Source organism: Streptomyces sp. NPDC087300 (assembly GCF_044744425.1).
GTDB lineage: Bacteria > Actinomycetota > Actinomycetes > Streptomycetales > Streptomycetaceae > Streptomyces.
Genome location: NZ_JBIUYI010000009.1, coordinates 56,736 through 168,881, shown reverse-complemented (window position 1 = coordinate 168,881; position 112,146 = coordinate 56,736). Strand labels below are relative to the sequence as shown.

Annotated in this window: 103 protein-coding genes, 1 tRNA gene and 1 pseudogene (1 of these 105 cut by a window edge); 42 read left to right on the top strand and 63 right to left on the bottom strand. The window is 71.7% G+C overall.

Going from position 1 to position 112,146, the window contains the following annotated elements:
* Nucleotides 1-75 precede the first annotated feature (75 nt).
* From secG to ACIO9J_RS33775, 11 genes are all read right to left on the bottom strand, one after another.
* Nucleotides 76-306: a preprotein translocase subunit SecG gene (gene secG, locus ACIO9J_RS33825; RefSeq protein ID WP_030784160.1), complete on the bottom strand. Its 231-nt coding sequence runs from the start codon at nucleotides 304-306 to the stop codon at nucleotides 76-78.
* A gap of 124 nt (nucleotides 307-430) precedes the next feature.
* Nucleotides 431-1,207: a triose-phosphate isomerase gene (gene tpiA / locus ACIO9J_RS33820; RefSeq protein ID WP_402007989.1), complete on the bottom strand. Its 777-nt coding sequence runs from the start codon at nucleotides 1,205-1,207 to the stop codon at nucleotides 431-433.
* Between the two features lie 6 nt (nucleotides 1,208-1,213).
* Nucleotides 1,214-2,425 carry a phosphoglycerate kinase gene (locus ACIO9J_RS33815; protein WP_402007987.1) on the bottom strand — a complete coding sequence of 404 codons (1,212 nt, stop codon included), beginning with the start codon at nucleotides 2,423-2,425 and terminating at the stop codon, nucleotides 1,214-1,216.
* A 108-nt stretch (nucleotides 2,426-2,533) separates the two neighbouring features.
* Nucleotides 2,534-3,544 (bottom strand): type I glyceraldehyde-3-phosphate dehydrogenase, encoded by a 1,011-nt coding sequence (gene gap / locus ACIO9J_RS33810; RefSeq protein WP_098241802.1) that lies wholly within the window; start codon nucleotides 3,542-3,544, stop codon nucleotides 2,534-2,536.
* Nucleotides 3,545-3,732: 188 nt separating this feature from the next.
* Nucleotides 3,733-6,693 carry a M14 family zinc carboxypeptidase gene (locus tag ACIO9J_RS33805; RefSeq protein WP_402007984.1) on the bottom strand — a complete coding sequence of 987 codons (2,961 nt, stop codon included), beginning with the start codon at nucleotides 6,691-6,693 and terminating at the stop codon, nucleotides 3,733-3,735.
* Between the two features lie 189 nt (nucleotides 6,694-6,882).
* Entirely contained in the window at nucleotides 6,883-7,884 is a 1,002-nt protein-coding gene (whiA, locus tag ACIO9J_RS33800; protein WP_402007982.1) for a DNA-binding protein WhiA, read from the bottom strand.
* Complete coding sequence (gene yvcK, locus ACIO9J_RS33795) at nucleotides 7,875-8,891, bottom strand: uridine diphosphate-N-acetylglucosamine-binding protein YvcK (protein ID WP_402007980.1); 1,017 nt, start codon at nucleotides 8,889-8,891, stop codon at nucleotides 7,875-7,877. The genes whiA and yvcK overlap by 10 nt, the downstream gene beginning before the upstream one ends.
* The gene (rapZ, locus tag ACIO9J_RS33790; RefSeq protein WP_402007978.1) at nucleotides 8,888-9,823 is read right to left on the bottom strand and encodes an RNase adapter RapZ; all 936 of its coding nucleotides are present in this window, start codon (nucleotides 9,821-9,823) and stop codon (nucleotides 8,888-8,890) included. The genes yvcK and rapZ overlap by 4 nt, the downstream gene beginning before the upstream one ends.
* Nucleotides 9,820-11,853 carry an excinuclease ABC subunit UvrC gene (uvrC, locus tag ACIO9J_RS33785; RefSeq protein WP_402007976.1) on the bottom strand — a complete coding sequence of 678 codons (2,034 nt, stop codon included), beginning with the start codon at nucleotides 11,851-11,853 and terminating at the stop codon, nucleotides 9,820-9,822. Before uvrC ends, rapZ begins: the two co-directional genes overlap by 4 nt.
* Nucleotides 11,854-11,901: 48 nt before the next feature.
* Nucleotides 11,902-12,516, bottom strand: a complete 615-nt coding sequence (locus tag ACIO9J_RS33780; RefSeq protein WP_402007974.1) for a L,D-transpeptidase — start codon at nucleotides 12,514-12,516, stop codon at nucleotides 11,902-11,904.
* Nucleotides 12,506-13,027: a SigE family RNA polymerase sigma factor gene (locus tag ACIO9J_RS33775; protein ID WP_402007972.1), complete on the bottom strand. Its 522-nt coding sequence runs from the start codon at nucleotides 13,025-13,027 to the stop codon at nucleotides 12,506-12,508. The genes ACIO9J_RS33780 and ACIO9J_RS33775 overlap by 11 nt, the downstream gene beginning before the upstream one ends.
* Before the next feature lie 159 nt (nucleotides 13,028-13,186).
* Here ACIO9J_RS33775 and ACIO9J_RS33770 point away from each other — a divergent pair, with 159 nt between their 5' ends.
* Complete coding sequence (locus ACIO9J_RS33770; protein WP_402007970.1) at nucleotides 13,187-14,140, top strand: L,D-transpeptidase; 954 nt, start codon at nucleotides 13,187-13,189, stop codon at nucleotides 14,138-14,140.
* A 69-nt stretch (nucleotides 14,141-14,209) separates the two neighbouring features.
* Here the strand turns inward: ACIO9J_RS33770 and ACIO9J_RS33765 are convergent, their stop codons facing one another.
* Both ACIO9J_RS33765 and ACIO9J_RS33760 read right to left on the bottom strand, forming a co-directional pair.
* Entirely contained in the window at nucleotides 14,210-15,046 is an 837-nt protein-coding gene (locus ACIO9J_RS33765) for a hypothetical protein (protein ID WP_402007968.1), read from the bottom strand.
* 5 nt (nucleotides 15,047-15,051) lie between these two features.
* Nucleotides 15,052-15,711, bottom strand: coding sequence for a papain-like cysteine protease family protein (locus tag ACIO9J_RS33760; protein ID WP_402007966.1), 660 nt, complete (start codon nucleotides 15,709-15,711; stop codon nucleotides 15,052-15,054).
* A gap of 224 nt (nucleotides 15,712-15,935) precedes the next feature.
* Here ACIO9J_RS33760 and ACIO9J_RS33755 point away from each other — a divergent pair, with 224 nt between their 5' ends.
* Entirely contained in the window at nucleotides 15,936-16,901 is a 966-nt protein-coding gene (locus tag ACIO9J_RS33755; protein ID WP_402007964.1) for a hypothetical protein, read from the top strand.
* A gap of 27 nt (nucleotides 16,902-16,928) precedes the next feature.
* Here the strand turns inward: ACIO9J_RS33755 and ACIO9J_RS33750 are convergent, their stop codons facing one another.
* Nucleotides 16,929-17,354, bottom strand: coding sequence for a Rieske (2Fe-2S) protein (locus tag ACIO9J_RS33750; protein WP_402007962.1), 426 nt, complete (start codon nucleotides 17,352-17,354; stop codon nucleotides 16,929-16,931).
* Nucleotides 17,355-17,555: 201 nt separating this feature from the next.
* Here ACIO9J_RS33750 and ACIO9J_RS33745 point away from each other — a divergent pair, with 201 nt between their 5' ends.
* A complete protein-coding gene (locus tag ACIO9J_RS33745) occupies nucleotides 17,556-18,488 on the top strand; it encodes a carbohydrate kinase (RefSeq protein ID WP_402007960.1) in 933 nt (310 codons plus the stop codon).
* 33 nt (nucleotides 18,489-18,521) lie between these two features.
* Here the strand turns inward: ACIO9J_RS33745 and ACIO9J_RS33740 are convergent, their stop codons facing one another.
* On the bottom strand, nucleotides 18,522-19,379 hold the full coding sequence (locus tag ACIO9J_RS33740; protein ID WP_402007958.1) for a helix-turn-helix transcriptional regulator: 858 nt from the start codon (nucleotides 19,377-19,379) through the stop codon (nucleotides 18,522-18,524).
* Between the two features lie 101 nt (nucleotides 19,380-19,480).
* On the opposite strand from ACIO9J_RS33740, the gene ACIO9J_RS33735 reads away from it, so the two are divergent.
* Nucleotides 19,481-20,068: a YceI family protein gene (locus ACIO9J_RS33735; RefSeq protein ID WP_402007956.1), complete on the top strand. Its 588-nt coding sequence runs from the start codon at nucleotides 19,481-19,483 to the stop codon at nucleotides 20,066-20,068.
* A gap of 269 nt (nucleotides 20,069-20,337) precedes the next feature.
* Here the strand turns inward: ACIO9J_RS33735 and ACIO9J_RS33730 are convergent, their stop codons facing one another.
* Together ACIO9J_RS33730 and uvrA are read right to left on the bottom strand one after the other, a co-directional pair.
* Nucleotides 20,338-21,105 (bottom strand): crotonase/enoyl-CoA hydratase family protein, encoded by a 768-nt coding sequence (locus ACIO9J_RS33730; protein WP_402007954.1) that lies wholly within the window; start codon nucleotides 21,103-21,105, stop codon nucleotides 20,338-20,340.
* A gap of 175 nt (nucleotides 21,106-21,280) precedes the next feature.
* Nucleotides 21,281-24,379: an excinuclease ABC subunit UvrA gene (gene uvrA / locus ACIO9J_RS33725; RefSeq protein ID WP_402007952.1), complete on the bottom strand. Its 3,099-nt coding sequence runs from the start codon at nucleotides 24,377-24,379 to the stop codon at nucleotides 21,281-21,283.
* A 222-nt stretch (nucleotides 24,380-24,601) separates the two neighbouring features.
* On the opposite strand from uvrA, the gene ACIO9J_RS33720 reads away from it, so the two are divergent.
* Together ACIO9J_RS33720 and ACIO9J_RS33715 are read left to right on the top strand one after the other, a co-directional pair.
* The gene (locus ACIO9J_RS33720) at nucleotides 24,602-25,285 is read left to right on the top strand and encodes a maleylpyruvate isomerase family mycothiol-dependent enzyme (protein WP_402007950.1); all 684 of its coding nucleotides are present in this window, start codon (nucleotides 24,602-24,604) and stop codon (nucleotides 25,283-25,285) included.
* A 10-nt stretch (nucleotides 25,286-25,295) separates the two neighbouring features.
* Nucleotides 25,296-25,952: an MBL fold metallo-hydrolase gene (locus tag ACIO9J_RS33715; protein ID WP_402007948.1), complete on the top strand. Its 657-nt coding sequence runs from the start codon at nucleotides 25,296-25,298 to the stop codon at nucleotides 25,950-25,952.
* 21 nt (nucleotides 25,953-25,973) lie between these two features.
* On the opposite strand, the gene aroQ is transcribed toward ACIO9J_RS33715, so the two are convergent.
* A complete protein-coding gene (gene aroQ, locus ACIO9J_RS33710; protein WP_402007946.1) occupies nucleotides 25,974-26,438 on the bottom strand; it encodes a type II 3-dehydroquinate dehydratase in 465 nt (154 codons plus the stop codon).
* A gap of 165 nt (nucleotides 26,439-26,603) precedes the next feature.
* Here aroQ and ACIO9J_RS33705 point away from each other — a divergent pair, with 165 nt between their 5' ends.
* Nucleotides 26,604-27,872 (top strand): MFS transporter, encoded by a 1,269-nt coding sequence (locus tag ACIO9J_RS33705; RefSeq protein ID WP_402008345.1) that lies wholly within the window; start codon nucleotides 26,604-26,606, stop codon nucleotides 27,870-27,872.
* Between the two features lie 17 nt (nucleotides 27,873-27,889).
* Here ACIO9J_RS33705 and ACIO9J_RS33700 read toward each other — a convergent pair whose 3' ends face one another.
* The 6 genes from ACIO9J_RS33700 to ACIO9J_RS33675 form a co-directional block, all read right to left on the bottom strand.
* Nucleotides 27,890-28,990 (bottom strand): calcium:proton antiporter, encoded by a 1,101-nt coding sequence (locus ACIO9J_RS33700; RefSeq protein ID WP_402007944.1) that lies wholly within the window; start codon nucleotides 28,988-28,990, stop codon nucleotides 27,890-27,892.
* A gap of 84 nt (nucleotides 28,991-29,074) precedes the next feature.
* Nucleotides 29,075-30,079: a TerC family protein gene (locus ACIO9J_RS33695; protein ID WP_402007942.1), complete on the bottom strand. Its 1,005-nt coding sequence runs from the start codon at nucleotides 30,077-30,079 to the stop codon at nucleotides 29,075-29,077.
* Between the two features lie 342 nt (nucleotides 30,080-30,421).
* A complete protein-coding gene (locus tag ACIO9J_RS33690; RefSeq protein ID WP_402007940.1) occupies nucleotides 30,422-32,425 on the bottom strand; it encodes a TerD family protein in 2,004 nt (667 codons plus the stop codon).
* Between the two features lie 124 nt (nucleotides 32,426-32,549).
* Nucleotides 32,550-33,128 carry a TerD family protein gene (locus tag ACIO9J_RS33685; RefSeq protein ID WP_402007938.1) on the bottom strand — a complete coding sequence of 193 codons (579 nt, stop codon included), beginning with the start codon at nucleotides 33,126-33,128 and terminating at the stop codon, nucleotides 32,550-32,552.
* 156 nt (nucleotides 33,129-33,284) lie between these two features.
* Entirely contained in the window at nucleotides 33,285-35,423 is a 2,139-nt protein-coding gene (gene uvrB, locus ACIO9J_RS33680) for an excinuclease ABC subunit UvrB (RefSeq protein WP_402007936.1), read from the bottom strand.
* A gap of 62 nt (nucleotides 35,424-35,485) precedes the next feature.
* Nucleotides 35,486-36,358, bottom strand: coding sequence for an MHYT domain-containing protein (locus tag ACIO9J_RS33675; protein WP_402007934.1), 873 nt, complete (start codon nucleotides 36,356-36,358; stop codon nucleotides 35,486-35,488).
* A 274-nt stretch (nucleotides 36,359-36,632) separates the two neighbouring features.
* Between ACIO9J_RS33675 and ACIO9J_RS33670 the strand changes: the two genes are divergently transcribed.
* From ACIO9J_RS33670 to ACIO9J_RS33660, 3 genes are all read left to right on the top strand, one after another.
* On the top strand, nucleotides 36,633-37,529 hold the full coding sequence (locus ACIO9J_RS33670; protein WP_402007932.1) for a glycerophosphodiester phosphodiesterase: 897 nt from the start codon (nucleotides 36,633-36,635) through the stop codon (nucleotides 37,527-37,529).
* Between the two features lie 40 nt (nucleotides 37,530-37,569).
* Nucleotides 37,570-38,142 (top strand): methylated-DNA--[protein]-cysteine S-methyltransferase, encoded by a 573-nt coding sequence (locus ACIO9J_RS33665; protein WP_402007930.1) that lies wholly within the window; start codon nucleotides 37,570-37,572, stop codon nucleotides 38,140-38,142.
* A gap of 76 nt (nucleotides 38,143-38,218) precedes the next feature.
* Nucleotides 38,219-39,478 carry an MFS transporter gene (locus ACIO9J_RS33660; protein ID WP_402007928.1) on the top strand — a complete coding sequence of 420 codons (1,260 nt, stop codon included), beginning with the start codon at nucleotides 38,219-38,221 and terminating at the stop codon, nucleotides 39,476-39,478.
* Between the two features lie 55 nt (nucleotides 39,479-39,533).
* On the opposite strand, the gene ACIO9J_RS33655 is transcribed toward ACIO9J_RS33660, so the two are convergent.
* Nucleotides 39,534-39,899, bottom strand: a complete 366-nt coding sequence (locus tag ACIO9J_RS33655; RefSeq protein WP_402007926.1) for a cupin domain-containing protein — start codon at nucleotides 39,897-39,899, stop codon at nucleotides 39,534-39,536.
* A 128-nt stretch (nucleotides 39,900-40,027) separates the two neighbouring features.
* On the opposite strand from ACIO9J_RS33655, the gene ACIO9J_RS33650 reads away from it, so the two are divergent.
* Both ACIO9J_RS33650 and ACIO9J_RS33645 read left to right on the top strand, forming a co-directional pair.
* Entirely contained in the window at nucleotides 40,028-40,933 is a 906-nt protein-coding gene (locus tag ACIO9J_RS33650; RefSeq protein WP_402007924.1) for a pseudouridine-5'-phosphate glycosidase, read from the top strand.
* On the top strand, nucleotides 40,930-41,925 hold the full coding sequence (locus ACIO9J_RS33645) for a carbohydrate kinase family protein (protein WP_402007922.1): 996 nt from the start codon (nucleotides 40,930-40,932) through the stop codon (nucleotides 41,923-41,925). The genes ACIO9J_RS33650 and ACIO9J_RS33645 overlap by 4 nt, the downstream gene beginning before the upstream one ends.
* A gap of 57 nt (nucleotides 41,926-41,982) precedes the next feature.
* On the opposite strand, the gene ACIO9J_RS33640 is transcribed toward ACIO9J_RS33645, so the two are convergent.
* Complete coding sequence (locus tag ACIO9J_RS33640; RefSeq protein ID WP_402007920.1) at nucleotides 41,983-42,795, bottom strand: methyltransferase domain-containing protein; 813 nt, start codon at nucleotides 42,793-42,795, stop codon at nucleotides 41,983-41,985.
* Between the two features lie 157 nt (nucleotides 42,796-42,952).
* Here ACIO9J_RS33640 and ACIO9J_RS33635 point away from each other — a divergent pair, with 157 nt between their 5' ends.
* Nucleotides 42,953-44,098 (top strand): magnesium and cobalt transport protein CorA, encoded by a 1,146-nt coding sequence (locus ACIO9J_RS33635; RefSeq protein ID WP_402007918.1) that lies wholly within the window; start codon nucleotides 42,953-42,955, stop codon nucleotides 44,096-44,098.
* A 49-nt stretch (nucleotides 44,099-44,147) separates the two neighbouring features.
* Here ACIO9J_RS33635 and ACIO9J_RS33630 read toward each other — a convergent pair whose 3' ends face one another.
* Nucleotides 44,148-44,567: a CBS domain-containing protein gene (locus tag ACIO9J_RS33630; RefSeq protein ID WP_402007916.1), complete on the bottom strand. Its 420-nt coding sequence runs from the start codon at nucleotides 44,565-44,567 to the stop codon at nucleotides 44,148-44,150.
* 156 nt (nucleotides 44,568-44,723) lie between these two features.
* Nucleotides 44,724-45,374, bottom strand: a complete 651-nt coding sequence (locus ACIO9J_RS33625; protein ID WP_402007914.1) for a uridine kinase — start codon at nucleotides 45,372-45,374, stop codon at nucleotides 44,724-44,726.
* Nucleotides 45,375-45,555: 181 nt separating this feature from the next.
* Here ACIO9J_RS33625 and ACIO9J_RS33620 point away from each other — a divergent pair, with 181 nt between their 5' ends.
* Nucleotides 45,556-46,218: a DUF2293 domain-containing protein gene (locus tag ACIO9J_RS33620; protein ID WP_402007912.1), complete on the top strand. Its 663-nt coding sequence runs from the start codon at nucleotides 45,556-45,558 to the stop codon at nucleotides 46,216-46,218.
* A 221-nt stretch (nucleotides 46,219-46,439) separates the two neighbouring features.
* On the top strand, nucleotides 46,440-46,919 hold the full coding sequence (locus ACIO9J_RS33615) for a DUF1772 domain-containing protein (RefSeq protein ID WP_402007911.1): 480 nt from the start codon (nucleotides 46,440-46,442) through the stop codon (nucleotides 46,917-46,919).
* Nucleotides 46,920-46,945: 26 nt separating this feature from the next.
* Here ACIO9J_RS33615 and ACIO9J_RS33610 read toward each other — a convergent pair whose 3' ends face one another.
* From ACIO9J_RS33610 to ACIO9J_RS33600, 3 genes are all read right to left on the bottom strand, one after another.
* Complete coding sequence (locus ACIO9J_RS33610) at nucleotides 46,946-47,743, bottom strand: SAM-dependent methyltransferase (RefSeq protein ID WP_402007909.1); 798 nt, start codon at nucleotides 47,741-47,743, stop codon at nucleotides 46,946-46,948.
* Nucleotides 47,744-47,861: 118 nt separating this feature from the next.
* Entirely contained in the window at nucleotides 47,862-48,077 is a 216-nt protein-coding gene (locus ACIO9J_RS33605; protein ID WP_055554313.1) for a DUF397 domain-containing protein, read from the bottom strand.
* A gap of 94 nt (nucleotides 48,078-48,171) precedes the next feature.
* Nucleotides 48,172-49,032 (bottom strand): helix-turn-helix domain-containing protein, encoded by an 861-nt coding sequence (locus tag ACIO9J_RS33600; RefSeq protein ID WP_402007907.1) that lies wholly within the window; start codon nucleotides 49,030-49,032, stop codon nucleotides 48,172-48,174.
* Between the two features lie 157 nt (nucleotides 49,033-49,189).
* Here ACIO9J_RS33600 and ACIO9J_RS33595 point away from each other — a divergent pair, with 157 nt between their 5' ends.
* The gene (locus ACIO9J_RS33595; protein ID WP_402007905.1) at nucleotides 49,190-49,681 is read left to right on the top strand and encodes an ATP-binding protein; all 492 of its coding nucleotides are present in this window, start codon (nucleotides 49,190-49,192) and stop codon (nucleotides 49,679-49,681) included.
* A gap of 62 nt (nucleotides 49,682-49,743) precedes the next feature.
* Nucleotides 49,744-50,187: a hypothetical protein gene (locus ACIO9J_RS33590; RefSeq protein ID WP_402007903.1), complete on the top strand. Its 444-nt coding sequence runs from the start codon at nucleotides 49,744-49,746 to the stop codon at nucleotides 50,185-50,187.
* 16 nt (nucleotides 50,188-50,203) lie between these two features.
* On the opposite strand, the gene ACIO9J_RS33585 is transcribed toward ACIO9J_RS33590, so the two are convergent.
* From ACIO9J_RS33585 to ACIO9J_RS33575, 3 genes are read right to left on the bottom strand one after another with little or no spacing between them, the layout of a single operon-like run.
* On the bottom strand, nucleotides 50,204-51,361 hold the full coding sequence (locus ACIO9J_RS33585; protein WP_402007901.1) for an acetoin dehydrogenase dihydrolipoyllysine-residue acetyltransferase subunit: 1,158 nt from the start codon (nucleotides 51,359-51,361) through the stop codon (nucleotides 50,204-50,206).
* Complete coding sequence (locus ACIO9J_RS33580; protein ID WP_402007899.1) at nucleotides 51,349-52,362, bottom strand: alpha-ketoacid dehydrogenase subunit beta; 1,014 nt, start codon at nucleotides 52,360-52,362, stop codon at nucleotides 51,349-51,351. The genes ACIO9J_RS33585 and ACIO9J_RS33580 overlap by 13 nt, the downstream gene beginning before the upstream one ends.
* Nucleotides 52,363-52,379: 17 nt before the next feature.
* Nucleotides 52,380-53,390 (bottom strand): thiamine pyrophosphate-dependent dehydrogenase E1 component subunit alpha, encoded by a 1,011-nt coding sequence (locus ACIO9J_RS33575; RefSeq protein WP_402007897.1) that lies wholly within the window; start codon nucleotides 53,388-53,390, stop codon nucleotides 52,380-52,382.
* A 243-nt stretch (nucleotides 53,391-53,633) separates the two neighbouring features.
* On the opposite strand from ACIO9J_RS33575, the gene ACIO9J_RS33570 reads away from it, so the two are divergent.
* Nucleotides 53,634-55,583, top strand: coding sequence for an ABC transporter ATP-binding protein (locus ACIO9J_RS33570; RefSeq protein ID WP_402007895.1), 1,950 nt, complete (start codon nucleotides 53,634-53,636; stop codon nucleotides 55,581-55,583).
* A 14-nt stretch (nucleotides 55,584-55,597) separates the two neighbouring features.
* Here ACIO9J_RS33570 and ACIO9J_RS33565 read toward each other — a convergent pair whose 3' ends face one another.
* From ACIO9J_RS33565 to ACIO9J_RS33555, 3 genes are all read right to left on the bottom strand, one after another.
* Complete coding sequence (locus ACIO9J_RS33565; RefSeq protein WP_402008342.1) at nucleotides 55,598-55,780, bottom strand: hypothetical protein; 183 nt, start codon at nucleotides 55,778-55,780, stop codon at nucleotides 55,598-55,600.
* Between the two features lie 245 nt (nucleotides 55,781-56,025).
* The gene (locus tag ACIO9J_RS33560; protein ID WP_402007893.1) at nucleotides 56,026-56,709 is read right to left on the bottom strand and encodes a DUF899 domain-containing protein; all 684 of its coding nucleotides are present in this window, start codon (nucleotides 56,707-56,709) and stop codon (nucleotides 56,026-56,028) included.
* 165 nt (nucleotides 56,710-56,874) lie between these two features.
* Nucleotides 56,875-58,281, bottom strand: coding sequence for an amidohydrolase (locus tag ACIO9J_RS33555; protein ID WP_402007891.1), 1,407 nt, complete (start codon nucleotides 58,279-58,281; stop codon nucleotides 56,875-56,877).
* A 97-nt stretch (nucleotides 58,282-58,378) separates the two neighbouring features.
* Here ACIO9J_RS33555 and ACIO9J_RS33550 point away from each other — a divergent pair, with 97 nt between their 5' ends.
* Nucleotides 58,379-59,335, top strand: a complete 957-nt coding sequence (locus tag ACIO9J_RS33550; RefSeq protein ID WP_402007889.1) for an endonuclease/exonuclease/phosphatase family protein — start codon at nucleotides 58,379-58,381, stop codon at nucleotides 59,333-59,335.
* Between the two features lie 89 nt (nucleotides 59,336-59,424).
* On the opposite strand, the gene ACIO9J_RS33545 is transcribed toward ACIO9J_RS33550, so the two are convergent.
* Complete coding sequence (locus ACIO9J_RS33545; protein ID WP_402007887.1) at nucleotides 59,425-60,465, bottom strand: phosphatidylinositol-specific phospholipase C domain-containing protein; 1,041 nt, start codon at nucleotides 60,463-60,465, stop codon at nucleotides 59,425-59,427.
* Nucleotides 60,466-60,665: 200 nt separating this feature from the next.
* On the opposite strand from ACIO9J_RS33545, the gene ACIO9J_RS33540 reads away from it, so the two are divergent.
* Together ACIO9J_RS33540 and ACIO9J_RS33535 are read left to right on the top strand one after the other, a co-directional pair.
* The gene (locus ACIO9J_RS33540) at nucleotides 60,666-61,205 is read left to right on the top strand and encodes a 2'-5' RNA ligase family protein (protein WP_402007885.1); all 540 of its coding nucleotides are present in this window, start codon (nucleotides 60,666-60,668) and stop codon (nucleotides 61,203-61,205) included.
* A 227-nt stretch (nucleotides 61,206-61,432) separates the two neighbouring features.
* Nucleotides 61,433-61,921, top strand: a complete 489-nt coding sequence (locus ACIO9J_RS33535; RefSeq protein ID WP_402007883.1) for a DUF3574 domain-containing protein — start codon at nucleotides 61,433-61,435, stop codon at nucleotides 61,919-61,921.
* A gap of 51 nt (nucleotides 61,922-61,972) precedes the next feature.
* On the opposite strand, the gene ACIO9J_RS33530 is transcribed toward ACIO9J_RS33535, so the two are convergent.
* Both ACIO9J_RS33530 and ACIO9J_RS33525 read right to left on the bottom strand, forming a co-directional pair.
* Nucleotides 61,973-62,812 (bottom strand): nucleotidyltransferase domain-containing protein, encoded by an 840-nt coding sequence (locus tag ACIO9J_RS33530; protein ID WP_402007881.1) that lies wholly within the window; start codon nucleotides 62,810-62,812, stop codon nucleotides 61,973-61,975.
* 32 nt (nucleotides 62,813-62,844) lie between these two features.
* A complete protein-coding gene (locus tag ACIO9J_RS33525; protein ID WP_402007879.1) occupies nucleotides 62,845-63,288 on the bottom strand; it encodes a hypothetical protein in 444 nt (147 codons plus the stop codon).
* Nucleotides 63,289-63,392: 104 nt separating this feature from the next.
* On the opposite strand from ACIO9J_RS33525, the gene ACIO9J_RS33520 reads away from it, so the two are divergent.
* Nucleotides 63,393-63,992, top strand: a complete 600-nt coding sequence (locus tag ACIO9J_RS33520) for a DUF4291 domain-containing protein (RefSeq protein WP_402007877.1) — start codon at nucleotides 63,393-63,395, stop codon at nucleotides 63,990-63,992.
* Between the two features lie 19 nt (nucleotides 63,993-64,011).
* On the opposite strand, the gene ACIO9J_RS33515 is transcribed toward ACIO9J_RS33520, so the two are convergent.
* Together ACIO9J_RS33515 and ACIO9J_RS33510 are read right to left on the bottom strand one after the other, a co-directional pair.
* Nucleotides 64,012-65,562, bottom strand: a complete 1,551-nt coding sequence (locus tag ACIO9J_RS33515) for an SWIM zinc finger family protein (protein WP_402007875.1) — start codon at nucleotides 65,560-65,562, stop codon at nucleotides 64,012-64,014.
* Nucleotides 65,559-68,519 (bottom strand): DEAD/DEAH box helicase, encoded by a 2,961-nt coding sequence (locus tag ACIO9J_RS33510; protein ID WP_402007873.1) that lies wholly within the window; start codon nucleotides 68,517-68,519, stop codon nucleotides 65,559-65,561. Before ACIO9J_RS33510 ends, ACIO9J_RS33515 begins: the two co-directional genes overlap by 4 nt.
* Nucleotides 68,520-68,748: 229 nt before the next feature.
* Here ACIO9J_RS33510 and ACIO9J_RS33505 point away from each other — a divergent pair, with 229 nt between their 5' ends.
* The 5 genes and pseudogenes from ACIO9J_RS33505 to ACIO9J_RS33485 all read left to right on the top strand — a co-directional run bounded on the left by ACIO9J_RS33505 (nucleotide 68,749) and on the right by ACIO9J_RS33485 (nucleotide 73,192).
* Nucleotides 68,749-69,702: a metallophosphoesterase family protein gene (locus ACIO9J_RS33505; protein ID WP_402007871.1), complete on the top strand. Its 954-nt coding sequence runs from the start codon at nucleotides 68,749-68,751 to the stop codon at nucleotides 69,700-69,702.
* Nucleotides 69,703-69,719: 17 nt separating this feature from the next.
* A complete protein-coding gene (locus tag ACIO9J_RS33500; RefSeq protein WP_402007869.1) occupies nucleotides 69,720-71,138 on the top strand; it encodes an MFS transporter in 1,419 nt (472 codons plus the stop codon).
* On the top strand, nucleotides 71,135-72,202 hold the full coding sequence (locus ACIO9J_RS33495) for a hypothetical protein (protein ID WP_402007867.1): 1,068 nt from the start codon (nucleotides 71,135-71,137) through the stop codon (nucleotides 72,200-72,202). Before ACIO9J_RS33500 ends, ACIO9J_RS33495 begins: the two co-directional genes overlap by 4 nt.
* Before the next feature lie 108 nt (nucleotides 72,203-72,310).
* Nucleotides 72,311-72,646 (top strand): annotated as a pseudogene (locus ACIO9J_RS33490) (RidA family protein); the annotation flags it as partial.
* Between the two features lie 54 nt (nucleotides 72,647-72,700).
* The gene (locus tag ACIO9J_RS33485; protein ID WP_402008340.1) at nucleotides 72,701-73,192 is read left to right on the top strand and encodes a GNAT family N-acetyltransferase; all 492 of its coding nucleotides are present in this window, start codon (nucleotides 72,701-72,703) and stop codon (nucleotides 73,190-73,192) included.
* A gap of 16 nt (nucleotides 73,193-73,208) precedes the next feature.
* Here ACIO9J_RS33485 and ACIO9J_RS33480 read toward each other — a convergent pair whose 3' ends face one another.
* The 6 genes from ACIO9J_RS33480 to ACIO9J_RS33455 form a co-directional block, all read right to left on the bottom strand.
* Entirely contained in the window at nucleotides 73,209-74,183 is a 975-nt protein-coding gene (locus ACIO9J_RS33480) for a glycoside hydrolase family 6 protein (protein ID WP_402008338.1), read from the bottom strand.
* 564 nt (nucleotides 74,184-74,747) lie between these two features.
* Nucleotides 74,748-75,701 carry a prolyl aminopeptidase gene (gene pip / locus ACIO9J_RS33475; RefSeq protein ID WP_402007865.1) on the bottom strand — a complete coding sequence of 318 codons (954 nt, stop codon included), beginning with the start codon at nucleotides 75,699-75,701 and terminating at the stop codon, nucleotides 74,748-74,750.
* A 25-nt stretch (nucleotides 75,702-75,726) separates the two neighbouring features.
* Complete coding sequence (locus ACIO9J_RS33470; protein ID WP_402008336.1) at nucleotides 75,727-76,869, bottom strand: MFS transporter; 1,143 nt, start codon at nucleotides 76,867-76,869, stop codon at nucleotides 75,727-75,729.
* 120 nt (nucleotides 76,870-76,989) lie between these two features.
* Nucleotides 76,990-77,766: a uracil-DNA glycosylase gene (locus ACIO9J_RS33465; protein ID WP_402007863.1), complete on the bottom strand. Its 777-nt coding sequence runs from the start codon at nucleotides 77,764-77,766 to the stop codon at nucleotides 76,990-76,992.
* A 20-nt stretch (nucleotides 77,767-77,786) separates the two neighbouring features.
* Nucleotides 77,787-79,319, bottom strand: a complete 1,533-nt coding sequence (locus ACIO9J_RS33460) for a YfcC family protein (RefSeq protein ID WP_402007861.1) — start codon at nucleotides 79,317-79,319, stop codon at nucleotides 77,787-77,789.
* Nucleotides 79,316-80,668 (bottom strand): M20/M25/M40 family metallo-hydrolase, encoded by a 1,353-nt coding sequence (locus tag ACIO9J_RS33455; protein WP_402007859.1) that lies wholly within the window; start codon nucleotides 80,666-80,668, stop codon nucleotides 79,316-79,318. Before ACIO9J_RS33455 ends, ACIO9J_RS33460 begins: the two co-directional genes overlap by 4 nt.
* Nucleotides 80,669-80,804: 136 nt before the next feature.
* Here ACIO9J_RS33455 and ACIO9J_RS33450 point away from each other — a divergent pair, with 136 nt between their 5' ends.
* On the top strand, nucleotides 80,805-81,386 hold the full coding sequence (locus tag ACIO9J_RS33450) for an RNA-binding S4 domain-containing protein (protein WP_402007857.1): 582 nt from the start codon (nucleotides 80,805-80,807) through the stop codon (nucleotides 81,384-81,386).
* 163 nt (nucleotides 81,387-81,549) lie between these two features.
* Here the strand turns inward: ACIO9J_RS33450 and ACIO9J_RS33445 are convergent, their stop codons facing one another.
* From ACIO9J_RS33445 to ACIO9J_RS33435, 3 genes are all read right to left on the bottom strand, one after another.
* Entirely contained in the window at nucleotides 81,550-81,996 is a 447-nt protein-coding gene (locus tag ACIO9J_RS33445) for a DoxX family protein (protein WP_402007855.1), read from the bottom strand.
* Nucleotides 81,997-82,161: 165 nt separating this feature from the next.
* Entirely contained in the window at nucleotides 82,162-82,857 is a 696-nt protein-coding gene (locus ACIO9J_RS33440) for a class I SAM-dependent methyltransferase (RefSeq protein ID WP_402007853.1), read from the bottom strand.
* A 69-nt stretch (nucleotides 82,858-82,926) separates the two neighbouring features.
* Nucleotides 82,927-83,829, bottom strand: coding sequence for an acyltransferase domain-containing protein (locus ACIO9J_RS33435; protein WP_402008334.1), 903 nt, complete (start codon nucleotides 83,827-83,829; stop codon nucleotides 82,927-82,929).
* Between the two features lie 121 nt (nucleotides 83,830-83,950).
* Between ACIO9J_RS33435 and ACIO9J_RS33430 the strand changes: the two genes are divergently transcribed.
* Nucleotides 83,951-84,244, top strand: a complete 294-nt coding sequence (locus ACIO9J_RS33430) for a DUF6343 family protein (RefSeq protein ID WP_402007851.1) — start codon at nucleotides 83,951-83,953, stop codon at nucleotides 84,242-84,244.
* Here the strand turns inward: ACIO9J_RS33430 and ACIO9J_RS33425 are convergent.
* From ACIO9J_RS33425 to ACIO9J_RS33410, 4 genes are all read right to left on the bottom strand, one after another.
* Nucleotides 84,241-84,657 (bottom strand): tetratricopeptide repeat protein, encoded by a 417-nt coding sequence (locus ACIO9J_RS33425; RefSeq protein ID WP_402007849.1) that lies wholly within the window; start codon nucleotides 84,655-84,657, stop codon nucleotides 84,241-84,243. The two genes, ACIO9J_RS33430 and ACIO9J_RS33425, sit on opposite strands and share 4 nt — an antisense overlap.
* A 96-nt stretch (nucleotides 84,658-84,753) precedes the next feature.
* Nucleotides 84,754-85,137, bottom strand: coding sequence for a DUF3592 domain-containing protein (locus ACIO9J_RS33420; protein ID WP_402007847.1), 384 nt, complete (start codon nucleotides 85,135-85,137; stop codon nucleotides 84,754-84,756).
* 78 nt (nucleotides 85,138-85,215) lie between these two features.
* Nucleotides 85,216-85,818, bottom strand: coding sequence for a dephospho-CoA kinase (coaE, locus tag ACIO9J_RS33415; RefSeq protein ID WP_402007845.1), 603 nt, complete (start codon nucleotides 85,816-85,818; stop codon nucleotides 85,216-85,218).
* 23 nt (nucleotides 85,819-85,841) lie between these two features.
* Complete coding sequence (locus ACIO9J_RS33410; protein ID WP_402007843.1) at nucleotides 85,842-86,780, bottom strand: PAC2 family protein; 939 nt, start codon at nucleotides 86,778-86,780, stop codon at nucleotides 85,842-85,844.
* Nucleotides 86,781-87,010: 230 nt separating this feature from the next.
* Here ACIO9J_RS33410 and ACIO9J_RS33405 point away from each other — a divergent pair, with 230 nt between their 5' ends.
* Entirely contained in the window at nucleotides 87,011-87,976 is a 966-nt protein-coding gene (locus tag ACIO9J_RS33405; RefSeq protein ID WP_402007841.1) for a sheath polysaccharide-degrading enzyme, read from the top strand.
* Nucleotides 87,977-88,132: 156 nt separating this feature from the next.
* Here ACIO9J_RS33405 and rpsA read toward each other — a convergent pair whose 3' ends face one another.
* Complete coding sequence (gene rpsA, locus ACIO9J_RS33400) at nucleotides 88,133-89,644, bottom strand: 30S ribosomal protein S1 (protein WP_402007839.1); 1,512 nt, start codon at nucleotides 89,642-89,644, stop codon at nucleotides 88,133-88,135.
* A gap of 356 nt (nucleotides 89,645-90,000) precedes the next feature.
* Between rpsA and ACIO9J_RS33395 the strand changes: the two genes are divergently transcribed.
* Together ACIO9J_RS33395 and hrpB are read left to right on the top strand one after the other, a co-directional pair.
* Nucleotides 90,001-90,822, top strand: coding sequence for a class I SAM-dependent methyltransferase (locus tag ACIO9J_RS33395; protein ID WP_402007837.1), 822 nt, complete (start codon nucleotides 90,001-90,003; stop codon nucleotides 90,820-90,822).
* A 4-nt stretch (nucleotides 90,823-90,826) separates the two neighbouring features.
* Nucleotides 90,827-93,403 (top strand): ATP-dependent helicase HrpB, encoded by a 2,577-nt coding sequence (gene hrpB / locus ACIO9J_RS33390; RefSeq protein ID WP_402007835.1) that lies wholly within the window; start codon nucleotides 90,827-90,829, stop codon nucleotides 93,401-93,403.
* Here hrpB and ACIO9J_RS33385 read toward each other — a convergent pair.
* The 5 genes from ACIO9J_RS33385 to polA form a co-directional block, all read right to left on the bottom strand.
* Entirely contained in the window at nucleotides 93,400-94,404 is a 1,005-nt protein-coding gene (locus tag ACIO9J_RS33385; RefSeq protein ID WP_402007833.1) for a DUF3068 domain-containing protein, read from the bottom strand. The two genes, hrpB and ACIO9J_RS33385, sit on opposite strands and share 4 nt — an antisense overlap.
* A 19-nt stretch (nucleotides 94,405-94,423) precedes the next feature.
* On the bottom strand, nucleotides 94,424-94,558 hold the full coding sequence (locus tag ACIO9J_RS33380) for an SPW_0924 family protein (RefSeq protein WP_402007831.1): 135 nt from the start codon (nucleotides 94,556-94,558) through the stop codon (nucleotides 94,424-94,426).
* Nucleotides 94,559-94,729: 171 nt separating this feature from the next.
* Entirely contained in the window at nucleotides 94,730-96,505 is a 1,776-nt protein-coding gene (locus ACIO9J_RS33375; RefSeq protein ID WP_402007829.1) for a lytic murein transglycosylase, read from the bottom strand.
* 182 nt (nucleotides 96,506-96,687) lie between these two features.
* The gene (locus ACIO9J_RS33370; RefSeq protein WP_402007827.1) at nucleotides 96,688-97,656 is read right to left on the bottom strand and encodes a serine hydrolase; all 969 of its coding nucleotides are present in this window, start codon (nucleotides 97,654-97,656) and stop codon (nucleotides 96,688-96,690) included.
* Nucleotides 97,657-98,116: 460 nt separating this feature from the next.
* Complete coding sequence (gene polA / locus ACIO9J_RS33365) at nucleotides 98,117-100,858, bottom strand: DNA polymerase I (RefSeq protein WP_402007825.1); 2,742 nt, start codon at nucleotides 100,856-100,858, stop codon at nucleotides 98,117-98,119.
* 124 nt (nucleotides 100,859-100,982) lie between these two features.
* Between polA and ACIO9J_RS33360 the strand changes: the two genes are divergently transcribed.
* The 9 genes from ACIO9J_RS33360 to ACIO9J_RS33320 all read left to right on the top strand — a co-directional run bounded on the left by ACIO9J_RS33360 (nucleotide 100,983) and on the right by ACIO9J_RS33320 (nucleotide 110,982).
* Nucleotides 100,983-103,262 (top strand): FdhF/YdeP family oxidoreductase, encoded by a 2,280-nt coding sequence (locus ACIO9J_RS33360; RefSeq protein WP_402007823.1) that lies wholly within the window; start codon nucleotides 100,983-100,985, stop codon nucleotides 103,260-103,262.
* Between the two features lie 69 nt (nucleotides 103,263-103,331).
* Nucleotides 103,332-103,826, top strand: coding sequence for a PaaI family thioesterase (locus ACIO9J_RS33355; protein ID WP_402007821.1), 495 nt, complete (start codon nucleotides 103,332-103,334; stop codon nucleotides 103,824-103,826).
* A gap of 132 nt (nucleotides 103,827-103,958) precedes the next feature.
* Nucleotides 103,959-104,363 (top strand): hypothetical protein, encoded by a 405-nt coding sequence (locus ACIO9J_RS33350; RefSeq protein WP_402007819.1) that lies wholly within the window; start codon nucleotides 103,959-103,961, stop codon nucleotides 104,361-104,363.
* On the top strand, nucleotides 104,360-104,953 hold the full coding sequence (locus tag ACIO9J_RS33345) for a Tat pathway signal sequence domain protein (protein ID WP_402007817.1): 594 nt from the start codon (nucleotides 104,360-104,362) through the stop codon (nucleotides 104,951-104,953). The genes ACIO9J_RS33350 and ACIO9J_RS33345 overlap by 4 nt, the downstream gene beginning before the upstream one ends.
* A 291-nt stretch (nucleotides 104,954-105,244) precedes the next feature.
* Entirely contained in the window at nucleotides 105,245-106,495 is a 1,251-nt protein-coding gene (locus ACIO9J_RS33340; RefSeq protein WP_402007815.1) for a branched-chain amino acid ABC transporter substrate-binding protein, read from the top strand.
* Between the two features lie 165 nt (nucleotides 106,496-106,660).
* Entirely contained in the window at nucleotides 106,661-107,590 is a 930-nt protein-coding gene (locus ACIO9J_RS33335; protein ID WP_402007813.1) for a branched-chain amino acid ABC transporter permease, read from the top strand.
* A gap of 5 nt (nucleotides 107,591-107,595) precedes the next feature.
* A complete protein-coding gene (locus tag ACIO9J_RS33330) occupies nucleotides 107,596-109,440 on the top strand; it encodes a branched-chain amino acid ABC transporter permease (RefSeq protein WP_402007811.1) in 1,845 nt (614 codons plus the stop codon).
* A gap of 4 nt (nucleotides 109,441-109,444) precedes the next feature.
* A complete protein-coding gene (locus ACIO9J_RS33325; protein WP_402007809.1) occupies nucleotides 109,445-110,266 on the top strand; it encodes an ABC transporter ATP-binding protein in 822 nt (273 codons plus the stop codon).
* A complete protein-coding gene (locus ACIO9J_RS33320; protein ID WP_402007807.1) occupies nucleotides 110,266-110,982 on the top strand; it encodes an ABC transporter ATP-binding protein in 717 nt (238 codons plus the stop codon). The genes ACIO9J_RS33325 and ACIO9J_RS33320 overlap by 1 nt, the downstream gene beginning before the upstream one ends.
* A 114-nt stretch (nucleotides 110,983-111,096) precedes the next feature.
* On the opposite strand, the gene ACIO9J_RS33315 is transcribed toward ACIO9J_RS33320, so the two are convergent.
* Nucleotides 111,097-111,753, bottom strand: coding sequence for an ANTAR domain-containing response regulator (locus ACIO9J_RS33315; RefSeq protein ID WP_402007805.1), 657 nt, complete (start codon nucleotides 111,751-111,753; stop codon nucleotides 111,097-111,099).
* A gap of 93 nt (nucleotides 111,754-111,846) precedes the next feature.
* Here ACIO9J_RS33315 and ACIO9J_RS33310 point away from each other — a divergent pair.
* Nucleotides 111,847-111,929: transfer RNA gene (locus tag ACIO9J_RS33310), tRNA-Leu, on the top strand.
* 97 nt (nucleotides 111,930-112,026) lie between these two features.
* On the opposite strand, the gene pyk is transcribed toward ACIO9J_RS33310, so the two are convergent.
* Nucleotides 112,027-112,146 carry the end of a pyruvate kinase gene (pyk, locus tag ACIO9J_RS33305; RefSeq protein ID WP_402007803.1) on the bottom strand. It continues 1,317 nt past the right edge of the window, so the window shows 120 of its 1,437 coding nt (coding positions 1,318-1,437); its start codon lies beyond the right edge, outside the window; the stop codon is at nucleotides 112,027-112,029.

The window sequence follows — 112,146 nt, the reverse complement described above, 5'->3', positions numbered from 1 at the left end:
CCCCACCCTTGGACGCAAGCCCCATGATAAGCCGCGCACGCGAGCCCGCACCGGACAAGCGGACAGTGCCTGGCGCTAGTTGTTCGCCTTCATGAGCAGCCCCAGCGCGACAATGCACGCGAACCACAGCAGACCGACCACGACGGTGATGCGGTCGAGATTGCGCTCCGCGACGGAAGAGCCACCGACGGACGACTGCATGCCGCCACCGAACATGTCGGAGAGACCGCCGCCCTTGCCCTTGTGCATCAGCACCAGCAGCATCATCAGAGCGCTGAAGACGATCAGGGCGATCGAGAACCCCATAACCACGGCTGGACCAACTTCCTCGGATCTGAATCGACTCTGTATCGACGACGGGGGCCGGAGCCTCGGAATTCGAGGCGGCCCGGCCCCCGCAAGGGTACGACGTATTGCCGCTAGCGCATACTCACTGGTCGCGGAAGCGCACGATCTTGACGAACTCGTCCGAGTCGAGGGCCGCGCCGCCCACCAGGGCGCCGTCCACGTCGGGCTGCGCCATGATCGCCGCGACGTTGCCGGACTTCACGGAGCCGCCGTACTGGATGCGCACCTTGTCGGCGAGCTCCTGCGAGTACAGCTCGGCGAGCCGGCCGCGGATCGCGCCGCAGACCTCCTGCGCGTCCTCGGGGGTCGCGACCTCGCCGGTGCCGATCGCCCAGACGGGCTCGTAGGCGATGACGATGGACTCGGCCTGCTCGGCCGGGACGTCCTTGAGGCCGCCGTCGAGCTGGTTCAGCGTGTACTGGACCTGCTGACCGGCCTTGCGGATGTCCAGGCCCTCGCCGACGCAGAGGATCGGGGTCAGGCCGTGCTGGTAGGCGGCCTTCACCTTGGCGTTGCAGATCTCGTCGGTCTCGTTGTGGTACTGACGGCGCTCGGAGTGGCCCACGGCGACGTAGGTGCACTTCAGCTTGGTCAGCATCGGGCCCGAGATCTCGCCGGTGTAGGCACCGGAGTCGTGCGCCGAGATGTCCTGGGCGCCGTACTTGATCTTGAGCTTGTCGCCGTCCACCAGGGTCTGCACGGAGCGCAGGTCGGTGAAGGGCGGCAGGACGGCGACCTCGCAGGCCTCGTAGTCCTTGTCCGCCAGGGCGAAGGCCAGCTTCTGGACGTGGGCGATGGCCTCGAGGTGGTTGAGGTTCATCTTCCAGTTGCCCGCCATCAGCGGGGTACGGGTAGTCATCAGGTGTCAGTTCTCCAGTGCCGCGAGGCCGGGGAGCGTCTTGCCCTCGAGGTATTCGAGGGAGGCGCCGCCACCGGTGGAAATGTGGCCGAATGCGTTCTCGTCGAAGCCTAGGTTGCGGACGGCCGCGGCCGAGTCGCCGCCCCCGACCACGGTGAAGCCGTCACAGTTGAGCAGCGCCCGCGCGACGGCCGCCGTGCCCTCGGCGTAGTCGGGGTGCTCGGCGACGCCGACCGGGCCGTTCCAGAAGACGGTCTCGGCGTCCGCGATCTTCGTGGCGAAGAGCTCGCGGGTTTGGGGGCCGATGTCCAGGCCCTCCATGTCCGAGGGGATCTGGTCCGCGGCGACGGTCTTGAAGTCGGCGGGGGCCTTCGTCTTCAGGTCGGGGAAGTCCGTGGCGACCAGGACGTCGACGGGCAGGACGAGCTCGACGCCGCTCTTCTCGGCGCGCTCCATGTACTCCGTGACGACCGGGATCTGGTCCTCCTGGAGGAGGGAGATGCCGACCTCGTAGCCCTTGGCCTTGAGGAAGGTGTACGCCATGCCGCCGCCGATGAGCAGGCGGTCGGCCTTGCCGAGCAGCTCGTCGATGACGGCGAGCTTGTCGGAGACCTTGGCGCCGCCGAGGATGACGGTGTACGGGCGCTTCACGTCCTCGGTGAGCTTCTTGAGGACGCCGACCTCGGTGGCGATCAGGTAGCCCGCGTAGTGCGGCAGCTTGCCCGGCAGGTCGTACACGGACGCGTGCTTGCGGTGCACGGCACCGAAGCCGTCGCCCACGTAGACGTCGGCGAGGGCGGCGAGGCGGTCGGCGAACTCGCCGCGCTCGGTGTCGTCCTTGCTGGTCTCGCCGGCGTTGAAGCGCAGGTTCTCGATGACGGCGACCTGGCCGGGCTGGAGCCCGTCGACCGCGTCGTGCGCGGCGGGGCCCACGGTGTCCTGCGCGAACGCGACGGGCGCGCCCAGGAGTTCACCGAGCCGCTCGGCGGCGGGCAGCAGCGAGAAGGCGGGGTCCGGGGCGCCCTTGGGGCGGCCCAGGTGCGAGGCGACGACGACCTTGGCGCCCGCGCCGGCGAGCGCCTTGACGGTCGGCAGGACGGCGCGGATGCGGCCGTCGTCGGTGATGGTGCCGTCGGCGAGCGGCACATTGAGGTCGGCGCGGACGAAGACCCGCTTGCCTTCGACCCCTTCGGCGAGAAGTTCGTCGATCGTCTTCATGACTGGACTCCAGGACTCCTTGGGAGGGCGGACGCGCAACAGGGCCCGGAGCGCGCGGCGTTGCGCGGTCCGGACCCTGTGCTCACATCGAGGTGCCTGCTCTGGATATCAGAGCTGGCCGCCGACGAAGACCGTGAGGTCGACGAGGCGGTTGGAGTAGCCCCACTCGTTGTCGTACCAGCCGAGGATCTTCACCGTCTTGCCCTCCTGGACCATGGTCAGGGAGGAGTCGAAGGTGCAGGAGGCCGGGTCGCTCACGATGTCCGACGACACGATCGGGTCCTCGGTGTAGAAGAGGATGCCCTTGAGGGCGCCGTCGTCGGCGGCCTTCTTGAACGCGGCGTTGACCTCGTCCTTGGTGACCTCGCGCTGCAGGTCGACGACGAGGTCGGTGGCGGAACCGGTGGGAACCGGGACGCGCATCGCGATGCCGTCGAGCTTGCCCTTGAGCTGGGGGAGGACCAGGGCGGTGGCCTTGGCGGCACCGGTCGTGGTCGGAATGATGTTCTCGGCGGCGGCGCGGGCGCGGCGCAGGTCCGAGTGCGGGAAGTCCAGGATGCGCTGGTCGTTGGTGTACGCGTGGACCGTCGTCATCAGGCCCTTGACGATGCCGAAGTTCTCGTCGAGAACCTTGGCCATCGGCGCCACGCAGTTGGTGGTGCAGGAGGCGTTGGAGATGACGTGGTGGTTGGCCGCGTCGTACTTCTCCTGGTTGACGCCCATCACGATGGTGATGTCCTCGTCCTTGGCCGGAGCCGAGATGAGGACCTTCTTGGCACCGCCGGCGATGTGCTTCTCGGCGTCGGCCTTCTTCGTGAAGATGCCCGTGGACTCGATCACGATGTCGACGCCCAGCTGGCCCCACGGGATGTCCGCGGGGTTGCGCTCGGACAGCACCTTGATGGTGTGACCGTCGACGGTGATGGTGTCCTCGGTGTGCGACACCTCGGCCTTGAGACGGCCCAGGATGGTGTCGTACTTCAGAAGGTGAGCGGTGGTCGCGGTGTCACCCAGGTCGTTGACAGCCACGATCTCGATGTCCGCACCCTGCTCGAGCAGCGCGCGGAAGTAGTTGCGACCGATGCGGCCAAAGCCGTTGATGCCTACGCGGATCGTCACGAACCGATCTCCTCGTTGGTACGCCGGTTTTAGACGCCGGCGAGTTGTATGGGATGTCCCCGACCGCCTCCGACCCTACCTCTCCAAGGGCTCCGAGGTGACATCGAGAGGGCCCGTGGGCGGCACTGTGGCCCGTACCCCCCAGTAGGAATACGGGCCACCGGGACCTTGGTCCCGATTACGCAGCGTCAGCCGCGCAGATGTGCCAGGGAGGCGCCCATAAGAGCGGCTCTTTCGGCACTTCCGGGCACGTGCTCGAACCCGAAGCCGAGCAGCACGCTGTCACGCGCTGTAACCGCCGCATAGGGCTTGTAGAGCTCCCCGGTCCGGGCCCAGTCGCCCGTGATGTGAGGACTTCCGGCAGGGGCCGGAGCGACGGCCCAGGAGCCGAGCGAGGACTCGAATCCCTCGGTCTCGACCGCGTTGCCGCGGACGACCACCTGCGCGTCGTCGGCGAAGAGGCCGCGGCCTCCGGTGGACGGGTCGGTGATGGAGCTGAGCGAGACCTCGATCTTCTTGCCCGCGTAGGGGCTCAGGTCGAAGGCGACCGGCTTCCAGCCGCCGGAGGAGCCGGTGAAGCTGTTCCAGGCGCCGGTGGTGCCGGAGGCCGTGCAGCCGCCCGCGCCGGGGGTCAGGTAGTGGCGCAGGAACGGGTGGAGGTTGATGAGGAACCCGGCCTCGCACTCGGCGGGCACGGCGCTCTTGGAGTTGCCGTTCTTGTCCGGCAGCGTCGTCCAGTCGTCGGCGCCCGTGGTGTGCGCCTCCAGGACGCCGTGGTCGTAGCCGGTCTCCAGGTTCCAGTTCAGCTCGAACCGCAGCTCGGGCTGGTCGGCGGCCGTGACACCGGTCAGGTCGATGGTGTGGGTGAGCCGCTTCCAGTCCTGGTCCGCGTGGGTGGCCGAGGCCATGCCCTGGCCCGCGAAGGGCGCGTACGGGTTGGTCAGGCCCGGGTAGGAGCCGGCTGCCGCGCTCTTGAACTGCGGGAACTGCTTGGCGGGCAGGTTGTCGGAGGTGACGGTGAAGCGGCCCGCCTTGTCCAGCGGGTTGGTGTCGGTGCCGGCCAGCGGGGTGTTCACCCCGGCGAGTGCGCCGGTACCGGCGAAGCTGGTGACGCCGGGCGCGCTCAGCCGCTCGTACGCGCCGAGGTAGTACTGCGCGAAGTCGTCGGTGAGGGCCTCGCCGAGGTCGACGTCGCCGCCGGTCCGCTCGCCGGACTCGATCAGCTTGCCGCCCTCGTTGAGATAGTCGCGCAGGGCCAGTTGGGTGGCGGCGCCGGGCACCGGGTCACCCGTGTAGTGCACGACGGCGGAGAAGTGCGCCAGGACGCCGAGCGGGTGCGGGGCGCCCTGCTTGGCCACGTCCCAGACGGCGGCAGTGCGGCCGTTGGCCTTCACGGCGTCGACGTACTTCTGGGTCTGGGTGGCCGTCGCGCCCTCCTCGGCGACGACGAGCGTGTCGGCCTTGGGCCGCTCGGCCACGGTGTACGTGAAGTGCTCGCTCTCGGTGCGGCTGCCCTTCTTCGTACGGCCGGTGAACCACACCTCGACCTTGTCGCCCACGCGCGCGTCCTCGACCTCGGCGCGGTACTCGTCGAAGTAGAGGTTGTCCTCGCCGCCGTAGGTCTCGCCGCCCTTCCAGGCCTTGAGCCCCTCGTCCTGGGTGCGGCCGCCGTTGACGCGGTACTTGAGCTCCTTGTCGCGCACCGACTTGCGGGCGGTGACGGCGACTTCCTGGTCCTTGCCGCGCGCGTACGACGTGGCGAAGGCGTCAGGGGTGAAGTCGGGGGCGTCGATGCCGGTGACGGAGACGGGCTGGTCGGGGTGGAGCGCCGTCTCGGCGACGGCGAGCGCGAAGGGCACGTTCTTCGCGAACTCCTGCTGGATCAGCTTCTCGTCGTCCGGGAAGGTGAAGACGGAGGCGCAGTCCTCGGGCTTCCAGGCGTCATTGGGGTCGATGTTCGACGCGGTCTGGCAGGTGGACATCTCCGGGGTGAACATCGACATGCCGTTGACGTTGCCCGCGTGGCCGTCGGCCTCACCGTTGGTGGTGTAGAGCTCCGAGGAGACCTGCGGGTGGTAGCCAGGGATGGCGGACTTCTCGGGTGTCCCGGCCAGCGCCTTGTAGAGCACGTCGTCCGGCGTCGGCGTGGCGACCTGCCAGCCCACTCCGTAGAGGAGCAGTTCGGCCGCGGAGTGGTAGTTGATGCCGTACGTGAAGCCGATGCGCTTCTCGAACCGGTCGATGGCCTTGGTCTCGGGCTCGGACATCGGTCCCGAGCCGCGGTAGGTCTCGTTCGACGGGTCGGGGGACGAACCCTCGTTGTCGTAGCCCCACTTGTAGGTGAAGTTACGGTTGAGGTCGACGCCGTCGCCCGGGGCGATCTGGCCGTCGCCGTCGATGTCGCGCAGGTTCTTGCGCCACTGGCGGTTGGCCTCAGCGGCGTGCGTGAAGTCGTAGCCGTCGGGGTTGGCGGAGAGCACGAACCACAGCTCGGTGGAGTTCACGAGCTTGGTGACGCGCTGGTCCTTGCCGTAGTTGTCCAGGTAGTGGTGCATCAGGCGGCGGGTCATCTCGGGGGTGATCCACTCGCGCGCGTGCTGGTTGGACATGTAGAGCGTGGACGGCTTGGAGCCGTCCTTGGACTTCTTGGCGCCCTTGGAGATCTTGAGCGCGAGGATGTCCTTGCCCTGGAGCGTCTTGCCGATGGAGACGACCTTGGTGAGGTCGGGGTGGGCCTGTCCGGTCTTGACGATCTCCTCCTGGAGCCCGCCCTTGCCGCTGTAGGGCCGGAAGACACCGTCCCCCGCGGCCTTGAGCCGCTTCTCCGCCGCGGCGGAGACCTTCTGTTCGCTGAGCTCGACCCCCTGGCGTTCGACCGCCTTGGCCTGCCCCTCGGTCAGATAGACCTCGACCCGGGCGGCGCCGCCGCCGGACACCTGTCCGGCGAGTTCATGGGCGTCCTGACCCGCCTTGATGAGGATCGGTATCTGCTTCTCGGTGACCTCTGCCTCGTACACCTTGACGGCCGCCGGATCATCGGCGGCCGGCTTCGCGGCGCCGCTGGCCTGGGCGTGCGGTGCGGCGGCCAGGCCGCCGACCAGCAGTGCGCCCGCCGCGAGAACCGATCTCGCGCTCGCTCTTCGTCTCATGAGCCCCCCTTGCAGTTGTCCGGCACATATGTGCGCGGACGCCAGGCTCGTGACACTTCATGATCATGTCAATACGGCGGGAAGGGGTACAAGGGGCGATCAAGACGGGCATACGCAGGCCGCCGGTGCCCTGGGGGACACCGGCGGCCTATGAGACGTATGTGACGAGCGGGATCAGACCGACCTGATTCAGACCGCCATGTTGTCGGCGAGGCTGTCGGCCAGCTCCTCGCCCAGGTTCGACTCCGTGCCGGGGATGCCGAGATCCTGGGCGCGCTTGTCGGCCATGGCGAGCAGCCTGCGGATGCGGCCCGCGACCGCGTCCTTGGTCAGCACCGGGTCGGCGAGCGCGCCCAGCTCCTCCAGGGAGGCCTGCTTGTGCTCCATGCGCAGGCGTCCCGCGGCAGCCAGGTGCTCGGGCACCTCGTCGCCGAGGATCTCCAGGGCGCGCTGCACCCGGGCGCCCGCGGCGACGGCCGCACGGGCCGAGCGGCGCAGGTTCGCGTCGTCGAAGTTGGCCAGGCGGTTGGCGGTGGCGCGCACCTCGCGCCGCATCCGCCGCTCCTCCCAGGCGAGCACCGACTCGTGTGCGCCCAACCGGGTGAGCAGGGCGCCGATGGCGTCCCCGTCCCGGACGACGACGCGGTCCACGCCGCGCACCTCGCGCGCCTTGCTCACGATCTGGAGCCTGCGGGCCGCGCCGACCAGGGCGAGCGCCGCCTCCGGACCCGGGCAGGTGACCTCCAGGGAGGAGGAACGCCCCGGCTCGGTGAGCGAGCCGTGCGCGAGGAACGCCCCGCGCCAGGCCGCCTCGGCATCGCAGGTGGCCCCCGAGACCACCTGCGGCGGCAGCCCCCTGATGGGCCGGCCCCGGCCGTCCACGAGGCCCGTCTGACGGGCCAGCTGGTCGCCGCCCGCGACCACGCGCACCACGTAGCGCGAGCCGCGGCGCAGGCCGCCGGGCGCCATCACGATCAGTTCCGAGCCGTGCCCGAAGATCTCCAGGATGTCCCGCTTGAGGCGGCGTGCCGCCATCGCGGTGTCCAGCTCCGCTTCGATCACGATGCGGCCGCTCACCAGGTGGAGGCCGCCAGCGAAGCGCAGGATCGACGAGACCTCTGCCTTCCTGCAGCAGGTCCGGGTGACGGGAAGCCGGGAGATCTCGTCCTTCACCGCTGCCGTCATCGCCATGGGCCGATCCTTCCATGCATCCGAAAAATACGGTCGTACGCGGCTGCCAGGAGCTCCGGATCGTGCCTCGGAGTCCCGTCGGGCCGGGCCACAGGGGCCAGCTCGACCGTGGCGCCGAACCGCTTCGCGGCATCGGTCAGTGACTCACGGTCGGGCACGGCGGCCTCGTCGGCCAGCACCACGTCCAGGGCGAGTTTAGGGGCGTGTCGGGCCAAAACCTCCAAATGACGCTGCGGAGAGAAGCCTTCGGTTTCTCCGGGTTGCGGCGCGAGGTTGAGCGAGAGGACCTTGCGGGCCTTCGTCTCGGTGAGCGCGTCGAGCAGTTCCGGCACGAGCAGGTGCGGGATCACCGAGGAGAACCAGGAGCCGGGGCCGAGCACCACCCAGTCCGCGTCGAGGACGGCGGCGACGGCCTCGGGGACGGCGGGCGGGTCGTGCGGGACGACGTGCACGGACTGCACCTCGCCCGGCGTGAGCGCGACCGTGGCCTGGCCCGCCACCGTGTCCACGTCGTCGGGCCGCTCCGGGTCGTGGCCCTTGACGAGGGCCTGGAGCTCCAGCGGCACGGCCGACATGGGCAGCACCCTGCCCTGCGCGCCGAGCAGGCGGCCGACCAGGTCGAGCGCCTGCACATGGTCGCCGAGCTGCTCCCACAGGGCGACGATCAGCAGATTGCCGACCGCGTGCTCGTGCAGATCACCCTTGGACTGGAAGCGGTGCTGGATGACCCGGGCCCAGGTCTGGCCCCAGTCGTCGTCGCCGCAGAGCGCCGCGAGGGCCTTGCGCAGATCGCCGGGCGGCAGCACGCCCAGCTCGTCGCGCAGCCGGCCGCTGGAGCCGCCGTCGTCGGCGACCGTGACGACGGCGGTGAGGTCTCCGGTGATCCGGCGCAGCGAGGCGAGCGAGGCGGACAGGCCCATCCCCCCGCCGAGCGCGACCACCTTCGGCTGGGTGCCCCGCTTGCGGCCCAGCCTGCTCAGGCGGACGGTCCGGCGGTGGGACTTCATTCGCGCCCCATGTCCCGGTGGACGATGACGGTCTCCACGCCCTCGGACGCGAGGCGCGCCGCGAGCTTCTCCGACATGGCCACCGAGCGGTGCTTGCCGCCCGTGCAGCCGACCGCGATCGTCACGTACCGCTTGCCCTCGCGGCGGTAGCCCGCGGCGATGAGCTGGAGCAGCTCGGCGTACCGGTCGAGGAACTCCTTGGCACCCGGCTGGTTGAAGACGTACGCCGCCACCTCCTCGTTCTGGCCGGTGTACTGGCGCAGCTCGGGGACCCAGTGCGGGTTGGGCAGGAAGCGCATGTCGACGACGAGGTCGGCGTCGACCGGCAGGCCGTACTTGAAGCCGAACGACATCACCGTGGCCCGCAGCTCGGGCTCCTCCTCGCCCGCGAACTGGGCGTCCATCTTGGCGCGCAGCTCGTGCACGTTGAGGCTGGAGGTGTCGATCACCAGGTCGGCGTCGCCGCGCAGCTCGCGCAGCAGGTCGCGCTCGGCCTCGATGCCGTCGACGATGCGGCCGTCGCCCTGCAGCGGGTGCGGGCGGCGGACCGACTCGAAGCGGCGGACGAGGGCCTCGTCGGAGGACTCCAGGAAGACGATGCGGCGCGTCACGTTCTTCGACGCCAGCTCGGCGAGGGAGTCGCGGAGGTTGTCGAAGAAGCGCCGGCCGCGGACGTCGACGACCACCGCGATGCGGGCGACGTTGCCCTGCGAGCGGGCGCCGAGCTCCACCATGGTGGGGATCAGCGCGGGCGGCAGGTTGTCGACGACGAACCAGCCGAGGTCCTCAAGGCACTTGGCCGCCGTGCTGCGGCCCGCGCCCGACATGCCGGAGATGATCACCAGCTCCGGGATCGCCGCCTCCGGTACCGCCGGTGTCTCGCTGGGCGTGCCCGTACTCACTTGCTCTCCACCTTCGTCGTGCTCGCTCATGTCTCCTGCCCCCGTCGTTCCTCCGAGGCGCCCGCGGTCACGGGCTCCTCCTCTTCCATGATCTCTCCGGTCGCCGTGTTCACGGCGGGTGCGGCGGGTGCCGCCCGCTCGAAGGCCACCACGATGGCCTCGGCCGTCTTGCGGCCTATGCCCGGTACCTCGCAGATCTGGTCGATTGTCGCGGATCGAAGCTTCTTCACCGAACCGAAGTGCTTGATCAGCGTCTGCTTGCGCGCGTCGCCGAGACCCGGCACGTCGTCCAGCGGGCCCGACCTGAAGCGCTTGGCCCGCTTGGCGCGCTGGTAGGTGATGGCGAAGCGGTGGGCTTCGTCACGCACCCGCTGGAGGAGGTAGAGCCCCTCGCTGGTGCGCGGCAGGATCACCGGGTCGTCGTCACCGGGGACCCAGACCTCCTCCAGGCGCTTGGCCAGGCCACAGACCGCGATGTCGTCGATGCCGAGCTCGTCGAGGGCCTTCTGGGCGGCCGCGACCTGCGGCTGGCCGCCGTCGACCACGACGAGCTGCGGCGGGTACGCGAAGCGCTTGGGGCGACCGTCCTCCTCGGTGAGGCCGTTCCCCTGGACCTCGCCGCTCTCCTCGGCATCCTCGGGGGACCACTCCCCCGTCTTCTCCTTGTCCGCGAGGTAGCGCTTGAAGCGGCGCGTGATCACCTCGTGCATGGAGCGGACGTCGTCCTGGCCCTCGAAGCCCTTGATCTGGAAGCGGCGGTACTCGCTCTTCCTGGCGAGGCCGTCCTCGAAGACGACCATGGAGGCCACCACGTCGTCGCCCTGGAGGTGCGAGATGTCGTAGCACTCGATGCGCAGCGGCGCGCCGTCCAGCTCCAGGGCGGCGGCGATCTCCTCCAGGGCGCGCGAGCGCGTGGTGAGGTCGGAGGCGCGCTTGGTCTTGTGCAGGACGAGGGACTGCTGTGCGTTGCGCGCGACCGTCTCCATGAGGGCCTTCTTGTCGCCGCGCTGCGGGACGCGCAGCGACACGTTCGCCCCGCGCCGCTCGGTCAGCCACTCCTGGACCGGCTCAAGGGGATCCGGCAGGGCGGGGACGAGGACCTCCTTGGGCACCGCGTCGCCGCTCTCCTCCCCGTAGAGCTGCTGGAGGGCATGCTCGACGAGGTCGCCGCTGGTGACGGCCTCGACCTTGTCGGTGACCCAGCCGCGCTGGCCGCGCACGCGGCCGCCCCGCACGTGGAAGATCTGGACGGCGGCCTCCAGCTCGTCCTCGGCGAGGGCGATCAGGTCGGCGTCGGTGGCGTCGGCGAGGACGACGGCGCTCTTCTCCATCGCCTTCTTGAGCGCCTCTATGTCGTCGCGCAGGCGCGCCGCCCGCTCGTACTCCATCTCCTCGGCCGCGTCCGCCATCTGGCGCTCCAGGCGGCGGATGTACGTCCCCGTGCGGCCCGCCATGAAGTCGCAGAAGTCCTCGGCGAGTTCGCGGTGCTCCTCGGGGGTGACGCGCTCCACGCAGGGGGCCGAGCACTTGCCGATGTAGCCCAGCAGGCAGGGGCGGCCGGTGCGGGCGGCGTTCTTGAACACGCCCGCGGAGCACGTGCGTACGGGGAAGGCGCGCAGGAGCAGGTCGACCGTGTCGCGGATGGCCCACGCGTGGCCGTAGGGGCCGAAGTAGCGCACGCCCTTCTTCTTCTGGCCGCGCATCACCTGCACGCGCGGGAACTGCTCGTTCATCGTCACCGCGAGGTACGGATAGCTCTTGTCGTCGCGGTACTTGACGTTGAACCGGGGGTCGAACTCCTTGATCCAGGAGTACTCCAGCTGGAGCGCCTCGACCTCCGTGGTCACCACCGTCCACTCGACGGAGGCGGCGGTCGTCACCATGGTGCGCGTGCGCGGGTGGAGATTGGCCAGGTCCTGGAAGTAGTTGGCCAGGCGCTGGCGCAGGCTCTTGGCCTTCCCGACGTAGATCACCCGGCGGTGCTCGTCGCGGAATTTGTAGACCCCCGGGGCGTCGGGGATCTGTCCCGGCTTGGGGCGGTAGCTGGAAGGGTCGGCCATGTCGGACAGCCTACTGGCGGGGGGTGACAGCGCGGGTCAGCGTCCGCTTCAGCCGGCCCGGACCGCGATCACGTCGCCCGGTTCGAGCCGGTCGTGGAGCCAGCGGGCGTCGTCCGTGCGCAGGCCGATCCAGCCGCGGGTGACGTCCCTGGTGCCCGGCGCCTTCTCGTCGTAGGTCAGCGCGACGACGTAGTTGGTGCCGCCCTCGGGGGTGCGCAGCTCGACGACCCAGGGCAGCTTCAGGTCGTACTCGCCGCCGAGGCCGGCGGTCCCGGCGGGCATGCGCTTCTCGCGGTGCACGGCGGTGACCGTCATCCGCCCGGTCGGGGTGGGGTGTTGGGTGGAGCCCGCGGAGACCGGCAGGGTCCTGCCGTCGACCGTCATCCGGTGCCGGTCCAGGTCGAGGGTGGCGACGCGCTTGCGGTGGCCTTCGGTGGCGACGGGCGCCGGAGTCCTGTCCGGGCCGTCGTCGGAGCCGGAGAGCAGGCCCACGGTCACGGTCGCTACCACGGCGGCCGTGACGAGGGCCGCTCCGACGGCCGCGGTACGGCGCCTGCGGCGGCGCAGCACCGCGCGGCGGCGGATCTCCGCGCCGGGCACGGCGGGGGGCGTGCGGTGGCCGGCCGCCAGGTCGTGGAGGGCGGAGGTCAGGTCATCGGACACGGCCATCCTCCTTCGCGCTCCGCTCGTCGTCGCCGTCCCGCTCGGCGGACAGCCGCGCGGCGAGCGCCGCCCTGCCGCGCGAGAGGCGGGCCTTGACGGTCCCGACGGGCGAGCCGGTCTCGGAGGCTACCTGCTCCACACTCAGGTCGCACAGGTGGTGCAGGACGACGGCCGTGCGCTGCGCCTCGGGGAGGGTGCGCAGCGCCTGGACGAGCGCGGTGTGCTCGGGCCCCGGGCCCGCGACGCGGTCGGCGGGCGGGTTCCTGCGCACCAGGTCGAGCCAGCGTCTGGCCCGGCGCCAGCGGCTCACCGCGAGGCGCAGGGCGACGGTGCGGATCCAGGCCTCGGGCGCCTCGTCGGCGAGGAAGCTCTCGTGGCGGTCCCAGGCGCGTACGAACGCCTCCTGGACGACGTCCTGGGCTTCGCCGTGGTCCCCGGTCAGGGCGTACAACTGGCCGACCAGACGCGGGAAGGCGGCGGTGTAGAACGCGTCGAACTCGTCCTCCGTCATGCCCCCGCGCCCCCGTCCGGCCCGGCCGGATCGCCTGTTCTGGAATCGCCCTGGAATCGCTCCCAGAACCGCTCCGGAAAATTCGTGCACCCGCGTGCAACCTGCCGCCTCCCCCGTGCGTACAGGTCGCGTATATCGAAACACAGCCCAGGGGGACCGATGACCACAGGAATCATGCCGGGACGCGCCACGCGCGCGTGGGGAGCGGCGGCGCTCTGTTCACTCGTGCTGGCGGGCTGCGCCGCGCCGGACGGGGCGGACGAGGAGCGGGCCTCGGACCCGAAGCCGGTGTCGAGCGCGACGGACCGCGCGGCCGCCGGGCAGAAGCAGCGGCCCGCGAAGAAGCCCGTTCCGGAGCCCGCCGCGCTCAAGGGGGCACGGCTCAACGTCTCCGAAGGGCAGACCGTCGGGGTCGGCATGCCGATATCGCTCACCTTCGACCGGCCGGTGCCGGTCGCGGAGCGGGCCGCGGTCGAGCGACGGCTGAAGGTGACGGCACGGCCCGGCGTCACGGGGTCGTGGAGCTGGGTCAAGGACCGCAATCTGCACGAGGGGCAGCGCGTCGACTACCGCCCGCGCGAGCCGTGGAAGCCCGGCACGCGGGTCACCGTCGGGGTGGGCGCGGGGACGACCAGGACGTTCGAGGTGGGCCGCTCGCTGGTCGCCACCGTGGACGTGCGGACCCACACCATGACGGTGGTGAAGGACGGCAGGACGCGCCGGGTGAAGGTCACCGCGGGCGCGCCGGGCATGGACACCTGGAACGGCACGATGGTCGTCCTCGACAAGCAGTCCCGGGTGCTCATGGACTCCCGGACTGTGGGCTACGGAAAGGCGTACAAGGACTACTACAACTTCGCGGTCCACCTGACGACTTCGGGCACCTATCTGCACGAGAACCCGAACGCGAACGCCACCGCGGGCGAGAGCAACGTGACGCACGGCTGCATAGGCCTGGCCACCGACGGGACCGCGCGGCGCTTCTACGGAGAGGTGATCCCCGGCGACATCGTGCGGGTCGTCGGCTCCAAGGAGACCGTGGCGCCGGGCAACGGCTACGGGGACTGGAACGTGGGCTGGCAGGAGTGGCGCGCGGGCAGCGCGCTGAGCTGACGCGTGGGCACGTGAGCACGTGAGGAGCGGCGACCGGCGTCCCGGTCGCCGCTCCCCCGTTTTTCCGGGTCAGCCCTCCCGGCGCGCCGCGCGGCGCCGCACCAGTGCCGTGCCCGAGATGCCGAGGGCGAGCAGCGCGCCCGCCCCCGCTATCGACGAGGCCACCGTGACCGGCCCCTGCGTGGACGCCCCCGTACCAGCGGCGTTCCCCGCGCTCTCCTTGTCGTAGCCGCCCGCCTTGCCGGACTTCGCGTACGCCGAGCCCGGCAGCTTGTCGCCGTAGGCCTTCTGGACGCGCTTGCGGTAGGCGGCGACCGAGGTGCCGTCGGCGCCCACGGCACGGACCGCGTCCTTGTCGAGCGGCAGCACGCGCGCGTGGGCGTCGTCCCGGTCGTCCCTGACGTACCAGGCGTTGATCTGCGGCTCGTGGAAGACGGTGCCTCCCGGGGCCTTCTGCGCGCCCACGCGCGCGTAGTGGGTCTCGTCGTCCCCGGTGGCGATGTTCACGACCTGCCAGGAGCCGCCCTGCTGGACCGTCCACAGGGACGCTTCCTGGCCGTCGGAGGAGACCGCCTTGCTGGCGAGGAACTCCAGGCGGGCGATCGGCGCGCCCTTCTTGCCCGCGACGAAGTCCGGCGACAGGTAGTACACGGGCACGGCCCCGCCCTGGACGCGCGGTGCGGCCGCGGCCTTGGTGACCGCTCCCTCCCGCGCGAAGAAGCGGGAGAGCGTGTCGAGGGTGCCGGGCGCGGCGGCCGCCTCGTGCGCGGCGTCGCGGGACGCCGCCGAGGGTGCGGCGGGGCCGGAGTCGGCGGTGGCCGCGGGGGCCGCGAGGCCCAGCGCGAGGGTCGCCGCGGAACCGGCGAGGACCGCCTTCAGGAGGTGGCGGGGAAGCTGACGGGTCATCGCTCTCACGCCCCGATCCGGTAGAGCGAGTGGGTCCAGGAGAAGGTGTTGTTGTTGACGTACCAGGCGTGCGAGGCCCAGTTGTAGCGGTCGTTGGAGGGCCAGGGATCGCCCCAGTAGACCCAGCTGTTGGCGTCGTCGTAGCCGTAGAGGACGTGCATGTGGCCGCCGCCGTTGGACCACTGGATGCGGGTCTCCACCGGACGGCCCGCGTTGATCTCCGCCTGTACGGTGGGGTAGCGCAGCCAACCGGTCACGTAGGAGCCGGAGTTGATGCCCGCCCAGCTCAGGCCGTTCTGCACGTTGCCCAGCGTGGCCTGGTTGTTGGGGCACTCGGTGTTCTGGTTGCGCCCGAAGGCGGCGTTGCAGAACTGGTTCTGGCTGTAGTTGCGGCCCATGAAGGTGGCGATGGTGTTGCCGGCCGCGGCCCAGCACCAGTTGGTCTTCTGCTGGGCCTGCATGGTGATGTTCAGCCGCTTGGCGGCGAGCACGGACGGGTCGGCCGCGGCCGTGGCGGTCGTCGCGGCGCGGGCGGGGGCGGGGTCGAGCGGGGCGGCCGCGGCAGCGGCGGTGGGGGCGGCGAAGAGAGCGGCCGCGACGACGGCGACGGCGGAGAGGCATCTCCGTCTGCCGGGGCTGCTCTTCGTGCTGTATGGGTGGCGCATCGCGTTCCTCCCGAGCGGGGTGGGGTTGGAGGAGCGCGTCCGGACGCTGCGATTGAGCATCGAGTGTTGTCGGGTGCAGGTCAACACGCTTCAATGCGGAATGACTTGGGACGTGAACGGCGGCGTACGGATGTGAACACGGGCCGAGCGCCGACCTGGCAGCCCGCTCCTACCGGCGCGAACGCCGGGACGGGATAAGTGAACGTTCACAGAAAGGGCTCATTTTGCGCCACGGCACACGGCTCGCCGACGGAGCGGCCGAAGGGGACGAAGCACCCGCGGATCTGGAGGCGGCCCTGCGCACAGGACCCTTCCACGTCGCGCTGCGCACCGCCATCGCCGTACGACGGCTGCCCCTGCAACGCGTCCGGCACCATCTGGCCCGGCACGGGGTCACGGTCGGCGTGACGAGCCTGAGCTACTGGCAGCAGGGCGCGCGCCGCCCCCAGCGCGCCGAGTCGCTGCGGGCCGTGCGCGCCCTGGAGGAGATCCTTCAGCTCCCTGAGGAGTCACTGATCCGGCTGCTCGCGCCGCCGTCCGGGCGCGCCGACAGGGAACGCCCGGCCGCCCGCTCGTACCGCTCCCTGGTCGAGGCCTCCGACGTGCTGCGCGCCCTCCTCGACGAGCTCGGCTCCCCCGTCGACGGCGGCCTGCACACCATCGGCCAGCACGAACGGCTGCGGATCGGCGCGCGGCGGGAACTGCTCGGCCGTCAGTCGCAGCACATCGTGCGCGCCCACAAGGACGGCGTGGACCGCTACCTGGCCATCCACCACGGCGATCCGGGCTGCGCGCCCGAGCGGATCGCCGTGCGCGCCCTGGAGAACTGCCGTACGGGACGGGTGCGCTGGCACCGGGGCACCGGGGTGCTCGTCGCCGAACTGCTCTTCGACGCGCGGCTGCGCGCGGGAGACACCCATCTGTTCGGCTACGGCTTCGAGGACGGCACGGCGGGCGTGGCCACGGAGTACCAACGCGGGTTCACCTACGCGGGCGGGCAGTACGCGCTGCAGGTCCGCTTCGACGATCAGGCGCTGCCCGTGCGGTGCCACCGCTTCACCCAGCACTCGGCGGCGGCGCCGCGCGGCAACCGCCAGGAACTCACGCTGAGCGGCAGCCACCGCTCGGTGCACCTGGTGGAACCGCAGGTGCGGGCGGGGATATTGGGGATCGAGTGGGACTGGGAGTAGCGGAACCCGCTCTCCGGAGAGAGGGCCTCAGCTCTTCTCGGGCCCCGCGATGATCTTGCCCTTCTCGACCTTCACCGGCAGCTCGTGCAGCGGCGAGACGGCCGGCTCGTGCAGCACCTTGCCGTTCGTGGCGTCGAACTGGCTGCCGTGACAGGGGCAGATGAGCTTGTGCCCCTCCAGCTTGTTGATCGGGCACTGCGCGTGCGTGCAGATCGTGCTGAACGCCTTGTACTCGTCGGCGGAGATCCGGCTGACGACCACGTTGTTGTCGGTGTACAGCTTCGAGGCGCCCACCTTCACCTCGTCGGACGCGCCGAGCTCCACCGGCTTGCTCGGCGCCGACCGCGACCCGCCGTCGCCGCCGGAGGAGCAGGCGGTCAGACCGAGCCCTGCGGCCGGGGCGAGAGCGGCGGCCCGCAGCACGGTGCGGCGGGCGTGGGGCGTGCCGGACATGGTGTCTCCACAGGTCAGGGGCGTACGTGTGCGTCGGTGACGGATCAGACCATACCGGTGCGGGACGTTCCGACCGGGTCGGGCACGAGCGTGCCCGAGTGCTGCCCGCTTCCGTCCCGGAGCCCCCGCACGCCCTAGCCTGAGCGGGACGCCGAGCCCGACCCAGCCTGAGCGGAACGCCGAGCCCGAGAGGAACCACCCGTGATAGTCGTCGCCGGAGAGGCCCTGATCGACCTCGTCCCGCAAGGGGCGGCACGCGCGGCCGACACCCCGGGCCCCGCCGCCCTCGCCCCGCTCGCACCGCGGCGCGGCGGCGGCCCGTACAACACCGCCGTGGCGCTCGGCAGGCTCGGCTCCCCCGTCGCCTTCTGCTCGCGCGTCTCGCGGGACGCGTTCGGCGACGCGCTGCTGGACGGACTGCGTACGGCGGGGGTCGACCTGTCGTACGTCCAGCGGGGCCCCGAGCCGACGACGCTCGCCGTCGCCTCGATCGGCGCGGACGGCTCTGCGGGCTACTCCTTCTACGTCGAGGGCACGGCCGACCGGCTCTTCGCCGCGCCCGCCGAACTCCCCGACGGGGTACGGGCGATGTCCTTCGGCACCTGTTCGCTGGTCCTCGAACCGGGCGCGAGCGCGTACGAAGAACTGCTGCGCGGCGCGGCGGAGCGCGGGGTGTTCACGACGCTCGACCCCAACATCCGGGCCGGCCTCATCCCCGACGCGGACGCCTATCGCGCCCGGTTCAAGAGCTGGCTCCCCTCGGTCTCGCTGCTCAAGCTGTCCCAGGAGGACGCCGACTGGCTCGGCGGCACCCCGCGGGAGTGGCTGGCGTCAGGGCCCGCCGCGGTGGTCGTCACGCACGGCGGCGACGGCCTCTCGCTGCACACCCCGGACGGCGGCGAGCTGCGGGTGCCCGGTGAGCCGGTCGACGTGGTGGACACGATCGGCGCGGGCGACACCGTCAACGCGGCGCTGCTGCACGGCCTCGCGGCCCGGGACGCGCTGTCCCCCGGCGTGCTCGCCGCGCTGGCCGCGGACGGCTGGTCGGACGTCCTGCGGTTCGCCGCGCGGGCGGCGGCGCTCACCTGCTCGCGGGCGGGCGCGGAACCTCCGTACGCGGCCGAACTCGGCTGACCCCAGGGCCGCCTGACCCGGCGGGCCGTCCGGTCAGCCGTTGACCGCGTGCAGACCGCCGGGCCTGCGGCCGTTGACGCGGTCGAGGGCGGCGGCCGTGGCCTCGTCGGCGGGGACGTAGACGATCAGGCGCTGCGGGTCCGTGTCGGGCAGCGCCAGCGTCTCGTACGAGAGCCGGAGTCCGCCCTCCTCTGGGTGGGTGAGCCGCTCCACGCCGGTCCGCCGGGGCAGGGCGGGCGCCCCCGCGGCACGGTCGGCGAACGGGGCGCCCGCGATGACCGTCAACTCGTCCGTGAAGCCGACGACATGCGGGTCGTCGAGCAGCGAATCGGTCCTGAGGTGCCCGACCAGGTCGTCGGCGACGCGGTCCCACTCGGGGTAGGCGGCGCGGGCCCGCTCGTCGGTGAAGACGAAGCGGGCGAGGTTGGGGCGCTCGTCGTCCAGTACGCCGAGGGGCTCGACGAGCCGCCGGTAGCCGCTCGTACAGGCGAGGACGTCCGCGAGGCGGTTGAGCAGCACGGCCGGCGTGGGCTCCAGGCTGTCCAGGATGGCGCGCACGGTCGGCCGGACCGAGTCGGCGGGCGGCACCGTGGCGGGGCAGCACGGGTCCCCCGGCCCGTTCTCCTTCTCCAGGCGGCGCAGGTGCACGCGCTCCTCGACGCTCAGCCGCAGCGTGTCGGCGAGCGCGGCGAGCACCTGGGGCGAGGGGTGGCGGTCCCTGCCCTGTTCGAGACGGGTGAGGTATTCGACGCTGATCCCCGCGAGGGTCGCGACCTCGGAGCGGCGAAGGCCCGGGGTGCGGCGGCGCGGGCCGCTGGGCAGGCCGACCTCGGTGGGGGTCACGGCCTCCCTGCGCGCGCGCAGGAAGACGCCCAGCTCGTTGTCGCTCACCGTTCGAACGTATCAGCCGGTGCGGGGGCGGATCGTGGCCCTGTCACTACCAGCATCGACTCGGCCTTCCTCACCCCCGAAGCGCGCCGCAAGGTGGGCGCATGACTTTTGAAGCGACTGACACGACGTCCTCGGCGGGCTCCCCCGCGCTGCCTGCGCTGCCGCTGGCAGCCGGCCGGTGGGAGATCGACGCCTTCCACTCCGCGGTGAACTTCTCCATCCGCCACCTCGGGATCTCCAAGGTGCGGGGCCGGTTCGCCGACGTACAGGCCGAGCTGGTGGTGGGCGAGACCGCGGAAACCTCTTCGGTGACGGCCACCATCGCGCTGGCCTCCATCGACACGGGCAACAAAGACAGGGACGCCCACGTCCGCGCCTCCGACCTGCTCGACGTCGAGAAGCGCCCGACGATGACGTTCCGCTCGACCGGGATCGAGGGCGCGGACGAGGAGTGGACCATGACGGGCGACCTGACCATCGGCGAGGTCACGCGCCCGGTGACGCTGGCGGTGGAACTGGGCGGCGTAGAAGGCTTCCCCGGCCAGGACCGCAGGCACGCGGGTTTCGAGGCATCGGGCGAGATCCGCCGCAGCGAGTTCGGCCTGGACTTCGCCCCCGGCCTGCTCGGGGAGGTAGTGAAAATCCAACTGGACATGCAGTTCCTGGAGCCGGTGGCTCGGGAGGGGTGAGGCGGGCGGTGCCGGCCGGGGCTCGGCGGGACGGGACCGGTGGCTCGGCGTGGACCGGTACTGATGGGCGTGGGTCGGTACCGGCCGGCTCTACGTGGGCCGGTGCCGATGAGCGTGGCTCCGTACCGGCGGGCTCGGTGTGGGCCAATGCGCGAGCCGGTACCGGCGGGCTCCGGAAGGGCCGCTGCCGCCAAGCCCCGCAAGGGTCGGCTTCACGCCCGGGGCCGGCCCCGATACGCACCACCCTTCCCGCGGCTCGCAGCCACCCCTCAGTCGTCCGTCGTGAACGCCCCGTGCCGCCCCGCCCCCGCGGCGAACCGGGCCGCGCCCTCCGCCGCCTCGGCGAGCGAGCGCAGGCCGTGCCTCAACTCGCCTGCCATCGCCTCCTGTTCGGGGCGTCCGGCCTGTTCGAGGACGGACATCCTGTCCTCACGCAGACACGTCTGCGGGAACCCGGCCAGCTCCGCGGCGAGGGTCTCCGCGGCGGCGCGGGACGTGCCGGTGGGCACGGTCCTGTTGATCAGGCCCATGCCGAGCGCCTCCGCCGCGTCCACCGGACGCCCCGTCAGGATCAGGTCGAGGGCGCGGCCTTCGCCGATCAGCCGGGGCAGCCGCACCGTACCGCCGTCGATGAGGGGCACGCCCCAGCGGCGGCAGAACACCCCGAGCACGGCGTCCTCCTCGGCGATCCGCAGATCGCACCAGAGGGCGAGTTCGAGGCCGCCCGCGACGGCGTGGCCCGCGATCGCCGCGATGACCGGCTTGGAGAGGACCATCCGGCTGGGGCCCATGGGCCCGTCCCCGTCCTCCGTCACCTCGTTGCCGTCCGGCGTGCCGATGGCCTTGAGGTCGGCGCCCGCGCAGAACGTGCCGCCCTCGCCCCACAGGACGGCGACCGAGGCGTCGGGGTCGGCTTCGAAGGCGTGGAACGCGTCGGCGAGGGCGCGGGCGGTGGGCCCGTCGACGGCGTTCCGCGCGGCGGGGCGGGACAGCACGATGGTGGTGACGGGGCCTTCGCGTTCGCTGCGTACCGACATGGGCGCAAGCCGACCACGCGAACGGCCCACCCGGCAAGGCTCGTTCGGCCGTCACCTGGGCGTACGCCCGCGCTCCCCCGCCCTCGCACTCCCCCCGCGTACGACGAAAGCGCACCGCCCCCCGTGGGGAACGGTGCGCTTCGGCCGGTCGGCGGACCCTGCGGTCCAGGACCGGTCAGGCCTTGCGGGCCCGCGTCGTCTTCTTGGCGGTGCTCTTCTTGGCGACCGCCTTCTTCGCAGCCGCGGCCGTCTCCTTGGCGGTGGCCGCCTTCTTCGGAGTGGCCGCCTTCTTGGCGGTGGCGCCCGTCTTGACCGTGGCCGTCTTCTTGGTGGCCGTGGCGCTCGCCGCGACCGCCTTCTTCGCGGCGGACTTCTTCGCCGGGGCCTTCTTCGCGGGCTTGCGCCCCTGCGAGGGCAGCACCTCGCTGACCCGGTCCGCCGAGATGATGTCCCGCAGGAACTTGCCGGTGTGGCTGGTCGGCACCCCCGCGACCTCCTCGGGCGTGCCCTCGGCGACGACGAGACCGCCGCCGTTGCCCCCCTCGGGGCCCATGTCGACGACCCAGTCGGAGGTCTTGATCACGTCGAGGTTGTGCTCGATGACGATGACCGTGTTGCCCTTGTCGACCAGACCGGAGAGGACCGTGATCAGCTTGCTGATGTCCTCGAAGTGCAGACCGGTGGTCGGCTCGTCGAGCACGTAGACGGTCCGGCCCGTGGAGCGCTTCTGGAGCTCGGAGGCGAGCTTCACGCGCTGCGCCTCACCTCCGGAAAGCGTGGGCGCCGACTGCCCGAGGCGTACGTAACCGAGGCCGACGTCGTTGAGCGTCTTCAGGTGACGCGCGATCGCCGGGACCGCCTCGAAGAAGGCGAGGCCCTCCTCGATCGGCATGTCGAGGACCTCGGCGATGGACTTGCCCTTGTAGTGCACGTCCAGCGTCTCGCGGTTGTAGCGGGCGCCGTGGCAGACCTCGCACGGGACGTAGACGTCCGGCAGGAAGTTCATCTCGATCTTGATGGTGCCGTCGCCGGAACAGTTCTCGCAGCGGCCGCCCTTGACGTTGAAGGAGAAGCGCCCGGGGAGGTAGCCCCGCACCTTCGCCTCCGTGGTCTCCGCGAAGAGCTTGCGGACGTGGTCGAAGACTCCGGTGTACGTCGCCGGGTTCGAGCGCGGCGTACGGCCGATCGGCGACTGGTCGACGTGCACGACCTTGTCGACGAGGTCGTCACCGTCCACGCGCGTGTGGCGGCCGGGCACGGAACGGGCGCCGTTCAGCTCCCTGGCCAGGTGCGTGTAGAGGATGTCGTTGACCAGGGTCGACTTGCCGGAGCCCGAGACGCCCGTGACGGCCGTGAGGACGCCGAGCGGGAAGGAGACGTCGATGTCCTGGAGGTTGTTCTCACGGGCGCCGTGCACCGTGAGCTGCCGGGAGGGGTCGGCGGGGCGGCGCACGTCCGGGATCGGGATGGACTTCTTGCCCGAGAGGTACTGCCCGGTGATCGACTTGTCGTTGTCGAGGAGCTCCTTCATGGAGCCGCTGTGCACGACCTTGCCGCCGTGCTCGCCCGCGCCGGGGCCGATGTCGACGACCCAGTCGGCGACCTTGATGGTGTCCTCGTCGTGCTCGACGACGATCAGCGTGTTGCCCATGTCGCGCAGGCGGACGAGGGTCTCGATCAGCCGGTGGTTGTCGCGCTGGTGGAGGCCGATGGACGGCTCGTCGAGCACGTAGAGCACGCCGACCAGGCCGGAGCCGATCTGGGTGGCCAGGCGGATGCGCTGGGCCTCGCCTCCGGAGAGGGTGCCCGCGGCGCGGTTCAGCGAGAGGTAGTCCAGGCCGACGTCGACCAGGAAGCGCAGCCGTTCGTTGACCTCCTTGAGGACCCGCTCGGCGATCTTCTTGTCGCGGGCGCCCAGCTTCAGCTCGGCGAGGAAGTCCGCGCAGTCGCTGATGGACATCGCGGAGACCTCGGCGATGGACTTCCCCATGACCGAGACGGCCAGCACGATCGGCTTGAGGCGCGTGCCCTCACAGGTCGGACAGGGCACCTCGCGCATGTAGCCCTCGAAGCGCTCGCGGCTCGCGTCGCTCTCGGCCTCGCTGTGCCGGCGCTTGACGAAGGGGACGGCACCTTCGAAGGCGGTGGTGTAGACCCGCTCGCGGCCGTACCGGTTGCGGTAGCGCACCTCGATCTGCGTCTTGTGGCCGTTGAGCAGGGCCTTCTTGGCGCGCTGCGGCAGGCCCGCCCAGGGCATGTCGGTGGCGAAGCCGAGCGCGTCGGCGAGGGCGCCGACGAGCCGCCCGAAGTACTCCTTGGTGTGGCCGTGCGACCAGGGGTGGATGGCGCCTTCGTCGAGCGACTTGTCCTCGTCGGGGACGATCAGCTCGGGGTCGACCTCCATGCGCGTACCGATGCCGGAGCAGTCGGGGCAGGCACCGAAGGGCGAGTTGAAGGAGAAGGAGCGGGGCTCCAGCTCCTCGAAGGACAGGTCGTCGTACGCGCAGTACAGGTGCTCCGAGTACATGCGCTCGCGCTCGGGGTCGTCCTCGGGGAGGTCGACGAAGTCGAGGACGACCATGCCGCCCGCGAGACCGAGCGCGGTCTCCACGGAGTCGGTCAGGCGGCGCTTGGCGGACTCCTTCACCGTGAGGCGGTCGATGACCACCTCGATGGTGTGCTTCTCCTGCTTCTTCAGCGTGGGCGGCTCGGAGAGCTGGATGGTCTCGCCGTCCACCCGCGCGCGGGAGTACCCCTTGGTCTGGAGGTCGGCGAAGAGGTCGACGAACTCGCCCTTGCGCTCGCGCACCAGCGGCGAGAGGACCTGGAAGCGGCTGCCTTCCGGCAGCTCCAGGACCTTGTCGACGATGGCCTGCGGCGACTGCCGGGCGATGGGGCGCCCGCACTCGGGGCAGTGCGGCTTGCCGATGCGCGCGAAGAGCAGGCGGAGGTAGTCGTAGACCTCGGTGATGGTGCCGACCGTGGAGCGCGGGTTGCGCGAGGTCGACTTCTGGTCGATGGAGACCGCCGGGGAGAGCCCCTCGATGAAGTCGACGTCGGGCTTGTCCATCTGACCGAGGAACTGCCGGGCGTACGAGGAGAGGGACTCCACGTACCGCCGCTGGCCCTCGGCGAAGATCGTGTCGAACGCGAGCGAGGACTTGCCCGACCCGGAGAGTCCGGTGAACACGATGAGGGAGTCACGCGGGAGATCGAGCGAGACGTTCTTGAGATTGTGCTCGCGCGCGCCACGGACGATGAGACGGTCGGCCACGCCGGTCCGCACCTTTCTTGAGAGTGGTGACAGGGGCGGAACCCCCGTCTTTCACAGACTAGGGCGAGCCACTGACAACGCCGGGCTGCTTCCCTGGTTCACAACAATCCCGGACCACCAAGAATGCCCGATGCCGCCCTCGACCATATAGCACGTGCATTCGATTTGCGGGGCTCCCCCGAGTCCTTCACCCGAACGTGTGGCGGGACTATGGTCGGGCGCATGATTGATCATGTGCGCGACCTGGCGTCTGTACGTGACGCGACCGACCGACTGCTCACCGCAGCCGCGAAACTGAACAACGATTCGACCGCCGAGCCGTCACGGCTTCCCGGCTGGACCGTGGGCCATGTCCTCGCCCACGTCGCCCGGAACGCCGACGCGCTGGTGAACGTGCTGGCCGGCCGGCCCATGTACGTCAGTGGGGAGGCGCGGGACGCCGACATCGAGCGGGACGCCCCGCGGGCGCTGGCCGCGCAGCTCGACGACGTAAGGGAGAGCGCGGCACGCTTCGCGGCCGAGGGCGCGAAGGACGCCGACTGGTCCCGCACCGTGGAGCTGCGCAACGGCGTGACCGACTCCGCTTCCCGAGTGCCCTTCCGGCGGTGGGTCGAGATCGAGCTGCACCACGTGGACCTCGGCATCGGATACGACCTGGAGCACCTGCCCGCCGATTTCACCCAGCGTGAGATCACCTTCCTCACCACGCGCTTCGCGGGGAATCCGGCGGTGCCGCCGACCCGGCTCACGGACGGCACGCACGCGTGGAGCACCGGCCGCGCGGGCGACGTCGAGATCACCGTCTCCGGGGCCGCGCCCGACCTCGTCGGCTGGCTCGCGGGCCGCCGCGACGGCTCCGCGCTGACGGCCGAAGGCGGCCTCCTCCCCGCCCTGCCCCCGCTATAGGCTGGCCGACATGACGTACAGCGGAGCGGTGAAGGTCGGCGGACCCTCGGACGTGCACGAACTGCAGGATCTGATGATCTCGAAGGTCGCGGTCGGACCGATGGACAACAACGCCTATCTGCTGCGCTGCCGGGCCACCGGCGAGCAGCTCCTGATCGACGCGGCGAACGACGCCGGGACGCTCCTCACGCTGATCGGTGACGACGGCATCGCGTCCGTCGTCACCACGCATCAGCACGGCGACCACTGGCAGGCGCTCGCCGCGGTCGTCGAGGCGACCCGCCCGCGGACCTACGCGGGCCGGGAGGACGCCACCGGCATCCCCGTGCCGACGGACGTCCTGGTCGACGACGGCGACACGATCAAGGTCGGCCGGGTCGAGCTCACCGCCCGTCACCTGGTGGGCCACACGCCAGGCTCGATCGCGCTGGTCTACGACGACCCGCACGGCCATCCGCACGTGTTCACCGGCGACTGCCTCTTCCCCGGCGGCGTCGGCAACACCTGGAAGGACCCGCAGGCCTTCGCGAGCCTCATCGACGACGTCGAGACGAAGATCTTCGGGACGCTGCCCGACGAGGCATGGGTCTATCCCGGCCACGGCAACGACACGACGCTGGGCGCCGAGCGCCCGCACCTCGCGGAGTGGCGCGCGCGGGGCTGGTGAGTCCGGTCCGCCGGGGCCGCGTCAGGCCCCGGCGGCGACCAGCGCGGCCACCCGCTCCACCGCGAACACGTACCCCTGCACGCCACAGCCCGCGATGACGCCGTCGGCGCGCCCCGAGACGTAGCTGTGGTGCCGGAAGACCTCGCGCTGGTGGATGTTGGAGATGTGCACCTCCAACACCGGCATCCCGTCACAGGTGTTGAGCGCGTCCAGGATCGCGACGGACGTGTGGGAGTAGGCCGCGGGGTTGATGACGATGCCCACGTGGTGCTCGCGCGCCTCGTGGATCCAGTCGACCAACTCGCCCTCGTGGTTGCTCTGTCGCAGGTCCACGGTGCCGCCGTGCGCGGCCGCCGCCTTGGCGCAGAGTGCCTCGACGTCGGCGAGCGTGTCCGAACCGTAGATCTCGGGCTGGCGCTGCCCGAGCAGGTTCAGGTTCGGGCCGTTGAGGATCATGATCGGGGCGGTGGCGAGGCTGCGCGTCATGGTCGAGGTCTATCACGCCGCCCCGGCGCGGAACACGGGACCGCGCACCCCCGCACGCCCCCGTAACTGTGCGTCACCACGGGTAGTTGACGCGGCATGCGCACCACTGAACCAAAACCGGACGGACCGGGCACGGACGGGTCGGCTCCGGCCGCCCCGCCGTCGCTGCCACGGCTCGCGGCCGCCTCGCTCGCCGGGACCGCCATCGAGTTCTACGACTTCTTCATCTACGGGACGGCCGCGGCGCTCGTCCTCGGCCCGCTCTTCTTCCCGACGTTCTCCCCGCTGGCGGGCACCCTCGCCGCCTTCGCCACCTTCGGGGTGGGCTTCGTGGCGCGGCCGCTCGGGTCCGTCGTCTTCGGGCACATCGGCGACCGCCACGGCCGGCGTCCCGTGCTCATCGCCTCGCTGCTCCTGACCGGCGTCGCCACGGTCGCCGTCGGCTGCGTGCCCACGTACGAATCGATCGGGATCGCCGCTCCCGTGCTCCTCCTTGTACTGCGTTTTCTCCAGGGACTCGGGCTCGGCGGTGAGTGGGGCGGAGCCGTGCTGCTGACCGCGGAGCACGCGCCCGCCGAGCGGCGCGGACTGTGGGCGAGCTTTCCGCAGATCGGCCCCTCGGTCGGCTTCCTGCTGGCCAACGGCATCATGCTGGCCCTCTCCGCGACGCTCACCGACGCCCAGTTCGCGGCCTGGGGGTGGCGGGTGCCGTTCTGGGCGGCGGGTCTGCTCGCGGCGGCCGGGCTCGCGCTGCGCACCTCGCTGGCGGAGAGCCCGGACTTCCTGCGCCTCGACGGGCACGCGCGCGTACCACTCGTCGAAGTCGCGCGCGGGCACTGGCGCCTGGTGCTCCTGACCGCGGGCGCGATGGCGGTGGGATACGCGGTGTTCTACGCCGTGACGACCTGGTCCCTCGCCTACGGAGTGGAGCACCTGGGCGTGAACCGTACGGTCATGCTGGCCTGTGTCATGGCGGCCGTGGTGGTCAAGGGCGCCCTGACACCGGTGGTGGCGGTGCTCGGCGACCGCTACGGGCGGCGGCCGTTGTGCCTGATCGGGTGCGCGGCGTCGGCACTGTGGATGTTCCCGCTGGTCGCGCTGCTCTCGACCGGCCAGCCGCTGCTGATGTTCACCGGCTTCCTGGTGGCGCTGCTCGCCTTCATCACGATGTTCGCCGTGATCGCCGCGTATCTGCCGGAGTTGTACGAGCCCCGGGTGCGCTGCACGGGCGCCGCCGTCGGCTACAACCTGGGCGGCGTGCTCGGCGGGGCGCTCACCCCGATCGTGGCGACGGCGCTGGCGCAGGGGGAAGGGAGGCCGTGGGGCGTGGCCGCGTATCTGTCGGGCATCGCCCTGCTGAGCCTCGGGTGCTTCGCCCTGCTTCCGGAGACGCGGCCGGTCGCGGTTCCCGACGCGGCGGCCGCTCCGGGGTGAGGTCCGCCGATCGCCTTCTACGGAGTGATCGCCAGTTCCAGGAACGCCGCGAAGAGCACCAGGTGGACGCCGCCCTGTAGGGGTGTGGCACGGCCGGGTACGACCGTGAGCGTGCCGACGATCACGGTCAGCGCGAGCAGCACCATGTGGGTCGAGCTGAGGCCGAGTACGAGCGGACCCGAGAGCCAGACGGAGGCGACCGCGACGGCCGGGATGGTCAGTCCGATGCTGGCCATCGCGGAGCCGAGGGCGAGGTTCAGGCTGGTCTGCACCCGGTCGCGGCGGGCGGCGCGCGCGGCCGCGATCGTCTCGGGGAGCAGTACGAGGAGCGCGATGATCACGCCGACCACGGCGTGCGGCAGGCCCGCGCTCTCCACGCCCGACTCGATCGTCGGGGAGACGCCCTTGGCGAGACCGACCACGCCGATCAGCGCGAACGCGAGCAGCGCCAGGCTCAGTTTCGCGTCCCGCGCCGAGGGGCCCTCGGCGTGGCTGTCGGCGTCGATGACCTCGCCCTGCTTGGTGAGGGGCAGGAAGTAGTCGCGGTGCCGCACGGTCTGGGTGGTCACGAAGATGCCGTAGAGGACGATCGAGGCGACCGCGGCGAAGCTCAGCTGGGCGGTGGTGAACTCCGGGCCCGGCTTGGTGGTGGTGAAGGTCGGCAGGACCAGGCAGAGCGTGGCCAGGGTCGCGACGGTCGCGAGGGCCGCGCCGGTGCCCTCGGGGTTGAAGACGGCGACGCGGTGGCGGAGCGCGCCCACCAGCAGACAGAGTCCGACGATGCCGTTGCAGGTGATCATGACCGCGGCGAAGACGGTGTCGCGGGCGAGCGTGGAGCTCTTGTCGCCGCCGTCGGCCATCAGGGTGACGATCAGCGCCACCTCGATGATCGTCACCGCGACCGCGAGGACGAGTGACCCGAAGGGTTCGCCGACTCGGTGGGCGATCACCTCGGCGTGATGTACCGCCGCGAGGACCGCGCCGGCCAGGATGAGCGTCACCACGGCGACGACCGCGCCGGGCAGACCACGCCCCCAGGTGAAGACGAGGAGGACGACCGCGAGAAGCGGAACCACCGTCGTCCACTGCATGCCGAGCGCCCGGAGCCGAGTGACCATGACTCGATGCTGCCCCGGGCGCCTGGGTGCCGCTACTCGATGCCGTTGCCGCCGCCCGCCCCTGCCGGGGCGGGCGGCGGTCCGTCAGGCCTCGATGCTGTCCTTCGGGTTCTGCTCCGCGGCCGCGGCCTCGGCCGCGTCCTTCCGCGCCTGCTTCTTGGAGGCCATCAGGCTGGTGATCGTGGTGATCACCAGGACGCCGCAGATGACGCCGAGGGAGACGGGGATGGAGATCTCGGGGACGCTCACCCCGTTCTCGTGCAGGGCGTGCAGCACCAGCTTCACGCCGATGAAGCCGAGGATCACCGACAGGCCGTAGCTGAGGTGGACCAGCTTCCTGAGGAGGCCGCCGATGAGGAAGTACAGCTGCCGCAGGCCCATCAGGGCGAAGGCGTTGGCGGTGAAGACGATGTACGGGTCCTGGGTGAGGCCGAAGATCGCCGGGATGGAGTCCATCGCGAAGAGCACGTCGGTGGTGCCGATGGCGAGCATGACGACCATGAGCGGCGTCATGATCTTCTTGCCGTTCTTCCGGACGAAGAGCTTCGTGCCCTCGTACCGGTCGGAGACGCCGAACCTCTTCTCGATGGACTTCAGGAGGCGGTTCTCCTCCCAGTCCTCTTCCTCCTCGTCGGCACGCGCCTCCTGGATGAGCTTCCAGGCGGTGTAGATCAGGAACGCGCCGAAGATGTAGAAGACCCAGGAGAAGTTGGCGATCACCGCGGCACCGGCGGCGATGAAGATCGCGCGCAGGACGAGGGCGATGAGCACGCCGAAGAGCAGCACGCGCTGTTGCAGGTGTGAGGGGACCGAGAACTTCGCCATGATCAGGATGAAGACGAAGAGGTTGTCCACGGAGAGGGACTTCTCCGTGATGAATCCCGCGAAGAACTCGCCGGACGCCTGGCTCTCCCCGGCGACCAACAGGCCGACTCCGAAGAGCACCGCCAGGGCGATCCAGACCATCGTCCAGATTCCGGCTTCCTTGATCGACACGTCATGGGGCTTGCGCCCGATGAAGAAGTCGACCGCGATCAGGGCACACAGACCGAGAACGGTCGTCACCCACATGGTCATAGAAACGTCCACTGCGCCTCCGGCTTCGTACGGCTACTGATCAGCGTCGTCGCTGCCGGAGGTCTCTTCCACCCGAGGCGGTCACCGCCATGAATCGGGCCGACGCCCCGGGACCGATGGCGGTCCGTATTGACGGGCACGTCGCAGCCGGGAGTACTCCCCTCCGCTGGTAGCAGCGTACGCGAAACACCAAGGATTGGTAAAGGCGAAGGCAATCAAGAGCCAAAAGCCCAGGTCGGAGAGGGGCTAAAGTCGCTTTAACGTCAACGCGTCATCGGGCGCCCAGCGGTCGCTCGGTCGCCGCTCAGCAGCCGTCGCTCAGCGGTCGCTCAGCAGTCGTCGAACGGCGGTAGGTCAGCGGCCGCCGTTGCGCCGGGCCGTCGCGACCTGGTCCAGGACCTGCCCCAGGATCCGGCTGCCCGCGGGGACCGAAGGCGGCTCGTACGTCCAGGTGTGCCCGACCCACGGGTCGGCGAGGTGGTCGTCGGGGACGGGCGTCAGCCGGAGCAGCGCGCGCCACAGGGGGTCGAGCAGCGGGCCGTACTCCGCCGCGTCCTCCCGGTCGGCGACCATCATCAGGTGGACGCCGACGGCCGGGCCCTCGTCCGCGAGGTAGCGCAGCTGCGTCACCGCGCGGTCGTCAAAACCGTGCGGGAAGTCGTTGACGATCAGGAGCTGCTCGGCGGTGTCCAGGTCCGGGGGCAGCGCGTCGGCCGCGCCGCCGCGGACCGCCATCTGCACCAGGTCCACGCGCTGGGTGAGCTTGGCGAGGACGGCGGAGACACCGGCCGCACCGGAGGCCGGGGGCTCGGCGAGCACACCGGAGGTCACCAGGGGCGCGAGCGCGCCCGCGGCGGAGCCCGCCGCGTCGATGACGTGCACCGTGAACTCGCCCGCCGGATAGGCCGCGAGCAGCCGCGCGGCGTGCGTGACCGCGGTGTCCACGGCGAGGCGCCGCAGCTCGGCCGAGTCGGTGAAGGTGTTGGTGAGCGCCTTGCCGCTGTCGATCCACAGGCCGCGCTCCAGGGGCAGCCTGACGAGCATCGGGATCCTGAGGTCGATGCGCTCGGGCAGATGGAGGTCGCCCAGGCGCAGCGCCATCGGGATCTCCATGGGTGCCCGGTAGGCGTGCCAGACCGGGCTGCTCCACGCGGCGAACGCCGGCGGCAGGGCGGGCTCGACGACGGCGGCCTCGGCGACGAGCTGCGCCAGGTCACGGTCGAGGGTGGCCCTGGCCTGGCCGACCAGGTCGGTGTGCCGGGCGCGGACGGTGTCGCGCACGGCATCGCACGTGCCGCCGATGCGGCTGCGCGGGTCGGAGAGGACCTTGTCGAGCTCCTGCTCCAGCCGGGAGTCGGCGAAGTCGACGGCGCTGCGGTACGCCGCCATGGTGCGCGCCAGGTCCTCGAACATGCCCCACACCTGGTTGTAGAGCCGCTCGTCCATCGACCAGCCGGTGGCGTCGCCCGCGACGGGCTGCGCGGCCTGGCCCGGCTGGGCCGGGGGCGCGGTGGGCGGGGGCGTCGGGGGTGCGGTGGTCTGCCGGCCGGGGTGGGTGTAGTTCACGGGACCGCCGGTGGCGGCGTCGCCGTCCGCCGGCTGCTGCGGAGGTGCGGCGGCGGGCGGGGGCGTCGGGGCGGGGCCGCCCTGGTCCTGGCCGGTGGGGCCGGGGTGGCTTCCTTGCGGAGGCGTCTGGCCGCTCGGCTGGGCGGTCTGGCCGCTCTGCGCGGCGGTCCGGCCCTGGGGCGCCGTGCGTACGCGGGTGTCGTCCGCGGGGCGCGGCGGCGGCGCGGCCACCGAGCGGGCCAGGCCCTGCGCCACCGCTTCGTTGATGGTGCCCGCCAGCTCCCTGGCGCCCGGCAGGCCCTGGTCGGTGAGCATCTCGGCGAGGCCGCCCGCGTAACCCTGGCCGACCGCGCGGACCTTCCAGGCGCCCTGGCGGCGGTAGAGCTCCAGGGCGACCACGGCGGACTCGGCGTCCAGGTCCGTGATGGTGTAGCTGGCGATCTCGCCGCCGTCGAGACCGGTGACCGCGACGAAGGGGGCGGCGAGCGCGCTGAAGCTGACCGGGCCCCCGACGCCCACGGGCAGCGCGAGCAGGACGCTGACCCGGTGGACGGCGTCAGGCAGCGCGCCGAGGTCGACGGCGAGGCGGTGGTCGGCGGCCGCCTGCTTGGACACCTCGATCCCCGGCAGCGTGGGCGAGCCGGGGTGGGCGACCCGTTCGACGCCGTGGACCTTGCCCTGCTCGTCGCCGAGCGTGGCGCCCGCCACGATCGGCTTGCCGACCGAGACACGGATCTCCAGGCGGGTCCCGGGAAGCGGGTGGTTCTGCCCCCGCACCAGCTCAGCCGTCATCGCCTTCGTTCCCCTCGTCGGGCCCCCGTCGAGCCCTCGTTCCCTCGGTGCGTACGGACGTGGTGCGTACGGACGTGACGCGTACGGACGTGACGCGTACAAACGTCGTGCGTACGGACCTGGCTTACAGGTGCGGCAGGATCGCCGGCATCAGGTCCTGGAAGGTACGGCCGTTGGCGGGGTTGCCGATCGCCGTCATCTGCCAGCCCGTGCCCGCGCGGTGGACCTTGGCCATGATCTGCGCGGTGTACTGACCGCCGCCGTCGAGGGTGTAGCGCGCCAGCTCCTGGCCGTTGGTCTCGTCGACCAGGCGGCAGAACGCGTTCTGCACCTCCTGGAAGGTCTGGCCGGTGAACGAGTTCACCGTGAAGACGATCTGGTCGATATGGACCGGGACGCGCTGCAGGTCGACGAGGATCGCCTCGTCGTCGCCGCCCTGGCCGACACCGCCCACGAGGTTGTCACCGGTGTGCCGCACCGAGCCGTCGTCGCTGACCAGGTGGCGGAAGAACACCACGTCCAGCGGCTGCTTGTCGGCGAAGAGCACCGCCGAAGCGTCCAGGTCGACCTCGCGCGTACGCGTGCCGAACAGGCCGCGGCGTGGGGCCGCCTGCCATCCCAGTCCCATGCGCACCGCGGTCAGGGCGCCCCCGTCGTTCTTCTGCAGGCTGATGGCCTGGCCCTTGGTCATGTTGACCGTCACGCGCTGTCCCCTCTTCGAACTGCCTGGGCAACCGCCTCTTGCGGTTGCCCAGCACCCTATGCAGTCGGCCCGGTACGGCCGCACTCCGGGCGGCACTTTGTGGCGGTCTTGCAACAGACCGGCCAGTACGCCGCATCCCCTCCCCCAGCAGCGCTTCTATGCCTGGCCGGCCTCCCGCATCTGCCGCAGTTCCTTCTTCATCTCCGACACCTCGTCCCGCAGTCGGGCGGCGATCTCGAACTGGAGGTCGGCGGCGGCCGCGCGCATGCGCTCGGCCATCTCCTCGATCTGCTCGGCCAGTTCGGCCGCGGGGCGGTCGGTGGGCGTGGCCTCGGCCGACTTCTTCGCCTTGGCCTTGGTGGACTTGGCCGCCTTGCCGCCGAGCGCGGGGACGGGGGCCTTGACGGCCTTGCCCTCCTTCGGCTTGCGGTAGTCCGAGCCGAGGAGCTGCTCGGTGTCGACCTCTTCGCGCGCGATCGCCGACACGATGTCGTTGATCTTCTTGCGGAGCGGCTGCGGGTCGATGCCCTTCTCCTTGTTGTACGCGATCTGCTTCTCCCGGCGCCTGTTCGTCTCGTCGATGGCCTTCTCCATCGCCGGGGTGATCTTGTCCGCGTACATATGGACCTGGCCCGAGACGTTGCGCGCCGCGCGGCCGATGGTCTGGATCAGGGAGGTCCCGGAGCGCAGGAAGCCCTCCTTGTCGGCGTCGAGGATCGCCACCAGGGAGACCTCGGGCAGGTCGAGGCCCTCGCGCAGGAGGTTGATGCCGACCAGGACGTCGTACTCACCGGCGCGCAGCTCGCGCAGGAGCTCGACGCGACGCAGCGTGTCGACGTCGCTGTGCAGATAGCGGACCTGGATGCCCAGTTCGAGGAAGTAGTCGGTGAGGTCCTCGGCCATCTTCTTGGTGAGCGTGGTGACCAGGACGCGCTCGTCCTTCTCGGTGCGCTTGCGGATCTCGTGCACCAGGTCGTCGATCTGCCCCTCGGTGGGCTTGACGACGACCTCGGGGTCGACCAGGCCGGTGGGGCGGATGATCTGCTCGACGAAGCCGTCGCCACGCGAGAGTTCGTACTTGCCCGGGGTGGCGGACAGATAGACGGTCTGTCCGATGCGGCCGAGGAACTCCTCCCACTTCAGCGGGCGGTTGTCCAGCGCGGAAGGCAGCCGGAAGCCGTGGTCGACGAGGGTGCGCTTGCGCGAGGCGTCGCCCTCGTACATCGCGCCGATCTGCGGGACCGTGACGTGCGACTCGTCGAGGACCAGGAGGAAGTCGTCGGGGAAGTAGTCGATGAGGGTGTTCGGCGCGGATCCGGGCTCGCGGCCGTCGAAGTGCATCGAGTAGTTCTCGACGCCGGAGCAGGAGCCGATCTGGCGGAGCATCTCCAGGTCGTACGTGGTGCGCATGCGCAGGCGCTGCGCCTCCAGCATCTTGCCCTGCTTCTCCAGCTCGGCGAGGCGCTCGCCGAGCTCCTTCTCGATGCCGGTGACCGCCTTCTCCATGCGCTCGGGACCCGCCACGTAGTGCGAGGCGGGGAAGACGTAGAGGTGGTCGTCGTCGCTGATGACCTCGCCGGTGAGCGGATGCAGCGTGGAGAGGGCCTCGATCTCGTCGCCGAACATCTCGATGCGGACGGCCAGTTCCTCGTAGACCGGGAAGATCTCGATGGTGTCGCCGCGGACGCGGAAGGTGCCGCGGGTGAACGCCAGGTCGTTGCGCGTGTACTGGATGTCCACGAAGCGGCGCAGGAGCTGGTCGCGGTCGATCTCGTCGCCGACCTTGAGCGGGACCATCCGGTCCACGTACTCCTGCGGGGTGCCGAGGCCGTAGATGCAGGAGACGGAGGCGACCACGATCACGTCACGGCGGGTCAGCAGCGAGTTCGTCGCGGAGTGGCGCAGGCGCTCCACCTCCTCGTTGATCGAGGAGTCCTTCTCGATGTAGGTGTCCGACTGCGGGACGTACGCCTCGGGCTGGTAGTAGTCGTAGTACGAGACGAAGTACTCGACCGCGTTGTTCGGCAGGAGCTCGCGGAACTCGTTGGCCAGCTGGGCGGCCAGCGTCTTGTTCGGCGCCATCACGAGAGTGGGGCGCTGGAGCTTCTCGATCATCCACGCGGTGGTGGCCGACTTGCCGGTGCCGGTCGCGCCCAGCAGGACGACATCCTTCTCACCTGCGCGGATGCGCCGGTCCAGCTCGGCGATGGCCGCCGGCTGGTCACCGCTTGGCTGGTACGGACTGACGACCTCGAAAGGTGCCACCGTGCGTTCGATCTTCGATACGGGCCGCATGGAAACCACCGTACGACCCCGCACTGACAACCGGGTCCGATCGGCCGCTCAGCGGCGGCCCGTCACCACTTCTGCGGGGTGCGGGAGCCGGGCCGCTGCCGGGGCCTGCGGCGGGGCGGCGGGACGTGCCGGTCGCCCGAGCGCGGGACGGAGTAGGACGGTCCCTGGCGACCCCGGGCCGTCGTGCCCTTGGTCTCGGGCTGGCCGCCGAGGACCATCAGCGGGTCGAACATCACGATGACGCCCGCGAGGAGCAGGAAGGCCAGCGGGCCCATCATCATGGGCGCGAGGATCTCGGCGGGCGAGTCACCGCCGGGCGCGGCGCCCGAGCCGTGCAGGTGGACGCTGAGCCCGGCCATCCCCATGTAGTGCATGCCGCTCACCGCGAGCCCCATGACGAGGCTCGCGCCCAGGCTCCACAGGGGGCCCTTGACCTGCCCCGCGGCCCAGAGCGCGGCGGTGGCGGCGACCATCGCGATCACTACGGAGGCGGCGACGGTGAGGGTGTTGTACTCCAGCGTCCCGCGAAGGCGCATACCGGCCATACCGAGGTAGTGCATCGAGGCGACACCGAGCCCCGTGATGGTTCCGCCGGTGAACAGGGCCGTGCCCGTGGCGCCGCGGTAGCCGACGATGAAGATCCCGACGCCGACCATGATGATGGCGACGGCCAGGCTCGCGAAGGTCAGCGCCTTGTCGTAGCGGATCGGGGCCTCCTCGACGGTGAAGCCCATCATCGCCACGAAGTGCATGGTCCAGATCCCGGAGCCGATCGCGGCCGAGCCGAGCGCGAGCCAGCCGGGCCGCCAGGAGCGGGCGACGAGCAGCGATCTGGTGGTGCAGCGCAGTCCGAGCGCTCCTCCGAGACAGGCCATGAGGTACGCCACCACCGGTGTGACGACTCCGTAGCTGAACCCGTCGACCGTGCCCTGCATCCGCGGTTGCCCTTCCGACCGTTGTGCGCAAATTCTCCGGAACGCCCCGTCCACCCCCTGCCGACGCCCATCTGAAGGACCGTCGGCTGAGGCAGAGAGTAAAGCTCACCCCGGAACGTACGAACGATTTTCCGGCAAAGAATCGCAGTCTCCGCGCGCGGGGTCCCCGACTTTGATGACTCCGTTCAACCTGTGGCCATCCTGCACCTGTCTCCCGTTGGTCCCGGACTGTCACTCTCGACCGGTCCGCGATCTCACGACGCGAGGAGTACCCGTGTACGCACGCGCTGCCGCTGCCACCGCCGCCGCCCTCATCGGAGCCGGCGCACTCGTCCTCCCCACCACCACCGCCGCCGCGCGGACCCCCGCGACAGCACCCGCGGCCCACCACGACAAGCCGCTGGTCGTCGCCCACCGGGGCGCCTCCGCGTATGCCCCGGAGAACACCTTCGCGGCCATCGACAAGGCCCGTGACATGGGGTTCCGCTGGGTCGAGAACGACGTCCAGCGGACCAAGGACGGCGAGCTCGTGATCATGCACGACGACACCCTGAAGCGGACGACCAACGTCGAGGAGGTCTTCCCCGGCCGCTCCCCGTGGAAGGTCGGCGACTTCACCGCCGCGGAGATCAGGAAGCTGGACGCGGGCAGCTGGTTCAGCCCGAAGTACGCGGGCCAGCGCGTGCCGACCCTCAAGCAGTACATGCGGCGGGTCTCGCACAACCACCAGAGCCTGGTCTTCGAGTTCAAGCGGCCCGAGCTCTACCCGGGCATCGAGAAGCAGGGCCTGCGGGTGCTGCGCGACGAGGGCTGGCTCGACCGGCACCACGTGAAGGACAAGCTGGTCGTCCAGAGCTTCAGCGCGGACAGTGTGAAGACGGTGCACGCGCTGCGGCCGGATGTGAAGACCGGTTTCCTCGGCACCCCCACCGCCGCCGAACTGCCCGCCTACGCGAAGTTCGCCGACCAGATCAACTCGACGCACACCTCCATCTCGGCCGGCTACGTAGAGGCGATCCACGCCCAGAAGGGCCCGCACGGCAAGCAGCTGGAGATCTTCACCTGGACGGTCAACGACGGGGCGAGCGCGCTGCGCGCGGCGGCCTTCGGGGTGAACGGGATCATCACCAACACCCCCGACGTCGTGCGCAAGGCGCTGCGCGAAGGCTGAGCCCCGGCCGTTGTCAGTGGGCGGTCGTACCGTGGTCGGCATGAACTCCCATGCGCAGGAGCAGGAGCAGGAGCGGGACGGCCGGCAGGTCGTGTGGGCCGTCGTCGGCAGTGACATCGGCCCGCTGCTGCTCGCCGCGACCGGTGAAGGACTGGTCACCGTCGTCTTCCACGCCACCGACGCGGTGCGTGACAAGACCCTGGAGCGGCTCGGCTCCCGGCTCGGCGCCGAGCTCGTCCAGGACCCCGGCTCCCCGCTGCTCGCCGAGCCCATACGCCAGCTCGCGGCGTACTTCGCGGGCGAGCGGCGCGACTTCGAGCTGCCGCTCGACTGGTCGCTGATCTCCGGCTTCAACCGCCAGGTGCTGCGCGAGCTGGCCACGGGTGTGCCCTTCGGCACGGTGGTGGGCTACGGGGACCTGGCCGGCCGCGTCGGCCAGCCGCGCGCGGCCCAGGCCGTGGGCCTCGCGATGGGCGCCAACCCGCTGCCGGTCGTCGTGCCGTGCCATCGCGTGGTGGAGAGCGACGGGGGCATCGGCGGCTTCGGGGGCGGTCTGGAGACCAAGCGGCAGCTCCTCGCGCTGGAGGGCGTGCTGCCGCAGCCGCTGTTCTGACCGGGCTCCGGCGCGCTCTCCCGCGGCCCGTGACAACTACGTTTCGCACATACGAACGCCCTGGCACACTGCGTCAGTGACTTCGACCCTCGACGCTCCTGGCATACCGACGCCGGAGGCGCTCCCCGCCCTGCGCCGCCGTACGAACGCGGTGCTGATCGCCAGCCAGATCCTGGGCGGGCTCGGGGTACCGATCGGCATCGCGCTCGCCCCGGTGCTCGCGACCGAGGTGAGTGGGACCGAGGCGCTCTCCGGCCTGGCGCCGACGGCCTCCGTGGCGGGTACGGCGCTGCTCTCGCTGCCCTTGGCCGCGCTGATGACGGCACGGGGCCGAAGGCCCGGCCTCGTCCTCGCGTATCTGATCGGCGCGCTGGGCGCGGGGCTCGTCGTCCTGGCCTCGGCCGTGTCCAGCTTCCCGCTGCTGCTCCTCGGCATGGCGGCGTTCGGCGCGGGCTCGTCGGCGAACCTTCAGGCCAGGTTCGCGGCGGCCGACCTCGCCGAGCCCGACCGGCGGGGCCGTGCCATCTCGCACGTCATCTGGGCCACCACCATCGGCTCGGTGCTCGGCCCGAACATCGCCGCGCCCGCGAGCCGCGCCTTCGCCGGCACGGCCATCCCGGAGAAGGCGGGACCCTTCCTCTTCGCCGCCGGAATCTTCGCGGTCGCCGCGGTCGTGGTGGCGGTGCTGCTGCGGCCCGACCCGCTGCTCACCGCCCGCGCGCTGGCCCCGCAGGAGGACCACTCGGCGCGGAGCCGCTCGCTGAAGGCCGCGGTCGCCGCGGTGTCCGCGTCGCCGATGGCCCGGCTCGCCCTGGTGACGGTGGCCGTCTCGCACACGGTGATGGTCTCGATCATGGTGATGACCCCCGTCGACCTGGGTCACCACGGGGCGAGCCTGCAACTGGTCGGCCTGGTCATCAGCGGGCACATCGCGGGCATGTACGCGTTCTCGCCGGTGATGGGGTGGCTCTCCGACCGGTTCGGCAGGCTCGCCGTGATCGGGCTCGCGGTCGGGCTGCTGGCCTGCGCCGCGCTGCTCGCGGGCACGGCGGGTGCCAGCCACGGCAGGACCGCCGCCGGGCTCTTCGTCCTCGGCCTCGGCTGGTCCGCGGGCCTGGTCGCGGGATCCGCGCTGCTCACCGACTCGGTGGCGGGCCCCGCGAGGGCCGCCGTGCAGGGCCTGTCGGACCTGACCATGAACACGGCGGCGGGCATCGGCGGCGCGCTCGCGGGCCTGATCGTCGCGCGGGCCAGCTACGGCTGGCTCAACCTCGTCGGCGTCTGCGTCCTGCTGCCGATGGGCGGACTCGCGATCCGCGGGGCGGTCAAGACCTAGCCCCACCCGGCCTTGTCCCGCCGCAGGTCAGCGGGCTCACGGGTCACGTCACGGGTCAGGGCAGCGTGATGTGGTACGCCTTGCGCAGCGTCTCGTGCACCGTCCAGGTCGTACGGTCACCCTCGCGCAGCACGGCCGCGTCACCCGGGCCGATCTCCAGCGTGGCGCCGCCCTCGACCGCGACGGTGGCGCGGCCGCTGACGACCACGAAAAGCTCGTTGGCCTCGGTGTCGGTGACCACGCCGGGCGTGATCTGCCAGATGCCGCGCAGCTGCTTGCCGTCGGCGGACTCCCACAGCACCTTGCCGGTCACCACCGGGTCGCCGGAGACGATCTGCTCCGGGTCCAGAGGCTCGGCCTCCAGGTCGACATCCGGAATGTGCACGGCAAAAGACGCGACGGATTGATCATTCGTGGTCATGGCCGGTCACCCTAGCCGGGCCCTTCTCCCGTACCCCTGCCGGGGCCGCACGTCGGGTGCGCGGGGTTTGGCGGGCCGCGCCGACCGCCAGGGATGAGAGGGAGACCCGACAGGCAGGAGGCAGGCCCGTGCTGGTGGTGTCCGACGAGGTGCAGACGGCGATCGCGGAGCGGCAGCCCGTGGTGGCCCTGGAATCCACGATCATCGCGCACGGCCTTCCGCGCCCGCGCAATCTCCAGGTGGCGAAGGAACTCGAAGCGGTCGTACGTGCGCAGGGCGCCGTCCCCGCGACGATCGCCGTGCTCGACGGGCGCCCCCATGTCGGCCTGGACAAGGTCCAGTTGGAGCGGGTCGCGAACGAGGACGGCATCCGCAAGCTGGGCCACCGCGATCTGCCGCTGGCCGTCGCCACGGGCGCGAGCGGGGCGACCACCGTGTCGGCGACGGCGCTGCTCGCCGCCCGCGCCGGACTGCGGGTGTTCGCCACGGGCGGGCTCGGCGGGGTGCACCGGGAGTGGACGGTGACCCAGGACGAGTCGGCCGACCTGGGGCTGCTCGCGCGGACCCGGATCACGGTGGTGTGCGCGGGCGTGAAGTCGATATTGGACGTGCCCGCGACGCTGGAGCGCCTGGAGACGCTCGGCGTGGCCGTCGCGGGGTACGGGACGGACCGCTTCCCCGGCTTCTATCTCGCCGACTCCGGCCATCCGGTGGACTGGACGCTGCGCGCGCCCGGTGAGGTCGCGGCGGTGATGCGGGCCCAGGACGCGCTCGACGGGCCGGCTGCGGCGCTGATCGTGGCGAATCCGGTGCCCCAGGACGAGCAGCTCGATCCCGTGCTCCACGCGCGCGTGCTCGCCGAGGCGCTGGCGGCGTGCGAGGAGCGGGGCATCACGGGGCAGGCGATCACGCCGTTCCTGCTCGACGAGTTGGTGCGGCGCACCGAAGGCGCGTCCCTGGAGGCCAACCTCGCCGCGGTGCGCGGCAACGTACGGCTCGGGGCGCGGATCGCGACGGCCTGGGCCGGTCGGTGACGGTGCGGCCCTGCGGCCTGCTGGTGGTCGGGGACGTCGTCACGGACGTCGTCGCCCGGCACCGGACACCGCTCGCGCCGGGAACCGACACGGCGGCCGCCATCCGTACGGTGCCGGGTGGCGCCGGGGCCAACGTGGCGTGCTGGGCGGCGCATTGGGGATGTCCCGACGTACGCCTCCTCGGGCGGGTCGGCGCGGACTCCGCGGCGTGGCACGAGGCGGCGCTCACGCGCGCGGGGGTGCGGCCGCGGCTCGTCATAGATCCGCGCGAGCCGACCGGGACGGTGATCTGCCTGGTGGACGGGGGCGCGGCGGCCGAGCGGACGTTCCTCTCGGACAACGGGGCTTCGCTGCGGATCTCCCCCGCCGACTGGTCGCCCTCGCTCCTCGACGGCGTCGCCCGGCTGCATCTGTCCGGCTACCTGTTCTTCGCCGCACCGAGCCGCGCGGCGGCCGCCGACGCGCTGGCGTCGGCACGCGCGCGTGGAGTGCCGGTGAGTGTGGACCCCGCGTCGGCGGGGTTCCTGGCGGAGCTGGGCGCGGAGCGTTTCCTCGCGGCGGTGGAGGGGGTGGAGACGCTGGTGCCCAGCCGGGCGGAGGCGGAGCTGTTGACCGGGATGCCCGACCCGGCGGCCGCGGCGGCGCGGCTGAGCCGCCGCTTCCCCTCGGTGGTGGTCAAGCTGGGCACGGACGGGGCGCTGGCGGCGTGGGACGGCGAGGTCCGCGGCCGGGTCCCCGCGGTGCCCGCGCGGGCACGGGACTCCACGGGGGCGGGTGACGCGTTCACCGGCGCGCTGCTGGCCACCCTGCTCGACGGCGCGAACCTCGTCGACGCGGCGGCGCAGGGGTGCGCGGCGGGGGCCCGCGCGGTGGAACGGACCGGGGGCAGGCCGCCGGTTGGCGGGGAGGCGGACGGCACCTCGGGTGAGGGTCCCGCAGTCTCCGGGGAAGGGCCCAGACCCCCGCACACCGGGGCCGCGGAGCGCGCCTGACCTTCCCCGGCCCTTCTGCCGGCCTGCGGCCCCCAACCCACTCCCGCCACCCTTCAGTTACCCCTTCCGCCCCCACGTGGAGATCAGCGGCGGCGCCGCCAGGTCGAGTGCGCCCGTCGCGACGTTCGTCAGGTGGTCGTCGATGTCCTCCGTCGTCGCGAGGCCCGCGGCCGTCAGGTCCGCGCGCAGGTGTTGGAGCGTCGCGGTCTCCAGGGCGGCGCAGGCCGGGGAGGTGAGCGGGATGTGGACCTCGGACTCCACCTGGCGCAGGCCGCCCTCGCGCAGCAGACGGGGCAGCTTGCGGCCGTACGCGGGATCGGCGCCGCGTTCGGCGAGCAGCGCGCGCACCCCGTGGCGCAGCCGGTTCGCCAACTCCTGGGCGGGGCCGTACTCGTCGGGACAGGCGAGCGGCTGGAGCGCGTGGTCGGCCTCCTCGATCAGGAGCCGGCCACCGGGCCGCAGCGCCCTGAGCATCGACTGCAGGGCCCGCTCCCGGTCCGCGACGTCGATCAGGACGAGCCGCGCGTGCACCAGGTCGAAGCCCTCCACCGGCGGCGGGTCCGCGGCGACGTCGTGGACGCGCACTTCGAGGGGCGAGCGCGCGGCCCGCGTCTGCCAGGACGTGTCGATGTCGGTCGCGAGGATCCTGCCGGTGGGGCCGACCCGCCGGGCGAGCCAGGAGACCACGGAGGTGCCGCCCGCGCCGACCTCCCAGCAGCGCCAGCCGGGGCCGATGCCGAGGCGCTCGACGTGCCCGAAGGTCGTGGGATCGAAGAGGGCGGCGAAGGCGTCGAAGCGCTGCCCCGCACCGGTCTGTCGCTGGTCGATGGGCTGCCGGGCGTCGAGGAGATGACCGTCGATTCGCATCATGCGCCGATCATCCCAGTTGTCCGCCTTGCTCCCGGGAGGCAGAACCGGGCATTCCGGAGCGGAATACTCCGTTCCCACAGGCCTCAACGAGACACCGCGCAGGACTGGCAAACTGGCACGCCACATCACCAACGGTCACCAGCACGAGGAGCCCCTCATGTCTATGGCAGGCAACCTTCGGAAGGTAGGAAGCCTTGGCAAAGTCACAAGTCTGCGCAAGGTCGGCCGCCTCCGTAAGGTCGCGCGCCTGGGCCGGCGCGGCTCACGCGTCGACCTGAGCCACCCGGCCCGCTCCCCGCTCGGCTCGTCGGTGGTGAACTGCGTGTCGTACCGCGGGGGTGTGCGCCAGCCGTCCGTGGACAGTCTCGTCGAGGCGGTCGAGCGGGTCCGCAAGGCCGACGACGGCTTCGTCTGGCTGGGGCTGCACGAGCCGACGGAACAGGAGTTCGCGGGCATCGCCGACCTCTTCGACCTGCACCCGCTCGCCGTGGAGGACGCGGTGCACGCGCACCAGCGCCCGAAGGTCGAGCGGTACGACCACACGCTGTTCGCCGTGTTCAAGACCGTCTGCTACGTGGAACACACCGAACTGACCGCCACCAGCGAGGTCGTGGACACCGGCGAGATCATGGTCTTCGTCGGCCGCGAGTTCGTCATCACCGTCCGGCACGGCAGCCACGGCTCGCTCGGTCCGCTGCGCGAGGAGCTTGAAGCGTCGCCCGAGCAGCTCGCCGAGGGGCCCGCCGCGGTGCTGCACGCCATCGCCGACCAGGTGGTGGACGACTACCTCGCGGCGACGGACGCGGTGCAGTCGGACATCGACCAGGTGGAGACGGACGTGTTCGCCCCGGACGGCGCGCGGGCCGACCCCGGCCGCATCTACCAGCTCAAGCGCGAACTCCTCGAACTGAAGCGGGCGGTGGTGCCGCTCGGCCGCCCGCTCCAGGTGCTCGCCACCACACCGATGCGCGCCATCGCCCCGGAGATACAGGCGTACTTCCGGGACGTGGACGACCACTTGAAGCGGGCCACCGAACAGATCGCGTCCTTCGACGAGTTGCTGAACTCGATCCTTCAGGCCCACCTCGCCCAGGTGACGGTCGCGCAGAACGAGGACATGCGGAAGATCACCGCATGGGCGGCGGTCGTCGCGGTGCCGACGATGGCCTGCGGTCTCTACGGCATGAACTTCGACTACATGCCCGAGCTGCACTGGAGGTTCGGCTATCCGCTGATCGTGTCCCTGATCGCGGGGATCTGTGTCGCGCTGTACCGCGGGTTCCGGAGGAACGGCTGGCTCTGAACCCCGCGCACTCGGACCCTCCGCCCACTCGGGCGCTCCGCTCCAGGCCCTAGTTCTTGGCGTAGACGCTCTCGACCCAGCCCGCGAGCTGGTCGTCGGTGAGGTGCGTGGCCAGGTCGGCCTCGCTGATCATGCCGACGAGCCGCTTGTTCTCGATCACCGGCAGGCGGCGGATCTGGTGGCCCTGCATCTCCTGGAGGACCTCGTCGACACCGGCGCCCGAGTCGATCCAGCGCGGCGTGCCCTTGGCCATGTCGCCCGCGGTCACCCGGGACGGATCGTGCCCCATGGCCACACAGCCGACGACGATGTCACGGTCGGTGAGGATGCCGCAGAGGCGTTCGTTCTCGTCGCTGATGGGCAGCGCGCCCACGTCGAGTTCGCGCATCAGCTGGGCCGCGCGGTCGAGCGTCTCGTGCCTGGGGATCCACTGGGCGCCCCGGTGCATGATGTCTCCGGCGGTGGTCATTGGTGCCTCCCGTTGCCGGGCGGATTCCGGCGCGGCGCGAGGGCACCGCTGGTCCCGGCGCCCTCATTCTCGCCGCGCCCCCGGACGTACGCATCCGGAGACCGCAGAGGGGCCATAGGGGCCGTGTGGGGTCGTGGGGGGGGCGGGGTCGTGGGGTCACGCCGCGTCCGGTGCGCCGCCGCTCCACGCCGGATGCCGTGGGTCGTCCGCTCGTACGACCACGTCGGCCCGGCCCGCGGGGTCGGTCTCCGTCTCGTACCGCTCGAAGGCCGGCAGCGTCCACCGCTCGCTCTCGGGCATGCGGCGCCGCAGCGCCCCCGGCGAGAGCCGCACATGCACGCCGAGGTCGAACGGGAACCAATGGCCGAGCAGCAGCGGCCCGTGCAGCAACAGGACGCCGCCGGGCGGGAGTTCGACGTACGGGCTGCGGGTCGCGCGGTCCGCCACCGGGTCCCAGAGGTCGGGCAGCACCCGCCCCGTGCCGCCCGGGTCGAGCGGGCCGAAGACCTCGCGCCACAGGGCGCCGGTGTCGAACCACCCGCTGTAGTACGCCTCGACGTCCTCGTGCCCGTACTCGAGACGCAGGGAAGCGGGCCGCAGGAACCCCTCCGTGCCGACGACCAGCGGGGTGCGTCCGCGCAGCCGTAGCGCGTCGGCGAGCCGCGCGGCCAGTTCGCCCGTCCCGGCGGCCGGAGCCCCGTCGACGGCGACGCGCGGCCAGGAGCCGCCGTCGCCGGGCTTCAGGTCGAGCAGCCGGTCGGCGAGGGTGTCGGTCAGCCGTTCCCAGGTGATCGGTTCGAGTCGCACAGGGCCATGATGCCGTGGGCCTTCGCGATGCCGTCGGGGCGCTCGCCCACTGGCACGCCTCCCCACGGGGAATGAGACGGACATGGCGAGCTCCTCGGTCTCCCCCTCCTCCCCGACGCCCCACTCCTCTCCCTCCTCTCCCTTGTCCCCCACCCGTCCCGGACTCCTGGTATTCCAGCCGTTGAAGCGCAGGCGTTGCGCGGAGTGCCGGTCCGGTCCGTTGCGGCTGCTCGTGCTCGAAGGCGGCGACGCGCGCTGTCTGGACTGTGCCGACCTGGGGCACCTCGTCTATCTGCCGCGCGGCGACGCGGCGCTCACCCGGCGGGCCCGCGAGGACAGCGGGCTCTGGGCCGTGGTGGTCCGCTTCCACCGGCGCCGTGCGCGGTACGAGCGGCAGGGCGTCCTCGTCGAGGAGGCGGCGCTCGCGCGCGCCGAGGAGCGGTGCCTGGCGGACGCCGAGGCCAGGGCGCGGCGCAGGGCGCGGGACGCGGTGCGGCGGGCCGCGCAGGACGTGCGGTTCACCGGGGCGTTCGCCGCCGAAATAGCACGGCTCTTCCCCGGCTGCCCCGAGGACCGGGCCCGTGCGATCGCCGCGCACGCCTCGGAGCGGGGCAGCGGCCGGGTGGGGCGCAGCGCGGCGGGCCGGGCCCTGTCGGAGGGGGCGGTGACCGCGGCGGTCGGCGCCGCGGTGCGGCACACGGCGACGCCCTACGACCGGCTGCTGATGAGCGGTGTGCCCCGGGGCGAGGCCCGGCGGCGGATCGCGCCCGCCGTGGAGGCGACGCTGCGTGCGTGGCGGGGCGCCGGGGCGGGGAAACCAGGCAGGACCGGCCTGACGGGCTGACGGGGCCGGCCGGGGTGAGACGTCCGAGCATGCGCGGGCGAGGGTCACGCATGGCCACCAGGACGCCCAGGCAATTGACTTGTGGGGACGGGACGCGGCGTGGAGGATCACTCGCTGCGGGCCCGCCCGTTTGACGTAGGTGACGCAGACGCAGCAGGCGTCGCAGGCGCGGACGTAGCAGACGCATGGGACGTAACGGCCCCAGACCCACGGGAGTTGCCATGATCGACGGTCCGTACTTCGTGCTCGCCGTGCTCGGCGCACTCGCCTGTGGCCTCGTCGCCGGGGTCTTCTGCGCCTTCTCCACCTTCGTGATGAAGGGGCTCGCCGCGCTGCCGCCCGCGCAGGGCATCGCCGCGATGAACCGGATCAACGTCGCCGCGGTCACCGCGGGGTTCATGGCCGTGTTCCTCGGCGCCGCGGGGCTGTGCGCCGTGCTCGCCGTCGTGACGTTCGTGCTCTGGCCCGACGAGGGCACCGTGGAACTGTTGCTCGGCTGCGCGCTCTATCTGGTCGGCTCGTTCGGCGTGACGATCGCCGCGAACGTCCCCCGCAACGACGCGCTGTCGAAGGTCGACCCGGAGAGCGCGGAGGGCGCCGCGTACTGGCGTGCGTACGTCAGTGAGTGGACCGCGTGGAACCACGTGCGCGGTGTCGCGTCCCTCGGCGCCACGGCGTCGTTCATCCTCGCGCTGACCTGAGCCCGGCGGCAGGCGCGGGCGCCGGGTCAGGGCTTGGACGCCACCGCGCCGTACCCCGGGACCGGCCCCTCGCCCGCGTCCGGCACCGGCTCCCCGAGCTCCGGCTTCCACCGGTCGATGACGGCGACGCCGGGATCCACCAGGTCGTAGCCCTCGAAGAAGCGCGCCACCTCCGCGTGCGTGCGCAGCGCCAGGGTCATCCCGCGTGCCTTGTAGAGCTCTGCGGCCCGCCGCGCGGTGTCCGGGGTGAACTCGCCCGTGCCGTGCGACAGCATCAGATGGCTGCCCGACGGCAGGGCGCTCATCAGCTGGTCGACCAGTTCGTAGGCGCCGTCCTCGTCCGCGATGAAGTGCAGCAGCGCGACGAGGGACAGGGCGACGGGACGGTCGAAGTCGAGGACCCGCGCGGCCTCTTCGAGGATCTTCGCCGGTTCGCGGAAGTCCGCCTGGATGTACTCGGTGACGCCCTGCGGTGCGGAGCGCAACAGGGCCTCGGCGTGCGCGAGGACGATCGGGTCGTTGTCGCAGTAGACGACGCGCGCGTCGGGGGCGATGCCCTGGGCGATCTGGTGGAGGTTCGGCTCGGTCGGTATGCCGGTGCCGATGTCCAGGAACTGGCGTACGCCACGGCCCGCGAGCCAGCGCGTGGCCCGCTGCATGAACGCCCGGTTGGCCCGCGCCATCGTCAGGACCCGGCCGTCCATGGCGACGAGCTGGCGGCCCATCTCCTCGTCGACCGGATAGTTGTCCTTGCCGCCGAGGAACCAGTCGTACATCCGCGCGGGGTGCGGCTTGCTCGTGTCGATGTACGACGGGTCGGTCACGGCGGCTCCACGGGTCAGGGTCGACGGGAAGAGGACTGACGAGAAGAGGACTGGCGGGACGAAGGCTGGCGGGACGAGGACTGGCGGAACGAGGACTGGCGGGACGAGCGCTGCGGGGTCACGAGAGCAGGAAGTCCGCCTCGCCCGCCTTGGCCCCCTGGATGAACGCGGTGATCTCTCCACGCGTGTAGATCAGCGCCGGACCGTCCGGGTCTGTGGACTGGCGCACCGCGACCCTGCCGTCGGCCAGCTTCATGGCCTCCAGGCAGTTGCCGCCGTTGCCGCCGCTCCACGGCTTGTGCCAGCCGTCGTTGCCGAGGTCACGGGCGGGCATGCCGTTGTAGATCCGGGACTCGGTGCGCGAGTCGTCGCGGGCTCCTGGTGAACGCGGACCGGCAGGGCGCGTTCCGGCTCGATGTCGGTCCATGTCACAGCTCCTTGCGGAAATCCCTGAGGATCTCCTTCGTGCGTTGTGCGGTGGCGGCCTGCGCCGCCATGCGGTCCATGACCTCCAGGTGGGTGGCCACCTCGGTGCGGCCGTCCAGGTAGACGGCGCCGGTCAGGTACTCGCTGTAGACCATGTCGGGCAGCTCCGCCATGGAGAAGCGGAACAGCACGAAAGGCCCGTACGTCCCCGGGTGCGGACCCGACGCGAACGGCGCGACCTGAAGCGTGACATGGGGCAGCTCGGTCGCTTCGAGCAGGCTGTCGATCTGCTCGCGCATCACGTCCGGACCCCCCACCGGCCTGCGCAGCGCGGTCTCGTCCATGACCACCCAGAGCCGGGGCGCGTCCTCGCGGGTGAGCAGCGACTGGCGCTCCATGCGCAGCGCCACGTACCGCTCGATGTCCGCGGGCCTGGTCTGGCCGATCGCGCCCGAGCGCATCACTCCGCGCGCGTACTCCTCGGTCTGGAGGAGTCCCGGCACGAAGTGCGGCTCGTAGGACCTGATGAGGCTGGCGGCGCCCTCCAGGCTGACGTACATGCTGAACCAGCCGGGCAGGATGTCGTGGAACCGCTGCCACCAGCCGGGCTTGTTCGCCTCCTCGGCGAGCATGACGAAGGCGTCCGCCTCGTCGTCGGCGATGCCGTACGACTTCAGGAGCAGCTGGAGATACGGGATCTTCAGCGCGACCTCGGCCGTCTCCATCCGGCGGACGGTGGCGGGGGCGACGCGCAGGATCTTCGCGGCCTCCTCGCGTTTGAGACCCGCGCGCTCGCGCAGATCCTGCAGGCGACGACCGAGAACGACCTGTCCGACGGTCGGCGCGGACCGCGGTTCGCTCACGTCTCCTACCTCCACCCACTCCGCGTTGCTTCAACTCACACCGCACCGCGAGCTGTTGCGAGCAGTGTGCCATGCGCCGTCTCGGAGGAACACGCCACTGTGCACTTTTCAGAGTGGCTCTTGCCAAGGTGTTCAGGGCGGGGCGATAGTGGAGAGCGTGACTCCGCCCGCGCCGTTAGGAACCGAAGCCGCCGGAGGCCGTCTTGGCGATCTCGCCGAGACCCGGCCCGAGGACGCCGCCGAGGTCTGCGTCAGTTTCGCTCTCGCTCCACGTCCCGGCTCCGCCGCACAGGCCAGAAGGCTGATGCGCGCGCAGCTCGAGGACTGGGCGGTGCGCGACGACGACGCCTGCGACGCGGCGGCTCTGATCGTCTCCGAACTGGTCACCAATGCCGTGGTGCACACCGCGAGCCGGCGGATCATCTGCGAGCTCTGCGCGGATCCGGAGAAACTGCGAATAGCCGTACGTGACGACGGATGCGGTTCAGGGATGCCGCGCCCGGCGCACAGGGGGGCCGACGATGAGCACGGGAGGGGACTGCTTCTCGTCGATGCGGTGAGCAGCGCTTGGGGCGTCCACGACGCGGGGCCCGGTATCGGGCTCACGGTGTGGGCGGAGTTGCCGAGAACGACGTGCGCGCAGTGGTGAGGCCAGTGGCGTACGCGGGAAACGGATGAGTCGAACGTGGCAGTGACGCGGGCGGGGGGCATGTGAGCGCGGGTACGGTGCGGCCGTTGGATCTGAACACCTTGGTCCGGCTATCACGGCGGCGACAGCACGCCAGAGCGTCGGCGCCGCCTCCCCTGCGGCTCGGCCTGCCCGAGGGAATGACCGATCCGCTGGGCTGCGACGCCGTCGCGGTGCCCGCCGCGCTCGGCCCCGGCCTGATGTCCCGGCTGCCCCGGGTGGGCTGCGTGTACGAGGACGGCCCGCGCTGGTGGTGGATCGTGCCCGCGGACTCCGACGTCGCCATGGAGTGGCCGTCGGCCGTCGCGTACTCGTCGGGGGCGGTGGTCAGGGACGCGGGCTGCCGTCCGGTGCTGATCAACCGGCCGGACGGCGATGTTCCCTATACTCCGCCGATTCCGCTGTACCTCGCGCTGTGCCGGGTCACCGGGACCACTCCGGGGTGGTCCCGGGCCGTCAGCGCGTGAGTGCGGTGCGGGTTCGCTAGGGGGCCGTAGGCCCGGACATCGCCCCCTCGATCGCCCGTACCACCTCACCCGGCGTCTCCATGTGCGGCATGTGGCCCGCGCCCGGGATGACGCGGACGTCGGCCCCGTCCTTCAGGGATGCCGCGTTGGACGCGGGGAGCACCCGGTCGTGCTCGCCCCAGAGGGCCACCGCGGGGACCCCGGCCGCCGGGCCGCGCAGCAGCGGCGTCACGTCGAGGGCCGGTGCGTCGTCCTCGGTGAGCAGGGTGTCGAGCAGGGTCCGCAGCGCGCGGTCCACGCCGTCCAGGCGTTTGTACTTGAGCAGATCGTCGATCAGCTGCCTGGTCACCCGGTGCTCGTCGGCGAAGAGCTTCATGAGCTGGGGTCGCAGCTCGCGCCTGTTGCCCGCCGCCGCGAAGCCCCGCAGATACGCGGCGTCCACGTCGGGGCCGACCCCGGCGGGTGCCACCAGGGTCAGTGAGGCGACCCGGCCGGGAGCCGCCGCGGCCGCCACGGCACAGACCGCGCCGCCGAGCGAGTGCCCGACCAGATGGGCCCGCTCGATGCCGAGCGCGTCCAGGAAGCCGACGAGCAGCCGGGCGAGCGCGGTCAGGCCGCCGTCGCCCACCTCCTTGCCCGACTCGCCGTGGCCCGGCAGGTCGAGGGCGTGGACGGTGTGGTGCGCGGCGAGCGGTTCCCGCACGAAGAGCCAGGAGTTCTTGTCGCCGCCGAAGCCGTGCACGAGGACGACGGCCTGTTCGCCCGCGCCCGACGTCGCGTACGCGAGCGTGCTCCCCGCCACCTGGACCGTGGCGGTGCCGGGGCCTTCCTCGTCCTCGGCGGGCAGTCCCGAGGCCAGTGCCTCCCGCGCGTCGGCGGCGAGCCGGTCGATCTCCGCGTCCGGGACCTCCGCCGGGGCGATCAGCGCGATGACGCGGCCGACGGGTGCCTCGCCGCCCGCCGCCGCGACGATCCGCCGCAGCACCCCGGCGCCCGGGGCCTCCAGGGTCCCCGCGATCTTGTCGGTGTCGATCTCGGCGAGATCGTCGCCCGCCGCGACCTGCTGGCCCTCGGCCGCCAGCCACTCGGTGATGCGCCCGGTCCTCATGGACAGGCCCCACTTGGGCATGGTCACGCGGGCGACGCGGTGTTCCGGCACGGTCACGGCTTCCATTCGACGACGGTCTTGACGGCGGCGGCGACCCGCCCGGCGTCCGGTATGTAGAGGTCTTCGAGCGCGGGGCTGAACGGCACCGGCGTGTGCGGCGCGGTGACCGTCCCGATCGGCGCCTGGAGCGCGCCGAACGCCTCGCGGGCGACGAGCGCCGAGATGTCGGCGGCCATGCCGCAGCGCGGACCCGCCTCGTCGACGACCACGAGGCGCCCGGTCTGCCCGACGCTCTCGACGATGGTCTCGGTGTCCAGCGGACTGGTGGTGCGCGGGTCGATCACCTCGCAGCGCACGCCGGAGGCGGCCAGCGCGTCCGCCGCCTCGCGGGCGACGGAGACCATGCGCCCCAGCGCCACGACGGTGACGTCCCGGCCCTCGCGCACGACGTCCGCCTCGCCGAAGGGGATCGTGTAGCTCTCGGTCGGCACCTCGCCCACCACGTCGTACATCGCCTTGTGCTCGCAGAAGATCACCGGGTCGTCGTCCCTGATCGCCTGGGTCAGCAGGCCCTTCGCCTCGTACGGGGAGGAGGGCAGGACGACCTTGAGGCCGGGCACCGAGGTGAAGACGGGGTACAGCGCCTGCGAGTGCTGGGCCGCGGCGCGCAGGCCCGCCCCGTACATCGCGCGGACGACGACGGGCGTGACGGCCTTGCCGCCGAACATGTACCGGAACTTCGCCGCCTGGTTGAAGATCTGGTCGAAGCACACCCCCATGAAGTCGATGAACATCAGCTCGGCGACCGGCCGCAGGCCGCGGGTGGCGGCCCCGATCGCCGCGCCGATGAACGCGGACTCCGAGATCGGGGTGTCGAGCACCCGCCCGGGGAAGCGGGGCTGGAGCCCCTTCGTCACCCCGAGCACGCCGCCCCAGGCGTCGTCGGCGCCCGGCGCGCCCGCGCCGCCCGCGTTGTCCTCCCCCATGACGATGACCGAGGGGTCGCGCTCCATCTCCTGCACCAGTGCTTCGTTGATCGCCTCGCGGTAGCTGATGCTGCGTGCCATGCGTCGGCCAGCTCCCCTCAGTTGTACGAGATGTAGACGTCGGTCTCCAGGTCGGCGCGGGTCGGCAGCGGCGCGGCCCGTGCCTCGTCGACGGCCTCGTCGATCAGCGTCGCGACCTCGGAGTCGACGGCGTCCAGCTGTGCGGCGGCGAGTTCGCCGGTGCCGGTCACGGTGGCGCGGAAGCGGCTGAGGCAGTCGAGTTCGGCGCGGGCGCGGCGCACCTCGTCCGCGCGGTAGGTCTGCTGGTCGCCCTCGAAGTGCCCGTAGTAGCGGGTGAGTCGAACTTCGATCAGGGTGGGTCCGCCGCCCGCGCGGGCCCGCTGGACCGCCTCGCCCGCCGCCTCGTGCACGGCGAAGAAGTCGAAGCCGTCGACGGTCACGCCGGGCATGCCGAAGGCCGCGGCGCGCGCGGCGATGGACCCGCCGCCGACGGACCACTCGGCCGCGGTGGCCTCCGCGTAGCCGTTGTTCTCCGCGACGAAGACGGCGGGCAGGTGCCAGACCGACGCGAGGTTGAGGGACTCCAGGGTGGTGCCCTGGTTGCTGCCGCCGTCGCCGAAGAAGGCGACGGCCACGCCGCCGTCGCCGCGCACCTTGGCGGCGAGCGCGGCACCGCAGATGAGGGGCGGTCCGCCGCCGACGATGCCGTTGGCGCCGAGCATGCCCTTGGCGAGGTCGGCGATGTGCATCGAGCCGCCCTTGCCGTGGCACGAACCGGTCGTACGGCCGTAGATCTCGGCCATCATCGCCTTCACGTCGACGTGCTTGGCGATGCAGTGGCCATGGCCGCGGTGGGTGGACGCGATGACGTCGCGCTCGTCGTCGAGGTGGGCGCAGACGCCGGTCGCCGATGCCTCCTCACCTGCGTAGAGGTGGACGAAGCCGGGGATGTCGCCGGTCGCGAACTCGTCGTGGAGCCGCTCCTCGAAGCCGCGGATGGTACGCATCGTGCGGTACGCGCCGAGCAGCGCGGGCCCGTCCAGGCCGTGCGCGCGGGGGACCCCGGATGTCCGGAGAGTGTCGGTCACGGAATAACTCCTTTGCCGGTACGGGTGTGGAGTTGCGTCCATGGGTCATGCCACTGCGGACCTCGCTGACCGGGCAAGGGTTGCCCGGGGTTGCAAGGGCCCGGATGGCTCATGGTGGCCCTGAGCTGTGGCGAGCGCCCCCGGCGTGCACCGGGTACGCCGTGGCGCTGTGCGCACGCGCCCTGCCCGCGCCCGACGGCCGCCGCGATAGTGGCCGTTCCCCGTTCCGAGACGGAGATCAGATTGGCCGAATCAGCGAACGACGACGCCCCCACGGCGAACGGCACACCCCGTCCGCCGGGCACCTCCGAGTCCGAGACGCTCCTCTTCGGCGGCCCGCTGCGCTACGACACCGGGTGGTCGCAGCACGAGGACGCCTTCCTGCAACTGGGGTTCCGCGCCATGCTGGCCCGGCTGCCCGCGCTGCTCCGTGCGAGCTTCCGGCTCGCCTGGCGGGCCGACCGGCAGGCCGCCCGCATCGTGCTCGCCGCGGAGCTGGCCCGCGGCCTCGCCCAGGCGGTCAGCCTGTTCGCGGTGAACAGCGTGCTCGCCCGTCTGATGACCGACGCGCCGGTCGAGGACCGGCTGCGCGGCGCGGCACCCGCGCTGATCACCATGGCGTGCGTCCTGTTCGCCTCGGCGCTGCTGCGCGCCGCCTCCACGTACGCGACGGGCCGCCTGGAGCCGAAGGTCGAACGGGTCGCCACCGAGCAGTACCTGGAGCGGGCGGCGGGCGTGGAGCTCTCCGCGATCGAGGACGACGCGTTCCACAAGCTCCTGGACACCGCGCAGTACGGGGCCGCGTCCGCCCGTCGCATGATCTCCATCGCGACCCGGGTGGTGAACGCGATGATCTCGCTGATCGCCGCGGCGAGCGTGCTCACGGTCCTGCATCCGGTGCTGTTACCGCTCCTGGTGACGATGACGCTGCCCAGCGCGTGGAGCGCGCTGACCATCGCGCGGCGTCGTTACCGCTCCTTCCACGCCTGGGTGCAGCACGCCCGCGCGGGCCGGCTGATCAGCGGTCTGCTCACCGAGACCGCCGCGGCGCCCGAGATCCGCGTGCACGGCGTGGGCCCCTTCCTGCTGCGGCACTTCCGGTCCATGTCGGAGGCGGCCGAGGAGGAACAGGCGCGGCTCGCCCGGCTCGCCGCCCGCACCGGACTGACGGCGGCGGCCTGGACGGGCCTGGCGACCGCGGCGACGTACGCGACGCTCGGCGGGCTGCTGCTCTCCGGGGCGATGGCACTGTCCGTGGCGGGCACCGCCGTCATCGCCATCCGCACCGGCGCCGCCAGCCTGGACAGCCTGGTCCTGGAGATCAACGCCCTGCACGAGGACGCCCTGTTCGTCGGCGACCTGGACCGGCTCTGCGTGGAGGCGGCGCGCCGCGCGATACCCGTCGGCGGCACGGAACTGCCGCGCGAGCCGCGCGAGATCCGCTTCGACGGCGTCACCTTCCGCTATCCGGGCTCGGCGGGCAGGGCGGCGCTCAGCGAGGTGTCGCTCACCGTGCCCACCGGGAAGATCGTCGCGCTGGTGGGCGAGAACGGCTCCGGCAAGACGACCCTGGTCAAGCTGCTCGCGGGCCTGTACGCGCCGGACCGCGGGCGGATCCTGTGGGACGGCGTGGACGCCGCGGATGCCGACCGCGCGCAGCTCGCCGAGCGGGTCGCGATGGTCGCGCAGGACTTCAAGCGGTGGCCGTTCACCGCGCGCGTGAACATCGCGATCGGCCGCGCCTCTGCGGCCCGCACCGACGACCGGTTGCGCACGTCGGTGGCGCAGGCCGGGGCGCAGGGCGTGGTGGACGATCTGCCGCACGGCCTGGACACGCTGCTCGCGAAGGCGTTCACCGGCGGCCACGAACTGTCGGGCGGTCAGTGGCAGCGGCTCGGCATCGCGCGGGCCGCGTACCGGCGGGGCCGGATACTGATCGTCGACGAGCCGACCGCGGCGCTCGACGCGCGGGCCGAGCTGGAGGTCTTCGAGAAGATCAGGGCGCTGGCCGGGACCGGGCAGACGGTCATCCTCATCACGCACCGCCTGGCGTCCGTGCGCCACGCCGATCTGGTCCATGTCCTCGACGGGGGGCGCCTGGTGGAGTCCGGCACCCCCGAGGAACTGCTCGCGACGGGTGGCGTCTACGCGGAGCTGTACGCGCTCCAGGCGGACCAGTTCCTGGCCCGCTGACCCACCCGGGACCCTCAGGCCGCCACGGGGGCGTCCTCGGGCTCGCGCACGATCACCAGGAAGGCGTCGGTGGCGAGGTCCATGACGACCTCGGCGCGCTGCCCCTCCTGACGGCGGGCCCGCGCGAACTCCTCAGCGGGCCACGATCCACGCGGTCCGCCCGCGGGAAACCGTTCCAGCACCACTCGTCCGTTCATCATGATCCTGCTCCCCCGTGCGATTCGGTTCGGTCCTACCGAGCCGTCCTGACGCGCCGATCGGGCGCCGCCCTGCGAGCTCGTACTGATGAGAACGCGCGAGATACCCCTCAGGGCTCGCAACGTGACCGAACCGACACGGAGTTGAGGCAAAACCCAGGGTTCTCCCGGGGCCTCGCGGGCGTGCGGGGAGCGGATCGTGCGGGATGCGGATCGTGCGGGGTGCGGATCGTGCGGGGAGGGGATCAGTCGTCGTACTCGTCGTGGTAGCGCACCCGCGCGCTGCCCGCGGGCACCCCGAGCGCGGAGGCCCGCCCCGCGGGCCGCTCCCACTCCTCCTGCCGGCCGAGCGCGGTGAGGTCGAGCAGGCTGGTGGTGGAGCCGAGTCCGTCCAGGCCGCGGGCGAACGTCCCGTACGTGTGGTAGATCCAGTCGCCGTCGCGCAGGAAGCAGTTGATGCCCGGCACGTCGTGGGGCTCCTCGGGGAAGGACGCCTGGAAGTCGTGGTTGAAGTCGCCGCCGTTGGTCGAGTACCAGGGCACGGTCCAGCCCATCCGGGCCTTGAAGGACAACAGCTTGGTGAAGGGCGCGCGGGACACCGCGACGAAGTTCGTGCCCCGGGCCCGCAGATGGCCGAGGTGCCCGATCTGGTCGAGGAACGCGGAACAGCTGCGGCAGCCCGCGTCCCATTCGGGGGCGAACATGAAGTGGTAGACGATGAGTTGGTCGCGTCCGTCGAACAGGTCGAGCAGGGTCGCCTTTCCGTCGGCGCCGTCGAAGTAGTACTCCTTGTCGACCTCGACCATCGGCAGGCCGCGCCGCTCGGCGTTGAGCGCGTCGCGCGCGCGGGTGGCGGCCTTCTCCTTGGCGAGCAGGTCCTCGCGCGCGGCTGCCCACTGCTCGCGCGTGACGATCTCCGGAAGTCCCATGGTGTGTCTCCTCCACCCTTCGGGCGCGTACGTCTCCAGAGGGGTGGACCGAGGGGGTGCGCGGAACTCATCGGTTCCTGGCGGGAATTTCCGGAAAAAGTTGAGGGATTCCTTCCGTCGCAGGTCAGAGGACGCAATGCGGTACGGCGTGGGCAGCGGGGAGCCTCACGCCTCGTACTCCTGGATGCGCCTGCCGTGGCTCCGGTCGACGAGTGCGGGCAGCAGCTCCGCCAACTCGCTTACGGCGGAGGGCACGTCCACGGTCAGGAGTCGGCGGTCGCGCATCAGGACCCGGCCCTCGACGATCGTGGTGCGGACGTCGGCGGAGCGGGCGCTGTGCACGAGGGTGGCGGCGAGATCGTGCACGGGCTGGGTGTGCGGGCCCGTCAGGTCCACGAGGACGAGGTCGGCGCGGCGGCCGGGTGCGATGCTCCCGATCCGCTCGCCGAGTCCGACGGCCCGCGCGCTCTGCACGGTGGCGTGGTGCAGGGCCTGCCGGGCGGTGAGCCAGGACGGGTCCCGCGTCACGTACTTCTGGACGAGCGCGGTGAGCGTCATCGACTCCCATACGTCCAGGGTGTTGTTGGACGCCGCGCCGTCGGTGGCGAGGCCCACCGGGATGCCCGCGTCACGCAGGGCCCGCACGGGCGTGGTGTCCCAGCCGAACTTCAGATAGCCGCGCGGCGCGCAGGCCACGGCGACGCGTCCGGTGGCGCCGCGCAGCACGGGCAGGTCGCGCGCCGGGTCGAGTCCGGTGGCGTGCGCGATGAGCAGCTCGCCGTCCATGAGCCCGGCGCGGGCCAGGATCTCCAGGGGCGTGCGGCCGTGTCTGGCCAGGCTGTTGTCGGTCTGCGCGCGGTTCTCGGCGGCGTGGATGTGCACCAACAAGCCGTGTTCCCGGGCGAGTTCGGCGGTCGCGGCGAGGTCGTCGGGGTCGACGGTGTAGGGGGCGTGCGGGGCGAGGCAGGTGGTGATGCGGCCGCCCGCCGCGCCCCGCTGCCGCAGCGCGAAGTCGAGCGAGGCGGCCCGCCCCTCGGCCCCCTGCGAGCTGAAGTACGCCTGGCCGAGCACGGCCCGCAGCCCGGTCTCCTCGGTGACGGCGGCCACGGTGTCCATCGCGAAGTAGTGGTCGGCGAAGGTGGTGACGCCGCCGCGGATCATCTCGGCGCAGGCGAGGCGCGCGCCGAGTTCGACCACGCGCTCGGTCAGCTGTGACTCGATGGGCCAGATCCAGTCGTTGAACCACTCCTCGGCCGGCAGGTCCTCCGCGATGCCGCGCAGGGCCACCATCGGCGTGTGCGTATGGCAGTTGACGAGGCCGGGGAGCGCGACGGTGCCGCGTCCTTCGACGCGTTCGCGCGCTGCGAGACCGGCCGCTTCGAGAGCCGCCGTCCGGGCCGCGTCCGTGACGGCGACGACCACTCCGTCGCGTACGAGGACCGAGGCGTCCTCGACGAAGGAGACCTCTCCCTCGGAGTCGTGCGTCAGGACCGCGTCGCAGCCCGTGACGACGAGGTCGAAGGGGCCCTGGGAGACCAGTTCCGCGGGGCCTTGTGCGGGAGGCGGCGTCATCTCTTCAAGGTAGCGGGAGTGCGCGCCCGGCCACTCTGTCGCACGGGCGGATTCGCGGGCACGCTGAGTTCAGGCAGCGCACGGCAAGGAGTCGGCCATGATCATCGGCACCTGGAACCTGGAGAACCTCTACCGTCCCGGCGGCCCCTTCGGCCCCAAGGACAAGACGGCGTACGAGACGAAGCTGGCCTCGCTCGCGGCGACGATCACCGCGTTGCAGCCGCAGGTGCTCGCCGTGCAGGAGGTCGGCGATCCGGCCGCCCTCGACGATCTGGCCGCGCTCCTGGAGGGCAGCTGGCACGTCACGCTCTCGGAGCACCCGGACGACCGGGGCATCCGGGTCGGCTTCCTCACCAGCCTGCCGGTCTTCGTCGTCGCCGACCGGGCCGCCTTCCCCGACCGGCTGCTGCCCGTGCAGAGCGACGACTCGGGCAGGACGGTGGCGCGGGCGGGCCGCGGGGTGCTCGCGGTGACGGTGTCGACGCGGGCGTTCTTCTTCGACGCGGTGGTCTGCCACCTCAAGTCGAAGCTGCTCTCCTACCCCGGCGGCCGTTTCCAGCCGCACGACGAGGGCGAGCGCGCGCGGTACGGGGCGTACGCCCTGAACCGGCGCACGGCCGAGGCGACCGTGGTGCGCGCCCTCGCCGACGAACTGCTGAAGGGCGACGGCCGCGAGCACGACGTGGCCGTGTTCGGCGACCTCAACGACGAGGTGGGCGCCGCGACGACCCAGCTGCTGCTCGGCCCGCCCGGCTCCGAGATCGGCACGCCCGGCTACGACCACCCCGACAAGGGCGACGCGGCGCGGCTGTGGAACGTGGCCCCGCTGATCCCCGCCGAGCAGCGCTTCTCGCGCATCCACGCGGGCCGCCGCGAACTCATCGACCACATCCTGATGAGCCGCGGCCTGCTCGACCACGTCCGCTCGGCGGGCACGGGCGCGACGGGCGCTTCGTCGGCGGCGCTGCCTTCGGTCGCGGACGAGGATCCCGCGGTGCGCAGGGACGCGGCGGGCTCGGACCACGCGCCGGTGTGGGCGCGGATCCAGCCCTGAGCGGGTCCTGGCCGGGAGCCCTGCGCGGTCCTGGCCGGGAGCCCTGCGCGGTCCCGGCCTGAGCGCTCCTGGCCGGGCGGGCGCCTACGTCACCCCCTGGGCAGCACCATCGACAGCACGCCCGGCAGCGGTGTCCAGTCGGCCGACACGATGCTGGCGTGCCGCCCGGCGAGCAGGGCGACCCGCTCCCTGGCCTGCGCCTCCGTCGGACTCGTGCCGTCGATGGCGGGGGCCACCTTGTGGGCGTCGGTCATGACGACGAGATAGCGCCGGTCCGCGTACCACCGGGTGTCGATGCCGCCGCCCGCGTACGCCGACGCGTCCCCGTCGAACAGCACGAACCACGGCCGGATCGTGGCGTCCGCGTACCGCCCGCGCGGATCGCCCGCCTCGGCGCCGAGCACGGCGGGGAAGGCGGCGGCGTCGCCGAGCCGCCCCTTGCCCGCGAGGTCGCGCAGATGGGTGGCGTACTCGCGGTCGGTCCACAGGGTGTCGAGGGGGTTGCCCTGCTCGACGGTGCCGGGGATCAGCTCGACGACGAACTTCCCGGCGAGCTCGGCGCGGCCCGGCCAGCCCTTGGCCCGTACGGCGTCGTCGAGGGTGGCGTGCCCCTCGGCCAGCTGTCCGGGCCGGTAGACGGCGTCGCCGAGCTCGCTCTTCAGGAGCGCGTCGAGCTCGGCAGGCCCGCGTCCGTTGCGCGCCTGGAACCCGTCCTTCATCTCGACCTTGAGGAGGATGGGCCGGTGCCCGGGATGGGCGTCGTGCCAGCTGCGCATGTCCTGGAGGCACCCGGCGAGGCTCTGGTTGCGCGGCTTGGTGCGGAGCTCCGCGGGGCTCTGGGCGTTCTCGCAGTTGTTGTCGTTGCCGAGCGGATTGCTGTGCGAGACGCGCCAGCCGCTGCCGAACACATTGGTCCACACGTCGAGTTCGAGCATCCCCGCGCCCGAGTCGAGCGCGTCGGCGAAGTACGGGTACTTCGCCTTCTCGTACGCGTTGTGCACGCCGACGCCGGTGGTGGCGGAGTACGCGGAGCCAGGCGCGGGATCGTCGGCCGCGGAGTCCGCCGCGGCGCCGGGGGACGCCGACGCCGCGCCGCCGAGGGCGACCCAGCACATCAGGGCCCCCGCCATCAGCCCGCCCACACCTCTGCGCCGCACCATCACACCGACCACCCCTCGCTCACCGGACCAAGTCCCCCGCAAGGTAAGGGAGTCGAGTGACGCGAGGGAAGACGGCGGCTTACGGCCACGGGTGGGGTCGGAGCGTGCCCGGGGGGGGCATGGCACGATGGCGGGCCCTGCGAGCCCCGTGGAAGGAACCGAAGGAACCGATGGACGACGGCTGGCCCGACCGCCCCGGCGACACCGCCCTCACCCTCCGGATCCCCGAGGCGAACCCGCTGATGAGAGCGGAGTTCCCGGCCCATGTGACCGTGCTCTATCCGTTCCTCAACGCCTCGCGCCTGACCCCGTCGACGGACCGCGCCCTGGCCTCCCTCTTCGCCGGGCACGCCCCCTTCACGCTCAAGTTCCTGGAGTTCCGCCGCTACCCGGGCGTGCTCTACCTCCCGCCCGACCCCGCCGAACCCGTCCGCGCCCTCACCGCGTCCCTCACCGCACGCTGGCCGGAAGCGGTCCCCTACCGGGGCATCTTCACCCCGCCCCTGGCCCCGCACCTGACCCTCGCGAACCACGAGGGCCCGGACACGTACGAGGCGGCGTACGACGCCCTGGAACAGGAACTCGCCCCGCGCCTGCCGCTCGTCAGCCAGGTGGACACGGTCCGGCTGATCGTGACGGACGGGCCGGGGGCGGGGTGGCGGGACCTCACGTCGTACCGGCTGGGCGGGGAGCCGGACCGCGCCGCGTGACGGACGCACCGCACTGCGCCGGACGCGGCGCACCGTGACGGACCCCGCGCACCGTAACGGGCGTACGAAGCGGGCATGAATCCCCCGGGCGGGAATCAGGCCAAACCACCGGAAGCGGGGCGGAGGCGCTGTCCGTGTCCGCTACGGTTTGCCGCCGTTATGGGTCTGCGACCCCCGCACGCGCGGGGGTCGACCGCCTCGCACCCCCACCGAAAGGGATCCGCCCCGTGGCTCTCACCCTCTCCCGCATCTCCCGCACCCGCCTCGCCGTGGCCGGCGCCGTGACGGCGGTTCTCGCGGTCGGCGCACCCGCCGCGTACGCCTCGCTGGACGACGGATCGGCCCCGTCGTCCCCGGCCGCGTCCACCACGACGGCCACCCGCGGCAAGCCCTTCCACGAGACCCGCCTCTTCTTCGGCACCGAACGCCCCGACGGCGGCCCCGCCGTCACCGACAAGCAGTTCATGGCCTTCATCGACAAGGAAGTGACGCCGGGCTTCCCCGACGGCCTGACCATCCAGGACGGCCGCGGCCAGTGGCGCGACTCCAACGGCAAGATCGAACGCGAACGCTCGTACGAGCTGATCCTCCTGTACCCGACCACCGAGGAGCGCAAGCGGGACGTACAGATCGAGGAGATCCGCAGCGACTACGAGAAGGCGTTCGCGCAGGATTCGGTGGCGCGGCTGGATGAGCGGACTCGGGTGGACTTCTGAGCGGTTGCCGGTGCGGGGCGGATCGGTGAGCGGATCCGGGCGCGCGGCGGGTCAGTGATCCGCGTCGGCCGTGGCCGTGGTCGTCGCCGTGATCGTGATCGTCGCCGTGGCCGCTGCCACGGCCGCCTCGATCAGCTCGGTCGCCTCGGTGAGCGCGGCGGCGAGGGCACGCGGGGCGTCGTCCCCCGCGGCCGTCGCGAGCGCCGCGAGGACGTCGTCCACGCCGCGCAGCCCGCCCCTCTCCAGAAGCCTCTTCTCATTGGTCACCCACTCGCCCCGCGCCGCGAGCACCGCGTGGCCCGCCTCCACCGCGGCGACGGCGAGGGCGCCCGCGACCTCGGTGCGGTGGCCGCGCGGGGCGTTGTTGGCGCGGGCGTACGCGAGCCGCATCCGGGCCCTGCCGAGCCAGACGCCGGGCGCGGCGGCGCGCAGTGCGGCGGGGTAGTCCGGTCGGGGCAGTTCGCCGTGCAGTACGCGGTTGACGCCGAGCTCGGCGACGAGCAAGTAGCTCGGGATTCCCGCGAGATGGAACATCAGCGGCTCCCAGCGGAAGCGCCCCGCCTCGGCCTCGGCGAGCTCGCGTTCGACGACGTCGAGGTCGCGGTAGTGCACGTCGACGCTCCGGCCGTCGACGGTGAGCCACGCACCGCCGTTGAAGACACCGCCGCCCCACTCCCCGAGCCCGAACACCTCGCCCTCCCAGCCGACCGCGCGCAGCTCGTCGGGGTCGAACGCGGTCCCGCGGTAGTACACGGCCGTGTCCCAGTCGCTCTCGGGGGTGTGCGTGCCCTGCCCGCGCGAGCCGCCGAGGGTGACGGCACGCACCCCGGTCAGCGCGGCGAGCCGCTCGGCGACATGGTCGAGGAAGGCTTCGTCGGTCATCGCGTGCATGGGTGACTGTCCCGTCGGTACCAGTGGTCGCCTCAGTCGGTGCGACCGATGTTCTGGGCCTGGATCACCGTGCCGTGGAACTCCCCGCCACTGAGGTGATTGCTGTTGTTGTAAGTGACACCGCCCACGGCGGCCCCACCCTCCCCCTCTTCCAACTCGGCGAGCAGAGCGCGGAGTTCGACGACCGCCTCGGGATCGGCGGCGAGCCTGCGCCGGAGCCGCGAGCGCCACTCCGTGCGCACGTCGTCCGCGATCTCCTCGTCCCCGCTGTCCCGCGCGGCCACGACCTCGGCACGGGCCTCTTCGAGCTCCCCGACCAGAACCTCGTCGTCGACGTCACCGCTGCCGCCGCTGCCCCCGTCCCGGGAGAAGAGCGCCGCGACCCCGTCCCGCGCCCGCGTCCACCCGTCGGTCACCATCTGCTGCACGAGCGCCGTCGCTCCGGCCGCCGCCAGAGCGGTCAACTCAGCGTCCACGAGGCCTCCTTCTCCGCCACATCCCCATCCAAAGGCCTTCACCGTAACGCGACCGGCCCGCAATTCAGTGGCGTGCCCCCCGCAGGACCCCGCACGCTGACCTCGTGAACACCCGCACTCCCAGCCACCAGATCCGCGCCCGGCACACCGAATCGACGATCACGGTCTACCAGGCGTACGCCCCTGAACTCGGCGTCCCCGCAGCCCGCGCGGGCCGCTTCCCCGCCGCCTGGAAGCGGGACCGCATGACGTGGATCAAGCCGTCCTTCCTGTGGATGATGTACCGCTGCGGCTGGGCGACGAAGGAGGACCAGCAGACGGTCCTCGCCGTCGAGATCACCCGGGAGGGCTTCGACTGGGCCCTGAGCCGGGCCTGCCTCTCCCACTACGCCCGCGGCGTCCATCCGGACCAGGCGTCCTGGAAGCGCGCCCTGAAGCAGGCCCCTTCCCGAGTCCAATGGGACCCGGAACGCGACCTCCACCTCGCCCCGCTCCCCCACCGCTCCCTCCAACTCGGCCTGACCGGCGACGCGTCCCGCCGCTACGCCGACGAGTGGACGGTCTCGATCACGGATGTCACGGACCTGGCTCACGAGATCCACGCGCGCGTACGGGCCGACGACCTCACGGAGGCGCGGCGGTTGCTGCCGGAGGAGCGGGTGTATCCGACGGCCGACAGCGCGCTGACGCATCTGCGCGCCTGAGGACTCCGCCAGAAGGGCCCTAGTCCTCCCACTCCTCGATCACTCCCGCCAACGCCCCCACCGGATCCACGTCCGCCGCCCCCTCCGGCCACCAGTCATCGCCGCCCGGCTCGCTGCGGTACGCGTACCAGCGGCCGTCCTGGCCGTAGCGGAGTTGGAGGGTGCCCTCGGCGTTGGTGAGGTGGTTGCGGTGGATCGTCATGCGCGGGAGGTCCGCCGCGACCAGGGCGCCGCGGGCCCGGTCGAAGGGGCCCGCCGGGGGGTCCCAGGGGGATTCCAGGGTCGCCAGGCCGTCCTCGGCTCCCTGGCGCCAGGCCGCCGCCGCTCGGGCCAGTTCCTTGGGGGTGTGGTCCACCGAGGTCGCCAGTTCCGTGAACTGGCGGCTGAAGGTGCGGCGGCCCGTCAGGCCGGGGTGGGAGGCCGCCAGGCGCACCGCGTCGTGCCAGGGTTCCATCGCCGAGGGGAAGGGGTCCGCGCCCGTCAGCAGGTACGCGTGGGCACGGGCCGCCGTGTCCGTCACCAGGAACTCCAGCGCCATCGGGTCCGGGGCCCCGGGAGTCGCCGGGAGGACAGGGGGTTCGCCCGGGTGGGACGGGGGTGCCGGTGGGGGCGGGAGCGGAGGGCGGTACGTCGACGCCAGGGCTTCTCGGGCCAGGGTGCCGGGGAGTGGCGCCGGGCCCGTGGGAGGGGTGGGGGCGTCGGGAGGGGTGGGTTCCGTAGGGGAGGCGGGCTCGGTAGGGGAAGCTGGTTCGGTGGGCAGGGCGGGAGTTGAGGGCTGCTCGGGCTCGGCCCGTTGCCCAGGCTCAGACGGTGGGGGCGGCTCGGACGGCGTGGCGAGGGGCGTGGGGGCGGTCGGGGACTGTCCGGGGTTCCCCGTGGGGTGGGCCCGGACGTCGCCGCCGCCCGCCAGGGCCTCCCGCGCCGCCTCCTGCGCGTTGCGGTGGGCCAGTTCGTCGAGGAGGTCCGCCTCCTCGCCGCCGCGCATCAGGAAGAGTACGAACGGGTCCGCGTCCAGGAGACGGGCCGTCTGGTAGGTGAGGGCGGCCGCGTGCTTGCAGGGGTTTCCTCGGTCGGGGCAGCTGCAGGACGGGGCCAACTCGCGGCCTGCGGGGAGGAGTTGCACCCCGGCCCGCTCCGCGGCCGCCGCCAGCGAACGCGGCATGTCCTTGTCCAGGAGCGCCGCGATGTGCGCGGGGTCCGCGGCCACCACGTCCAGGAAGCGGGCCCAGTCCTCGGGGGTGAGCGTGCGCAGGCGGAGTTCGGCGCGGTACGGGCGGGGGCGGCTGCCGTGGACGTACGCGACGATGCGGCCGGGGGCCACCGTGATCGTGTCCACCGAGCCCTCGCGGGCGTACGTGCGGCCGCGGGCCAGGCGGGCCTGGTCGAGGGCGGTCTCCTCTAGGGCGCGGATCCACGCGTTGCCCCACCAGGTCGCGGCGAACGGGGCCTCGGGGTCGGTGTGCGCGGGCAGCGCGGGGAAGACGCGGCCGCTGCCCATGCGGCTCGTCTCGCTCATTCCGCTGGCCCAGCCGAGGCCGTGGCCGCGGCGGGTGCCGTCTCGCCGGTTCACATCGTCCTCCTCAGTGCCACCAGGTCCGACAGTTCCGCGTCCGAGAGTTCGGTGAGGGCCACATCGCCGCCCTCGCCGAGCACCGCGTCCGCCAACGCCTGTTTCGCCGCGAGGAGTTCGGCGATGCGGTCCTCCACCGTGCCCTCCGTGATCAGGCGGTGCACCTGGACCGGCTGGGTCTGGCCGATGCGGTAGGCGCGGTCGGTGGCCTGTTCCTCGACCGCCGGGTTCCACCAGCGGTCGTAGTGGATGACATGGCCCGCCCGGGTCAGGTTCAGGCCCGTGCCCGCCGCCTTCAGCGAAAGGAGGAAGACCGGGACCTCGCCCGACTGGAAGCGGTCCACCATCTGTTCGCGCCGCGCCACCGGCGTTCCGCCGTGCAGGAGTTGGGTGCCGATGCCCCGGGACGAGAGGTGCGCTTCGAGGAGCCGCGCCATCTCCACGTACTGCGTGAAGATCAGGACGGCGCCCGCGCTCTCCGACTCGGTGAGGATCGTGTCGAGGAGTTCGTCGAGGAGTTCGAGCTTGCCCGAACGGTCGGGGCTCGCCCCGCCGTCCTTCAGGTACTGCGCCGGGTGGTTGCAGATCTGCTTCAGCGCCATCAGGAGCTTCATCACCAGGCCGCGCCGCGCCATGCCGTCCGACGCCTCGATGCGGGCGAGCGTCTCGCGCACCACCGCCTCGTAGAGCGAGGCCTGTTCGCGGGTGAGGGTGACCGGGTGGTCCGTCTCCGTCTTCGGCGGGAGCTCCGGGGCGATGCCGGGGTCCGACTTCTTGCGGCGCAGGAGGAAGGGCCTGACCAGGCGGGAAAGGCGGGTCATCGCCTCGTCGTTCTCGGCGTACTCGCCGCCCTCCGCCAGGCGCGCGTACCGGGCGCGGAACGCCTTGAGGGAGCCGAGCAGGCCCGGCGTCGTCCAGTCGAGCAGGGCCCAGAGTTCGGAGAGGTTGTTCTCGACGGGCGTGCCGGTGAGCGCCACGCGGGCCTGGGCGGGGATCGTGCGGAGCGCCTTCGCCGTCGCCGCGTGCGGGTTCTTGACGTGCTGCGCCTCGTCGGCGACCACCAACCCCCAGGCGTGGCCCGCCAGTTCGGCGGCACTGGTGCGCATCGTGCCGTACGTCGTGAGGACGAAGCCGCCGGTCAGGCCGGCCAGCGTGCGGGCCGTGCCGTGGAAGCGGCGCACCGGCACGCCGGGCGCGAAGCGTTCGATCTCGCGCTGCCAGTTGCCGAGCAGCGAGGCCGGGCAGACCACGAGGGTCGGCGCGCCGCCACCCCGCACCGCCGCCCGGTCGTCCCGCACCGCCGCCCGGTGCAGATGCAGGGCGATCAGCGTGACCGTCTTGCCCAGGCCCATGTCGTCCGCGAGACACCCGCCGAGGCCGAGCGACGTCATGCGGTCCAGCCAGGCCAGGCCCCGGAGTTGGTAGTCGCGGAGCGTCGCCGTGAGGCCCGGCGGCGGCGCGATCTGCGCCGGTTCGGCGGCCAGCCGCTCGCGCAGTCCGGCCAGCGCGCCGACCGGCACCGCGGGCACCGGACGGCCCTCCACCTCGGCCGTGCCGGTGAGTGCGACGGACAGCGCGTCCAGGGGGTCGAGCAGGCCGAGGTCCCGCTTGCGCGCCTTGCGGACGAGCTCGGGGTCGACGAGCACCCACTGGTCCCGCAGCCGCACCACGGGACGGTGGGACTCGGCCAGTTCCTCCATCTCCGCCTCGGTCAGCGTCTCGCCGCCGAGCGCCAACTGCCAGCGGAATTCGAGGAGTTCGTCCGTCTTGAAGAAGTCGAAGTTGTCGGCGGCCGTGCCGGGCGCGGGCCTGACCACGGCCGTCGCGGTCAGCCCGCGCGTCAGCTCCTTGGGCCAGTGCACGGCGACGCCCGCCGCGCCGAGCCGGGTCGCCGCGGGGCCGAGGAGGTCGTTCAACTCCTCCTCGTCCAGGGGCAGTACGTCTGGCCGCGGGCGGCCGAGGAGCCGGGCGAGCGGCGGCCACACGCGGGCCGCGCGGCGGATCGCGAGCAGCGTGTCGACACGGGCCCGGGGCCCGAAGTGGTCGGCGCCCGACGACCAGAGCAGCGCGGCGTCCGTGACGAGCGTCGGGTCGGCGAGGCTGTGCACCTGCACGACGGCGGCCGCGGGGCTGGCCACGGCCGAGCGCGGGACCCGCTCCCCCTCGACGCCGGATTCGGCACTCCCCGCGGGATCCGCCCCGTCGAACACCTCGTGCGTACGCAGGTCGAGCCGCAGCGACACCCGCACCCCCGCGTCCACCCCGGCCGCGACCTCCGCGGCCCACGCGTGCGCGGCCGGGCCCCGCAGCCGCTGGGGCGCACGGGCCGCGAAGGGCGCGCCGACCGCGTACGCCGCGGCGGGGGTGCGCGGCAGGACGTCCACGACCGCGTCGACGAAGGCCCTGACCAGCGCGAACGGCTCCGGTACGAGCAGCGGCGCGCTCCCCGGCAGCGGCACCGCGTGCGCCTCGGCGGGCAGCGCGGCGGCGATCCCGCGCAGATACGTCACGTCCGACTCGTCCAGCGGCCCCGCCCGCCACGCGTCGAGGTCCCCCGCGGCCAGTCCGGGCAGCAGCCGACCGCGCGCCGCCAGGTGCAGCGCGTGCCGGGCCGCGGCGGCCCAGCAGGCCCCGGTGGGGTGCGGGCGCGCGGTGCGCAGCAGGAGCGGGACGGCGTCGGCCACCGGCAGCAGCAGCGCGGGGACGGTGCGGGCCCGAGCACCCTTGCCGTGCTTGCGCACGACGGTGAGCTCTTCTTCCCGTACGACGGGGAGCCCATCTCGTACGACAGGGAGCCCGTCCCGTACGACCGGGAGCCGCTCCCGCACCGCGGCGAGCCCCTCCCCCCAGAAGGCGACCCGCCCCTCCCTCGGCACCTCCCCCGGCAGGAAAACCGCAGCGCAGCCACGCACCAGCGCCTCGGCGGCCGCAGGTTCCGCCGTCCCGTCCGCCGCCATCGTGTTCAACCTCTGTTCGGCTACCGCTCAGCCTCTGCTCGTTCTTCGCACGCCACCCTAGGCCAGACTCGGGCGGCCCCTTCCGGTCGCCGGGCGCACCCCGGGTAGGAAAGTTTCCTAACAATAATCGACCCACCTTCTTGACGCGGTCATGCCGCATCGCCAGGATGCCTCGGGACGGCCCCGCACCACCCCCACCGGCACCCCCCAGCCGATCTAGGAGACGGACATGCCGCCCACCCCCCGCACCACGAATCCCCGTGCCCGAAAAGCCCGTTGGGGCATCCCCGTAGCGGCGGGCGGTGCGCTCGCCCTGGTCGGCGGAGTGCTCCTCTGGTCGCCCGCGGGAGAGGCCGACGCCAGCCCGAAGGCCGCGCCGAGGGCCGCCTTCACCGCGGTCGCCGCCGGTGACATCGCCGAGCAGTGCACATCGAGCAGCAGCAGCTGCAAGCACCCGAAGACGGCGGCCCTGGTCAAGCAGATCAACCCGTCGTTCGTGATGACCATGGGCGACAACCAGTACGACGACGCACGCCTGAAGGACTTCCAGAAGTACTACGACAAGTCCTGGGGCGCCTTCAAGAGCAAGACCAAGCCCGTCCCCGGCAACCACGAGACCTACGACCCGGACGGCTCGCTCAAGGGCTACAAGTCCTACTTCGGGTCCGTGGCCTACCCCGACGGCAAGAGCTACTACAGCTACGACCAGGGCAACTGGCACTTCATCGCGCTCGACTCCAACAGCTTCGACGACGACGAGCAGATCGACTGGCTGAAGGACGACCTCGCCGCCAACTCCAAGAAGTGCGTGGCGGCGTACTGGCACCACCCCCTGTTCTCCTCGGGCGAGCACGGCAACGACCCGGTGAGCCGCCCGGTGTGGAAGCTGCTCTACGACAACAAGGCCGAGCTGGTCCTGAACGGCCACGACCACCACTACGAGCGGTTCGCCCCGCAGAACCCGGACGGCAAGGCCGACTCCAAGGGCATCGTCGAGCTGCTCGGCGGCATGGGCGGCGCCAACCCGTACGACATCGAGGAGGTGCAGCCCAACAGCCAGAAGCGGATCACCGACACCTTCGGCGTCGTCAAGCTGAACTTCACCGACACCGGCTTCTCCTGGAACCTGGTGGCCACGGACGGGTCGACGAAGGACACCAGCCCGTCCTACGAGTGCCGCTGATCGAATAGGGCGAGCCCATGTATCTGGCCTCCACCGGCGCGGTCGCCAAGACCGCGCGGGGCGGCGAGGGCGACGGCACCGAAGCGGGCGTCAGGGCCGAGGAGGCGCCGGAGGAACGGACGGGGGCGCGGCGCGGCCGCGTCGCCGGTCCCGTCCTCGCCCTCGGCGCCGTCAGCCTCGTCACCGACATCTCGTCCGAGATGGTCACCGCCGTCCTGCCGCTCTACTTCGTCCTCCAACTCGGCCTGTCCCCCCTCCAGTTCGGCTTCCTCGACGGGCTCTACAACGGCGTGACCGCCCTGGTGCGGCTGGCCGGCGGCTACGCCGCGGACCGCGGCGGCCGGCACAAGCTCGTGGCGGGCGGCGGCTACGCCCTCTCCGCGCTCTCCCGGCTCGGCCTGCTGCTCGCGGGCGGCGCCACGGCGGGCATCGGCGCGGCGCTCGCCGCCGACCGCATCGGCAAGGGCGTGCGGACCGCGCCGCGCGACGCGCTGATCTCACTGAGCAGCCCGCCCGACGCCCTGGGGCGCGCCTTCGGCGTGCACCGGGCGATGGACACCACGGGCGCGCTGCTCGGGCCGCTCGCCGCGTTCGCGCTGCTGTGGGCGACCGCGGACGCGTACGACGCGGTGTTCGTGGTCAGCTTCTGCTTCGGGCTGCTCGGCGTACTGATGCTGGTGGCGTTCGTGCCGAACCATCCGCACCAGTTCGACGGGGCTCCGGCCACGACTCCCGCCGGGGCACCGGGCACGGCTCCCCTCGCGGCACCGGGCACGGCTCCCGCCGGGGCGGCGGCCACCGCTTCCACCGAGGCACTGGCCACGGCTCCCGCCGCGGCACCGGCCGAGCCGCCCGGCAAGGCCCTCGACCTGCTGCGCGTCCCCGCCTTCCGGCGGATCCTCGGTGCCGCCGCGCTGCTCGGCGCGGCCACCATCGGCGACGCGTTCCTCTATCTCCTCCTCCAGCGGCGGCTCGACTTCGCCGTCTCGTGGTTCCCGCTGCTCCCGCTCGGCGCCGCCGCGGTCTATCTGCTCCTCGCGGTGCCCGCGGGACGGCTCGCCGACCGCACAGGGCGCCGGGTGCCGTTCCTCGCCGGACACGCCGCGCTGCTCGGCGGCTACGTCCTGCTGCTCGCGCCCACCGAAGGATGGCCCCTGCTCATCGGCGTCCTGCTGCTGCTCGGCGTCTTCTACGCCGCGACCGACGGCGTCCTGATGGCCCTGGTCACCCCCGTCGTGGCCCGCGAACGCCGGGCCAGCGGCATGGCCGTGCTCCAGACGGGCCAGGCGCTCGCCCGGCTCGTCGCGGCCGCCGGGTTCGGCGCCGCGTGGACGCTGTGGGGCGTGGGGCCCGCGCTGACCTGCGCCTGCGTCGCGCTCGGCGCGGCGCTCGCCGGGGCGGCCGTCCTGCTCCCCCGAACCGAGAGGCAGACATGACCTCGCTCCCCTCCGCAGGACCGCGGTCGCTGCGCGCCCGGATCGTCGCCGTCGCGGTGGCCGCCGCCGTCCTCGCGGGCGTCGGCGTCGCGTACACCCTGCACGCGGCAGGCCGCGCCCCGGCGGCCGACGCCGCGTCGGAGTTCGGCCTCGACCGCGGCCACCTCTACTTCCGCAGCACCGAGGCGGGCGCGGGCCGGGTCGCCCGCCTGCCCGCACCCGGCGAGGCGGCCCGCGGGACCGGGACCGCCCGCACCGCGGCCACCTCGCGCAAGGACTCCCGCACGGACTCCCGCACCACCGGAGGCCCCACCTGCGAGCGCTTCTACGCCGCCGCGGGCACCGGCCTCTGTCTCCAGCGCCGCGCCGGGATCCCGCCCAGGTCGTACGCGGTCGTCCTGGACGGCCACCTCCGCGAGAAGCGCCGCATCGCGCTCACCGGCATCCCCAACCGGGCGCGGGTCTCGGCGTCGGGCCGGATGCTGTCCTGGACGATGTTCGCCACCGGCGACTCCTACGCGGGCTCGTCCTTCTCCACCCGCACCTCGATCCTCGACACCCGCACCGGCTACCTGATCAAGAACATGGAGGAGATCCCCCTCACCATCGACGGCCGCCGCTACCACGCGCCCGACGTCAACTACTGGGGCGTCACCTTCGCCGAGGACGACAACCGCTTCTACGCGACCGTCTCCACCAAGGGCAAGACCTACCTCGTACGCGGCGACATGAAGAAGTGGGCCGCGACCGCGCTGCGCACCAACGTCGAATGCCCCTCTCTCTCCCCCGACAACACCCGCATCGCCTTCAAGAAGCGGGTGCGCAAGGGGACTCAGGACCCGTGGCGGCTGTACGTCCTCGACCTGCGGACCATGCGGGAGCACCCGCTGGCCGAGCGGCACAGCGTCGACGACCAGGCCGCCTGGCTGGACGACGGCACCCTCGCGTACGCCCTGCCGGGCAAGGACGGGCGCAAGCAGGACATCTGGTCGACGCCCGCCGACGGCTCGGGAGAGCCCACCCTCCGCGTACCGGGCGGGAGTTCACCCGCGGCGGTGCGCTGACCCGGCCGTCCCCACGCGCCAAGTCCCTTGCCCCTGCCCGCCTGCACGCCTGGACCCTTATACGAAATTGAGGTGCGCCCGCCGCCCGGCACCCCCCACGATCGGCACATGACCATCGACCGGACCGTCGTACCGACCCTCTTCCCGCCTCCCGGATACGCCCACGCTGCCGTCGTCGAAGCCGGCACCCGCCTCGCCTTCATGGCGGGTTCCGTGCCGCTCGACCCCGAGGGCAAGCTCATCGGCGAGGGCGACGTCGCCCGCCAGACCGAGCAGGTGATCGCCAATCTCGACGAGGCGCTGCGCGCGGTCGGCAGCGACCTGTCGCAGGTCGTGGCCAGCACGGTCTACGTGGTCAGCACCGACCCCGGCCCGCTGAGCGAGGCGTGGGAGGTCGTCCGCAGGACCGACCTGCACGCCGGGCCGCACACGTCCACGCTGCTCGGCACGGCCTGCCTCGGCTACCCGGGCCAGCTGGTGGAGATCACCGCCACCGCGGTGGTCCCCGAGCCGTCCCCGGCCCCGGAGCCGGCCGCCGCCGCGGAGCCGGTCACCCTGCGCGTGGCGACCGAGGACGACGGCGCGGCCGTCGCCGAGGTCTATCTGCGCTCCTTCGACGCCGCCCTGCCGACCGTGCGCAGGGCCCACCCCGCGGCGGCGGTACGGGAGTTCTTCGAGCACGTCGTCGTACCGCGCGGCAGTACCTGGATCGCGGAGGCCGGGGGCGAGACCGTCGGCATGATGGTGCTGGAGGACGACGAGCTGAGTCAGCTCTACCTCGCCCCCGCATGGCGGGGGCGAGGCATCGGCGACCGCTTCGTGGCCCTGGCCAAGGAGCAGCGCCCGGCCGGGCTCTGGCTCCGTACGTTCCAGGTCAACACCCCGGCACACCGCTTCTACGAACGCCACGGCTTCGCGGTGACGGAGCGGACGGACGGCTCGGCCAACGAGGAACGCGAGCCGGACATCCGCTACGACTGGCGCCCCTAGCCGCCGGTCTGTGGCCCTAACCCCGGGCCCTGCTAGCGAGCCCCAGCGCGTACTGCGGCCACCACTGCCCGGCCCGCGGCCCGCCCCTGCACGTCCCGTCGGACTCGCCGGGCCGCTTGATCCACAGATAGGCGTCGAGCGCGGGGACGCCGGTGCGTGCGGTGGGCGGGGTGCCGAGCGCGCGGCCCGGCGGATTGCACCAGGCGAGGCCGCCCCGGAACGGGCCGTTGCCGTTGCGGCTGCTGTCGACGACGAAGTGCTTGCCGCCGCCGAGCACCCTGGCCAGCCGGTGCCCGTAGTCCGAACTCACCTTGTCGGTCTGGTAGTTGGACACGTTGAGCGCGAAGCCGTCGGCCGTCGCGATGCCCGCCCTGCGCAGCGGGGCGACCAGCCGGCGCGGGTCGGGGATCCAGCTGGCGTTGCCCGCGTCGAGGTACACCTTCGTGTGCGGCTGGCGCTTGAGGCGCTGGACCGCGTGGGCGAGCAGGTCGTAGCGCTCGCGCGCGTTCACTCCGGGGCACCCCGCCACCAGGTGCGGGACGGCGTCCGGTTCGACAATCACGTACGCTCCCCGGTTGCCGATCCCCCGGGCGACTCCGTCGATCCACCGACGGTACTGGGCGGCGTCGCGGGCGCCGCCCGACGAGTAGGCGCCGCAGTCGCGGTGCGGGATGAAGTAGGCGACGAGGACCGGGGTGCGCCGCGCCCTGGCGGCCGCGCCGACCTGCGAGCGGACGACGGATTGCGCGCCGTCCGTGTTGAGCCAGACGGCCTGCGGGCGCCCCGCGATGCGCTGGATGAGACGGGCCTGCGCGGTGCGCCCCTGCCGCCGCCAGGTGGCGGCCTGCCGGGCCGCGGCGCTGGCCGGATCGACCCAGAAGACGGGCGCGGCGGCGGCAGCGGCGGGCGCGGGTGCGGGCGCCTCCCCCGAACCCGCGGCCTCCCCGCAGCCGGTGGCCGCCGTGCCGAGGAGCAGCGCGGCGAGAAGCAGGGTCCGGGAGAGGCGGGAGACCCCCGGCGGACGTGACGTGCGGGAAGTGCGGGAAGTACGTGCCGGGCCGCCGCGAGAGGGACCGCGGAGGAGGAGGCGACGGGAGGACGGCTGGGACACCGGGGCGGCTCCAGGGCTCGACACCGGACGGGCCCGGCGCGTTCCCCGGAGTCTGCGACGCCCCCACCACCCCGAAGGCCCGTCCCCCGCCGGGTCGACGGCAGTTCACCCCGTAAATCACTCCGACGGCGGCGGGTTCGCGTGCGCGGCGGGAGCGGAGCGTGGGCGGGCTCCTCAAGTTCGTTCCCTCGGCGGGGGTTTGGCGGGGGTGTTGGGAGGGGGGAGGTCGCTATCGCGTGCGTGGATGGGGGGCTGGCCCGTCCGGTGGCATTCCGGGCCGGCCGGATGCAACTCAGCCCGTCCGGCGCTTGAGGACGAACTCGGCGAAGCCGGTGACAAACACCAGCCCCGGGAAACGTCAGCCCGACCAGCCGCATTCCAGCCCGTCCGGCGCCTGAGGACGAACTCGGCGAAGCCGGTGACAAACACCAGCCCCGGAGGACATCAGCCCACCCGGTACCGATCAGTAACCGCCACCAGCTCCCCGGCGACCCCCGTCGCCCCCGCGTTGTGCCCGGCAAGGTCGACAAGAACCAACTCACTGTCCGGCCACGCCGCCCGCAGCCGCCACGGCGTGCCGACGAGGTTCCCGAAGTCCAGGCTCCCCTGCACCATCACCCCCGGAATCCCCCGGAGGGACCCCGCGTCGCGCAGGATCACCTCGTCCCCGCCCAGCCAGTGGTCATGGGCGAAGTAGTGCGTGACCGTACGCGCGAACCCGGCCCGGAACGCCGCGTCCTCGTAGCGCGGCACGGACCTCGGCGGAGCCGGTACGCAGGCCGTCTCCCAGTCCGTCCAGGCGCGCGCGGCCCGCGCGCGGACCTCGGGGTCCGGCGATTCGAGGAGGCGGTGATAGGCCGCCGCGAGGTCCCCGTCCCGCTCCTCCTCCGGCAGCACGGACCGGAACGCCTCCCACGCCTCGGGGAAGATCCGGCCGAGCCCCCGCGTCAGGAGGTCCACCTCGGCGCGGCTGCCCGTGGCGATGCCCGTGAAGACCAGTTCCGATACGCGGTCGGGATGCGTCTGCGCGTACCGGAGCCCCAGGACCGACCCGAAGGAGACGCCCCACACCAGCCAGCGCTCGACGGCCAGATGACGCCGGAGCAGCTCCAGGTCGGCGAGCAGATGCTTCATCGTGTTGACGCTCATGTCGGTCGCCGGGTCGCTCGCGTGCGGCGTGGACCGGCCCGCGCCGCGCTGGTCGAGCAGGACGATCCGGTAGGCGTCGGGGTCGAAGTACCGGCGGAAGAAGGGAGTGCAGCCCGAGCCCGGACCGCCGTGCAGCACCACCGCGGGCTTGCCGTGCGGGTTGCCGCAGACCTCCCAGTACACGCGGTTGCCGTCACCGACGTCGAGCATGCCGCTGTCGTAGGGTTCGATGTCCGGATAGAGGCCCATCGCGGCACCCTAACGCGGCCCCGGGTCAGTCCGCCTTCGCGTTTCGCATCCGCCCGTAGGCGTACACGCAGCCCGCCAGCGCCAGGTCGGAGAGCAGCATGAAACCGATCGAGTACGAGTCCTTCGCACTGTAGATCGCACCCATGACCAGCGGCGGGACGAAGCCGCCGAGCCCGCCCACCGCGCCCACGATGCCCGTCACCGAACCGACCTGCGGCTGCGGGGTGACCTGCGCGACGAGCGCGAAGACGCTGCCGCTCGCGGTGCCGAGGCCCGCCGCCATCACCAGGAAGCTGAGGGTGCCCACCGGGTTCAGTGTCGGGTCGAAGGCCTGGACGACGGCGAAGAGCGCGACGACCGCGAGCGAGTAGGCGGTGACCGTGGCCGGGTGGATCCGGTCGGAGAGCCAGCCGCCGATGGGCCGGAAGATGACGGTGACCAGCGCGAATCCCGCCGCCTTGGTCCCGGCGTCGGTGGGCGACAGGTCGTACCAGGTCTTCAGGTAGGTGGGCAGGTACACGCCGAAGGCGACGATGCCGCCGAAGCCGATCGCGTACAGCGCGGACAGCTCCCAGGTGACCCGCAGCCGCCCCGCCTGCCCGAGCCTGCTGCCCAGCGACGTGGTGGGCACGGGCCGGTCGGGGCGGTCGCTGATGAGGAAGACGGCGAGCACCGCGAAGGCGGCGAGGGCGATCGCCACGACGACGTAGGGCAGGTTGTCGCCATGCTCGGCGATGCGCGGCGTGAAGTATCCGGAGAGCGCCACACCGCCCATGCCCATCCCGAAGACGCCGATGGCGAAGCCCCGGTGGGCGGGCGGGAACCAGGAGTTGACCAGCGGGACGCCGATCGCGAACGTCGTCCCGCCCAGGCCGAGCAGGAAGGCGACGGCGAGCATCGCGCCGTAGCTGCCTCTGGCCGGGATGATCAGCAGCACCGGGACGGTGGTGAGCGCCGAGATCAGCGGGAACATCAGCCGGGCGCCGTAGCGGTCGGTGAGCGCGCCGACCGGGACGCGGCCCAGCGAGCCGACGATCACGGGCACGGCGACGAGCAGCGACTGCTGGAAGGAGCTGAGCCCGAGCCGGTCCTTGAAGTCGCTGCCGAGCGGCGCGATCAGGTCCCAGGCCCAGAAGGTCAGCGTGAAGCCGATGGTGGCGACGATCAGATTGCGGTACGCCGCGCCGGGCGGCCGGTCCTTCGCGGCCCGTGGGGCGGGCGGGGTCCCCGCGGCCGAGGTGCCGGACGGGGCCGCGGGAGGCTTGGCTTCGGAGTCCACGCCTCCACGCTAGGAAGAGTCGCCGCCCGGGGCCTGATCTGCTGCTCCGTCCGGTCGCGGGCCCGCCGCCGCGGCCGCGTCGCGCAGTACGTCCCGCAGCATCGCGGGGGTGAGCCGGCCGGTGAACGTGTTGCGCTGGCTGACGTGGAAGCAGCCGAAGAGGTCCAGGGGTGCGGCGCCGCCGTCCAGGGTGACCCGCGCGCCGTGCCCGAACGCAGGACGGGGCCGCGGCACCGTCCAGCCCGCCTCGGCGAACGCGGGCAGCGCGGCCTGCCAGCCGAAGGCGCCGAGCACGACCACGGCCCTGAGCCGGGGCGCGAGCAGCCGCAGCTCGCCCACCAGCCAGGAGCGGCAGGTGTCGCGCTCCTCCGGGGTCGGCTTGTTGGCGGGCGGCGCGCAGTGCACGGGTGAGGTGATGCGGGTGCCGTACAGGGTCAGGCCGTCGTCGAGGCTCTCGGCGGTGGGGCGCGATGCGAGGCCCACGTCGTACAGCGCCCGGTACAGGACGTCTCCCGAGCGGTCGCCGGTGAACATGCGCCCGGTGCGGTTGGCGCCGTGCGCGGCGGGCGCGAGGCCGATGACGAGGAGGGACGCGTCGTGCGGGCCGAAGCCGGGCACCGGCCGCCCCCAGTACTCCTGGTCGGCGAAGGCCGCGCGCTTGGCACGCGCGACCTCCTCGCGCCAGTCGACGAGCCGGGGGCAGGCGCGGCAGTCCACGAGCCGCGCGTCGAGCTCGCCGAGCCCGTCCGGCTCCTCGCGTCCGTCCCGTCCGCGCCGACCTGCCATGCCTCCCACCGTACGCACGCTCAGGTCACCGCGGCCCCCAGCGCCACGAATCCGCAGATCAGCACGAACAGGATCGCGAGCAGCGGCCAGACGAACCGCAGGTACCTGTCGTAGCCGACCTTCGCCAGCGCCACGCCGCCGATGGTCACCGCCGTCGTCGGCACCCACAGGTTCATCCAGCCGCTCGCCGCCTGCCAGGCCGTGACGACGACCGCGCGCGAGACCCCGGCGAAGTCGGCGAGCGGCGCGAGGATCGGCATGGCGAGCGTCGCGTGCCCCGAGGTGGAGGGGATCAGGAAGGCGAGCGGCAGGTTCACCACGAAGACGATGACGGCGAAGATCCCGGAGGAGGTGCCCTTGACGATGCCCTCGATGGAGTGGAGCACGGTGTCGGTGATCTTCGAGTTGTTCATGATGGTCGTGACGCCGCGGGCCAGCAGGATGACGAGCGCGGGCGAGACGAAGTCGGCCGCGCCCTGGATGATCGTCGAGCTGAGCTTCTGCTCGCCCATCCGCGCGACGACCCCGACCAGGACCGCCGCGCAGAGGAAGAGCGCCGCCAACTGCGGGAAGGACCAGCCGAGTTCGAACCCGTAGGGCCGCGCGTCCGCCTTGCCCGTGAGCGCGCTCGACCAGGGCACCACCGAGAAGATCATGAAGGCGAAGACGAGCGCCGTGACGACGAGCACCGCCTTGTGCAGCCGGGTGAGCCCCGGCACCTCGGCCGCCTCCGTCGCCGACTGCTCCCGGTCGCCCGGCAGGAACCCGGAGAGGGAGCGCTCCGGATCCTTCCGTACGCGCTTGGCGTACCGGATGACGTACGCGATGGTCACGCCGGTCAGCACGAACCACATGGCGAAGCGCAGCACGATGCCGTCGCCGAGCGAGATGTCGGCGGCGGACGAGGCGACGCCCGTCGCGAAGGGGTTGACCGTCGAGCACAGGACGCCGACGCCCGCGCCGAGGATGATCGCGCCGACCGCGGTCATCCGGTCGTACCCGAGGGCGAGCATCAGCGGCACGATCAGGCCGTAGAAGCCGAGGGTCTCCTCGGCGAAGCCCTCCACCGTGCCGAGTACGGAGAAGACGGCCATGACCCCGGCGATCAGCAGCGCCCCGCGCTCGCGAAGGCGGTGCGCGAGCCGCCCGATGCCGCGGTCCAGGGCGCCGGTCGCGAAGACGACGGTGATGAAGGAGCCGATGGCGAGGACGAAGAGGAAGACGCCCGCGCTGCCGTACAGCGCGCCGACGTTGTCCGGCGCGACCAGCGACGTCTTCTCGTCCTGGATGCCGTAGAGGCCGTTGACCGGGGAGAGGAAGAGGTCGTTGAGGCGGTCGACGAAGGACTGCCCGGAGTCGACGCGGTGGTAGGTGCCCTCGACGGGGGCGCCGGAGTCGTTGCGGTCGTACTGCCCGGAGGGGACGAGGAAGGCGAGCAGCCAGACGGCGACGGTGACGATCGCGAGGACGGTCAGGGCGCTGGGGAAGGTGAACTTCCCCTTGCGCGGCGGTTCTTCGGCGCCGGTCTCGCGCTCCGCCTCCGTAGTGCTCACGCGCCGTCTCCCGCCCCGTGGTCCGCCGCGAACTCACGGACGAAGGCGCACATCGCGACGACCGTGTTGCGCAGCTCGGAGAAGAGGACGCGCTCGTTCGGGGCGTGCAGATTGCACATGCTGTCCTGCGCCCCGAAGAGCAGCACCTCGGCGCCGGGCGCCGCCTTCGCCAGGCCGTTGACCAGCGGGATGGAGCCGCCGGTCGCGACGTACGAGGCGTCCTCGCCCCAGCCCTCCCTCAGCGCGGCGAGCGCGGCACGGTAGGCGGGTCCGCCGGTGGCGGCCTCGTAGCCGGGCCCGGTGTCGCCGGGCGTGACGGTGAGCGGCACCCCGAACGGCCTGAGCGACCGCAGGTGGTCGACGAGCCTGCGCTGCGCCTCCTTCGCGTCCTGACGCGGATGGAAGCGGAGGTTCAGCTTGGCGCGGGCGTGCGGGACGACGGCCGACGCCGCGTGCTCGACGCTCGGCGCGTCCAGGCCGATGACGGTGATCGCGGGCCCGCTCCAGAGCCGTTCGCCGAGGCTGCCGCTGCCGATGAGCGGCACGCCGTCGCGCACTCCCGCGAGATCGCGGAACTCCTCCTCGGTGTACGTCGTCCCGCCCCACTCCTCGCGCCGCAGCCCCTCGACCGCGACGTCCCCGTGCACGTCGTGCAGCGTGCCGAGCGCCTTGAGGAGCACGAGGAGCGCGTCGGGCGCGGCGCCCCCGAACTCCCCGCTGTGGCGCGGCTCGTCGAGCGTCCTGACCTCGACGACCACCTCGCAGGCGCCGCGCAGGCCGGTGGTGAGGGTCGGGGTGCCTGGCCGGAGGTTGCCGAGGTCGGCGATGACCATCGCGTCGCACGCGAACCGCTCGGGATCGCTGGGCGGATAGTCGTCGAAGGCGCTGCCGTACTCCTCCTGGCCCTCGATGACGATCTTGATGCCGACCGGCGGACGGCCGCCGTACGCCCGCAGCATCCCGAGGTGCGCGATGACGTTCGACTTGTCGTCCGCGATGCCGCGGGCGCGCAGTCCGCCCTCGACCGGGGTCGGCTCGAACGGCGGCGACTTCCAGAGCGCCTCGTCGCCGGGCGGCTGGACGTCGTAGTGGCCGTAGAGCAGGACGGTAGGGGCCTCGGGGGTCGGGGGCAGGATCTCGCCGTAGATCACCGGGGCGGTGTCGGGCAGGTCGAGACGCTCGACGTGCGGGACTCCGGCGTCCCGCAGCAGCCCGGCCAGCAGGTCGTGCGCCTCCTCCACCGGCTCCGCGGGAAAGCCGGGGAAGGAGATCGACGGGATCGCGGCGAGCCGTTCGAGGTCGGCGCGCAACCCGTCCATCAGACCGTCGACAGTGGCTTCGAGCTTCATGGGCAGCACCCCTGGGAGTCGTTTCCGGACCGTTTTGTCGTGATGGGTCCGAATTATCGGCGGCGGGGGTCAGCGGTTTCCGGACGGCTCGCCGGGAGCCGGCGATGCCGCTCCGCGGCCGGACTAAGGTCGGTGCATGGCTTCGGAGACTTCAGGCGGTGGCGGAAAGGGCGGCGCGCCGGGCGAGATCCCGCCGGGGAACGACGCCGCGGGCGACGGTCCGGCGACGGGCGGCGCCGCGGGCGGCACCGTCGGCGGGAGCCCGGCGGGGAGCGGCACCACGGGCAAGGACCCGGCCGGAAACGGCGCTTCGGGCAAGGGCGCAGCGGGCGGCGACCCGGCGGGCGGCGGGACCGTACGCATCGACAGCTGGATCTGGTCGGTCCGGCTGACCAAGACCCGCTCCAGCGGCGCGGCCGCCTGCAAGGGCGGCCATGTGCGGGTCAACGGCGAACGCGTCAAGCCCGCCTACGGCGTGCGCGTCGGCGACGAGGTGCGGCTGCGGCAGGCGGCGGGCCGGGAGCGGATCGTGATCGTCAAGCGCCTGATCCGCAAGCGGGTCGGGGCGCCGGTCGCGGTGGAGTGCTATGTCGACAACAGCCCACCGCCGCCGCCCCGCGAGGCGGTCGCGCCCGCGGGCGTACGGGACCGGGGCACCGGCCGTCCGACGAAGCGGGACCGCAGGGAGATGGAGCGGTTGCGCGGCGCGGAGGGCTGAGGCCCGGGGCGTACGCGGGCCATGGCGGGCTATGGACGCACGGGGAGGTCCCTGCAACGGGCCGTTCCGCACGGCCTGTTGCAGGGACCTCCCCGCGAGCCGCACCCGGCGGCGCGGAGCACAGGGCCCGGGGGACGGGGCCCGGAGCCCGAGGGCCCGGGGCTCACGAACGGCCGCGGAGGCGGGCGATCAGCGCGACCGTCTGGTCGCGGCGCGCCCAGGCGATCCAGGCGAGCGGCAGGATCAGGACCAGCGGCGTGGCCGCGTTCTCCCCGCCGAACACGGTGACGGTCACGGTGAACGCGCCGATCATCAGACCGACGAACGCCGTGGCGGCGAGCGAGGACAGCAGCGGGATCAGCAGCGCGATGCCGCCGAGCAGTTCGAGGGCGCCGATGGTGTACATGCCGGGTGCGCCCCAGCCGAGCTTGTCGAAGGACTCGACGGCGGTCGGATGCGCGATCAGCTTGGGCACGCCGCTCGCGACGCCGAAGAACACGGCCAACAGCACCTGGAGGGTGCGCAGCGTGATGCGCGAGGCACGGCCGCGAACGGGGGTCCCGGTGCGGGTGGTGGTGGCTGCTGCGGCGGTCGTGGCGGTGGCGGACATGGTGTCTCCTCGGTGCGCGGGGTTCGTCGTGCTGTCACAGAGGTAGACAGGGCCGGTGCGCGGAACTCATCGCTTCCGCGCGGGAATTCGCCGACCAAATCGAAAATCCTGCGCTCCGGCACTTCGTACTCCCGTGCTCCCCTGCTTGCGCACTCCGGTGCCGCCTCACCCCACGACCGGCACCGCCCGCACCCACGTCCCGTCGTCCGTCAGGTACTTGTCGACCTTCAGGCCCGCCTCCGCGAGGACCTCCTCGAACTGCTCCGTGCTGAGCGGGCGGGCACGGAACGTCTGGGTCCAGACGGCGTCGGGGAAGACGTACTCCGCGCCGACCTCGTTCACGCCGTCGCCGACGGGCTCCGCCGACAGGATCCGGACGGTGTAGCCGCCCGGATCGACGCGCTCCCTGGGCAGGTTCGTGTGGTAGTCCGCGCCCTCCCGCTGGATCAGCACGCAGCCGCCGTCCGTGACATGGCTCCGGCAGGCCCGCAGTATGCCGCGCCGCACCGCCGCGTCCCCGTTGTGCACCAGGAACGACGCGAGCATCACCACGCCGAACCTCTCGTCCAGGTCCAGCTTCTCGATGGGTCCGTGGACCGTGCGCACCCCGCCGTCGAGCGCGGCGACCTTCTCCAGCATCTCGGCCGACTCGTCCACGGCCGTCACCCGGAATCCCCGATCGAGCAGCGGCCGGGTCACCCGCCCCGCGCCGCTGCCCAGTTCGAGGATGTGCGCCCCGGCAGGCACCGCCGCCGCGATGACATCGGGCTCGTCCCCGACGGAAAGACGCGCGTACAGCTCCACCGCGCAGCCGTCCGGCGTGATCGCGCCGGGGCCCGTCCCCTCGTATCCCTCACGCATCTCCACACTCATGCCCCGCCAACGAAGCGCCCCGACCGCCCGTTCCCGCCACTCCGGGTGATCCACCGGCTACAGCGGAAACCAGCCATGCCCTCCGTACCAGTGCCCGCCGGACCGCAGATGGTCGCCGACCGCCCGTTCCACCGTGGTACGCCTGGACAGTCGGTCCACGGAGAGGGCGCGGTCACCGAAGACGAAGCCGACCGGAGTGCTGTCGTCCGGCTCCTGTCCATAACCGTCCGCGGGGCGGAATCGCTCCTGGAAGCGGACGATGTTCGAATCCGCGGGCAGATAGTCCCGCAGCTGCGGATCGAGCAGCCAGGAGTGGCAGACGGCTGTCTCATATCGTTCCTCGGGGAAGTGCCGCGCGAAGAACTCCCGTGCCAGGTCGATGGCGCGGTCACACGCCTCGGGGCTCAACGGCCCGCGGAAATCGGTGATGTGCAGATTGAGGCAGGGATCGCCGGGGCCCGCCGCGTGCCCGGCCCCGGCCGTCGCGCCGCCCATCCGCCCGCCCAGCACGGCCCGCTGGAACTGCAGCCGCCCCAACTGGTAGAGCTCGCCCCGGAAATGCAGTCCGGGCCAGTCCGGCACGGCCAGGCCACGGCCGCCGCGCGCCCTGCGGTGCACGGCCAGATGCCGCCCCAGGTCGGCGAGCGTCCGGCGCGACACCTCATCGGGTATGCCCCGGCCCCGGTGGTACTCCCGTACGTACGGCAGCGCCGCCACGTACACGTACACGCAGAAGCAGCGCCCGAGCTCCCCGAGCCCGTCCGGCAGCACCGGGAAGCCGGGGTTGCCGCCGGGCCTGCCCATGTCGCGTACGAGCGCGTCGACGCAGCGGTCGAGCAGCCACCGCGCCTGCGGGTCCTCCCACAGGCGGTCGCGCAGCGCCACCAGGCCGTTGACGTCCTCGTGCGGCACGGCGAGGTCGAGCAGCACGTCGGGCAGCTCGTCCGCCTCCGGAAGCACCGCCGCCCGGGGCGTGCCCGCGCCCTCCAGGCCCTTGAGCCAGCCGACGAGCCGTTCGTCCGCCCGCAGCGCCTCCAGCACGTGCTCACCCTCTTATCCTGGAAGGAGGAGATGACCTCTCATGAAGCGCACAGGCAGCGAACCGGTGACAGCACGCAGCCCGCTGCGCATGCGCCTCTGGTTCAGCGTATGGGGTCTGGTCTGGGCCGCCTTCGGCACAACCGTCTTCGCGCTCACCGGGCGCACGGGGTGGGCGGTGGCCTGCGGTGTGCTCTGCCTGGCGATCGCCACGGATCTGGCCATGATCGTGCGCCATCTGCGGCAGGGCCCGCACTACCAGCCGGGCCGCGCGATCCCGCCGTACGAACCGCCACGCACGCCGGGCACACCGCGCACGCCGCCGCGCGGGCCCTAGGCCCGGCCCGCGCCGCCGCCCTCGCGCCGGTCGCCCTCGCGCCGGTCTCCCTCGTCGTCGAACCGCGCGGCCGCCAGGTACTGCGGCTGCGGGTCGAGGGCCGCCGCGAGCCTGAAGTGACGCCGTGCCTGCTCCTGGCGCGCGCCGCGCTCATACGTTCGGGCCAGCGCGAAGTGCGCGAACGCGTTGTCCGGCTCGCGCTCCAGGACGATGCTGAACTCCAGCTCGGCGGCGCGCAGTTGCGCCGCGGCGAAGAAGGCGCGCGCCCGCAGCAGCCGGGCCGCCGTGTTCTCGGGGTGGGCCGCGATGACCGTGTCCAGGAGCTTCACCGCGCCTCGCGGGTCCCGTGCGGCAAGGAGCTGCTCCGCCGCACGGAAGTCGATGACGTGCGTCTCCGGGGTGATTTCAGGCACGCTGCATTCCTTCCCTCGCTCACCGGCGTCAACGCCCGCCGCGGCCACGCCTATTCCGCCCCGCGCCACACCCGGGTCCCACCGCGCGCCGAGGTGTCAGGACGCGACGGCCGCCAGGACGGCGCCGAGCACGACGAGTGCCAGGCCCGCGCCCACGAAGGCCCGGTCGAGCCCCGTGCGCTCACCGCCGAGCAGGACCGTCTCGCGCGGATCCTCGGTGTCGTACGCGAGGTGCACCCGGTCGCCCGACGCCAGCGGTCTACGCCGGGTGGCGGGCACCGGCGAGACCACCTCGACGACCCGCCCGTCACCCGTCTCGAATTGCAGCGTGGGCCGCTCCGCGCCCGGGGGCGCCGCCTTGACCAGGGCCTGCGCCACGGCTCCCGCGGCGCTGATGCGCCGGGTCTGCCGCAGGCCGTACGCCCCGGCCAGGGCCGCCACCAATCCGCCGAACGCCGTCAACGCCGCCAGTACGACCACGGCCCGCCTCCCCTGGGACAACCGGAACGACGCATCGTGAACGCGCCCGGCCCCTCGGAAAGTGCCCGGCCGCCAGGACTAGTCCTTCCGCGCCCGCCGCGCGAGGTCCGCCCAGACCGCGTCGACCCGCTCGGCGAGCCCGTCGACGGGCCCGTCGTTGTCGACGACGACGTCGGCGATCTCCAGGCGCTTCTCGCGCGTGGCCTGCGCCGCCATCCGCGCGCGGGCGTCCTCCTCGCTCATGCCGCGCAGCCGCACCAGGCGGTCGAGCTGGGTCGCGGGACTCGCGTCGACGACGACCACCAGGTCGTACAGCGGCGCGAGGCCGTTCTCGGCGAGCAGCGGGACGTCGTGGACGACCACCGCGTCCCCGGAGGCGGACTCCTCCAGCTCGGCGGAGCGGGCGCCGACGAGCGGGTGCACGATCGAGTTCAGCACGGCGAGCCTGTCGGGGTCGGCGAAGACGATGCCGCCCAGCTTCGGGCGGTCCAGGGAGCCGTCCGGGGCGAGCACCTCCCGCCCGAACGCCTCAACGACCGCGGCCAGACCCGGAGTTCCCGGCTCCACCACCTCGCGGGCGATCTTGTCCGCGTCGATCAGGACGGCACCGCGCGCCACGAGCAGCCGCGACACCTCACTCTTGCCGGCGCCGATACCGCCGGTCAGGCCCACCTTCAGCATGACCGGCAGCTTAGGCCCTGGCGTTACGCGTCGCCCTCCCGCTCGGCGAGGAAGCGTTCGAATTCAAGGCCGATCTCGTCGGCGGAGGGGATGTCCATCGGCTCGGCGAGCATGTTGCCCCGCTCCTGGGAACCGGCCGCCGCGTCGTACTGGTGCTCAAGTCCCTGGACGAGCGCGACGAGCTCCTCGTCGCCCTCCTGGATCTGCCGGTCGATCTCGGTCTGGGTGCGGTGCGCCTCGGTGCGCAGTCCGTGCGCGACGCCGGGCAGCACCAGACCGGTGGCGGCGGTGATCGCCTCCAGGACGGTGAGGGCCGCGTCCGGGTACGCGGAGCGCGCGATGTAGTGCGGCACGTGCGCGGCCACGCCGAGCACGTCGTGGCCCGCTTCGAGCAGCCGGTACTCGACCAGGGACGCCGCGCTGCCGGGCACCTGCGCCTCGTCGAACGGGCTGCGGTGGCCGGGCACCAGGTCGGTGCGGTTGCCGTGCGGCGTGAGGCCGACGGGGCGGGTGTGCGGCACGCCCATGGGGATGCCGTGGAAGTTCACCGACAGGCGCACGCCGAGCCGCTCCACGACCTCCTTGACGGCCGCCGCGAACCGCTCCCACTCGATGTCCGGCTCGGGCCCGGAGAGCAGCAGGAAGGGCGCACCCGTGGCGTCCTGGACGAGACGCACGTCGAGCGTGGGCACCTCGTAGTCGGTCCAGCGGTCGCGCCGGAAGGTGAGCAGCGGGCGGCGGGCGCGGTAGTCGACGAGCCGGTCGTGGTCGAAGCGCGCCACCACCTGCCCGGGAAGGCTGTCCGTGAGCCGCTCGACGATCTGGTCGCCGGTTTCGCCCGCGTCGATGTATCCGTCGAAGTGGTAGAGCATGACAAGACCGGCCGACTCCTGGGCGAGCGCCATGTCGACCACGGCGAGGCCCTTCGGCTCCCATGCGTACAAACCCTGCGGATCAAGCACTGTGACCGCTCCTCCTCGTGTTCGTAGGGAAGAACGCGCACGGGGGCAGGGGCATTCCCGGCCATGCCGCACCGATCGGTGTTCGTATCCGTGAACTCCCTTACCTGGTCCATACCTTGACGCGCACATGCCCCGCCTCTACGTTCATTCACGTTCACGTCAAGACTCGCTGTCCACATAGCTGAACGCTGACGCAACTTCTCCCCCAGAGAACCGACGGGAAGGCCCCCATGCGCACCCGACGAACCCTGCTGACCGCTCTGCTCGCCACGGCGGCCGCCTCCGGAGGCCTGGCGACGGCCGCGACCGCCTCGCCCGCCCCCGCGCGGACCGTCGAGGTCTCCACCGCCGCCGAGCTGAAGAGCGCCCTGACCGACGCCTCCCCCGGCGACACGATCCATCTCGCCGACGGAACGTACTCGGGGAACTTCAAGACGTCCGTGGCGGCGAGCGCGAACTCCCGCATCACGCTGACCGGTTCGGCCAAGGCGGTGCTCACCGCAGGCGGCGGCTACGGCCTGCATCTGAACGGCGCCGCGTACTGGACGGTGAAGGGCATCACCGTCACCGGCGGCCAGAAGGGCATCATGATCGACTCCGCGCGAGGCGTCGTCGTGGACACCGTCACGGTGCACGGTCTCGACATGGAGGGCGTCCACTTCCGCAAGTCGAGCAGCGACGGCGTGATCAAGAACTCGCGGATCTACGACACCGGGAACGACGACCGCGGCATGGGCGAGGGCGTCTACGTGGGCAGCGCCAACACGCTCTCCGACAAGAGCGACAACGTGACGATCACCGGCAACACCATCGGCCCGGACGTGGGCGGCGAGGCGATCGACCTCAAGGAGGGCACCACGGGCGGCAAGGTCTCCGGCAACACCTTCGACGGCAAGGGCCTGACCGGCAACAACTACGACGACTCGTGGATCGACGTGAAGGGCAACGACTACGTCATCGAGAACAACACGGGCAAGAACACCACGAACAACGGCTACGAGACCCACACCCAGCAGTCCGGCTGGGGCTGCGGCACGGTCTTCCGCGGCAACAGGTCCACCCTGACCGGCTCGACGGGCGACAAACAGCTGGCGATCAACGTGACGAACTACAGCGGCAGCTGCAGGACGACGGTCTACGCCAGCAACACGGTGACGGGCGGCAGGGGCCTGACGAACATAGCCGTGACGCCTTAAGGAGCAACGTCCCGCAGGGACGAGCTCTTTAGGGGCGCGGGGAACTGCGCGCCCAGCCCCACCGAACCCGCACCCGAAAACAAAGAAGCGGGCCCGCACCTCCGAAGAGGTGCGGGCCCGCAACGTTCAGCTGCTGCTACCGCCTAGAGGCGAGATTCAGCTCTGGCCACCGGCAAGCTTCTCGCGAAGCGCGGCGAGCGCCTCGTCCGAGGCAAGGGCGCCGGAGTTGTCGTCCGACTCCGAGGAGTACGAACCGCCGCCGCCACCGCTGGACGCGGCCGGAGCGGCGCCGGCCGGAGCCGCCGCACCCTCGGCCTCGGCCTGGGCGTCCGCCTCGCGGGACTTGATGACCTGGGCCTGGTGCTGCTCGAAGCGCGTCTGCGCCTCGGCGTACTGGCCCTCCCAAGCCTCACGCTGGGTCTCGAAGCCCTCGAGCCAGTCGTTCGTCTCGGGGTCGAAGCCCTCGGGGTAGATGTAGTTGCCCTGGTCGTCGTAGGACGCGGCCATGCCGTACAGGGTCGGGTCGAACTCGACGGCCGACGGGTCGGCACCGAAGGACTCGTTGGCCTGCTTGAGGCTCAGCGAGATCCGGCGACGCTCGAGGTCGATGTCGATGACCTTGACGAAGATCTCGTCGTTGACCTGGACGACCTGCTCCGGGATCTCCACGTGGCGCTCGGCCAGCTCGGAGATGTGGACCAGGCCCTCGATGCCCTCGTCGACGCGCACGAACGCACCGAACGGAACGAGCTTGGTGACCTTACCGGGAACAACCTGCCCGATCTGGTGCGTGCGGGCGAACTGCTGCCACGGGTCTTCCTGCGTCGCCTTGAGCGACAGGGACACGCGCTCGCGGTCCATGTCCACGTCGAGGACCTCGACGGTGACTTCCTGGCCGACCTCGACAACCTCGGAGGGGTGGTCGATGTGCTTCCAGGAAAGCTCGGAGACGTGCACGAGACCGTCGACGCCGCCGAGGTCCACGAACGCACCGAAGTTGACGATCGAGGAAACGACGCCGGAGCGGACCTGACCCTTCTGCAGGGTCGTGAGGAAGGTCTGGCGGACCTCGCTCTGGGTCTGCTCGAGCCAGGCACGGCGGGACAGGACCACGTTGTTGCGGTTCTTGTCCAGCTCGATGATCTTGGCCTCGAGCTCCTTGCCCACGTAGGGCTGGAGGTCGCGGACGCGGCGCATCTCGACGAGGGAGGCCGGCAGGAAGCCACGGAGGCCGATGTCGAGGATGAGACCACCCTTGACGACCTCGATGACGGTACCGGTGACGATGCCGTCTTCTTCCTTGATCTTCTCGATCGTGCCCCAGGCACGCTCGTACTGAGCGCGCTTCTTGGACAGGATCAGACGGCCTTCCTTGTCCTCCTTCTGGAGAACCAGAGCCTCGATCTCGTCACCAACCGCGACGACCTCGTTCGGGTCGACGTCGTGCTTGATGGAGAGCTCGCGGCTCGGGATGACGCCTTCGGTCTTGTAACCGATGTCGAGCAGGACCTCGTCCCGGTCGACCTTCACGATGACGCCGTCGACGATGTCGCCGTCGTTGAAGTACTTGATCGTCTCGTCGATCGCGGCGAGGAAGGCTTCCTCGTTACCGATGTCGTTGACCGCTACCTGCGGAGTGGTGGCGGTGGTCTCGGTGCTGCTCGTCATGTGGGTAAGGGCTCCGGTACGGACATTGAAGTCGTAGGTACTGCAACGCGCCGGAGCCGATTTCGCTCTGCAGAAGCCGGACAGCCTAGGAAGCGCGACTCCCGCGAAACGGAAGGCGCCTCGACAACCGAGGGGACATACAACAGACGCGAGCGCAGCCTGCTATGTCTGAGGAGCGCAGGCTCGCAGCGCAACTTGTAGCATACGGGGGCTGCCGGGCAGGGTCAATGCGCGAAGGCGCACACCCGGGGCGGAACGCCGCATACCCGGCACAATTCCTGTCGCATGAGGCCACACGGGCCGCACGGCGCCCCCTTCGCGACGAGATTCGATGAAGGATACGGAAGATTACGACGATGGAGCCGATCATCCAAGAGTCCGAGCTGCCCGAACCCGAGGCCACCCGGCGTGACGCGAACGTCACGGAGAGCAGCCGTGCGAACCGCGGTTGGTGGGACCGGAACGCCGACGAGTACCAGAACGAGCACGGCACATTCCTCGGGGACGACCGCTTCGTGTGGGGTCCCGAGGGCCTCGACGAGGTGGAGGCGGAGCTGCTGGGTCCGCCCGAGAGCCTCAAGGGCAAGGACGTCCTGGAGATCGGTGCCGGTGCCGCCCAGTGTTCGCGCTGGCTCCTCACCCAGGGCGCCCGCCCCGTGGCCCTCGACCTCTCGCACCGCCAGCTCCAGCACGCGCTGCGGATCGGCGGCACGGTGCCGCTGGTGCAGGCCGACGCCGGGGTGCTCCCCTTCAAGGACGCCTCCTTCGACCTCGCCTGCTCCGCCTACGGGGCGCTGCCCTTCGTCGCCGAGCCCGTCCTGGTCCTCAAGGAGGTGCGTCGCGTGCTGCGCCCCGGCGGGCGCTTCGTCTTCTCCGCCACGCACCCCATCCGCTGGGCGTTCCCCGACGAGCCGGGACCGGAGGGCCTCTCCGTAGCGGCCTCCTACTTCGACCGCACTCCTTACGTGGAGCAGGACGAACAGGGCAACGCCGTCTACGTGGAGCACCACAGGACGATCGGCGACCGGGTGCGCGACATCGTCGCCGCCGGCCTGCGGCTCGTGGACATCGCCGAGCCGGAGTGGCCCGCCTGGAACACCCAGGAGTGGGGCGGCTGGTCCCCGTTGCGCGGGAACCTGATCCCGGGAACGGCCATCTACGTGTGCGTACGAGACTGAGTGCGTGACCGCTCTCCGTTACGACGCCCTGGATCTGCCCGTACGCGACGCGCTGCCCGCCCTGCGCACCGCTCTGGAGGGGCCGGGCAGCGCCGTGCTGTGCGCCCCGCCGGGGACGGGCAAGACGACGCTGGTGCCGCTGGCCCTCGCCGGTCTGCTCGACGACGCCGTCGGCGGGGGCGGCGGGGAGCGCCGCGTCGTCGTGGCCGAGCCCCGGCGGATCGCCGCACGGGCCGCCGCGCGCCGGATGGCGTGGCTGCTCGGCGAGAAGCCGGGCGAACGCGTCGGATACACGGTGCGCGGGGAGCGCGTGGTGGGGCCCCGCACGCGCGTGGAGGTCGTCACGACCGGCGTCCTGCTGCAACGCCTCCAGCGGGACCAGGAACTGAGCGGCGTCGACGTCGTGATCATCGACGAGTGCCACGAGCGGCATCTGGACGCGGACACCGTGGCGGCCTTCCTGGTGGACGTGCGGGCGGCGCTCCGCCCCGAGCTGCGCCTGGTGGCGGCGTCCGCGACGACGGACGCCGAGGGCTGGGCGCGGATCCTCGGTGACGCCCCCGTAGTGGAGGCACAGGGGATCGCGCACCCCGTGGAGGTGGTGTGGGCGCCGCCCGCCCGCCCCGTACGGCCGCCGCACGGCATGCGGGTCGACCCCGCGCTGCTGACCCATGTGGCGTCGATGGTGCGGCGGGCCCTTTCCGAGCGCTCGGGCGACGTCCTGTGCTTCCTGCCGGGGGTCGGTGAGATCGCCCGGGTGGCAGGGCAGTTGGGCGGGCTCGGCGACGTCGAGGTGCTACAGGTGCACGGGCGGGCGCCCGCCGCGGTGCAGGACGCGGTCCTCGCCGGGGGCGGGCGGCGCCGGGTGGTGCTCGCGACGTCCGTGGCCGAGTCGTCCCTGACGGTGCCCGGGGTGCGGGTGGTGGTGGACTCGGGTCTGGCGCGCGAGCCGCGCGTCGATCACGCGCGCGGGCTGAGCGCCCTTGCGACGGTGCGGGCCTCGCAGGCCGCCGGGCGGCAGCGGGCCGGCCGGGCGGGACGTGAGGCGCCCGGCGCCGTCTACCGGTGCTGGGCCGAGGCCGAGGACGCGCGGCTGCCGCGCTTTCCCGCGCCGGAGATCAAGGTGGCCGACCTCGCCGCGTTCGCCCTTCAGGCCGCGTGCTGGGGCGATCCGGGCGCCGCCGGGCTCGCACTGCTCGACCCGCCGCCCGCCGGTGCGCTCGCGGCGGCGCGGGACGTCCTCGCGGCGGTCGGCGCCGTGGCCGCCGACACCGGCCGGGTGACCGCGCGCGGCACGCGGATGGCCCGGGTGGGCCTGCATCCGCGCCTGGCCCGCGCCCTCCTCGACGCGGCGCCCCTGGTCGGCACCCGGCGGGCGGCGGAGGTGGTGGCTCTGCTGAGCGAGGAGCCGCCCCGTGAGTACGGGGACGACCTCGCGGGCGCGTGGCGCTCCGCGCGCCGGGGCGGCGACGGGTACGCGGCCCGCTGGCGCACGGAGACCCGGCGGCTCGCGGCCGCGGCGAAGGACTCCGCCGCGCGCGCCGACGCCCCCGAGGAGACCTCCTGGAGCGAGGACCGGGTCGCGGGGACGGTCGCGGCGCTCGCGTTCCCCGAGCGGGTGGCGCGCTCCGTGGGCGGCGGGGTCTACCTCATGGCGGGCGGCACGCGTGCCGAGGCGCGGCAGGGGTCCGCCCTGGCCGGCGCGGAGTGGATCGCCGTGGCCGTGGCCGACCGGCCGGTGGGCGCCGGGCACGCGCGCGTACTGCTCGGCGGGCACATCGACGAGGACGTCGCACGGCGCGCGGCCGCCCCGCTGCACTCCGAGGGCGACGAGGTGGCCTGGTCGGGCGGCGATCTCGTGACGCGGCACGTGGAGCGCCTCGGCGCGGTGGAGCTCACGGTGCGGCCCCTGAAGAAACCCGACCCCGCTCTGGTGCGCGAAGGGCTCCTCGCCGGGCTGCGGGAGGAGGGCACCGGGCTCCTGAAGTGGTCGCGCGGCGCCGAGGAGTTGCGGGAGCGGCTCGCCTTCCTGCGTCTGCGGCTCGGGCCGCCCTGGCCCGACGTATCGGAGGACGCCCTCTACGCGCGCGTGGACGAATGGCTGGAGCCCGAGCTCTCCAAGGCGCGGCGCCGGGCCGACCTGGGGCGGATCGACGCCGGGCAGGCGCTCGCGCGGCTCCTGCCGTGGGCGACCGGCGAGGCGACCCGCCTCGACGAGCTGGCCCCCGAGCGGCTCGCGGTGCCGAGCGGGTCGAGGATCCGGATCGACTACTCCGATCCCGAACAGCCGGTGCTCGCCGTGAAGTTGCAGGAGATGTTCGGGCTCGCCGAGACCCCGCGGATCGCGGGCGGCACGGCCCCCGTGGTCGTCCATCTCCTGTCGCCCGCGGGGCGCCCCGCGGCCGTCACCGCGGATCTGGCGTCCTTCTGGGGCGACGGGTACCGGGCGGTGCGGGCCGAGCTGCGCGGGCGCTACCCGAGGCATCCATGGCCCGAGGATCCGGCGACGGCCGCCCCCACCCGGTACACCAAGGCCCGCCAGGCCCAGCGGGACGCCGGTCAACGGGGCGCGGGAAGCTAGGCGTTGAGTGGTTCCGGCTCGGGTTCAGGCTCGCCGGACGCCGTCGGTTCCGGGTCGCCGGGCCTGCGGCCGCGGGCCTCCAGCCAGAGGGAGAGCGCGAGCAGCAGGACGCCGAGGATCAGGAAGCCCCAGGGCAGGTACGAGGTGAGCAGGAGCACCAGGACGCGCTGGGACTTGACCAGGTCGACGGTGTTCTGGATGTAGTCCTCGCGCATCTTCACGTGCCCGGCGAAGACGGTGACCTTGTCGCGGCCGCCAAGCAGGGTGCCGCCGCGCAGTTCGTTCTTCTGGTTCTCCTCGCCGTAGACGGGCGCCCCGGTCGTGGGGTCGACCCAGAACTTGCGGACGGTGGTGTACCAGCGGGTGGTGCCGGTCTTGGCGAGGGACTCCGGAGTGATGCCCTTGACCGGCATGGTCTTGGGGAAGGGGACCTTGGTCCAGGGGATGGTCTGCTCGAAGTAGTAGACCTTCACGCCGCGGAAGTCCTGGGTGCCCTTGTAGTGGATGGGCCGGGTGATGCGGGCCTGCGCGTCGAAGTACTCGTAGTCCCTCTTCTCGGTCAGGAAGGGCCACTTGAACTCGATGCCCTCGCGCTTGACCGGGTCGCCGTCCACCATCTCGCCGGTCGCGTGCACCGGCTCCTGGCTGTGCGCGTCGAAGATGTAGCGCTCGGGGACCTTGGAGACCATCTTGCCCTCGGCGTCCTGGACGTAGGAGAGGGCGTCCCAGACGACGACGTCGCGGTCGGCGCTCTTCTCGATCTTCTCGGAGGCCTCCACGTTGCCCTTGAGGGTCTGCACGATGGTGACCTTGTCGACCTTCTTGGCCGTCATGGAGCCGTAGTCGATGAGGGTCGGGTTCTTCGCCTCAAGGACCGCCTCCTGGTACTGGCTCGGCGGGATCTTGGCCAGGCGCGGGAAGGCGTACCAGCGCATGAGCGGGGACATCGCCGTGAAGAACACGGCGAAGGCGAGCAGGACGAGGCTGGCCTTGCGGCGCATCGCGCGACCCTCCCTACGTCTATGGGTGTTTGGGGACAGTGGTGAGGAGCGGCTTGGGGGACGTCTCGCCCGGTGGGGCGCCGATCGCCGTGATCGTCAGGACCAGGGCGAACGCGACGGCGAGGCCGCCGGCGGCGGCGATGAGGGCGCGCATACGGGGCCTCCTGAAGCGGCGTACGGCCGGAACTGATAGGGCGTCAGGGCGGGCACCGTAGCAACGGAAGGGCGAGATGAGAACACGTTGCACAAACACGGACCGCCCCTCCGCCGTGGGTGGCGGAGGGGCGGTCCGAGGGAGTCGCGCGGCGGCCGTGCGGCCGCTCGGTCAGCTGCCGGTGGAAGGGCTCGTGGAGGCGCTCGGGGACGTGCTCGCGGAGTCGGTCGGCGAGGGCGTCGCGTCGGGCTCCGCGGCGGTCACCTTCAGTTCGACGGTGAGGACGGCGCCGCCTTCCGTGGTGATGCGCAGCAGATAGGTGCCCGCAGCGTCGTCCGCGTACATCTTCGGGAGCTTCAGCACGCCGTTGGCGTCGGTCTTCAGGCCCTTGAGGGTGCGGACCGGCTTGCCGTCCGCGTCCTTGAAGTAGGGGCCCTTGTCGTTGGCCGTCGCGTCCGTCGCCGACTTGATCATGGTGGCGGTGGCCGCGACGCCGTCCGCCGCCTTGCCCTTGTACGTCGCCTTGACCTCGACCTGGTCCGCGAACTCCTTGCCCGCCTCGCACGTCAGCGCCTTGTCGCTGGTCCTGGCGAGCACGTCGGCCTGGCGCGCGGTGACCTCGGCGTCGAACTCGACACCGGCCACCGAGCTGCCCACGACCGTGGCGCGCACGGCGAACGTGCCGGCCTTGGCGCCCGCTTCGAGCTTCGGCGCGGTGGCCTTGCCCCAGACGCTCGTGGTGACGGTGGCGCTCCGCGCGCCGCCGTCGAAGCGGGCGTCCGTGTCGCCGACGACGGTGAACTTCACCTTGGCCTTGGGCACGTACGCACCCGACTTGGTCAGCGCGCGGACCGCGACGCGCTCGGTGAAGGCGTCGCCCGTCTTCGCGACGAGGTCGCCCGTACCGGCGTTCGCCAGCGTGCCGACCCGCTCGGCGGGCGAGGGGGTGGGCTTCTCGGTGCCGCCGTCGCCGGGCTTGGGGTCGGGCTTGGTGCCGCCGCCGTTGTTGTTCCCGGGCTTCGGCTTGCCGGGCTTCTCCTTGCCGGGGTTCGTCCCGGGCTTCTGCGCGGAGGAACCGGGCCGCTTCGGACCCGGGTTCGGGCTGATCGACGGGAAGCGGGTGTCGCTGCGGTCGTCCGGCAGGACGCCCTTGCCGTCCGGGACCTCGTGGGTGCCCTTGCGGTAGTACTCCAGCCACGAGAGGACCGTGTTGAGGTACTCCGTAGAGCGGTTGTAACTCAGGATCGCCTTGTGCAGGTCGGCCTCGACGGCCAGATCACGGTCGTTCGCGCAGAGGTAGTAGCCCGCCGCGAGCGCCGCGTCGTAGATGTTGTTGGGGTCCTTCTTGCCGTCGCCGTTGCCGTCCCTGCCGGCGGTGGCCCACGTCGACGGGATGAACTGCATGGGGCCGACCGCGCGGTCGTGGGTCGTATCGTCGTCGTACGCGCCGTCGTCGGTGTCGGTGATCTTCGCGAAGCCGTTGCCGTTCAGGACCGGGCCGAGGATCGGGGTGAGCGTCGTGCCGTTGGCGTCGACGCGGCCGCCGCGGGCCTGGCCCGACTCGACCTTGCCGATGGCGGCGAGCAGTTGCCAGGGCAGGTTGCAGCCCGGCTTGGCGCCCGCGAGCTCGGTCTCGGCCTTCTTGTACGCGTCGAGGACGGTGGCGGGCAGACCCGCCTCGGCCTCCTTGTCACCGCCGCCCGGCGGGGCGCCGGTCGGCGGAACGGGGCTCTGCAGGGGCGGCAGGTCCGTGTAGTAGGGCGAGTTGCCGGTCGCGGAGTCACCGCCGGGCGGCGGGGTCGCGTCCGAGGCACCCGCGGCCCGGTCGTCGCGGGGTACGTCCGTCGCGCCGGGAGCCTGTGAGGCGGCGAGAGCCGCCACCGCCGCCGCGGCCACCGCGGTGGTCACCGCTCCCCTGCGCAGCCGCCTGCCGATAACCGGCGCCATGACCGAGCCACCCCTCCCCATTGTCGACACTTACGCGTCGCCCCCGCCTCCGTACACGCTTGCCTTCGTACGCGCGTGCTCCCCAGCGGGGCGTCTCAGGCGACACTACGACAACTTCCGGTGTGCTAGAACCCGTTCGTGCCCGATATTCACCAGTTGGCCAACTGACGGGGACAGGCCTGTTACGAGGCCGCGTCATCCTCCCCGGGAGCCTCGGGAGAATCGGGAAACTCGGCGGCCGAGCCGTCCGGCACCTCACTGATCTCGCTCTCCGGAGTGAGCCCCTGCCCGACGGCGCGGCCCTTGTTGAGACCCCGGTGCACGGCCTGCGCGACGCGTTCGACGGTGCGCACCCCGTACGCCATCGACGGGTTGCCGTGCGACATGACGACGATGCGGTAGGTGCGGCCGCCGCCGGTGAACGCGCCCATGCTGTGCACCCGCCAGCCGTGGGTGGCGCGCGGCAGCCAGCCGTTCTTGAGGTGGGCGCGGACGCCGCGCGGCATACCCGCGGGCACTCCCCAGCGCTGGTCGCGCCGTACGTCGGCCATCTGTCGCAGCCCGTAGGCGCGCGCGGCGGGCTTGAGTACGTCGCGGGCGCCGGTCAGCACGCCCAGCAGCCGCTGCTGGTCGGCCGCGGTGGTCCGGGTCAGGCCCCACAGGCGGGACGGGCCGAGGGTGGTGGCGGTGGTGCCGACGCGGCGCAGGAAGCGGGAGAGATAGGGGTGGCCCAGGTCGTTCCAGAGCCGCTGGGCCGCGTTGTTGTCCGAACCGGTGATCATGGGACGGATCCTCCGCCGCTCCCACACGGTGAGCCCGCGCCGCCACTCCTGCGCGCGGCGCAGCGCGGCCTCCATCATCAGCACCTTGACGATGCTCGCCGCGTCGTACTGCCGCCGGCTCGCCAGCTCGCAGAACAGCCCGGTGCGGGTGTCGTGCACGGACACGGAGACACTGCCGCTCCTGGACGCGAGCGCCGCGCGGATGTCCTGGGACATCCGCGCGGCGAGAGCGGGATCGCGGCGCGCCGTACAGAGGGCTGCGCCCTGCCGAGAACCGGCGTCGGCCGAGGTCGCGGATATCGGCGCCAGAAGAGCCGTCGTGAGCGCCGCGACGATGGCCGTGCGGCGCTTTCGCAGGTGAGGGGCCATGGTTCATCCTGGCCCCTGGGCCTTGAACGGGGCGTGCCACCGGGGGCCACGCGAGTGAGACCCACACCCCGGTCCACGAGCCACTGCGTGGGGCTTGGGGCGACTCGCCGGTTTCGGCACCGCCGAAGGCACGGTTGTGCTGCGGAGCAGCAGATGCGCTGAGCAGCGAGGATGCGCTGGCTGCCCCTCGGCTGGCCGCCGCCGAGACGTGCCGAGCCCCCTCAAGGGGCGCGGGGAACTGCGCGACCAGCCACAACGCAGCCGCAGCCACACACGAAGCGGCAGCCCCACAGCACCCTCGCCGAGGCACCAACCCCACAAGGGGCGCGGGGAACTGCGCGACCAGCCACAACGCAGCCGCAGCCAGCCACAAACCCTCAAGCCCTCCGCTCCCGCCCGAAGGGCAAGCAAGCCCACCCGGAGCAGGCCAGCCCCGAATCCGCTTCCCCGCCCGGGAGGGCTAGTGCGCTGCGGATTCCCAGTCCGCCCCCACCCCCACCGAAACATCCAACGGCGCCCGCAGCGTCACCGCGCCCGCCATCTCCCCGCGGACCAGCTCCTCCACCTTCGCGCGCTCGCCGGAAGCGATCTCCAGGACGATTTCGTCGTGGACCTGGAGCAGCATCCGCGACTCCAGCTCCGCCTCCGTCAGCGCACGGTGCACGTTCAGCATCGCGATCTTGACGATGTCCGCGGCCGTGCCCTGGATCGGCGCGTTGAGTGCCATCCGCTCGGCCATCTCGCGGCGCTGGCGGTTGTCGCTGTTGAGGTCGGGGAGGTAGCGGCGGCGGCCGAGCATCGTCTCCGTGTACCCCGTGGCACGCGCCTCGTCGACCGCGCGGCGCAGATAGTCGCGCACCCCGCCGAACCGCTCGAAGTACGTGTCCATCAGGGCCCGCGCCTCACCCGCGTCGATGTTCAGCTGCTGGGAGAGGCCGAACGCCGAGAGCCCGTAGGCCAGGCCGTACGACATGGCCTTGATCTTGCGCCGCATCTCCGCGTCGACGTCGGAGCCGTCCACCCCGAACACCTGCGAGGCCACCGTGGTGTGCAGGTCCTCGCCGGAGGTGAACGCCTCCAGGAGGCCCTCGTCCTCGGAGAGGTGCGCCATCACGCGCAGTTCGATCTGGCTGTAGTCCGCGGTCATCAGGGACTCGAAGCCCTCGCCGACCACGAAGCCGCGGCGGATCGCCCGGCCCTCGTCCGTACGCACGGGGATATTCTGCAGGTTCGGGTCGGTGGAGGACAGTCGGCCCGTCGCCGCCACCGTCTGGTTGAACGTGGTGTGGATGCGGCCGTCCGCGGCGATCGTCTTGATCAGGCCCTCGACGGTCACCCGCAGCTTCGCCTGCTCGCGGTGGCGCAGCATGATGACCGGGAGCTCGTTCTCGGTCTGGGCCGCGAGCCAGGCCAGCGCGTCGGCGTCCGTGGTGTAGCCGGTCTTCGTCTTCTTCGTCTTGGGCAGGTTGAGCTCGCCGAAGAGGACTTCCTGGAGCTGCTTGGGCGAGCCGAGGTTGAACTCGTGCCCGGCCGCCGCGTGCGCCTCCTTCACGGCCTGCTGCACCGCGCCGGCGAACTGCTGCTCCATCGACTCCAGATGGGCGCGGTCGGCGGCGATGCCGTGCCGCTCCAGGCGGGCCAGGAGCGTGGACGTGGGCAGCTCGATGTCCTTCAACAGGTCGCTCGCGCCGACCTCCTGGAGCTTCTCACCGAAGGCAGTGCCCAGGTCGAGGATGGTGCGGGCCTGCGCCATCAGGGACTCCGCCTCGGCCGTGTCGTCCTCCTCCGTACCGAAGGCGAGCTGCCCGTCGGGGGCGGAGGCGGGCGCCAGCTCACGGCCCAGGTACTCCAGGGAGAGCGCGTCCAGGGCGAAGGAGCGGCGGCCCGGCTTGACCAGGTACGCGGCGAGCGCCGTGTCCATGGAGACGCCGTCGACGCGCCAGCCGTGCTCGGGGAAGACCCGCATCGCGGCCTTCGCGTTGTGCAGGACCTTCGGCTTCTCCGCGTCGGCGATCCATGCCGCGAACGCCTTCTCGTCGGCCTCGTCCAGGGCGGCCGGGTCGAACCAGGCGGCCGCTCCCCCGGCGGCGGCCAGCGCCACCTCGGTCACCGAGCCCGCGCCCAGCTGCCAGGTGTCGACCGTGGCCACGCCGAGGACCGCCGTGCCGTGCTCGGCGAGCCAGGGGGCGAGCTCGCCGGTGCCGAGCACCGTGCCGTCCAGCTCCACGCCCGGCTCGGCCGGGGTCTGCTCGGCCTCCTCGGCGCCCGGGTCGACGGCGAGGAGGCGCTCGCGCAGCGAAGGATTGCGGATCTCCAGGGTGTCCAGGACCATCGCCAGCGTCGTCCGGTCGTACGGAGCGCGCTCCAACTCGGTGACCGCCTTGGGCAGTTCGACGTCGCGCACCATCTCGGTCAGGCGGCGGTTGAGCTTCACCGAGTCCAGGTGGTCGCGGAAGTTCTGCCCGGCCTTGCCCTTGACCTCGTCGGCGCGCTCCACGAGGTCGGCGAACGAACCGAACTGGTTGATCCACTTCGCGGCGGTCTTCTCGCCGACGCCGGGGATGCCCGGCAGGTTGTCCGACGGGTCGCCGCGCAGCGCCGCGAAGTCGGGGTACTGGCTGGGGGTCAGCCCGTACTTCTCCTCGACCTTCTCCGGGGTGAAGCGGGTCAGCTCGGAGACGCCCTTGGTGGGGTACAGCACCGTCACGTGCTCGGTGATCAGCTGGAAGGAGTCCCGGTCGCCGGTGACGATCAGCACCTCGAAGCCGGCCGCCTCCGCCTGCGTGGCCAGCGTCGCGATGACGTCGTCCGCCTCGAAGCCGTCCACCGCGAACCGCACCGCGTGCATCGCGTCGAGCATCTCGCCGATCAGCTCGACCTGGCCCTTGAACTCGTCCGGGGTCTTGGAGCGGTTCGCCTTGTACTCGGGGAACTCCTCGGAGCGCCACGTCTTGCGCGAGACGTCGAAGGCCACCGCGAAGTGCGTGGGCGCCTCGTCGCGCAGCGTGTTCGCCAGCATCGACGCGAAGCCGTAGATCGCGTTCGTCGGCTGGCCCGTCGCCGTCGTGAAATTCTCCGCGGGCAGCGCGAAGAACGCCCGGTACGCCAGGGAGTGCCCGTCCATGAGGAGCAGGCGCGGACGCTGCTCGCCACTCGGCTTCGTCGCGGTCTCGGACTTCTTCTTCGCTGCTTTTTCTGCCACGTCCCCGATCCTGCCACGCCCCACTGACAGTCCGGTCCCAGGCAGCCCCGACCCCCGGCATTGTCACCGGTGCGTGGGAGGATCGGAGATGTAGCTCACGCACGTGCTCGAAGGGGAGCCGACCATGGCAAGCAAGCCGCCCAAGGGTGATCCGGTCCAGGACGCGCCGCAGGTCGCCGAGGTGCAGCACGCCGCGGCGGGCCTTCCCGCGATCGGGCACACGCTGCGCATCGCGCAGCAGCAGATGGGCGTGCGCCGCACCGCGCTCACGCTGCTGCGGGTCAATCAGAAGGACGGCTTCGACTGCCCCGGCTGCGCGTGGCCAGAGCCGGACCACCGGCACAAGGCGGAGTTCTGCGAGAACGGCGCGAAGGCCGTGGCCGAAGAGGCCACGCTGCGCCGTGTCACCCCCGACTTCTTCGCCGCGCACCCGGTGGCGGACCTCGCGACCCGCAGTGGGTACTGGCTGGGCCAGCAGGGCCGCCTCACCCACCCCATGTACCTGGCCGAGGGCGCCGAGCGCTACGAGCCGGTCTCCTGGGAGCGCGCCTTCGACATCGTCGCCGAGGAGATCACCGCCCTCGAGAGCCCGGACGAGTCCGTCTTCTACACCTCGGGCCGCACCAGCAACGAGGCGGCGTTCCTCTACCAGCTGTTCGCCCGCGAGCTGGGCACGAACAACCTCCCCGACTGTTCGAACATGTGCCACGAGTCGTCGGGCTCCGCGCTGACCGAGACGATCGGCATCGGCAAGGGCAGCGTCCTCCTGGAGGACCTCTACAAGTCGGACCTGATCATCGTCGCGGGGCAGAACCCGGGCACGAACCACCCGCGCATGCTCTCCGCCCTGGAGAAGGCGAAGAACAACGGCGCGAAGATCATCACGGTCAATCCGCTGCCCGAGGCGGGCCTGGAGCGCTTCAAGAACCCGCAGACCCCCCAGGGCATGCTCAAGGGCACCGCCCTGACCGATCTCTTCCTCCAGATCCGCCTCGGCGGCGACCAGTCCCTCTTCCGCCTCCTGAACAAGCTGATCCTGGAGACCGAAGGGGCGGTCGACGACGAGTTCGTGCGCGAACACACGCACGGGTACGAGGAGTTCACCGCGGCCGCGCGCGCCGCCGACTGGGACGAGACCCTCACGGCGACCGGCCTGGAGCGCGCCGAGATCGAGGAGGCGCTGCGCATGGTGCTCGCCTCGAAGCGCACCGTCGTGTGCTGGGCGATGGGCCTGACCCAGCACAAGCATTCCGTGCCCACCATCCGCGAGGTGGTCAACTTCCTGCTGCTCCGCGGCAACATCGGCCGCCCCGGCGCCGGCGTCTGCCCCGTGCGCGGCCACTCGAACGTGCAGGGCGACCGCACGATGGGCATCTTCGAGCGGCCCGCGCCCGCCTTCCTCGACGCCCTGGAGAAGGAGTTCGGCTTCGCGCCGCCGCGCCGGCACGGCCTGGACGTCGTCCGCGCCATCCGCGCCCTGCGCGACGGCGAGGCGAAGGTCTTCTTCGCGATGGGCGGCAACTTCGTGGCGGCGTCGCCCGACACGGAGGTCACCGAGGCGGCCATGCGCAAGGCCCGCCTCACGGTGCACGTGTCCACCAAGCTGAACCGTTCGCACGCGATCACGGGCGCGCGTGCCCTGATCCTGCCGACGCTGGGCCGCACCGAGCGCGACCTCCAGGGCGGCGGCGAACAGTTCGTGACCGTCGAGGACTCCATGGGCATGGTGCACGCCTCGCGCGGCCGCCTGGAGCCCGCGAGCAAGCAGCTGCTCTCCGAGCCCGCCATCGTGTGCCGTCTCGCGCGCCGCGTCCTCGGCGCCGCTTCCCGTACGCCCTGGGAGGAGTTCGAGAAGGACTACGCCACCGTGCGCGACCGCATCGCGCGCGTGGTCCCCGGCTTCGAGGACTTCAACGAGAAGGTCGCCCACCCCGGCGGCTTCGCCCTGCCGCACGCACCGCGCGACGAGCGCCGCTTCCCCACCGCCACCGGCAAGGCGAACTTCACGGCCGCGCCCGTCGAGTACCCGGCCGTTCCCGAGGGCCGCCTGCTCCTGCAGACGCTGCGCTCGCACGACCAGTACAACACCACGATCTACGGCCTGGACGACCGCTACCGGGGCATCAAGAACGGCCGCCGCGTCGTCCTCGTGAACCCCGCCGACGCCCGTGACCTGGGCCTGGCCGACGGGACGTACGCGGACCTCGTCAGCGAGTGGCAGGACGGCGTGGAGCGGCGCGCGCCGGGCTTCCGGATCGTGCACTATCCCACGGCCCGCGGCTGCGCGGCCGCCTACTACCCGGAGACCAACGTCCTGGTGCCGCTGGACGCCACCGCGGACACCAGCAACACCCCTGCCAGCAAGTCCGTCGTCGTACGCCTGGAACAATCCTCGATCGACTGAGCGTTCGCTCAGGACAGTGCCAGTGACTGTGGCAGTGACAGTGGTCGACGTCGAACGGAGCCTGACCCCATGGGCGAGCAGCACAGCGTGAAGTTCCCGCAGGAAGTCATCGACGAGTACGCGGCGCTCGGTGTCGATCTGCCCGCCCTCTTCTCCGCGGGCCACCTGGGCACCCGCATGGGCGTCCAGATCCTGGAGGCGTCCGCCGAGCGCGTCGTCGGCACCATGCCGGTCGAGGGCAACACCCAGCCGTACGGCCTGTTGCACGGCGGCGCCTCCGCGGTGCTGGCCGAGACCCTGGGCTCGGTCGGCGCGATGCTGCACGGCGGGATCAAGAAGCTCGCCGTCGGCGTCGACCTGAACTGCACGCACCACCGCGGCCCCCGCTCGGGCCTGGTCACCGGTGTGGCCACGCCGGTGCACCGGGGCCGCACGACCGCGACGTACGAGATCGCGATCACCGACGAGCAGGGCAAGCGGGTCTGTAGCGCGCGCCTGACGTGCCTGCTGCGCGACACCGACGGCCTGGCGAACCCCGCCGGCCCCGGCACCCCGGCGGCCTGACTCAGGGGCGCGCGTCCCGCGCCCGTCCCGACCGGTGCCCCGTACCGTCCGAGCGGACGGTGCGGGGCACCGGTGCATCCGAGCCGGAGCGACGCATTGTCGGAGCGTGCGCGTCCGGTCTAGCGTCGGCGCATGAGGCACCGGATACAGCTCTGTGCGCCCACCCTCGCCGCCGTCCTCGGCACCGCCCTCGCCGCCACCGGATGCGGAAGCTCCGGTCCCGACGGACACGCGTCCGAGAGCAAGAACCCCTTCCCGAGCACCAGCGCCACTTCTCCCGACCGGCTCTGCACCACGATCATCACCAAGTGGGCCCGGGAGATCTACGACTCGGGCGACGACACCTACGGCGACTACCAGTCGATGGGCCTGTCCAACGGCCAGTACATGATCCTGCGCGACGTCCTGGACGCCGCCCGTACCGAGCGCGAGCACCGATCGGCCGCCGCAGGGCGGAAGTTGATCGGCAAGCAGGCCCGCGAGCGGTGCGCCGAGCGCTACCGCGACGGCGGGCCGAGCGGCGGGCCGTGGGTGTGAACGCCATCGGCCCGGTCGAGCCGGGTGAGGACACCTACGACCACGAGAGCGTCGTCGTCGAGCCGGTGCGGCCCGATCCGCGCCGGATCCGCCACCGTCGCACCGCCCTGGCGGCCGCCGCGGCCGTGCTCGTCGGCGCCGCGGGACTGACCCTCTATCTGACCCGCCCCGAGCCGCCGCCCGAGCCCGCCCCGCCCTGGCCGTCGCAGAGCGTGGCCGTGACGTATACGGGCGAGATGTCCCGGCCGCGCGCCGGGGAACGGGACTTCACGTTCGCCGTCACCGTCACCCAGGAGTCCGGACCGCCGGTGGCCGTCCGGCGCGTCGCCCAGCCCTCGTCGGCCCTGTCGGCCGACACGTCCCCGCCCACCCCATTCACGGTGAAATCGGGAACCCCCCGGAAGTTGATCATCAAGATGCACATCCGCGAATGCGGAGAAGTGCCACGGAATGCCGGACTCCCTTTCCTGGAAGTAACACTGCGTAATGCGCGCGCAAACGAGAAGCAGAGTTACATCCTGGGTCCGGAATACGCGAATGATCTTTCCGGGGCTCTCACGGCCGCATGCCCGCGAACACGGGTGTCATGAGTCAAACACCCTTACAGTCCTGCCAGTTGTCCTGGAGATTCTCAGCATGCGGATACGTCGAGACCGGCAGAACAAGGTTCTATTCAGGCCCAACCACCCCCTGCGTTCCAGCCCGGAATACTCCGTGGCATAACAAGAGCGTCACAGCCTTGGTCCGACCACTCCACCTGGCACAAAGGCGCCCTTAGAGTCACGGCCAGTCACCGCGCCCACCGGATTCCTGTCAGTTCGGTTCCGCGCTCGACTCGGCATCCCAACAAGGGACAGCCGTGCCAGGGGAAAGGACTGATCGTGCGTCAACGTTCGCTCATAGCCATCACCGCTGCACTCACCGCGGGGGCACTCACCCTCACCGCCTGTGGCTCGCGCGACGACGATAAGGGCGACGATGCCGGGGGCGGTGGCACCACGGTGGTCATCGGCGTCGACGCGCCGTTGACCGGTGACCTCTCCGCGCTCGGACTCGGCATCCGCAACTCCGTCGACCTCGCCGCCAAGCAGGCCAACTCCAAGAAGTACGTCGACGGCGTCACCTTCAAGGTGGAGCCCCTCGACGACCAGGGCCAGCCCTCGTCCGGCCAGACCAACGCGACCAAGCTCGTCGCCGACAAGGACGTCCTCGGCGCCGTCGGGCCGCTGAACTCCTCCGTCGCCGAGTCCATGCAGAAGGTCTTCGACGACGCCAAGCTCGTCCAGGTCTCCCCCGCCAACACCAACCCCGCCCTCACCCAGGGGCCGGACTGGAACGGCGGCAAGAAGGCACGCCCGTACAAGTCGTACTTCCGCACCGCGACCACGGACGCCATCCAGGGCCCGTTCGCCGCGCAGTACCTGTACAACAAGGGCAAGAAGAAGAAGGTCTTCGTCGTCGACGACAAGAAGACCTACGGCGCGGGCCTCGCCGCCACCTTCAAGGACGAGTTCACCAAGCTCGGCGGCAAGGTCGTCGGCACCGAGCACATCAACCCCGACACCAAGGACTTCGGCGCCGTCGCCACGAAGATCCGCAACTCCGGGGCGGACCTCGTCTACTACGGCGGCGAGTACCCGCAGGCCGGCCCCCTCAGCAAGCAGATGAAGCAGGCGGGCTCCAAGGCCCCCCTCGTCGGCGGTGACGGCATCTACAGCGCCGACTTCATCAAGCTCGCGGGCAAGCAGGGCGTCGGCGACTACGCCACCTCCGTCGGCCAGCCCGTCGAGGAGCTGCCCTCCGCCAAGGAGTTCATCGCCAACTACAAGAAGGCCGGCTACAAGGAGGCCTACGAGGCGTACGGCGGCTACTCCTACGACAGCGCCTGGGCGATCATCGAAGCCGTCAAGAAGGTCGTCGACGACAACGACGGCAAGCTCCCCGACGACGCCCGCGCCAAGGTCATCGACGCCATGAAGGGCGTCTCCTTCGACGGCGTCACCGGCAAGGTCGCCTTCGACGAGTACGGCGACGCCACCAACAAGCAGCTCACCGTGTACCAGGTGAAGTCGACCGACCCCAAGAGCGGCTGGAAGCCCGTCGAGTCCGGCACGTACACCGGATCCAACTGACGCAGGACCCCTAGCCCACGACTGACCGCGCGGGGCGCCGCAAGCCAGCGCCCCGCGCGGAGTCGCATCCGTCGCACCCCGTCACCTGGTACGTGCGCACGCCCACCGGCCCGCGAGCCGGCCCCCGTGCGAGCGCACGACATCGAAAGACTCGGAGGACCTGCGGTGCACGAACTGCCGCAACAGCTGGTCAACGGCCTGCTATTGGGATCCATGTACGGCCTGATCGCCATCGGCTACACAATGGTCTACGGCATCGTCCAGCTCATCAACTTCGCCCACGGCGAGATCTTCATGACCGGCGGATTCGGCGCCCTCACCGTCTGGCTGTGGCTGCCGTCGGGCACCAGCATGTGGGCCGCCGTCCCCCTCATGCTGATCGGCGCCATCTTCGTCTCCACCACCATCGCGGTCGGTGCCGAACGCTTCGCCTACCGGCCGCTGCGCGGCGCGCCACGCCTGGCCCCGCTCATCACCGCCATCGGCCTCTCCCTCGCCCTCCAGCAGGCCATCTGGGCCTGGTACCCCGAGGCGAAGTCCCCGCGCTCCTTCCCCGAACTGCCCGGTGGCGCCATCCACATCGGCTCCGTGACCATGCAGCCCGGCGACATCTTCCTGCTCGTCACCGCACCCATCTGCATGCTCGTCCTCGGCTACTTCGTGATGAAGACCCGCGTCGGCCGCGGCATGCAGGCCACCGCGCAGGACCCCGACACCGCCAAGCTCATGGGCATCAACACCGACCGCGTCATCGTCGTCGCCTTCGCCATCGGCGCCGCCTTCGCCGGCATCGCCGCCGTCGCCCGCGGCCTCAAGTACGGCCAGATCGACTTCCGCATGGGATTCATCCTCGGCCTGAAGGCGTTCACCGCGGCGGTGCTCGGCGGCATCGGCAACATCTACGGCGCCATGATCGGCGGCGTCGTCCTCGGCCTCGCCGAATCCATGGCCACCGCCTACATCAACAACATCCCCGGCATGGACAAACTCGGCGGCCAGTCCTGGGCCGATGTCTGGGCGTTCGTGCTCCTCATCGTCGTACTCCTCGTCAGGCCCCAAGGCCTCCTTGGCGAGCGCGTCGCGGACAGGGCGTGACATCCATGACCACACAGACCACAGCGGCCGACAGCCCCCGCCCGCACAAGGACCAGGCCCCCACCGGCCTCATCCCGATCCCCGAAGGCCCCGCGCGCGCACTCGCCACCGGCGGCGGCGCCCTCACCGTGATCTCCGCCTTCCTCGCCTGGACCTGGACCGCCGCGTTCCCCGGCGACCTCACCGTCTACGGCTACCCGGGCGGCCTCCAGTGGCTCGTCCTGATCGCGGGCGCCCTCACCACCCTGTACGGCCTCGCCTCCTACGGAGTGAAGGGCCTGCGCGCCCTCGCCCCCGCCGGAGCCGACGCCGCGCTCAAGTTCGCCTCGCTCGCGGCCTTCGCCACCGCCTGGTACACGGTTCTCGCCATCAGCAAGAAGCTCGGCGGGCTCGCCAACCTGGAACCCGGCGGCTGGATCGTCGCGATCGCCACCCTGGCCTCCTTCGTCGGCGCACTCGCCCTGCCCTTCCAGCGGCCGCACACCTACCCGGTCGACCCCGAGGACAGCGGCAGGGAACAGTTCAAGCACCGCGTCCGCAACGGCCTCACCATCGTCAAGGGCGCCTTCGCCGCCGACGAACCCGGCCCCGCGCGCAAGCTCAACTCCTACGTCGAGATCCTCGTCATCGTCGCCGCGCTCGCCGTCGGCCTGCTCGTCTTCACCTACGGCATCGGCACCGAGTACGACGAACTCTTCATCGGGTTCCTGATCACCGTCGGCTTCGGCTTCGCCGCGCTCGCCAAGGCCGGGCTCGTCGCGCAGATCTCCACCTACACCGCGCGCCACCGCAACATCACCCTCATCGGCGCGTTCCTCGCCGCGGCCGCCTTCCCGTTCACCCAGAGCGACGACCAGTACGCCACCATCGGCGTCTACATCCTCATCTTCGCCACTGTCGCCCTCGGCCTGAACATCGTCGTCGGCCTCGCGGGACTCCTCGACCTCGGATACGTCGCCTTCCTCGGCGTCGGCGCCTACGCCGCCTCGATGGTCTCCGGAGCGCCCACCTCGCCGTTCGACATCCACCTCCCCTTCTGGGGCGCGATCCTCGTCGGCGCCGGCGCCTCGCTCGTCTTCGGCGTCCTCATCGGCGCACCCACCCTGCGGCTGCGCGGCGACTACCTGGCCATCGTCACCCTCGGCTTCGGAGAGATCTTCCGCCTCGCCGCCAACAACTCCGACGGCTCGTCGGGCCCCGACATCACCAACGGGTCCAACGGCATCTCCTCGATCCCGAACCTCAAGATCTTCGGCTTCGACTTCGGCGTCGAGCACAGCATCCTCGGCCAGACCATCGGCCGCTTCGCCAACTACTTCTTCCTGATGCTCCTCATCACGCTCGTCGTGGTCCTCGTCTTCCGCCGCAGCGGGGACTCGCGCATCGGCCGCGCCTGGGTCGCCATCCGCGAGGACGAGACCGCCGCACTGGCCATGGGCATCAACGGCTTCCGCGTGAAGCTCATCGCCTTCGCGCTCGGCGCCTCCCTCGCCGGACTCGCCGGCACCGTCCAGGCGCACGTGACCTACACCGTCACCCCCGAGCAGTACCAGTTCGCCAACTCGGTGCCGCCCAACTCCGCCTTCCTGCTCGCCGCCGTCGTCCTCGGTGGCATGGGCACCATCAGCGGACCCCTCGTCGGCGCCTCCCTGCTCTACCTCATTCCCAACAAGCTCCAATTCCTCGGCGACTACCAGCTGTTCGCCTTCGGACTCGCCCTCGCGCTCCTCATGCGCTTCCGCCCCGAAGGGCTCATCCCCAACCGCCGCCGCCAGCTCGAATTCCACGAGACCGAGCTGGACCCCGGAGAAACGCCGCCGCCCACGGTCCTCAGCAAGACGGGGGTCTGATCCCATGCCCACTGACATCACCAAAGAGGACCAGGCCACGACCGCCCCGGCCGGTGAGACCGTCCTCGACGCCCGCGGCGTCACCATGCGCTTCGGCGGTCTCACCGCCGTACGCTCCGTCGACCTCACCGTCAGCAGCGGCGAAATCGTCGGACTCATCGGACCCAACGGCGCCGGCAAAACCACCTTCTTCAACTGCCTCACCGGGCTCTACATCCCCACCGAGGGCGAAGTCCGCTACAAAGGCACCGTCCTGCCCGCGAAATCCTTCAAGGTCACCGCGGCGGGAATCGCCCGCACCTTCCAGAACATCCGCCTCTTCGCCAATATGACGGTCCTGGAAAACGTGCTGGTAGGACGCCACACCCGTACGAAGGAAGGGCTCTGGTCCGCGCTCCTGCGCGGCCCCGGATTCCACAAGGCCGAAGCCGCTTCCAAGGCCCGCGCCATGGAACTCCTGGAGTTCGTCGGCCTCGCCGAAAAGGCCGAGCACCTCTCGCGCAACCTCCCCTACGGAGAACAGCGCAAGCTGGAAATCGCCCGCGCGCTCGCCAGCGAACCCGGGCTCCTGCTACTCGACGAACCCACCGCCGGCATGAACCCGCAGGAGACCCGCGCCACCGAGGAACTCGTCCTCGCCATCCGCGACATGGGCATCGCCGTCCTCGTCATCGAGCACGACATGCGCTTCATCTTCAACCTCTGCGACCGCGTCGCCGTCCTCGTCCAGGGCGAGAAACTCGTCGAAGGATCCAGCGAAACGGTCCAACAGGACGACCGCGTCATCGCCGCGTACCTGGGCGAGCCCTTCGAGGAGAACCACTGATGACCGCACTCCTTGAGGTCGAGGACCTCCGCGTCGCCTACGGCAAGATCGAGGCAGTCAAGGGCATCTCGTTCAGCGTCGAAGCCGGCGAGGTCGTCACCCTCATCGGCACCAACGGCGCGGGCAAGACCACCACGCTGCGCACCATCTCCGGGCTCCTCAAGCCGGTCGGCGGCTCCATCAGGTTCAACGGCAAGGCCCTGCGCAAGTACCGCGCCGACCAGATCGTCGCCCTGGGCCTCGCCCACTCCCCCGAGGGCCGCCACATCTTTCCCCGCATGACCATCGAGAACAACCTCCGCCTCGGCGCCTACCTCCGCTCCGACAAGGCGGGCATCGAGAAGGACATCGCCCGCGCCTACGACCTCTTCCCCATCCTCGGGGAGCGCAGGAAGCAGGCCGCGGGCACCCTCTCCGGCGGCGAACAGCAGATGCTCGCCATGGGCCGCGCCCTGATGTCCCAGCCCAAGCTGCTGATGCTCGACGAACCCTCCATGGGCCTCTCGCCGATCATGATGCAGAAGATCATGGCGACCATCGCCGAGCTCAAGTCCCAGGGCACGACGATCCTCCTCGTCGAACAGAACGCCCAGGCGGCACTCTCCCTCGCCGACGCGGGACACGTCATGGAGGTCGGCAAGATCGTCCTCTCCGGCACGGGCAGCGACCTGCTGCACGACGAGTCGGTCCGCAAGGCGTACCTCGGCGAGGACTGAACCGGGCCCCGCGCCTCGCCCACGCACGCGAGAAGGCCCGCATCCCTACCGCTCGGGGGTGCGGGCCTTCTCGTACGTCTGCGTACGCGTGTGCGTGCGCGCGTGTGCCGGGGGTCAGCCCTTGGACGCCTTCTTCTCCTCGGCGTCCTCGATGACCGCCTCCGCCACCTGCTGCATCGACAGACGGCGGTCCATCGACGTCTTCTGGATCCAGCGGAAGGCGGCGGGCTCCGTCAGGCCGTACTCCGTCTGAAGGATCGACTTCGCGCGGTCCACCAGCTTCCGCGTCTCCAGGCGCTGCGAGAGGTCGGCGACCTCCTTCTCCAGCGTCTTCAGCTCCGTGAACCGCGAGACGGCCATCTCGATCGCCGGGACGACGTCCGTCTTGCTGAAGGGCTTCACCAGGTACGCCATGGCGCCCGCGTCACGGGCCCGCTCGACGAGGTCGCGCTGCGAGAAGGCGGTGAGCATGAGGACCGGGGCGATGGACTCCTCGGCGATCTTCTCGGCCGCGGAGATGCCGTCCATGACGGGCATCTTCACGTCCAGGATCACCAGGTCCGGCCGGTGCTCACGGGCCAGCTCGACGGCCTTCTCACCGTCACCGGCCTCACCGACGACGCTGTACCCCTCTTCCTCGAGCATCTCTTTGAGGTCGAGCCGGATCAGGGCCTCGTCCTCGGCGATGACGACGCGGGTCGTCAGCGGAGGCACGTGCGACTTGTCGTCGTCCGACGCGTCGGTGGGCTGGGGCGACTCGGGGGCGGTCACGGGGGGCTCCTCGTTCATGGCAGATGCGCTGCCTTAGCAGGGTACCTAGCTGCGATGGTGCGCGGTGACCCGGTACACTTCCGGCAGCGCCTGGCCGGGTTGGTGGAACGGTATACACGGAGGTCTCAAACACCTCTGCCTGAGAGGGCTTGCGGGTTCGAATCCCGCACCCGGCACGTGCAAATAAGCGGAGGTCCACGTTCTCGTGGATCTCCGCTTTTCGTTGCTCCCAGCAGCAGGCGGTCACGCAGAGTGGGGAGGAGCCCCCCTCCCCTACTTCGGGCTGTCGTCCTCACCGATGTGGTGGATGCGCACGAGGTTCGTGGAGCCGGGGACCCCGGGCGGGGAGCCGGCCGTGATGACGACCGTGTCGCCCTTCTGGCAGCGGCCGAT

Excerpts from the sequence above, each read along its gene's own strand:
- ACIO9J_RS33760 (WP_402007966.1), bottom strand. The coding sequence starts at position 15,711 with ATGCGCCACCCATACAGCACGAAGAGCAGCCCCGGCAGACGGAGATGC.
- ACIO9J_RS33370 (WP_402007827.1), bottom strand. The coding sequence starts at position 97,656 with ATGGCCCCTCACCTGCGAAAGCGCCGCACGGCCATCGTCGCGGCGCTC.
- coaE (WP_402007845.1), bottom strand. The coding sequence starts at position 85,818 with ATGCTGAAGGTGGGCCTGACCGGCGGTATCGGCGCCGGCAAGAGTGAG.
- ACIO9J_RS33555 (WP_402007891.1), bottom strand. The coding sequence starts at position 58,281 with ATGACGCCGCCTCCCGCACAAGGCCCCGCGGAACTGGTCTCCCAGGGC.
- ACIO9J_RS33735 (WP_402007956.1), top strand. The coding sequence starts at position 19,481 with ATGACTTTTGAAGCGACTGACACGACGTCCTCGGCGGGCTCCCCCGCG.
- ACIO9J_RS33615 (WP_402007911.1), top strand. The coding sequence starts at position 46,440 with ATGATCGACGGTCCGTACTTCGTGCTCGCCGTGCTCGGCGCACTCGCC.
- ACIO9J_RS33360 (WP_402007823.1), top strand. The coding sequence starts at position 100,983 with ATGGCAAGCAAGCCGCCCAAGGGTGATCCGGTCCAGGACGCGCCGCAG.
- ACIO9J_RS33505 (WP_402007871.1), top strand. The coding sequence starts at position 68,749 with ATGCCGCCCACCCCCCGCACCACGAATCCCCGTGCCCGAAAAGCCCGT.
- ACIO9J_RS33605 (WP_055554313.1), bottom strand. The coding sequence starts at position 48,077 with ATGCCCGCCCGTGACCTCGGCAACGACGGCTGGCACAAGCCGTGGAGC.
- ACIO9J_RS33440 (WP_402007853.1), bottom strand. The coding sequence starts at position 82,857 with ATGCGTGAGGGATACGAGGGGACGGGCCCCGGCGCGATCACGCCGGAC.
- ACIO9J_RS33495 (WP_402007867.1), top strand. The coding sequence starts at position 71,135 with ATGACCTCGCTCCCCTCCGCAGGACCGCGGTCGCTGCGCGCCCGGATC.
- ACIO9J_RS33500 (WP_402007869.1), top strand. The coding sequence starts at position 69,720 with ATGTATCTGGCCTCCACCGGCGCGGTCGCCAAGACCGCGCGGGGCGGC.
- ACIO9J_RS33325 (WP_402007809.1), top strand. The coding sequence starts at position 109,445 with ATGCCCACTGACATCACCAAAGAGGACCAGGCCACGACCGCCCCGGCC.
- uvrB (WP_402007936.1), bottom strand. The coding sequence starts at position 35,423 with ATGCGGCCCGTATCGAAGATCGAACGCACGGTGGCACCTTTCGAGGTC.
- aroQ (WP_402007946.1), bottom strand. The coding sequence starts at position 26,438 with ATGACGCGCAGCCTCGCCACCGCCCCGATCATGATCCTCAACGGCCCG.
- ACIO9J_RS33770 (WP_402007970.1), top strand. The coding sequence starts at position 13,187 with ATGACCACAGGAATCATGCCGGGACGCGCCACGCGCGCGTGGGGAGCG.
- ACIO9J_RS33530 (WP_402007881.1), bottom strand. The coding sequence starts at position 62,812 with ATGCACGCGATGACCGACGAAGCCTTCCTCGACCATGTCGCCGAGCGG.
- ACIO9J_RS33330 (WP_402007811.1), top strand. The coding sequence starts at position 107,596 with ATGACCACACAGACCACAGCGGCCGACAGCCCCCGCCCGCACAAGGAC.
- ACIO9J_RS33765 (WP_402007968.1), bottom strand. The coding sequence starts at position 15,046 with ATGACCCGTCAGCTTCCCCGCCACCTCCTGAAGGCGGTCCTCGCCGGT.
- ACIO9J_RS33455 (WP_402007859.1), bottom strand. The coding sequence starts at position 80,668 with ATGAAGCTCGAAGCCACTGTCGACGGTCTGATGGACGGGTTGCGCGCC.
- ACIO9J_RS33405 (WP_402007841.1), top strand. The coding sequence starts at position 87,011 with ATGCGCACCCGACGAACCCTGCTGACCGCTCTGCTCGCCACGGCGGCC.
- ACIO9J_RS33700 (WP_402007944.1), bottom strand. The coding sequence starts at position 28,990 with ATGGTCACTCGGCTCCGGGCGCTCGGCATGCAGTGGACGACGGTGGTT.
- rpsA (WP_402007839.1), bottom strand. The coding sequence starts at position 89,644 with ATGACGAGCAGCACCGAGACCACCGCCACCACTCCGCAGGTAGCGGTC.
- ACIO9J_RS33560 (WP_402007893.1), bottom strand. The coding sequence starts at position 56,709 with ATGGGACTTCCGGAGATCGTCACGCGCGAGCAGTGGGCAGCCGCGCGC.
- yvcK (WP_402007980.1), bottom strand. The coding sequence starts at position 8,891 with ATGAAGTCCCACCGCCGGACCGTCCGCCTGAGCAGGCTGGGCCGCAAG.
- ACIO9J_RS33665 (WP_402007930.1), top strand. The coding sequence starts at position 37,570 with ATGAACTCCCATGCGCAGGAGCAGGAGCAGGAGCGGGACGGCCGGCAG.
- ACIO9J_RS33720 (WP_402007950.1), top strand. The coding sequence starts at position 24,602 with ATGATTGATCATGTGCGCGACCTGGCGTCTGTACGTGACGCGACCGAC.
- ACIO9J_RS33465 (WP_402007863.1), bottom strand. The coding sequence starts at position 77,766 with ATGGCAGGTCGGCGCGGACGGGACGGACGCGAGGAGCCGGACGGGCTC.
- ACIO9J_RS33635 (WP_402007918.1), top strand. The coding sequence starts at position 42,953 with ATGTCTATGGCAGGCAACCTTCGGAAGGTAGGAAGCCTTGGCAAAGTC.
- ACIO9J_RS33375 (WP_402007829.1), bottom strand. The coding sequence starts at position 96,505 with ATGGCGCCGGTTATCGGCAGGCGGCTGCGCAGGGGAGCGGTGACCACC.
- ACIO9J_RS33385 (WP_402007833.1), bottom strand. The coding sequence starts at position 94,404 with ATGCGCCGCAAGGCCAGCCTCGTCCTGCTCGCCTTCGCCGTGTTCTTC.
- ACIO9J_RS33320 (WP_402007807.1), top strand. The coding sequence starts at position 110,266 with ATGACCGCACTCCTTGAGGTCGAGGACCTCCGCGTCGCCTACGGCAAG.
- ACIO9J_RS33580 (WP_402007899.1), bottom strand. The coding sequence starts at position 52,362 with ATGGCACGCAGCATCAGCTACCGCGAGGCGATCAACGAAGCACTGGTG.
- ACIO9J_RS33655 (WP_402007926.1), bottom strand. The coding sequence starts at position 39,899 with ATGACCACGAATGATCAATCCGTCGCGTCTTTTGCCGTGCACATTCCG.
- ACIO9J_RS33550 (WP_402007889.1), top strand. The coding sequence starts at position 58,379 with ATGATCATCGGCACCTGGAACCTGGAGAACCTCTACCGTCCCGGCGGC.
- ACIO9J_RS33510 (WP_402007873.1), bottom strand. The coding sequence starts at position 68,519 with ATGGCGGCGGACGGGACGGCGGAACCTGCGGCCGCCGAGGCGCTGGTG.
- ACIO9J_RS33380 (WP_402007831.1), bottom strand. The coding sequence starts at position 94,558 with ATGCGCGCCCTCATCGCCGCCGCCGGCGGCCTCGCCGTCGCGTTCGCC.
- ACIO9J_RS33690 (WP_402007940.1), bottom strand. The coding sequence starts at position 32,425 with ATGACGGCTGAGCTGGTGCGGGGGCAGAACCACCCGCTTCCCGGGACC.
- ACIO9J_RS33430 (WP_402007851.1), top strand. The coding sequence starts at position 83,951 with ATGAAGCGCACAGGCAGCGAACCGGTGACAGCACGCAGCCCGCTGCGC.
- ACIO9J_RS33445 (WP_402007855.1), bottom strand. The coding sequence starts at position 81,996 with ATGTCCGCCACCGCCACGACCGCCGCAGCAGCCACCACCACCCGCACC.
- ACIO9J_RS33675 (WP_402007934.1), bottom strand. The coding sequence starts at position 36,358 with ATGCAGGGCACGGTCGACGGGTTCAGCTACGGAGTCGTCACACCGGTG.
- ACIO9J_RS33805 (WP_402007984.1), bottom strand. The coding sequence starts at position 6,693 with ATGAGACGAAGAGCGAGCGCGAGATCGGTTCTCGCGGCGGGCGCACTG.
- ACIO9J_RS33640 (WP_402007920.1), bottom strand. The coding sequence starts at position 42,795 with ATGATGCGAATCGACGGTCATCTCCTCGACGCCCGGCAGCCCATCGAC.
- whiA (WP_402007982.1), bottom strand. The coding sequence starts at position 7,884 with ATGGCGATGACGGCAGCGGTGAAGGACGAGATCTCCCGGCTTCCCGTC.
- ACIO9J_RS33540 (WP_402007885.1), top strand. The coding sequence starts at position 60,666 with ATGGACGACGGCTGGCCCGACCGCCCCGGCGACACCGCCCTCACCCTC.
- ACIO9J_RS33815 (WP_402007987.1), bottom strand. The coding sequence starts at position 2,425 with ATGAAGACGATCGACGAACTTCTCGCCGAAGGGGTCGAAGGCAAGCGG.
- ACIO9J_RS33630 (WP_402007916.1), bottom strand. The coding sequence starts at position 44,567 with ATGACCACCGCCGGAGACATCATGCACCGGGGCGCCCAGTGGATCCCC.
- ACIO9J_RS33565 (WP_402008342.1), bottom strand. The coding sequence starts at position 55,780 with ATGAACGGACGAGTGGTGCTGGAACGGTTTCCCGCGGGCGGACCGCGT.
- ACIO9J_RS33775 (WP_402007972.1), bottom strand. The coding sequence starts at position 13,027 with ATGACGGAGGACGAGTTCGACGCGTTCTACACCGCCGCCTTCCCGCGT.
- ACIO9J_RS33545 (WP_402007887.1), bottom strand. The coding sequence starts at position 60,465 with ATGGCGGGGGCCCTGATGTGCTGGGTCGCCCTCGGCGGCGCGGCGTCG.
- ACIO9J_RS33750 (WP_402007962.1), bottom strand. The coding sequence starts at position 17,354 with ATGTCCGGCACGCCCCACGCCCGCCGCACCGTGCTGCGGGCCGCCGCT.
- ACIO9J_RS33355 (WP_402007821.1), top strand. The coding sequence starts at position 103,332 with ATGGGCGAGCAGCACAGCGTGAAGTTCCCGCAGGAAGTCATCGACGAG.
- rapZ (WP_402007978.1), bottom strand. The coding sequence starts at position 9,823 with ATGAGCGAGCACGACGAAGGTGGAGAGCAAGTGAGTACGGGCACGCCC.
- ACIO9J_RS33350 (WP_402007819.1), top strand. The coding sequence starts at position 103,959 with ATGAGGCACCGGATACAGCTCTGTGCGCCCACCCTCGCCGCCGTCCTC.
- ACIO9J_RS33395 (WP_402007837.1), top strand. The coding sequence starts at position 90,001 with ATGGAGCCGATCATCCAAGAGTCCGAGCTGCCCGAACCCGAGGCCACC.
- pip (WP_402007865.1), bottom strand. The coding sequence starts at position 75,701 with ATGGGCCTCTATCCGGACATCGAACCCTACGACAGCGGCATGCTCGAC.
- ACIO9J_RS33450 (WP_402007857.1), top strand. The coding sequence starts at position 80,805 with ATGGCTTCGGAGACTTCAGGCGGTGGCGGAAAGGGCGGCGCGCCGGGC.
- ACIO9J_RS33585 (WP_402007901.1), bottom strand. The coding sequence starts at position 51,361 with ATGGAAGCCGTGACCGTGCCGGAACACCGCGTCGCCCGCGTGACCATG.
- secG (WP_030784160.1), bottom strand. The coding sequence starts at position 306 with ATGGGGTTCTCGATCGCCCTGATCGTCTTCAGCGCTCTGATGATGCTG.
- uvrC (WP_402007976.1), bottom strand. The coding sequence starts at position 11,853 with ATGGCCGACCCTTCCAGCTACCGCCCCAAGCCGGGACAGATCCCCGAC.
- ACIO9J_RS33715 (WP_402007948.1), top strand. The coding sequence starts at position 25,296 with ATGACGTACAGCGGAGCGGTGAAGGTCGGCGGACCCTCGGACGTGCAC.
- tpiA (WP_402007989.1), bottom strand. The coding sequence starts at position 1,207 with ATGACTACCCGTACCCCGCTGATGGCGGGCAACTGGAAGATGAACCTC.
- ACIO9J_RS33730 (WP_402007954.1), bottom strand. The coding sequence starts at position 21,105 with ATGTCGGTACGCAGCGAACGCGAAGGCCCCGTCACCACCATCGTGCTG.